Genomic DNA, 115,343 nt, shown 5'->3' on the forward strand with positions numbered 1-115,343 from the left:
TATGACGCCGGCGACTACAACAAATACATCGTCAACTCCGGCATCTCCACCTACACCTTGCTGGCCGCGTACGAAGACTTCCCGGCCTTCTTCCAGCAGCAGAAGCTCAACATTCCCGAAAGCGGCAACGGCCGGCCCGACATCCTGAATGAAGTCTGGTGGAACCTGGAATGGATGCTGACCATGCAGGACCCGGAAGATGGCGGCGTCTACCACAAGCTGACCAATCTGCGCTTCGATGGCAACATCATGCCGGCGCAGGCCACGCAGCCACGCTATGTGGTGCAGAAAACCACCGCCGCAGCGCTGGACTTCGCCGCCGTCATGGCCACCGCCAGCCGCGTCTACGCGCCGTTTGACCAGGCAATGTCCGCGCGCATGTTGTCTGCTGCGCAGGCGGCATGGCGCTGGGCGCAGCAGCATCCGCGCCAGTTCTACCAGCAGCCGAAGGACGTCGCCACCGGTGAATATGGCGACCAGGACGTCAGCGATGAATTCGCCTGGGCCGCCGCCGAGTTGTACATCACCACCGGCAACGATGATTTCTACAAGGCCTTGCGTGCGCCCGAGCAGGCCGCCACGGTGGCATCGTGGGGCGACGTGCGCGGCCTGGCGTGGCTGTCGCTGGCGCGGCACCGCAAGACGCTGAGCGCGGCGGCCGACCAGCAATTGATCGTCAGCCGCGTCGACACGCTGGCGCGCAAGCTGGCCGATGGCTGGAAGCAGTCGGCCTACGGCATTCCGATGCAGACCAGCGACTTTGTCTGGGGCAGCAATGCGGTAGCGCTGAACCAGGCCATGGTGCTGCTGCACGGCTACCGGCTGACCAATCAGCGCGCGTATCTGGACGCGGCGCAGGCCGGCTTCGATTACGTTCTTGGCCGCAATGCTACCGAGATGTCTTTCGTGACCGGCTACGGCGCCAGGTCGACGCAACATCCGCATCACCGGCCATCGGAGGCGGATGGCATCGCCGCGCCGGTGCCGGGCTTCCTGGCAGGAGGTCCGCAGCCGGGCCAGCAGGACCAGCAGCATTGCTCGGCACGGTATCCGTCGAAGCTGCCGGCCAGGTCCTACCTCGACCATGAGTGTTCCTACGCCAGCAATGAAATCGCCATCAACTGGAATGCGCCGCTGGTCTACGTGTCGGCCGGCTTGCAGGCGTTGACGCCGGCGCGGCCCAACTAGCCGGCCAGCCTGGCCATTTCGCGGTACAGGTCGGCTTTGCCCTCGAAGCCGATGCCCGGCAGTTCCGGCAGCAGGATGTGGCCGTTCTCGACCTTGACGCCATCTGGGAAACCGCCATACGGCTGGAACAGGTCCGGGTACGATTCATTGCCGCCCAGCCCCAGCCCGGCGGCGATGTTCAGCGACATCTGGTGGCCGCCGTGCGGAATGCAGCGCTGGGGCGACCAGCCATGTTCGCGCAGCATGTCCAGCGTGCGCAGATATTCCACCAGCCCGTAGCTTAGCGCGCAGTCGAACTGCAGCCAGTCGCGGTCGGCGCGCATGCCGCCGTAGCGGATCAGGTTGCGCGCATCCTGCATCGAGAACAGGTCCTCGCCGGTCGCCATCGGATGGGCGTAGTAGTTGCGCAGCGTCGCCTGCAACTCGAAGTCGAGCGGATCGCCCGGCTCCTCGTACCAGAACAGATCGTACTGCGACAGTGCCTTGGCATACTTGATCGCCGTGTCCAGGTCGAAGCGGCCGTTGGCGTCCACCGCCAGCTTCTGGCCGTCCTGCAACACGCTCAGGATAGCATCGATGCGGCGCAGATCTTCGTCGAGCGAGGCGCCGCCGATTTTCTTCTTCACCACCGTATAGCCGCGATCGATGTAGCTGCGCATCTCGTCCTTCAGCTTGCCGTGATCCTGGCCCGGGTAGTAGTAACCGCCGGCCGCGTAGACGAAAATATTGCGGTCGGCCTGGCCATTGCCATAGCGCTCCGCCAGCAACTGGAACAACGGCTTGTCCTCGATCTTGGCCACCGCGTCCCACACCGCCATGTCGATGGTGCCGATCGCCACCGAGCGCTCGCCGTGGCCGCCCGGCTTCTCGTTGGTGAACATGCAGTGCCAGATCTTGTGCGGATCGAGGTTGTTGCCGCTGTCGTCGGTCAGGCTGGCCGGGTCGGCCGCCAGAATGCGCGGGATGAAGCGCTCGCGCATCAGCGTGCCCTGGCCGTAGCGGCCGTTGGAGTTGAAGCCATAGCCGATCACCGGCTTGCCGTCGCGGATCACATCGGTGACCACCGCCACCAGGCTCAGCGTCATCTTGCTGAAGTCGATGTAAGCGTTGCGGATCGGGGAGCTGATCGGGACGGTTTTTTCGCGGATTTCTACGATTCTCATGCTGCACTCCTGTTGAACGATGGGCGCAGCTTACTCTTGAATTACTATCGTATAATTCACCATCATTGAAACCATTCTTCACTTAAAATGAAAAGCGAAGTGGCGCCGGATCTGCATTTTTTCGTCCTGCTTGCCAAGCTGGGCAGCATGAGCGCCACCGCGCGCGAACTGGGCGTGACGCCGCCGGCCGTCACCAAGCGGCTCAGCCTGCTGGAGCAGCGGCTGGGCGTGCGGCTGGTCAACCGCACCACGCGCCGCATCAGCCTGACCAATGAGGGCGAGGCCTACCTGGCGCAGGCCAGCGACATCCTGCACCGCATCCGCGACATGGAGGAGTCGGTATCGAGCGGCCGCGCCGAACCCAAAGGACTGCTGCGCGTGAACGCCACGCCGGGCTTTGGCCGCACGCGCATCGCGCCGCTGGTTTCGCGCTTTGCCCACCTGCACCCGGAAGTGGAGGTCGAGTTGCACCTGACCGACCGTCCGATCGACCTGGTGCAGGAAGCCTACGACATCGCCATCCGTTTCGGCGAACTGCCCGACACGCGCCTGACCGCGCGCCGGCTGATGAAGAACCGCCGCTACCTGTGCGCCTCGCCGGCCTACCTGAAGGCGGCCGGCGAACCGCAGACGCCGCAGGAGCTGCAACGGCACCGCTGCATCCTGCACCGCCAGAACGATGACGTCTATGGCACCTGGCGCCTGCACAAGGGGCGCAAGGTGGAGCTGGTGAAAGTGCGCGGCGCGGTGTCGAGCAATGATGGCGATGTCGTGCTCAACTGGGCGCTGGACGGCCACGGCATCGTCCAGCGCTCCGAATGGGACGTCGCCAAGTACCTGCAAAGCGGCCGCCTGCGCGAAGTCATGCCCGGCTACACGCTGCCGTCGGCCGACCTCTATCTGTACTACCCGAGCCGGCGCAACCTGCCGGCCAAGATGCGCGCGTTTATCGATTTCCTGGTGGCGGAATTCACGGCTTGAGCGCAAAGTTGGCGTATCATCAACCCACGCACACCACGGGGAGAGGGCATGAACTGGACGGCGGGATATGCTTCGGACATCGAATACGTTACCGGCTTCTATCGTGAACAAAGTCCGGGATGGCTCAATCTGGTGTGTCTGCTGAACGGCATCCAGCCGGTGCCGCTGGACCAGCCCTACAACTATTGCGAGCTCGGTTTTGGTCGCGGCCTGACCGCCAAGGTGCTGGCCGCCGGCAACCCGAGCGGCCAGTTCTACGCCGCCGACTTCAATCCCGCCCACGTGGCTGGCGCCAGCGCCCTGGCGCGCGAGGCGAAGCTGCCCAACCTGACCCTGCTGGAAAACAGCTTCGAGCAACTGGCCGACGGCGCGGTGACGCTGCCGCAGTTCGACTTCATCACGCTGCACGGCATTTATACCTGGGTGGCGGCCGACAACCGCCGGCACATCGTGCGCTTCATCGAACGTTACCTCAAGCCGGGCGGGCTGGTCTACGTCAGCTATAACGCCATGCCCGGCTGGGCGCCGGCGCTGCCGTTGCAGCGCCTGCTGGTCGACTACGCCGACGCCTTCCCCAAGCGCAGCGATTTGCAGATCCGCGAGGCCGGCGCCTTCGTCGCCCAGCTGGAGGCGGCGCAGGCCGGCTATCTGGCGCACAATCCCGGCCTGAAGGTGCGCACCGAGGCGCTGAAGAACAGCAACCCGAACTACCTGGTGCACGAGTACCTGCACAAACATTGGCAGCCGCTGTTTCACGCCGACGTGGCGCATGACTTCGATGACGCCAAGCTGGTGTTTGCCGGTTCGGCCGAGCTGCATAACGCCTATCCGGCCATCTTCCTCAACGACAAGCAACGGCAGCTGATCGACCAGCTGCCGCGTGCGGAAGCGCGCGAGACGCTGAAGGATTACATGCTCAACACCAGCTTCCGCAAGGATGTGTTCGTGCGCGGCGCGGTCCGCCTCGGCGCGACGCGCCAGGCCGAGCTGATGGCGCAGCTGGGCGTGGTGCTGACGGTGCCGCGCGCGAGCGCCTCGGTCACCATGAAGCTGTCCGGCGGCGAAATCAACGGCGTGCCGGAGCTGTACAAGCCGGTGCTCGATGCGCTGGCGCAGCGTCCGCACACCGTGGGCGAGCTGGCGCGCCTGCCGGCGCTGGCCGCGCAGGGCATGCAGTCGGTGGCGCAAATCGTCGCCTTGCTGAGCGCCTCCGGCCAGGCGGCCATCCATTTCCCGGCCACCGCGGCGGCCTCGCCCGAAGCCGCCTTGCGGCTCAACGCTGTGCTGGCGACGCAGGCGCGTTACAGCGACGAGCATAATGCCCTGAGCTCGCCATTGCTGGGCAGCGGCGTCGCCGCCAGCCTGGTCGAGCGGCTGTTCTACCTGGCCGTGCGGCAACGGCCGGAAGAGGTGACGGCGGCCGCGCTGGCCGCTTTCGTCTGGCAGATCATGAAACCGTCGGGGCGGCGCGTGCAGCGCGATGGCGCGGCCCTGGCCAGCGACGAGGAGAACCTGGCGCATCTGGAGGCCAACGCGCGCGACTTTATTACCGAAAAACTGCCGGTATGGCGCGCGCTGCGCGTGCTGTGAGCACGCCGACCGCCAGCGGCAGTTAGTGGCGATATTCCATTCCTGAAGCGCAATAAGCGCCTGCCAGACCTTATACTCCCGAGCTTGTGCGAAATATCAAAAAGAGGGGACGATGAGGGGAAGGCTGCTGGCCATTGCGGGAATGCTGTATCTGATGTGGACGGCGGCGCTGGCGGCCGCGCCGGACGCCGACCTATCCTTCGAGCGGCGCCGCTGGACGCTGGCCGATGGCGCCCCCAGCCAGTCGTTCAACCTGCAGCAGACCGCCGACGGCTTGCTTTGGTTCAGTTCGCCAAGTGGCTTGTACAGCTTCGACGGCGTCAAATTCAAGCAGGAGAGCGAGGTCTACGGCCACAAGCTGCGCTCGCCCAACACCATTTCGCTGCACGCCCGACGCGACGGCAGCCTGGCGGTCGGCTATGCCTTCGGCGGCTTGAGCATCTTTTCGCGCCAGGGCGTGCAGCATTACACGGCCGGCGTGGATTTCCCGCTGGGATCGACCCGCGCCATCGCGGCGGCGCCGGACGGCACCTGGTACGCCGGCACCACCACCGGCGTGGTGCGGCTGGAGCAGGGCCAGTGGGTGGCCGTCCCCGGCAGCACGGCGCTGTCATCGATGGTCGATAGCATCCTCTTTGACGCCGAGGGGGTGCTATGGGTGCAGAGCGCGGAAGAACTGCTGGTATTGCGTCCAGGCGCGCGGCAACTGGCGTATGTCACGAAATCGCCGGGCCGCGACCGCGTCAGTCTGTTTGACGGCCACCTGCACGTCAAGCTGCCGGGCGACGTCTTCGCGCGCCTGAGCGCCAGCGGCAGCCGCGAGGCGCTGCGCGTCGACAACGCCAAAGCCTACGATGCGTTCGCGGATGGACCGAACGGCACCGTCATCGCGCTGCGCAACGACGGTTTCGCACGCATGGTGCAGCGCGCGGATGGCAGCTGGTACGAGACCGAATTCTATCCACCGGTGGCCGGTTCCAGCGCCGGCGCCGGGTCGCCCGGAGCCGGCATCAGCCTGCTGCTGGACCGCGAGGGCAACTTATGGAGCACCACGCTGGAGGGCGTGGAGAAAATGCGCTTGCACCGCTTCCAGCAGTTCCGGCGGCAGGACGACAGCTGGCTGGCGCGCCGTGGCCTGGGCGACGAAATGTGGCTGGGCGGGCGCCGCAAACCGATGGTGCGCGTGCGGCCGGACGGCACATCGCAGGTCAGCGGCGTGACCGCGCCAACGGCGCTGCTGCGCCTCGGCGACGATCATGTCTGGCTGGGCGACACGGGCGGCCTGTGGGAGTACCGCAACGGCGGCGTGCGCCGCTGGGCCTTTCCGCCGCAGGTCGGCAAGCACTTCGATGTGCAGACGCTGGCGCTGGACGCCGACGGCGCGCTGCTGGTGTCGATTGTGCGCCATGGCCTGTGGCGGCTGGAAAACGGCGTCTGGCGGCGCGACCCGCGCCTGCAGGACCAGAAAGACCCGACGCCGATCAATATGCTGCGCGACAGCCGGGGCCAGACGTGGGTCGGCCTGACCAACAGCCGCCTCGCCGTGCTCGGGCCGCGGGCGGCGACGTGGTTGCCGGCGACAGCCGGCCTGCGCATCGGCAATATTCTCAGCCTGGTCGATATCGGCGGCCGCTTGCTGGTTGGCGGTGACATGGGCGTGGCCTGGGTCGACGGCGCGCGGGCGCGCCCGATGCACTTCCAGCACAACGGCCAGGTGCAACTGGTGACCGGCCTGCTGCTCGACGGCCAGGGGCGGTTGTGGGTGCACTGCAACCACGGCCTGCTGGTGGTGCCGGCGGCGGCGCTGCAACAGTTCTGGCAAGCGCCCGACAAGCCGCTCGCCGCCGAGCTGTTCAATTTTGAGGATGGCGTCGGCGGCACGGCGTCGCCGACCCGGCCGTTGCCGACGCTGGCCATGGACGGCAGCGGGCGCGTGTATTACGCCACCACGTCGCAGGCCGGCTGGGTGGACCCGGCGCGGATACGCCGCAATCCGCGGGCGCCCGATGTCATCATCCAGAGCGTGCACGCGGGCGCCAGCGCGTATCTCGCGGCCGACGGCCTGCTGCTGCCGGAGTACACCACGGCGGTCGATATCGCCTTTACCGCCACCGCGCTGTCGATTCCGGAGCGCGCCAGTTTGAAGTACCGCCTGCAAGGCGTCGACAGCGACTGGCAGGAAGTACAACGGGAACGGCGCGCGCATTACACCAATCTGGCGCCGGGACGCTACCGCTTCCAGGTCATCGCCGCCAACGAGGATGGCGTCTGGAACCAGCATGGGGCCACGCTGCAATTCGAGATCAAGCCCGCGCTGTGGCAGACCAACTGGTTCCGCGTGCTGCTTGCCTTGCTGCTGGTGCTGCTGATGGCGGCGCTGTACCGCTGGCGCATGCTGACGGTGCGGCGCCGCGCCGAGGATCGCGCCGCCGCGCTGATCGAGGCGACGCTGCAGGAACGCAGCCGCATCGCCCGCTCGCTGCACGACAATCTGTTGCAGGCGGTGCAGGCGCTGCTGCTGCGCTTCCATACGCTACAAGGGCGGGTGCAACAGGAGCCGGACTTGCAGGAGCGCCTGAACCAGGTGTTGCTGCATGCCGAGCAACTGGTCGAGAGCACGCGCGACGAGGTGGTGGCGCTGCGCAGCGACACGTTGCGCGACGACCTGTTCGTGGCCTTGCGCAAGGCGGTGGCCGCCACGTTGCCGGCCGCTGAGCGGCTGCTGGCGTTTTCCATCGCGGGCCTTGCCCGGCCGCTGCGCGAGGAGGTCGCGGGCGAGCTTTACTACGTGCTGCGCGAGGCGGTGTGGAACAGCGCCAGGCACGCGCAGGCCAGCCGCATCGGCGTCGAGTTGCGGTTTGGCGCGGCGGCGCTGGAAGCGTCGGTGGCCGACGATGGCGTCGGCTTGCGTGACGACTGCCCGCTGGCGGCCGACGGCCACTGGGGCATCACCGGCATGCGCGAGCGTGTGCAGCGGATCGGCGGCGCCATCGAAATCGGCGCCGGCGCGACGGGCGGCGTGACCGTGCGCGTGACCATTCCCGCCGCGCTGGCCTACGCGCCGGCGCAAGCCTGACGCGGTGTCACCGCGCCGCTAACGACGCGGGGCAAGCCCGCCAGGCCTTGGCCAGACGGCTGGCGGGCCAGCGCCGGCAGCATAGGCCGAACGCCTAGCGGGCCGGCGCCGCCACGCCGCGCAGCCATGTGTAGGCGTACAGCGCCAGGGTGGCTGCCACCATGCCCAGCGCGAGCAGGCGCAAGCCGTCGGCGGCTGGCGCGCAGGTGGCGCAGGCCTTGGACAGCAGCAGCTGCGCGCCGCTGACCGTGCATAGCACCACGATCGGCCAGCCAAGGCGGCGGCGGAACTGCTGGATCGCCCGCTGGCCGGCGCGCGCGGCGATGCGCGCCGTGGCGTAGCCGTCCAGGCTATCGGTCAGCGCCATGCCCAGCACAAACGCGCCCGCCACCTGCAACGCATGCCAGCTGCCCGCTCCCAGCGTGGTGGCGGCATAGCCCCACGCCAGCGCCTGCAACAGACTTTCCACACCCAGCGCGAACAGCATGCCGACGCCGAGCGCCGTCAGCGGCCGTACATTGCTCAGCGGCGCCAGCACGCGCGCGCCGAACGACGGCATGGCGCCATCCGGCCCCGGCCACAACAGGCTGCGCGCGTTCAGCGCCGCCAGCGCCAGCAGCAGCACGCCGGGCAGCCATTCCAGCAGCGTCAGCGCCGCGATCAGCCCGGACTCCGGCCGCAGCCAGCCGGCCGCCAGGTCGGCCAGCGCCACGATCAGCAGCACCACCGCCGCGTGGCCCAGCGCGAACAAGGCCCCCATCCACGGCGCGGCGGCCGGACGCGCGCGCATCGTCAGGCCATCGATGGCGGCCAGGTGGTCGGGCGCCAGGCCGTGCCGCAAACCCAGCAGCAGGGCGATTTCAATTGTCGGCAGCGATTCGGTCATATACAATCCTAAATGCAAGTCAGTTGCGTTAATTATATAGGTTAAGCGACCGGGCCGTGGGTTCTCCATGACAGGTGTAGGGGCATTGAGGTAGAATCGGCTCCCATACGTGAATGGTGCCCCGCGTCTTTTCAGCCGCGGGGTGAAACGGGAAGCCGGTGACGCGCGCGATCTGCATTGCGCGCCAGTCCGGCGCAGCCCCCGCTGCTGTAAGCCTGACGACGCTGTCCAACCGCCACTGTGCATCCGCACGGGAAGGCAAGGGCAGCCAAGGATGAGGGCAAGCCAGAAGACCGGCCAGTCATGATTAATGCGCAAAGCCCGGGGTGTGGCTTTTGCCTGTTATTTGTTCGCTGTTTTCCATTGCTGCTGTCGCCGACGCACGCCGCTTGCGCGCGCGCGTTCGCTTGCCGTGGAGCGGCGGATTATTCCAACCATTCAGCACCGAGAAAATTCATGATCCGTTCCATGCACCGCCGTCCCCTGTCCCTGCGTCCTGTCGTTGCCGCCATCGCCCTGCTGTGCGGCGGCGGCGCTATTGCCGATGAGGCGGAGGTCCTGCCGACCGTCACCGTTCAGGGTGCTTCCGCCAGCGAGGGGCTGGGGCTGGCGCGCCAGCAGGCCACCGCCAGCCGTCTCGGCCTGACCGCGCAGGAACTGCCGGCCAGCGTCGAATCACTCAGCGCCGCCACCATGCAGGCGCGCGGCGACCTGCTGGTCAAGGATGCGGTGACCCGCACCACCGGTCTGACCGATATCAGCTCGCCGGGCAACGGCGTCGGCTACTCGGCGCGCGGCTTCAGCGGCAACGGCTCGATCGCGCTGCTGGAGAACGGCCAGCGGCCGCAGGTGGCGTCGGGCACGGCCACTTATCCGTCCGACCCGTGGGGTTATGAATACATCGAGGTGCTGCGCGGCCCCGGCTCCATCGTCTACGGCAGCGGCACCACCGGCGCCACCATCAACGCCGTGCGCAAGGCGCCATCGCGCACCGCCTCGGTGGAAGCGATGGGCGGCATCGGCGGCGGAGAAACGGTGCGCGGCGGTGTCGGCGCGACCGGCGCGCTGGGCCAGCAGGGCGCGTTCCGCGTCGACGCCTACGCCGACCACAGCGACGGCCTGATCGATCGCGGCCAGTCGCGCCACGGCAAGCTGCTGACCAGCGTGAACTATGCGCTGACGCCGGCGCTGGACCTCGACCTGTCGCTCGACCATCTGGAGCAAAGGCCGCAGCGCTATTTCGGCACGCCGCTGGTCAATGGCGGCCTGTCGCGCGCGTTGCGCGGACAGAACTACAACGTCGGCGATGCCGATGTGTCCTATGAAGATAACAAGGCCGTGGTGCGCCTGACGTGGCGCTACTCGCCGTCGCTGACCATCAGCAACGAGCTGGCCTACATGAAGGCGCGTCGCAACTGGCGCAACGTCGAATACTACAACTTCAACGCCGCCGCCAATCTGGTCGAGCGCAGCGATTATGTAGCGATTCACCACGACCAGGAGCAAACCGGCAACCGGCTGGAAGCGCGCTGGGTGGACGGCGACAACCGCGTGGTGGCCGGCTGGGAAGCGGCCACCATCAACTATGCCCACCGCAGCAACTCGCCATACGGCGGTTCCTCGACCGTCAAGCCAACCGGCTTCGACCCCGGCGTGTTCGACAGCCCGGACCTGCTGAAGCCGGTCTTCTCCACCGACACCACCACCCATGCGTTCTATATCGAGGACGCCTACCGCCTCAGCCCAGGCCTGCTGTTGCTGGGCGGCGTGCGTCATGACCGCTACAACATCGAGCGCTTGACGCCGCAAGGCGCCAGCGAGTTCGACGCCACGCTGCAATCGAACGCGGTGCGCCTCGGCCTGACGTGGCAGCTGGACCGCGCCACCTCGCTGTACGCGCAGGTGAGCAGCGGCAGCGATCCGATCGGCAATCTGCTGTCGCTAAACCTTACCAACAGCCGCTACAAGCTGACCTCGTCGCGCCAGGTGGAGGCGGGCGTCAAGCAATCGCTGGCCGGCGGCAAGGCCGAGTGGACGGCGGCGCTGTATCGCATCACCAAGGACGACATCATCACCCGCGATCCGAACAATGCTGCGCTATCGGTGCAGGGCGGCTCGCAGTCGTCGCGCGGCGCCGAGGCAACTGCCAGCGTGGCGCTGGACGCCGCATGGCGTGTCGAGGCCAACGCGGCCTACACCGACGCCCAGTTCGACCAGCTGATCGAAAGCGGCAATCTGTCGCGCGCCGGCAATCGTCCGTCCGATGTGCCGAAGGTGTCGGCCAACCTGTGGCTGAACTACCGCGCCAGCGCCTGGCGCGCGGCGCTGGGCGCGCGTTATGTCGGCGACCGCTACACCGACAACGCCAACCAGCACGTGCTGCCGTCGTACACCACGCTGGACGCGTCGCTGGGCTGGAACGTCCGCCGCAACGTGCTGGTGCAGCTCAACTTGCGCAACCTGACCGATAAACTGTACGCCAGCACCTCGTACAACGACAACCAGTACCTGATCGGAGATCGCCGCCACGCCGAGCTGACCGTGCAGTGGCGCTACTGATGATGCGCTCCTGGAAGCGTCACGCGCATCTGTGGCACCGCTGGCTGGGCATTGTGCTCGGCCTGCTGGTGCTGCTGTGGTTTGGCTCGGGCATCGTCATGATGTACGTGCCTTACCCGGCGTTGACGGAACAGGAGCGCATGGCATGGCTGGCGCCGCTGGATGCGGAACAGGTGCAGGTCAGCGCCTGGACCGCGTGGCAGGCCGCCGGCCGGCCCGGCATGCCGACTGCCGTGCGTTTGAACCAGGTGGCGGGCCGCCCGGCCTACCATTTCAAGGCCGACGGACGCTGGTGGACGGTATCGGCCGATACCGGCCAGCCCTTGCAGGTGACGTCCGCCATCGCCGCCGCCAGCGCACTGCCGGCCGCGTCCAGCGGCCGCGCCGCTGCGGAAGGAGGCGCGGGCGAGCCAGCCGGCGCCACAGCGGCGCCGGCGGTACAGGTGACTTCGTCGGACACGATCGACATCGACCAATGGACCTTCGGCAGCGTGCGCGAGCACCGTCCGCTGTACCGCGTCGGCCTGAACGATGCAGCCGGCAGCGTGTTGTACGTCTCCAGCCGCACCGGCGAACTGGTGCGCGACACCACGCGCAGCGAGCGCGCGTGGAACTGGGCCGGCTCCGTCATCCACTGGATTTACTTCACGCCGCTGCGCCGGCACGGCCAGCCGTGGCGGCAGGTGGTGATGTGGACCTCCGGCGCCGCGCTGCTGCTGGTGATGCTGGGCATGATCCTGGGCATCCAGCGGCTGCGCGTGCGCCGTCCGTACGCCGGCGGCCGCTGGTCGCCGTATCGCGGCTGGCAGGCATGGCACCACTGGATGGGGCTGGCCATCGGCACGCTGATGCTGACCTGGCTGTTCAGCGGCTGGCTATCGGTCACGCCGTTCGACTGGCTGGCGTCGCACGGCGTCACGGCCAAGGACCGGCAGGCCTTCGCTGGCGGTCCGCTGACGCGCGACGACCTGGCGACGCCAGTGCAAGACAGCGTGCGCCACCATCCCGGCCTGCTGGAACTGGAATGGCGCCGCATCGACGGCCAACTCAACTTCAGCATGCTCGACCGCGCGTGGCGCCAGTTGCGCCAGCCTGTTCCGGCTGAACGCCTGCGCCACGCGACCGCTGCGCTACGCCCCGGCGCGCACCTCGTGCTGGAGACGCTGGCCAGCGAGGACGACTACCACTACAGCCATCACCAGCAAGCCGTTCTGCCGGTCCTGCGCGCCCGCTTCGACCTGCCCGACGAGGCCACCTTCTACATCGACCCGCGCCAAGGCGAGATCGTCGGCTACGCCGACCGCAACAGCAAATGGAACCGCTGGCTCTTCAATGGCCTGCACCAACTGGACTTCGCCGCCGTTGTACGGGCCCGGCCGCTATGGGACGTCATCGTCATCGCCCTGTGCGTCACCGGCGCCCTGGCCACGCTGACCGGGATCGTGCTCGGCTGGCGTCGCCTTCGCAAGCGCTAGTGCCAGAAGACAACTAAAAGCGCAGGGTGCATCGCGCCGCGTGCAAGGCACAGCTCGGGCTGGATCCTGAAAAGCTGATGCGGAGTGTTGTTTTTTCGCCTGCCGCATTGCTGCCGGCAGCGACAACTTAAGCTCTCTGAAGTTTCCCGCAGCCAGCGCCGCTGCGGCGTTTCCACCGTTTGAACCTTGCTTATCTGCCAGTCATACGACGACTTCCTCAGATAGATATGCAGAATGGTTCGTTATCTTCTGCAAGCCAGCCTCGTATATTGCGACTGTCGGTTAGCGAAAGGGCGAGATCAGCCCGCAAGGCAGCGACAGCGTGCAGCTTGAACTCGGCGCCTACCGGCGTCCGCCAGCCTGCCGACAAACCGCAGCGCAGGTCGCCGACACGTTATGGCGCACCCGCGCGCCGCAGGCTACCGCTAAGCCCTGCGTTACACCACATGACACAGCCCGCGCCGTGCGGGCACGCAAAATTACAAGAGGGATTTGAATGAGCACTTTGAAGAAAAGCGCGCTCGCGCTGGCGCTAGCATTGGCGTATTCTGAATTCGCGGCGGCACAGGAAGAGGCGATCCAGCGGGTGGAGGTGACCGGCAGCAGCATCAAGCGCACGGCGGCGGAAAGCGCCGGCTCGGTGCAGGTGCTGACGCGCGACGATATCGAGCGCACCGGCGAGACCACCGCGCTGGGCATCCTGACCACCACCTCGGCCATCAGCACGCAGCTGAACGCGGCCACGCAGGGCGCCGCCACTTTTGCCAACGGCTCGTCCGGCGTCAGCATGCGCGGCCTCGGCAAGGTATCGACGCTGGTGCTGGTCAACGGCCGCCGCATCGCGCAGTACGCGCTGGCCGACAGCGCGCAGCAGAACTTCACCAACATCGACGCGATTCCGGCCGCCGCCATCGAGCGCATCGAGATCCTGAAGGATGGCGCCTCGGCCATCTACGGTTCGGACGCGATTGCTGGCGTGGTCAACATCATCCTGCGCAAGAACTTCAACGGCGCCAAGATCAGCGCCAACTACCGCGAGGCCGACGGCTTCCGCGACCTGCGCACCCGCAACGTTACCGGCATCGTCGGCTTTGGCGACCTCGACAAGGATGGCTACAACACCTATGTCAATTACGAGTTCTACAAGAACGACGGCTACACCACCGGCGAGCTGGCCAGCCACTACCCGGACTGGCACCGCCTGACGCCGGGCCGCTCGACCTGGGACGCGCGCAGCCAGTATTCGCCGACCGGTAACTACTTCCTGAGCAGCACCAACATCGTCGCCGCGCCGGGCTGTCCGGCCGACGCCATCGATCCGGCCGACAAGCAGTGCAAATACGACGCGCTGGCCACCGACGGCGCCACCACCGGCTCCAGGCGCTGGGCCTTGGCCAGCAATACCCACTTCCGCATCGGCAAGGAAATCGACGCCAACTTCGAGCTGACCGCCGCCGGCGCCACCACCGATTATCTGCTGAGCGGCTTCACCACCAACACCACCACCTCGGCCGCGTACTGGTACGACATGCTGGGCGGTAATTTGAAAGGACCGTTCTACTATCCGAAGCTGCCGGTCGGCCACGCCAACAATCCGTATTCGGTGCCGGTCGAGTACCGCGCGCGCCTGACGGACACCGGCGATGGCTTCAACTTCAACACCACGCAGTCGCAGCAGTACCGCGCCATGCTCAGCCTGAATGGCGAGATCGGCGGCTGGGACTGGAAATCGGCCGTGGGTCACATGAAGTCCAGCGCCGACAAGGATTTCCGCGGCACCAGCGCCACGGGCTACACCAACGCCATCGTCAGCGGCGCCTACAAGTTCGGCCAGCAGAACGACCCGGCGCTGCTGGAGTCGATGTTCCCGGTCCGTAATACCTACGGCAAGGCCAGGATCTCCTTCGTCGACGCCACCGTCAGCGGCGAAGTGGCGCAGTTGCCGGCCGGGCCGCTGCGCATCGCCGTCGGCACCGACATCCGCCGCGAATCGTATGAGATGAAGAGTTCGGACAATGTGCTGCGCGGCGAACTGGTCAGCGCCTTCGGCTTGCAGGTCAAGGATACGGTCGATCACTACGCGCTGTTCACCGAGGCCACCATCCCGGTGCTGAAACGCGTGGAACTGACCGCGGCCGTGCGCGGCGACAAGACCAGCAATAGCGACGCCCACTTCTCGCCGAAAGTCGGCCTGCGCGTCAACGCCACCGACACGCTGCTGCTGCGCGCCACCGGTTCCGGCGGCTTCCGCGCGCCGAACATCGTCGAATCCGGCAATGGCCTGGGCCGTGGCTCGTACTCGACCGGCGTGCAGGACTACCGCCGCTGCCCGATCGCCACCGCGCTGAACGCGCTGGTGCAGAACGCCGTCGGCGCCACTACCGGCGACAAGGCGCTGGCCAACAGCTATCGCGGCACGGACTGTTCGGCGGTGCTGCCGGCCTTCGTCTCGTCGAATCCGGACCTGAAGCCGGAAACCTCGCGCACGCTGACCGCCGGCTTCGTCTGGGAGCCGGTCAAGAACTGGACCATGGCGATCGACTACTACCACATCGAACGCAAGGACCAGATCGGCACCCGCACGCTGGCGGACATCCTGCAAGGCGAAGCGAGCCTGCCTGCCGGCCAACTGGTGCGCGTGGACAACAGCGCGTCCGACGCCGAATTCCTGGCGCTGGTGCAAAAGTACGCGCCGGGCAACACCCTCAACTTCGGCGGCCTCGGCAAGGTGGCGCTGGTGTACAACCCTTACGTCAACAGCGGCAAGACGCGCACCTCGGGCTTCGACTTCGACGCCTCGGGCCGCTTCAATACCGCGCTGGGCCAGGTGCGGCTGAAGCTGGAAGGCGCCTACACCTGGAAATACCAGGAGTACAGCGTGACCAACGGCGCATACGGCGCCAACCAGGCCGGCAACTGGGATGGCGGCCCGCGCCTGAACACCAAGCTGCGCGCGGCGCTGAAGACTGGCGACTTCGACCACGGCGCCACCATCAACTACACCAGCGGCTACAGCAACAACAGCGTGTCGTCGCCGACCTACTGCGCCACCAACAGCGTCGCGTCAGCCTACCTGGACACTTGTAACCATGTCGGCAGCAACACCACGGTAGACTACAACCTGGCCTGGAGCGGCATTCCGCATACCAAGCTGAGCCTGTTTATCAATAATCTGTTCGAGCAGGACGCACCAGTGCAATGGCGCAGCGGCTACTCGCCGCAGTTCCGCCGCATCGGTGTGACCGCCGCCTACACCTTCTGATGAGCTGATATGAAAAAGATTTCCGCATTATTCGTCGCGCTGCTGCTGACCCTTGGCGCCACCGCCAGCGCGCAGCAGTACCAGGGCCAGCCGCCGATACGCGGCGCGGTGGACACCACCAGCCGCCCGACCGACCGCCAGGGCAAGGGCGTCTTCCCGTTCAACGAGGATGGCGTTTATTTCTCCAACGAGTTCGACGGCGCCCGCCTGAACAGCATTCAGCGCACCGGGCCGCTGGAATACACCATCTCGATCACGCCGGAGAACGAGCCGATCAACATGAGTCCGTGGTATGCCTTCCAGGTATGGTCGAAGGCGCCGGCCGAAATCTCGGTCAGGCTGGTCTACCCGGAAAAAGCGCGCCACCGCTACACGCCGCAGTTGAGCAGCGACGGCCTGCAATGGAAGCCGCTGGTGGCCGAGCGCATAATCGAGGAGGACAAGGCCAACGCCGAAGGGGCGCCACCGCGCGCCCGAAAAGCGTGACCTTGCGGCTGCAAGCGGACACCCGGCCGCTGTGGGTGTCCGGCCAGGAACTGCACACGTCCCGGCGCGTGTACGGCTGGATCGACGATATCGCCCGCAAGCACAAGCTGCAAGTGAGCGAGATCGGCAAGAGCACCGGCGGCCGTCCGCTGAAGCTGCTCACGCTGGGCAACAAGTCCGGCAAGAAGGCGATCCTGGTGATTTCGCGCCAGCATCCGCCGGAAGTGACCGGCTACTTCGCCATGCAGTCGTTCGTGGCAACGCTGGCCGCCGATACCAGGCTGGCGCAGCGCTTCCGCAAGGACTGGACCGTGTACGTGGTGCCGCTGATGAACCCGGACGGCGTCGATGGCGGCTTCTGGCGCCACAACGTCGGCGGTGTCGATCTGAACCGCGACTGGGCCGACTTCAACCAGCCGGAAACGCGGGCCGTGCGCGACTTCCTCAAGCAGCGCGCGGCCGACGGCGCCAGGTTCTACTTCGGCATCGACTTCCACTCGACCTGGGACGACATCTATTACACGCTGGACCCGAAATTCAAGGGTAATATGCCGGGACTGGTGCCGGAGTGGCTGGACAAGATCCAGCAGGCCATTCCGCACTACAAGCCGGTGATACAGCCGTCTGAGCGCCTGGAGCCGACCACGGTGTCGCGCAACTATTTCCTCAAGGAGCATGGCATGGAAGCGATCGTGTTTGAAATCGGCGACAACACGCCGCGTGACCTGATCACGGAAAAGGGCAAGGTCGGCGCGACCGAGCTGATGAAACTGATCCTGGCGAAATCGGCGCCATGACGCGCGCCGCCACCAAGCACGCACGCCACGGCTGGCTGCGGCCGGCCGCGCTGTCGCTGTCGGCCAGCGCAGTGTTGCTGTGCACGCCGCCGGTGATGGCCGACAGTGCGCCGGCGCCGCGCAGCCTCGCCGCGCTCACCGCCAATCTGCAAGCGCAGCCGGGTTTTGTGCAGGTCTGGCGCGATGCCGACAAGGGCCGCGTGCTGTTGACGGTGAAGTCGCTGAGCAGCCCGTTCCTGCTGGTCAGCTCGCTGCCGCATGGCCTCGGCTCGAACGACATCGGCCTTGATCGCGGCCAGCCGGGGAGGTCAAGATGGTGCGCTTTGAAAAGCGCGGCGCCCGGCTGTTCCTGTTGCAGGACAACACGCACTACGTCGCCGATTCCGCCAATGCCGATGAGCGCGCCAGCGCGGTGCAGGCCTTCGCCAGCGCGGTGCTGTGGTCGGGCGATATCCTCGCCAGCGAGCAGGGCGGCTATCTGGTCGACTTCTCCAGCTTCCTGCTGGCCGACCAGCACGGCATCGCGCGCCGCCTGGCCGGCGCCAGGCAGGGCGGCTACAGCATCAACCCGGCCCGCAGCGCGGTGCTGCCGGAGCTGGCCAAAAGCTTCCCCGACAATACCGAGCTCGAAGCCGAGCTGACTTTCCAGGGCGGCGGCGAGGGCGCCGCGGTGCGCCGCGTGGCGGCCGATCCGGCGTCGCTGACGCTGCGCCAGCACATCAGCCTGGTGCGCCTGCCGGGGCCGGGATACACGCCGCGCGCGTATCACCCGGCGTCCGGCGGCAACGCCAATCCCTACGTGGACTTTGCCGCGCCGCTGTCCGGCAGCATGGAAGTGCGCTGGCAGCGCCGTCACCGCCTGCAAAAGACCGATCCGTCGGCAGCGGTCAGCAGCGTCAGCAAGCCGATCGTCTACTACTTGGATCGCGGCGTGCCGGAGCCGATGCGCACCGCGCTGCTGGAAGGCGCGCGCTGGTGGGCCACGGCGTTTGAAAAAGCCGGCTTCAAGGACGCCTACCGCGTCGAGCTGCTGCCGGAAGGCGCGGACCCGATGGACATCCGCTACAACGTCATCGCATGGGTGCACCGCGATACGCGCGGCTGGTCTTACGGCAGCTCGCTGGTCGATCCGCGCAGCGGCGAAATCATCAAGGGCGCGGTGACGCTGGATTCGCAGCGCATGCGGCAGGACATGCTGATCGCCGAGAGCCTGCTGGCGCCGTATGGCAAGGCAGGCGAGGGCGTCAACCAGGCGCGCCTTGGCGAAGCCGGGCAGGCGGTGTTGTCGCGCCTGCGCCAGCTGGCGGCGCACGAGATCGGCCACACGCTGGGCTTCGCGCACAATTTTGCCGCCAGCCGGCAGGGCAATGGTTCGGTGATGGATTATCCGCATCCCTTGCTGACCATCGCCGCCAATGGCGATGTCGCGCTGAGCAAGCCGTATGGCGATGGCGTGGGGCCGTGGGACGACTTCATCGTCGCCCACGCCTACAGCGAGTACGCCACGCCGCAGGCCGAGGCGGACGGACTGGCGCGGCTGCGCGCGCAAGCCAGGAGCGACAAGCTGGATTACGTCAGCGATGCCGATACGCGGCCGGCGGGGGCCGGCCATCCGAACGGCCTGATGTGGGACCTCGGCGCCGACTCGCTGGCCGGCTGGGACCTGGTGATGACGGCGCGCCGCCGCGCGCTGCAGCAGTTCTCCATCGGTGTGCTGCCGGATGCGCGCCAGGTGGGCGAACTGGAGGCCCGTCTGGTGCCGGTATATTTGCTGCATCGCTACCAGACCGAAGCGGTAGCGCGGCTGGTGGCTGGCGGCTCGTTCGAGTACGCCACGATTGGCGATGTGCGCAGCGGCGCGCGCCAGGCGGGCGTACAGGTCGTCCCGGCCCGCATTCAGCGCCAGGCGCTGCAAAAGCTGACCGACAGCCTGCGGGCCGAGGAGCTGGCGCTGCCGGGCAACGTGCTGGAACTGTTGGCGCCGCCAAGCCAGGGCTATCAGCGCACGCAGGAGTATTTCGCCACCGGCATGGAGCGTGTGTTTGATCCGTATGCGGCCGCCGAAGCCGCGGCGGCGCAGACCAGCTTGTACCTGTTCGATCCGGCACGGATTAACCGGCTGTCTTGGCAGCATGCGCGCGATGCGCAACAGCCCGGCGTGGCCGATACGCTGGAACTGGTGTGGAACAGCGGCTGGAAACGCGCGCCGGTGCCGGCTTCCGTGATCGGCGGTGCGGCCGTGCAGCAGGCGGCGGACTGGGTGGTGCTGGAAAGCGTGCTGCGCCTGCTCGAAGCCGACAAGCTGCATCCTCAGGTGGACGCCGATGTGCGGCAGTCGGTGCGTGAGCTGGCGGCGTGGCTGGTGAAGAATCCGTCGTCTGGCAGCGTGGCCAGCAACCGTCGCCGCGCGGCCGAGCTCATCACGCGTTACCTGGCCGATCCGGGCAGCGTCAAGCTGCGTCCGGCGCCGGCGATTCCTCCGGGCGCGCCGATCTAGGGGGTATCATCGCCGGCAAGGAGGACATTGGATATGAGGAACTGGTTCGAGCAGGGCGGCAGCGACTATGCGCGCTTCCGCCCGGAATATCCGGCGCAACTGGCCGACTATCTGGCCTCGGTGGCGCCGGGCGGCGCGCTGGCTGCCGACGTGGGCTGCGGCAACGGCCAGCTGACGCAGTTGCTGGCAGCCCGCTTCGAACAGGTTATCGGCCTCGATCCCAGCGCCGACCAGATCGCCAACGCCAGCGGCGGCGACCGCACCAGCTATCAGTGCGCGCCGGCCGAGCGCTTGCCGCTGGCCGACCACAGCGCCAGCCTGATCACGGCGGCGCAGGCTGCGCACTGGTTCGACCTGCCGGCCTTCTACGCTGAAGTACGGCGGGTGGGCGTGCCGGCCGGCGTACTGGCACTGATCAGCTACGGCGTGCTGGAACTGCAGCCGGCGCTGAACGAGCGTTTCCAGCGGTTTTACTGGCAGGAGATCGGTCCTTACTGGCCGCCCGAGCGCAAGCTGGTGGACAGCGGCTACGCCACCCTCGACTTTCCGTTTGAAGAATTCAAGGCGCCGCCGATGCAGATCCGCGTCGAATGGCGCTTGCCGGAGTTGCTCGGCTACCTGCAAACCTGGTCGGCGGTCCGCAGCGCCAGGGAAGCCGGGCGCGAAGACATCCTCACCAGCTTCGCCGCCGACATTGCCGCGCTGTGGGGCGACGAGCATACCCACCGCACCGTCGCCTGGCCGATCAACATGCGCATCGGCCGCATCTGATTGAAGGCCAGGCGCCGCGGCACGACGCCGGGCGGCCTTATGCCAGCAGCTTCAGCAGCGCTTCGGCGGCGGCTTCGGACGAGGCCGGGTTCTGGCCGGTGACCAGCAGGCCGTCGGTGATGGCGTAGGGCTGCCAGTCGCCGACCTTGGAGTAGATGCCGCCGTTTTGCTTCAGCATGTCTTCCACCAGGAAAGGCACGACATCGGTCAGGCCGACCGCGTCTTCTTCGGTGTTGGTGAAGCCGGTGACCTTCTTGCCGTTGACCAGCGGCTTGCCGTCCGCGCCTTTCACATGGCGCAGCACGCCCGGCGCGTGGCAGACGGTGGCGACCGGCTTGCCGGCGGCGATCGTGTCTTCGATCAGCTTGATCGAATGGCGGTCTTCGGCCAGGTCCCACAGCGGGCCGTGGCCGCCCGGATAAAACACGGCGTCGAAATCGGCGGCGTTGACGTCGGCCAGCTTGCCGGTATTGGCCAGCACGGCCTGGGCTTCCGCGTCGGCCTTGAAGCGCCGGGTCGCCTCGGTCTGCGAAGCCGGCTCGTCGCTTTTCGGGTCCAGCGGCGGCTGGCCGCCGTTTGGCGACACCACCGTCAGCTGGGCGCCCGAGGCTTTCAGCGTGTAGTACGGGGCGGCGAATTCTTCCAGCCAGAAGCCGGTTTTCTTGCCGGTGTTGCCCAGTTGGTCGTGCGAGGTGAGGACGATCAGAATTTTTTCATGTTCAACTCCTTGATTAAAGTGCTGCTTCGAGAATGCGGCGGCTGCGCGCGAGGTCGATATCGCGGTGTTCGCCGAGGGCGGTCATGCCGTGCGCTTCCAGTTGCTTGAGCACGGCTTCTACTGCATCCTGTCCCAGTGCGTAGGCGGACAGGCGGGTCGGGATGCCGAGGCCTTCAAAGAAGGCGCGGGTGCGGGCGATGGCGGCGTCGATGCGCTCGTCGTCGCTGCCGCTGCTGATGTTCCAGACGCGCTCGCCGAACTGTAGCAGCTTGGCCCGTTTCGGCCCGCGCTGTACGTCCAGCAGGGCCGGCAGCACCAGCGCCAGCGTGCGCGCGTGGTCGATGTCGTACAGCGCGGTCAGCTCGTGGCCGATCATATGGGTGGCCCAGTCCTGCGGCACGCCCGCGCCGATCAGGCCGTTGAGGGCCAGCGTTGCGGTCCACATCAGATTGGCGCGGGTGGCGTAGTCGTCCGGCGTGGCGATCGCTTGCGGCGCGATCTCGACCAGCGTTTGCAGCAGCCCTTCGGCAAAGCGGTCCTGCACGCGGGCGTCGACCGGATAGGTCAGGTATTGCTCGGTGGTGTGGACGAAGGCGTCGACCAGGCCGTTGGCGACCTGGCTGACCGGCAGCGTGAAGGTCTTGCGCGGATCGAGAATGGAGAATTTCGGATACACCAGCGCCGAGTGGAAGGCCAGCTTGGCTTGCGTGGCTTTCTTGGTGACCACGCTGCCGGCGTTCATTTCCGAACCGGTGGCAGGCAAGGTCAGCACCGAACCGAAGGGCAGGGCTTGCTTGATGTTGGCGCCGCCGCGCTCGGCGATTTCCCATGGCTCGCCGTCATACAGCGCGGCCGCCGCGACGAACTTGGTGCCGTCGATAACCGAGCCGCCGCCGACCGCCAGCAGGAAGTCCAGCTTTTCGCGGCGCACCTGGTCGACCGCGCGCATCAGCGTTTCATAGCTCGGGTTCGGCTCGATGCCGCCGAATTCCTGGACGGTGCGCTGGCCCAGCGCGCTGCGCACCTCGGCCAGCGTGCCGGTCTTTTCGGCGCTGGCGCCGCCGTACAGGATCAGCACGCGTGCGTTGTCCGGCACCAGCCTGGACAACCTGGCGACGGTGTCGGCGCCGAAGACGATTTTGGTGGGATTGTGGAATTCGAAGTTCTTCATCTGCTCTTCCTTTTATATTAGACTGGTCGTCTAGAAAGCGGTTAAAAAAATGTCCGGTTACAGCTTCAGCAACGCTACGGTGGCTTGCCATGCCGATTGCAAGGCGCTGGGGTCGCGGCGCAGCTTGGTCAACATGGCCGCGCCCAGCCACAGCTGGTACAGCGTTTGCGCCGTGTGGGCGGCGTCGGCTGCCGCCGGCAGCGAGCCATCGGCGGCGCCCTGTTGCAGCGTTACGGCCAGGCGGGCGATGATCTGGTTGGTGCCGTCCAGCAGCGCCAGGCGCATCGGTTCCGACATGTCGGCCACTTCGCTGCTCAGCTTGACCACCAGGCAGCGGCAGCCGCAATCCTGGTCGAACCAGCCAGTCCAGTAATCCATCAGCGCCTGCGCGGCGGTCTTGCCCGGGGCCGACAGGGTGGCGTCCATCTCGGCCAGGTACTGCGTGACGTAATCTTCCAGCAATGCTTCGCCGAACAGTTCCTTGGACTTGAAGTAATGGTAGAAGGAACCCTTGGGCACATCGGCGGCCGTCAGGATTTCGTTCAGGCCCACACCCGCAAAGCCTTTGCGGGTGATGATGGCCTTCCCCTGATCGAGAATATGCTGGCGGACGTCGGTGTATTCGGCTTTCATGCGATGCAGTATAACACAATTAGACCAGTCGTCTAGTTATCTGAAAATTTCGCCCGCGCGCTCCGGCTGGTAGGTCACTTCCAGTATGCGCAGCGTGGTCAGCTGGCCGTCCGGGCGCGGCCAGTCGATGCTGTCGCCGACTTTCAGGCCGAGCAGGGCGGTGCCGATGGGCGTCAGGATCGAGATGCCGTCCGGCAGCTCGGCCATGTCCTTGGGATAGGCCAGCGTCATGCACAATTGCTGCGGCGGGTTTTCGATTTCGAAGCGCACCTGCGAGCGCATGGTCACCACGTCGGACGGGATCTCTTCCGGCTCGACCACCTTGGCGCGCTCCAGTTCTTCCAGCAAAGCCTGGTTGTGGTCGGTGTCGAGCAGGGCTTCCAGGCGTTCGATATCCAGCGTGGACACGGTGATGTTCGGTTTCATTCTTAACTCCATAAAAAGACGTGACGGTGCCGCGTGGACCAGCGTCCACAGGCGGCTCAGGGCAGGGAGGTCGGCTCGGCAGGCGGAGAAACCGGGAGGTGTTCTGGCTTACCGAGCAAAAGAAAGGCTGGCGATATCCTTCGTGGACGCGCGTCGGCGTCCGGCCATAAACGACGCGCCCTGGTTCAGGGCGGAACCATTGCGCGGCAGGAGATGGCGGTCAGTGTTCACGGTACGTCGTCGGGAAAGCCTGTGGATGAGCCGAGTATATACCGTTTATCCCGTTCGTCAACCGTGGCGCGGCACGGCGAACGCCGACAGGTCGGCGGCGTCGGCCTCGCCGCAGTGGCGCTTGGCCAGCGCTTCGCCGACGCCGGCCGAATGCTTGAAGCCGTGGCCGGAGCAGGCCGACACCACCGTCACGCCGGGCAATCCGGGATGCGCGTCGATGATGAAATTGAAGTCCGGCGTGATGGTGTAGGTGCACACCTTGGCCTTGAGCAGGCGGCTGGAAACGCCGGCCAGCCGGCCGGCCACGTACCGGCGGTACATGGCTTCGGCCTCGGCGGCGCCGATGGCGCGGTCAATGTGGTCGGGATCGCTGTTGTCGCTGTAGTCCTCGGTGGCGATCTTGATGGCGTTCTCGCCCGGCAGCGGCGGAAAGCCGTAACTGCTGTCGGCATCGGCGCCGGTGTCGAGCCGGACGAAGACCGGCGATCCGGCGGCGTAGCGCTGCGGCTCGTCCAGCTCGAACCAGTACAGCCTTTGCCGGCAGACCGTGAGCAGGCCGGCGAACGGCTCGCCCAGCAGCTTGCCGCTCCACATGCCCGCGCATGAGATGACGTGGCCGGCGCTCAGCGTGCCGTTGGCGGTGTGCACGTCCACGCCGCCGCCGGCGCGCGCCGTCATCGACAGCACTTGCGTGTCCAGATGCAGCGCCGCGCCATCCTGCCTGGCCAGCGCGATCTGCACGGCGATGCAGCGCTCCGGCCGCACATAACCCGCGCCCGGCTCGTAATAGCCGGCCGCGTGCGGACCGTAGCCGGTGAACTGCGGGAAGCGCCGGGCGATGGCCGCGGCGTCCAGCAGCTCGTGGGGAATGCCGTATTGCCGCGCCAGCGCAGCGGTCTGGCCGGCGAAATCGGCGGCGCCGTGGCCGCGCGTGGCGACGCGGCTGTCGCTGATCATCAGCATGCCGCACGCCTCCAGCAGATGCTCGCCGCTGCGGGCCTCCAGCTCGCGCCAGATGCGGTGCGAGTTCAGCGCCAGCGGCACATATGCCGCGCCTTCGCCGATGGCCAGGCGGGTGATGCGCGTGTCGCCGTGGCTGGAACCCTGGTCATGCGGCGGCGCGTAGCGGTCGATGCCGGCCACGCGCACGCCGCGTTTGGCCAGCTGGTAGAGCGTGGCCGCGCCCATCGCACCGAGGCCGACCACGATAACGTCGTAATGCATTGCATCCTTTCGTGCTGTCAGAAGGAATGCCGTAGACCCAGGTTGTAGGCGCGGTCGCCGGAGCCGGCCTCGCTGTTGTTGGCGACGGTGTAGCCAGCGCCGTTGCGGTTGTCGATGCTGCCGTAGGCGGCGTAGACGCTGGTGCGCTTGGACAGCGGGTAGGCGTAGCCTATGCCCCAGGTGTTGGCGTCCTGATTGTACGCGGTCCGGTCATCCTTGTGCATGAGCGAGGCCATCAGCAAGCCGCGCGCCAGCGGCACGGTCACGCCCAGCAAGCCCTCGCGCCCATCGGTGGAGGCGGTCGGCGCCACGCCGCCGAAGGGATTGGCGGTGTTGCCCAGCGGCGCGCTGTTAAAGCCCTGGTCGACGCCGACTGCCGCGTAGAATCTGGCAAAGCCGGCATCGTAGTTGGCGGCCAGCAGCCGGTTGATGGCCGGGCCGCGCTGCACGGCCGGCGCCACGCTGTCGTTGTTGCGGTTGCTGTAGGCGAAGCGCACCGTCAGCGGCCCGCGGCTGTAGCCGAACGAGGCGCCGAGCTGGCGGCCGGCCTGGCTGTCGCCGGCCTGTTCGCCGGCGCTGTAGGCGATGTCGCCGCTCCAGCCGTGGTAGTCCGGCGACGCGTACATCACGGTGTTGTTGGTGCGGGCATTGGTGCCCCAGTCGGGGAAGGCGTTCTTGATGGTGCCGGCGTAGCCGGTGCCGAACGGATCGGCCACCGCCACCAGCGTGTTGTGGTAGGGCGTGGTCTGGCGGCCCAGCGTCAGGCTGCCGGCGCCGCTTTTCAGGCCGACCAGCGATTGGCGGTTGAACGGCATGCTGGACGAGGCGAAGGCGCCGCTGTCGAGACTGTAACCGGCTTCGAGGATGAAAAATGCCGACACGCCGCCGCCCAGGTCTTCCGTGCCCTTGAAGCCGATGCGCGACGCCGCAGCCGGGCCACTGGTGAGCTTGGTGACGTTGCCGTCGCTGCCGCCGCGCTCGCCAACGACGCCGATGTCGGCCACGCCGTACACGGTGACCGACGATTGCGCCCATGCGGGCTGTGCTGCGAACAGGGCCGTCATGGCGGCTGCGATACTGATTTTTTTCATAGTCTCCTCGTTATTGTGGGATGCCGTCAGCCGGGCCGCTGGCGCTGCTTGGCAAAGTATTCCATTGCCAGCAGGCGGAAGGCGGTGACGGCGGGGTTGTCCTGGTCGGGCCGCCATGCCATGCTCATCTCGGCTTGCGCCACCACGTCGGACAGCGGCCGGAATGCGACATTGTCGTAGTGGAAGCGCTGCGCCGAGGCGGGCAGGATGGACACGCCCAGCCCGGCGCGCACCATTGACAGGATCGTCGGACTCTGGTCGATGTATTGCGCGATGTTGACGTGGACATCCTTGCTGGCAAAGATGCCCATCAGCCGGTCGTAAAAATACTTGCCCTGCACCGGCGAATGCATGATGAAGGGCTGCTCGTGCAATTGCGTCAGCGCGATCTGCGCATGCGCGCACAGCGGGTGCGCGGCCGGCAGCGCCACCACCAGCGCTTCCTCTTCCACCAGCTGCAATTCCAGCTGCTGGCGCGACGACACCGGCCGCAGGAAGCCGAGGTCGATGGTGTTGGCGTAGAACGCTTCGATCTGCGCCACCGAGATCAGCTCGAACAGCACCACGTCGATATCGGGCAGCGCCTGGCGCGCGGCGGCCAGCAGCCCCGGGATCAGCTCGTAGCCGGCGGCGCCGGTGAAGCCGATGCGCACGCGGCCGGTCTTGCCCTTGCTGGCGCGGCGCACCGTGGTTTCCGCCTGTTCCGCCAGGTTCAGCAGGCGGATGGCGTCGGCCAGGAAGATGCGGCCCTCGGTGGTCAGCTTGACGGTGCGGCCGACGCGCTCGAACAAGTCGACGCCGAGGCTGTGCTCCAGCAACTGGATCTGCCGGCTCAGCGGTGGTTGTGTCATGTTCAGCAGCGCGGCGGCGCGGCGGAAATTGAGCTCGGTCGCGGCGGCAACAAAGCAACGAACCTGTCCCAGGTCTAACATGGATTGTCCTATAAGGCTGCGATAGTCGGCCATGATTATAGGTCTCTGCGGGACAGGGCGTGTGTTTGAACGGATCAGGTGGTCAGGCTGCCTTCCGGACGCTGGCCGGCCAGGCCGGCGGCCAGGCTGGCCAGCACCATCTCGCCCATGGCCGTGCGCGATTCGTTGGTGGCGCTGGCGCGGTGCGCCTGCAGCACCACGTTGTCCATCTTGAACAGCGCCTCCGGCACGTTCGGCTCGTCGACAAACACGTCCAGGCCGGCGCCGGCGATGGCGCCGCGCGACAGCGCGTCGACCAGGTCTTGCTCCACCACCAGCTTGCCGCGGGCGATGTTAATCAGGTAGCCGTCCTTGCCCAGCGCGTCCAGCACGGCCGCGTTGATGATGCCGTGCGCCTTGTCGGCGGCGGCGGCCAGCACCAGGATGTCGCTCTCGCGCGCCAGTTGCAGCAGGTCCGGAACGTAGCGGTGCGGCATGTCGTCGATCTGGCGCAGGTCGGTGTAGGCGATCGGACAGCCGAAGGCGGCGGCGCGCACGGCGATGGCGCGGCCGACCTTACCCATGCCAACGATGCCGACCCGCTTGCCGCTGAAGCGGGTCGACAGCGGAATCGCGCCCGGATGCGGATTCTGTTTCCAGCCGCCCGAGGTCACATAGCCGTGGCCGAAGCAGATCTGGCGGCAGGTGGTCAGGATCAGGCCGATGGCCAGGTCGGCCACGTCCTCGGTCAGCGCGCCGAAGGTGGCGGTGACAGGAATGCCGCGCTGGCGGGCGAATTGCAGATCGACCGCATCGGTGCCGACGCCGTTGACGGCAATCACTTGCAAGGCCGGCAAGCTGGCGATCATCTCGTTGCTGATGCCGGTGTGGCCGCCGGTGATAACGCCGCGTATCAGGCCGCCGTGTTCCTTGAGGTAAGCCACCTTGTCCTGTTGCTCGAACAGGCGGTGCACGGTGTACAGCGCGTTCAATTTATCATTGACGGCGGGCACGAGGATCGGGTTCAACTGCAAAACATTCGGCTTCATACAGGCACTCCAGGTTGGTTCGATGGCCGCATGATGGGTGGTTTCGCCGGCCGCGTCCAATCCGAAAACGCTATCAACTGATACACGCTGTGTGTGATTCAATTTGCGGATCAACTCATATCGATAAAAGATTGGACGCCATCGCCGCCGGATGGGACGATTTTGGGAACCAATAAAAACGATGGAGACGCTGCATGAGTTCTAATCTCGCCAGGAATATGCCGGCGCCGGCGCAGGCCGCCGAGCAGAAGGAAGACAAGAAGACCGGCTACCGCTGGGTGGTGATGGCCCTGATTTTCTGCATCTGGGCAATCGCCTGCGCCGACCGCGCCAACTTCGGCATCGCCCTGCCGTACATGAAGAAGGAATACCACATCACCAACACCGAGGCGGGCCTGATCCTCAGCCTGTTCTCGTTCGCCTACGCCATCGTGCAGATCCCGGTCGGCCTGCTGTACAAAAAAATGGGCGAGAAAACCAGCGGCTATTTCCTGGCCGCCTGCATGATGCTGACCTCGCTGTTCACGGCGCTGATGGCGACCACTTCCTCGGTGCTGCTGCTGCAACTGTACCGTATCGGCCTCGGCCTGGCGGAGGGGCCGCTGGGCATCGGCTGCACCAACGTCATCAACCGCTGGTTCCCGGCGCAGGAGAAGGGCCTGGCCACCGGCCTGTGGATCGCGGCGTCGAAGCTGGGGCCGCTGCTGGTGCCGTCGGTCGGCCTGGTCGTGATTTCGATCTGGGGCTGGCGCGAGATTTTCTACGTGTTCGCGATTCCCGGCTTCCTGTTTGCCGTGCTGTGGATTTTCTTCGTCACCAATTCGCCGAGCGAGAGCCGCTATTGCTCGCCGGCCGAGCTGCGCTACATCCAGGAAGAGGGCAACGTGGCGCAGGGCAAGGACGCCGCGCAGCCGCGCATGCGCAAGATGCCATGGCTGGACGCCATCAATCGCACCACGCACGTCAAGCGGCTGGAGACGGTGCGCGAGGTGGCGACGTCATGGCACATCATCGGCGTTGCCGTCGGCTATGGCTGCATGATTGGCATCAGCAACATCTTCATGTCGTGGATACCGACCTACCTGGTCACGGTGAAGGGCTACGCTTCAGTGAAGATGGGCTTTCTGGCGTCGGCGCCGTTCATCGGCGCGGTCACCGGCAACATGATCGGCGGCATTATCTCGGACCGCGTGCTGGGCGGGCGCCGCAAGCCAATGATGCTGGCGGGCGCGATCGGCACCACGTTGATGATGTGCCTGCTGCTGGCGGCGCCGGACAGCGCCGTGTTCCTCGGCGTCACGCTGCTGCTGTCGGGCCTGATGCTGGGCATCGGCTTTGCCGGCTACTCGGCGTATCCGATGGGCCTGGCCAGCAAGTCGACCTATCCGACCGCCTTCGGCATCGTCAACTTCCTCGGCCAGATTGGCGGCGCCACCGCGCCGCTGGCGGTCGGCATTTTGCTGGACCACTATGGCTGGAACAGCGTGTTCCTGTACATGGTCGGCACCGCCTTGCTGTGCGCGGTGATCGTGTTCAGCGTCATCGAGCCAGTTGCGGAACCGGCCCAGTAATGGCTAAGATCGGGTCTTTATCAAAGAAAGGCCCGCCATGACTGCAAACCGTCCAATCAAACAATGTCGTTCCCGCGCAGGCGGGAACCCATGGAACGCCGCATGGGCAGACGCAGCATGGATTCCCGCCTGCGTGGGAAGGACGTGGCAAAAGTGAAAGACATTACCGCCATGACTGACTCTTCTTCCCCGGCACGTCTGCCAATAGGCATAGCCCACGGTGTGCAATTCGACGTAGTGGCCTGGGGCCCGGCGCAGGCCGATGTCGATTTCAGCGTCGCCTGCATGTTCGAGCACGAAGTCGGCGACGCCGGCATCGCCGGCGGCTTGCTCGGACTCGACCAGGCGCTGGGCGGACAACTGAGCCGCCTGCGCGCAAACGGCGCTTTCCGCGCGCAGGAAATGGAAACCCTGCTGATCACTTTGCCGCCGCCCGGCATGGCGCCGCGCGCGGTGGTGGTGATCGGTCTCGGCGACCCGGCCACGCTCGACAGCGAGCGCCTGCGCCGCGCCACCCGCGTCGCCATGCGCGAAGCGATCCGCCACGGCGCCCGCTCGATGGCCTTCGCCCCCAGCGTGCTCGATGCCGGCCACAGCGACAACGCCGCGCTGCATATGCCAACCGTCATGCTCGACGGCATGCTGAGCGCGCTGCGTGCAGAAGTGGCGCTGGCCGCCGCCGGCCTGGCGCCGCCGCCGGCCCTGCAGCACTGCATCTTCGACGTCGGCGCGCCGCGCCTGAGCGAAGCCGCGCAAGAGTTCAGCGCCGCGTGGCAATCGCATGTTCCGGCCTGATCCGCTAGCAATCATTATTTTGATTCTTTAATGCAGCGGTGATTTTTTCGCGCAAGTCCAACCTAGAATGCAGCAACAAGCTGATCAAAAAAATAATTGGGGGACTCGTGAAAACGTCATCAAAGCAAGCCATTGGGCTGGCACGGCCAGCCATCGCCATCGCGGTCGCATCGGCGCTGTCCATGCTGGCCAGCAACGCCGCTGTGGCGCAAACTGAAGCAACGGCGCCCGGCGCGGACGCCGGCAAGGAGCCTGCCACCACCGTGATGGTGGTGGGCACGCGCAAGTCGGTGGCGTCCGCCATCGACCGCAAGATTCGCAACGCCACCGTGTCGGATTCGATCGTGGCGGAGGACATCAACCAGTTCCCGGACAAGAACGTGGGCGAGGCGCTGTCGCGCATCACCGGCGTGCAGCTGACGCGCGATTTCGGCGAGGGCTCGCAGGTATCGATTCGCGGCGTGGCGCCGGACCTGAACCGGATCGAGATAAACGGTATGTCCGTTTTAGGCACCAACGGCAACGCCGGGCGCGGCGCCGAACTGCGCGAGCTGGCCTCGGAGCTGATTTCTTCGATCGACGTCTACAAGGGCACCACCGCGGACCTGACCGAGGGCGGCGTCGGCGGCACGGTGGTGATCCGCACCCGCAAGCCGCTGGACTTCAAGGAGATGACGATTGCCGCCACCTTGGCCGGCGAGCACTCCACCAGCCGCGGCGGCGTGCAGCCGCGCGCCAGCCTGCTGTGGGCGGACAAGTTCATGGACGGCCGCCTGGGCCTGATGGCCAACCTGGTCTACGACAAGGTGCTGACGCAGAACGACTACAGCCGCAACACCAGTTGGCGCTTCCTGCGCGACTGGGATTTTTCGCCCGAGAAAACCGTGGTGTCGCTCGACCCGGCGCTGGCCGCGATCGGCTCGGTGGCCGGCTGCTCGGCCGCCAGCCTGACGGCGGCGCAAAAGACCGCCTGCCAGCAGCAGTGGTACGACTACAATCCCGGCACCTCGCGCTACGGCATCTGGACCCGCGACCACAAGCGCTCGTCCGCCGAGCTGACCGCGCAGTACAAGTTCAGCACCGAGCTGAACGCCTTCGTCAGCTACCAGCGCAACGACCAGGACCAGCGCCTGAACGACCGCAATTACGGCACCGACTTCAGCGCGCTGACGCGCCTGTCCAGCGCGGGCGTGGCGCCGGTCTACAATGCTGCCACCGGCGCGCCGAACGCCGGCACCGGCACCTGTAACGCCTTGCCGGCCAACAGTACGCCGTCCAGCATGGTGGTGGCCAACCACATCGTCACCGAGTACACGGTCGGCAATTGCCTGTACACCGGCGGCGTAGGCGGGCAGGGGCGTTCAGCACGTCGGCGCGCGACTTCAAGCTGAAGATCACCTCGGACTACCTCAGCACCGGCTTTAACTTCAAGCGCGGCGAGCTGGAGGTGGAGGGCTTGCTGAACACGTCGAAATCGACATACCACAACGAAACCAATTCGATTGTGCTGACGCAGAACGCGCCGGGCCTGAAAGTGCAGCTGGACGATCAGGGCTTGCCGCACTTTACCTTCCCGGCCGGCTACTCGCCGGACGATCCGAATTCCTACGTGCAGGCGCAACTGCAATACCGTCCTTACGAAACCAAGAACAAGGAAGACCAGGCCAAGCTGGACTTCAAATATCGCCTGGCCACGCCGTTCTTCAACAAGCTGTGGTTTGGCGCGCAGGGACGGCGCTCCGATTCGCAGCGCTATGACGGCGGCGGCTACCTGGCAAGCAACAACGGCACGGCCGCGACGGCGGACGATATCTACGTGCCGTCCGCCAACGTCAACTCGACCATCCTGTACGATCCGTTCAACACCACCGGCAAGCTGCGCGCCAGCTCGATACCGACCTATCCCAACTTCTATTACAACGACAAGTATGTGGGCAAGGCCGATATGGCGGCGCTGATCGCGGCGGTGTCGGGGCGCACGCCGGGCACCTTCTTCGGTGGCTATAGCGATGTCCGCAACGTGCCGTCCGGCTGGACGACGCCGGTGTACAACAACGCCGTGCAGTATTTCGATACCTCGCACTTCAACTTCGACAGCGTGTACTCGGCCACCGGCAGCGACGGCAAGGTGTATCCGCAGATCCCGACCTTCAAGGTAAGGGAAGAGGTGCGCGCGGCCTATATGCGGGCCGACTTCGATACCGAACTGTTCAACCGCAACCTGTGGGGCAATATCGGCGTGCGCTACACCGGCACGCGCAATACCTCTACCGGCCTGAACAAGCTGACCGTGCGCACGCCGACCGGCATCGGCACCGCCTACACCGACACGGTGATCAGCAACGGCATCGTCAGCGTCGATAGCAAATACCACGACTACCTGCCGAGCGCCAACGCCATGATGTGGCTGATTCCCGACCAGTTCATGATTCGCCTGGGCTGGGGCAAGGTCATGGCGCGCCCGGCGATCGACAAGCTGGTGCCGGCGGCATCGTGCATTATCGGCAGCGGCTCGAACCTGGTGGGCGGCGACGGCACCGACGATTGCACCGCCGGCAACCCGGACCTGAAGCCGTACCGCGCCACCAACAAGGACCTGAGCCTGGAGTACTACCCAAGCGCGGATACCCAGCTGACGGCCGGCTTCTTCCGCAAGGAGATCGACAGCTATATCGTCGACAAGGCGCTGCGCAAGGGCGCGGACCTGTTCCACAACGGCGTTCTGTTCGACGTGACCGGTCCGATGAACGGCCAGGGCGCGACCACCAACGGCGTCGAGCTGACCTGGCGCCAGGCGCTGACCTTCCTGCCGGGCTATGCGCGCGGGCTGGGCCTGGACATGAACTACACGCGCATGAACTACAAGTATGCGCCGGGCACGGCCCTGATCAATCCGCTGGACGGCACCGAGCTGACGTATCCGGGCCTGTCCAAGAACAGCTATAACGCGGCGATCTGGTACGACCTGGGCCCGGTCAACGCGCGCGTGGCGTACAACTATCGCGACCGCTATTACACCGGCAATGCGGACCAGGCGGGCAATCCGACGTTCCAGCAGAAGAGCGGCTACCTCGACGCGAAGATCCAGTGGCGCTATAACGACAAGGTGACGCTGTCGCTGGAAGGCAAGAACCTGACCGACCAGGCGCAAACCACCGACGGCGGTTCGTCGCTGCGCGTCAACGAGGTGGCGTGGGCCGGGCGGCGTTATTTCCTCACGCTGTCTGTGAAGAACTGATGAAGCGCAGGCTATTCGCCGCCATGCTGCTGTGGTGTTGCACCGCAGCGGCACTGGCCCAGGGCGACGCTGGGGTGATGCCGGAGCCGGCCAATCCGGCCTTGCCGTCGCTGGTGCTGATTGGCGACTCCACGGTGCGCAATGGCCGCGACGATGGCCAGGGCAAGGGCGCGGAAGGGCAGTGGGGCTGGGGCAATCCGCTGGCGCGCTACTTCGACGCGTCGAAGGTCAATGTGGTCAACCGGGCGATAGGCGGCTTGAGCAGCCGCACCTATCTGACGGGCGGCCACTGGGAGCGCACGCTGCAATTCATCAAGGCAGGCGACGTCGTGCTGATCCAGTTCGGCCATAACGACAGCAGCGCGGTCAACGATAGCAGCCGCGCACGCGGCACCATCAAGGGCGTGGGTGAGGAGAGCCAGGACATCGATAATCTGCTCACCGGCAAGCCCGAGACGGTGCACAGCTACGGCTGGTATCTGCGCCACTATATTGCGGCCATCAAAGCGCGTGGCGCGTCCGCCGTGATCTGCTCGCCAGTGCCGCGCAAGGCGTGGGATGCGGACGGCAAGATCGTGCGCAACCGCGACAGCTATGGCGGCTGGGCGGAACAGGTCGCGCGGCAGCAGCAGGTTGGCTTTATCGATCTGAACGGGCAGGTGGCGGCCCAGTACGACGCACTGGGGCGCGATGGAGTGATGCGCTTGTTCCCGCAGGTGACGCCGGATGAGCATACGCATACCAACATGGCCGGCGCGGAGTTGAACGCGCGCACGGTGGTGGCCGGGTTGAAGTCGCTGCGTATGCCGTTGCCGTTGTCGGCGCTGAACGCGTCGGGCCAGGCAATACCGGCGCTGGAGGACGAGCGGCCGGTGGTGGAGGCGGCCAGGGTTGCCGCTGAAAAGCCGCGCGACGCGGCCTTGCCGACCTTGTTCCTGGTCGGCGATTCCACGGTAAAGAGTGGTGGCGTCAATGGCGCCGTTGGCTGGGGCGAGCGCATTGGGCCTTTCTTTGATGCGGAGAAGATTAACGTCGTCAATCATGCGATAGGCGGCCGCAGCAGCCGCACCTTTTATACCGAGGGGCGTTGGGGGCGCGTGCTGGATCAGCTCAAGCAGGGCGATGTGGTGGCGATTCAGTTCGGTCACAACGATGGCGGCCGGATTGGCGATCCGGCGATGAAGGGGCGGGCGTCGGGCAAGGGCGTCGGTCCGGAGACGGTGGAGGACGTCCGGCCGGATGGCACGCGTGAACAAGTCCATACCTTCGGCTGGTATATGGCAAAGTATGTGGCCGATGCGCGGTCCAGGGGGCGAAGGTGATTCTGCTGTCGCCGGTGCCGCACAAGGATGGGTGGCAGCAGGGGCGCGACTTTGCCAGCGTTGCAGAGTGGGACAGGCAAGTGGCGGAGGCTGGCGGCGCGCAGTTTGCGGATTTGACGATGGTGATCAGTGACGGCTATCGCCAGTTGGGCGCGCAGACGGTTGATAGTTATTTTTCCGATGCGCGCACGCATACCAATGAGGCTGGTGCGATGTTTAACGCGCGCAGTGTCGTGTCCGCGTTCAAGGGGCTGCCGGGAAATCCTCTCGGCGCTTATCTGTCGTCTGCCGGCCAGAGGATACCGGCAGCGGCTTCCCGCTGAGTCCACGCCGCCATCCCGCCACCATTCCGCTACCGGCCTCAGCGATCAGAGGCCCCGGCCATTTCCGCCGCCGCCCGGCCCCGGACCGCGTCCGCCTGGCCCTTCGCCGGCCGGTCCACGGAACATACCGCCGCCATTGCGTAACCGCGCATCGCCAGTCACGCCGCCGAGACTGAAGCTCAGCGCCACCGTGTAGATCCGTCCAGCCTGCTTGCTGTAGCTCTCCGACTGCACGCTGTCGGAATACTGGATGTTGTGATTCACATTGCTGTTAAACAGGTCGCGTATGCTGGAACGCAAGGTAATCCCCGGCGCCAGGCGCCAGCTCCAGCCGGGATTCACCTGCCAGCTTGAGTCCACCTGATTCAGCCCGATCAGCCGCTTGCCGTTGTAATTGCCGTTGAGCTGAAAGGTGTGATCCCCCAGCGTGTACTGCGCGCGCAACTGCACGATCTTCGGATTCGACACCAGCTCCTGTTCCACCGTATAACGCGTGCCATCGCCGGCATAGCGGTTCGCCAGCACCGATTGCGTCAGGTGCTGGAAATTGATGGTCGCACCGAAGTTCAGCGTGCGCTCCGGCCGGCCCTGGAAGTTGAAGCTGACGCCATTGGTCGTCTTCGCCCCGTAGTTGACCGACTCGGTTATCACCACCGCGCTACCCGGCACCGGCGTCAAGGCGCGCCCGATCAGCGGCGCATCCTTCTCGCGGTACGGCGTGATGGTGTAGCTCAGCCAGCCCGCCTTGTCGTCGTACTTCAGCTCGTACTTATCGCCATGCATGGGCGCCAGGCGCGGATCGCCCAGCGTGTAGCTGGTATCGTTGACATACTGGATGTTCGGATTGATATCCGCCAGCGACGGCCGCGTGATACGCCGCGTGAAAGCGCCGGTCAGCGTCGAGTTGCCCAGGTCGCCCCATGCATATTGCACAAACATGCTAGGCATCAGTCGCTTGCTGGTATCGCTGCCCGAATTGTTCTGGTTGATGTAGTCGATCTCCCGGCGCACCGTCTCGTAGCGCAGGCCGGGCTTGACGGTCCAATGCTCGCTCAGGCGGGTGTTTGCGGTGAAGTAGGCGGCCCATGAGCGCTCGGTGGTTTTAAAGGCGCTGGCGCGGTTGGCGTCGATCACTTCTTCGCCGGTCAGCGGATCGATATTGAAGTAGTCGGCATCGCTCTGGCCGCTGTTGACGCCGGCCTTCACGCCTGCCGTCACCAACACCATGGGCGTGATCGCCCTGGTGTAGTCCATGCTGAATTCGTTCAGGCGGCTGGTGTTGTTGTTCCCGTTGAGGAACTGCGCGCGCGGCCCGGTCGGCGGCGTGATGGTGTAGCTGTTCAGATTGCGGTTCTCGCCCTGGCGGTCGTTGCCGGAGGTGCGGAAGTCGTAGTTCAGCTTGTCGGTCCTGTTGAACTTCTGTTCGTAGGTCAGGGCCAGCTGGTATACCGTCATGCGGCTGTCGCCGCTGCTGCTCTGGCGGTATTGCTGGTACGGCGCGGTGCCGCCTTGGTAGATCAGGTAATCGTACAGCGAGGCGTTGTCGCTGTTGGTGCGGTTGAAGTTGAGCGCCGCGCGCAGGCGGTCGGTTTCGCCGATATTGTAGGTGAGCGTCGGGTTCAGCATGAAGCTGGTCGAGTTCGAGCGGCTGGCGCCGTCGCGCCGGGTGGACGAGCTGGCCGTGCCGCTGTTGACCAGCGAATTGGACCAGCCGGTCCGCTGGTTGACATTGCGGTTGACGCCGGCCTGGCCCTCGATCTGGTAGCGGCCCTCGTTGTAGCTGCCGACGACAGAGGCGTTGTGCCGCCCATCCGGCCCGAAGCCGGCGGTGACGGCCCCTTGGCCGCCTTTCGGGCGCACGCGGCGGGTAATCAGGTTCAGGATCGGTCCACCGCCACCCTCGGCGCCGAATTCGGCGCCCGGCACGGTGATGACTTCCACGCTTTCCAGCGCTTCGGCCGGGTAGCTGTTGAGCGCGTCGCCGGCGTTGGCGCCCGAGAACATGGCCGAGCGCTTGCCGTCGACAAATATCTGCGTGTTCTGATTGCCCCGGATGGCGACCTTGCCGTCCTGGTCTACAGTCACGTTGGGCACGTTGGCGATGACGTCGGCGGCCGATGCCGCTGGCGTGATGACCTCCTGTTTCAGGTCGTAGACGGAGCGGTCGATCTGCTCGTTCGGGCGTTGCGCGACCACCTCGACGCTTTGCACGCCACTGTCGCCGGTTGGCGCGGCGTTGGTCGCGGCCGGCGCGGCGGCCGTCGTGGCTGGCGTGGCCGGTGTGGCCGTCTGCGCCGGCGCAGCCTTGGCCGCGGTTGCCGTTGCCGGCGTCGCTGGCGCGGCTTGCGTCTGCGTCTGCGTCTGGGCCGTGGCGCTGGCGCACAGCCATGCCAGCCCGGCCAGGCCGCCGGGTATCAAAATTGTCTGCTTCATGACCTTACGTTATCAGTTGGCCTTGCGGATGCGCTCTATCAGCTGCTCGGGCACCGCGATCACGGTGCCATGGCGCATGCGCTGCGGCGTGCCTTCGTCGGGGAAGTGCATCTGCTTGCTCACATCTTCCCAATGCATCAGGTCGCGCGAGCGCAGGGCGCCGTAGTGCTTGTCCATATAGGCATCATAATAAACGATCACGTCGGCGCCGATCTGAATCGCGGTCGGGCCCTCGACCCACACGCCGGGCGCAGAAATCGGCGCGCTCAGTGTGCCGAACGGCCCTTGCAGGTCCGGCGCCCCGGCCACTTGCAGGTATTTGCGTGGCGGACTGCGCGTTTCATCCTTCACCAGCAGGTAGTGCTTGCCGTTGGCGCGCACGAAGGTGGCGTCGATCACGCTGAAGCCGGGGTCGTAAAACAGCCGGGTCGGCGTAAAGGTGGCAAAGTCCTTCGTAGTGGTGGCGTACATGCGGTGGTTGTACTTGTCCTCCGACGAGCCATCCGTCTGCGGGAATTTGCCGGGCACGGTGGAAGCCCAGAAAATCAGAAACTCGCCGCGCCGATCGTCGTAGATGATCTCGGGCGCCCACGCGTTCAGCGCTCCGGCCTCGTGCGCCATCACCGGCAACTCCTTCTGCGCCGACCAATGGATCAGGTCCCGCGACGAGGCATAGCCGATATTGTTCTCTTTCCAGCCCGAGGTCCAGACCATGTGGTATGTGCCATCCGGCCCGCGCACGATGCACGGATCGCGCATCAGCCTGGCCGTGCCGACCTCCGGCTTGAGGAAGCTGCGGCCCTGGCCCAACTTGTCCCAGCGGTAGCCGTCCCTGCTGGCGGCGAGGTGCAGGCCGTCCTCGCCATTGCCGATGAAATAGGTGAACAGATAAGCGTCGGCCGCCCGCGCCGCGCCGTGCGCGCAAGCGGCGGAAAACATGGCCAGCGTCAGCAGGCGGCGCATCATCTGCCGGATCCTGCCGGCAGGTACTCGCCGATCAGCGCCAGATTCTGGATCGCCGCCAGGCCCCACTGCGCGGCGTCGTTGGTGCTGATGCCGTCGGCCTCATCGACCGGATTGAGCACCGCAGGGCCGTTGATGGTGGTGGTGCGCAGCGGCTTTAGCGGCCGGTCGAAGAACTCGCTCCACGCGCGGCGCGCCAGCGCGGCATCGCTGGTGCGCCAGGCGGCGTAGGCGGTCAGGCGCGAATGGCCGACGCGCAGCACCGTGCTGCCGCCGTGCGCCATGCCCAGCGCGCGCACCTGCGTGGCCTGGTCGGCGTTGTACAGCGTGCAGTACCGGATCCACGCGCGTTCGAAATCCTGCTGGCCGGTGAGGGCGATCAGCTCGGCGAAAATCTCCACCGCGCCGAACACCGAATTCAGGTGGCTGGCGCTGACCTTGTCGCCGGTCATATTGTGCAGGTGGCCACTGTCCTGCTCGTAGCCGGCGCGTTCGGCGTTGAAGAAGCCGTGCGGCATGGCGGCGATGTCCTTCATGCCGGTCAGCAGCTTGTCGTGGTAGCGGCGCTTGCCGCCGCGTTCCCATTCGGTCAGCCAGTTGCCGGCCAGCGAGGCCCAGTCGGTGCCGAAGCTGGCGCGCGCCGGGTACTTGCCCTTGGGCGGCGCGTCGGCGATCTTGCGCACCGGGTCGGTCGCTTCCAGCATCGAATCGGCGTCCAGCAGCTCGCGCATGATGTCGCCGATGCGCTCGTCGGCGGTCAGGTAGTAGTAGAAGCGGCGGTAGACGGCGGCACTGATGCGCAGCTGCTTGGCGCTGCAACCCCAGTGCTGCACGTTGTGGCGCGTGCCGAGGCCGGAAAAACGGCCGAGGTGGTAGATGTCAACCTCGCTGGTGTGGCGCACCATCGCCTCGGACAGGCGGAAGATGTCGGCGCGGCCGCTGCGCAGGAAGCTGTACCACAGCCACAGATCGGGCGACAGTTCGGAATTGTCCCAGGCGTAACCGCCGACGTCGTAACGCCAGACGTGGCGGTCGGCGTCGTAGCTGTGCATGACGTCGCCGTAATTCCAGAAGCCGTACCAGTGGCGCTGCTCGATCTGGCCCTTGTAGAAATCGAAGCGGCGGTCCAGCTCGTCCTCGATTGCCGTGCGCGCCGGCGTCGAGCGGTCGGGCAGGCTCCACAGGCCGCCGAACACGCCGCTGGCCAGCAAGTGCGCCGGCTGCGCCACCAGCTGCGGCGGCGTCTGCACGGCGGCGGCGATCTGCACCATGCGCTCGCGGCTCGGCGTGGCCGCCAGCGCCCACAGCGTGATCTCGCTGCTGCGGGCGACGCCGTGCGGCGTGCCGTAGCCTTTCTCGTAATCCTCGTAGGTGATGTCCAGGCCTTGCAGCTCCTGCGCGTGGGTCGTCATGCCCATGCCGTCATGGTAGAAGCGCATGTCCATCGGCGGCGCGTCGGGCGACCACATCCACAGCGTCACCTCGGCGGCGCTGGTGTGGGCGTTGCGGATGTCCAGCCGGGTAGGGTGGCGCTGCCAGAAGTCGCGCAGGCCGAACGCCACGCCGCCGCCATTGCCGCCGATGTAGCCGCTGCCGGCCGCGCGCCTGCCGGCGTCGGCATCGATCCACCCATGGCCGGGCTTGGTGCGCTTGCGGATCTGGAAGCCGTCCGCGCTCAGCTGCGACAGCGTATAGTCGCCCCACGCCGGCACCAGGTGCAGCGCTGACGACACCCGGGTTGCCATCTGCGCGATCGGCGGACATGGCAGGCCGGCCACCTGCGCCTGGCGGAAGGCGGCGCCGGGATCGCGCCGCAGCCCGGTCAGGCCCTGCACGGCCTCCGCCCACAGGCCGGGCTGCTCGCCGGCGAAGCGCACGTGGCGGTCGTACAGCGGGCCGTCCAGCGGCACATCGAAGCGCAGCCCGATGCCGCGAATGAAATCCTTGTGCTCGTCGCCATCGAACACAAAGGTATGCATGATGCGCACCGATTCCGCGCCGGCGTAAAAGTACAGCCGCAGCGAGAACGGCAGCCATGCGCGGCCGTCGGCGCTGTGCTTGCCATCGAGCTTGATGACCGCGCGCACCGGCCCGCGCTGCTCCACCGTGACGGCGCTGACGCTGCTGTCATAGCGGTGCTGGACGGTGGTGGCCGCCTCGGTGTCGGGCGTATCAGCGGTCAGCGCCACCAGGCGGCCATGGCGCGCCAGGTCGCGGCCGTCACGCGTGATGGCCTCGATCACATGCGCGCCGCGCCGCGCCACCGTGCAGCGGATCACGCCGGTGTTGACGATGATGCTGTCGCCACGCTCTTCGACCGTGACCGCCACGGCCGGCGCGGTCGCCTTGGGCACCGGCTTCAGTTGCAGCGAGGGCGACAGGCCGGCATCGGCCGGCAGCGCATGGGCGGACCACTTGATCGAACCATCCGGCCACCACGCCAGCGGCCAGCTTTGCACCGGCACCTGTGTGCCGTCCGCCGTCGCCAGCGCGAAAGCCTGCGTTTTGGCATGCCGGCCGCGCGGCCACGGCACGCCCAGCGTGGCGCCGGCGGAGAGGGCGGGAACGCCGCCTTCCAGCCAGTGCAGGTCGGCGCCGTCGCCGTTGCTGGCGGCGTTGCGCTTGGCTGGTGTAGCGGTGGCGGCGCTGGTGACGGCCGCACCGGCTGCCGTGGCAACGGCTGGCAATGCGGTGGCGGACTTCAGAAAATTGCGGCGGCTCAGTGACATGGTCTCCATCTTCTGCTTGTAATGAGATGCACCGAGTATCGGTATCGCCCCCGCCAGTGTCAACGGCCTGACGCCATCTAATCATGTTTGTGATTGCAGAGTAAATGCAGTTTACTTGCAATAAAACAGTGGCTCGACTATCATCTAATGCAACTTTATTGCATTAGAAGGGTTTATGTTCAATCGTATCGATTCACGCTGGCCGGCAACCGTTTTGTCCGGGCTTATCGGCGCAATGTGCTCCAGCGTTACAGGCGTGCACGCGGAAGAAGACACGGTGTTGCAGACGGTGAAAGTCCAGGCGGACAGGCCGTCACGCAGCGACAGCGTGGTAACGGTGGAGAATACCCAGGCGCAGAACAGAACGCTGGGCAATATGCTGGAGCAGGTGTCGGGCGTGCAGAGCAGCGCCTTCGGCCCCAACGCCGGCGCGCCTGTGATTCGCAGCCTGGGCGGAAGCCGGGTGCAGATTCTTGAGGACGGCCAGTCCATCCTCGGCATGAACGCACTTAGCGGCGACATCAATATTCCATTCGATCCCCTGTTTGTGCGCAGCGCCACGGTCAACAAATCGTCGGACAGCGTGCGCTATGGCGGCAGCGCGATCGGCGGTAGCGTCAACCTCGACGCCGGCATCGTCTCCCGCAAGATGGAGGACAAGGATCACGAGATTGAATTTGTGCTGCGCAAGGGCGTCAACGACGCCGACGCCCAGGGCCTGCGCCTGAACGTCAATAATCAGAAGAACTTTTCGGCCAATGTGCAGCTGTCGTTCCAGGAGATCGCGCACTACGATATTCCAGGCAGCAGCAAGGCGGCCGTGTGCAATAGCCAGCTGTTCCCCGCCAAGGGCGGCGTCAACACCTTTTTGGCCGACAACTGCCAGAAAGAGGCGCGCATTCAGCAGGTGTATAACAAGTCGTCGCAGCCGTATATCGATCAGTTCATGAAGGAGAATCCGGACTGGGCGGACGGCGATTTTTCCTTCTACACCAACAACCCGACTTCGGTGTGGCAGCGCAAGACGTATGTGAATCCAGCCAACCCGGCCTACATCCCTGGCACGCCGAAGTATGTCCAGAACAAGATCAACCGCGACGTTACGCCGGACTATCGCGGCACGCTGGGCAACAGCTATTTCAGGAACTCCCACGTTGCCGCTGGCTCCACGTATTTCTTCGAGCAAGGCTATGTGGCGGCCAGCGTCGACTCCAAGCGCAGCAAATACGGCGTTCCCGGCTTCTCCATGGAGAACCAGTCGTTCGGCGCAAACTATGACAACGGGCTGCCGGTGGGCGTGGACATCGATCAGGACAAGTTTGCGCTGGAAGCGGCGCTGCGCGATCCCCTGCCGTATGTCGAAAAAGCGGAATTCCGCGCCGCGCGCGTGAGCAACACCTCAGGCGAGTATCTCGGCCGCACGCTGGCCAATGAATACCAGTTCGACAGCAATCAGGGCGAAGTATTGCTGGCGCATCGGCGCGTCGGCGCGCTCGGCGGCACGGTTGGCTTCAGCCATCAGGCGCGCGATGTGACGGGCAGCGGCTCGCAACGTTATCTGCCCGATGTGCGGACGGCAAACAGTGCGGTGTTTGTGAAAGAGAACCTGGACTTCGACTGGGCGTCCTTCGATGCCGGCTTCCGCCACGAACGCGTGGACCATGAGATTCAGGGCAGCGAGTTCAAAACGTCGCGCAATGCGGCCAATGCCAAGCTGCAGGACCGCGACTTCACCCTGCATAGCTACATCCTGGGCGGCGCGGTTGACATCGGCAAGCTGTTTGGCCTGAAAATGCGCTACGCGTCGTCGGAACGGGCGCCGGACATCAATGAGTTGTACGCGAGTAACCGCCACTACTCGATCATGACCCAGGAAGAGGGCAACCAGAACTTGAAGGCCGAGCGCGCCAGGAACACCGAGTTGACCGCGCTGTTCAAGCACGGCGGCTTGCAATTGACGGCAACCGGCTATGTCATGAAGTATGAGAACTACCTCTACCTCGGCTACTCGGGCCTGCAGACCGCCAACCGCCTGCCCTTGAAATATTGGAAGCAGACTGATACCACGGTCAAGGGTTTTGAGATCGATATGTCGCAAGCCTTCGCGCTGGGCAGCTATGGCAAGCTGAGCGTCTCCGCGTTTGCCGACCTGGTCAAAAACCGCGCGGATCACCCGGACTCGCTGCGCGCGCACAACGACGGCGTGTACTTGCCCAATATGCCGACCAACCGCTACGGCGCGCATCTGCTGTGGGAGCACCAGCAATGGAAGGCGCGCCTGTCCAGCACGTACTACGACAAACAAAAGTATCTGGGGAAAAGCGTCAGCGACGAAGTGCCGCTCGATGCATACAACATGGTGAACTTCCAGCTGAGCCGGGAAATTCCGCTGCGGCACCCTTACGTCAAGGGCGTGGAGCTGTTCGTCAGCGGCTCCAACCTGCTGGACGAGGATGCGCGGCCGCACAACTCGCCGCTGAAATACATCGCGCCGTTGCCGGGGCGGGGTTTCCAGGTCGGCATGACGGTCAGGCTCTGACCACGTGCCAGCGGCGGGCGCGCAACTAAGCGCGATTGCTGTTCAATACTTCGCGTAGCAGTGACAGGTCGACCGGCTTGACCAGATGGTGGTCGAAGCCGGCCGCGCGCGACAGCACGCGGTCGTGCTCCTGGCCGTAGCCGGTCAGGGCGACAAACAGCGCGCTATCGGGCGGAACAATGTCGCCCAGGCGGCGCGCCAGTTCATAGCCGTTCATGTCCGGCAGGCCGACATCAAGAATGAAGATGTCAGGCTGGAAGGCCGCCGCCATCTCGATGGCGCGGCGGCCGTCGAAGCTGATTTGGACCTGGTGGCCCAGCACCTCAAGCAGCTGGCCCAGCGTCTCGGCGGCGTCGGCGTTGTCGTCGACGATCAGGATGCGGCGCGCGGTTTCGATGGCGGGCGCGTCGCTGCTTGCCGTCGCGTCGGCGCGGGCCGGCGCCGCTTCGTGGTGAGCCGGCAGCAGCACGTCGAAACGGCTGCCCTTGCCGGGGCCGTCGCTGTGCGCCGCCACGCTGCCGCCGTGCGCCGCCACCAGGCTTCGCACCAGCGTCAGGCCGATGCCGAGCCCGCCTTCGGAACGGTCCGGCGTGCGGACCGCCTGCTTGAACATCTCGAACACCTGCGGCAGCAACTCCGGGCTGATGCCGCTGCCGTTATCTTGCACCGTGATGCGCAGCTGCTCGTCCTGCGGCGCGACGCTGACATCGATACGGCCGCCCTGCGGCGGCATACTTGGCCGCGTTCGACAGCAGGTTCACGACAATCTGAATCAGGCGCGGCGCATCGCCGCGCACCATGGCGTGCGCGGCGTCGGTATGCACATGCAGCGCATGGCCGCGCGCCTCGATCAGCGGCCTGGCCTGTTCAAGCGCTGCCGCAATCACGGTCTTCAGGTCGGTGGGGCGCAGGTCCAGCTCCACCAGGCCGCGCGTAACGCGCGACACATCCAGCAGGTCGTCGACCAGCGTGGTCATGTGGCGGACCTGGCGGTCGATCACCGCTACCGCGCGCGCGTGACGGGCCGGATCGGGCTGGCCGAGATGCAGCAGGTCGGTGGCGGCGCGGATCGGCGCCAGCGGATTGCGCAGCTCGTGCGCCAGCATCGCCAGGAACTCATCCTTGCGGTCGCGCTCCTCGGCGGCGCGCTGCGCAGCCTGCTGCAACTCCTGTTCGGTATGTACATGGTGGGTGACATCGGTGCCCTGCACGAACACGCCGTTGACGCGGCCCTCGTTGTCGAACACCGGCTGATACATAAAGTCGACCCAGCGCTGCTCCAGATCGCGCTGGCCGCCACGCTGCAAGGTCACCGGCACGCGGCGGCCGAAGAAAGGCTCGCCCGTGTGGTAGACCCGGTCCAGCAATTCCGGGAAGCCCTGATCGACGATTTCCGGCAGCGCATCGCGCAGGCGCTGGCGCAGCGGATCGCGGCCGCCGATCAGCTCGCGGTAACTGTGATTGGCCAGCTCGAACACATGCTGCGGCCCGCGCAGCAGGGCCATGAAGCCGGGCGCGTCGGCAAACAGCTGTTGCAGCATATCGGCCTGCTGCTTCAGCGCGCGTTCGGCCAGCACCTGGCCGGTCTTCTCGGACAGGATGCACAGCACGCCGAGCACCTGCTGCGCGGCGCCGTAGATCGGCGTGTACGAAAAGTCGAACCAGGCCTGCTCCTCGCGGCCATCGCGGTGGATCAGGAACGGATGGTTCTCGAAGCGCAAGGACTCGCCGTCAAAAGTGCGCTGCAACAGCACCGACACCTCGTCCCAGACCTCGTTCCAGCTATCGACCATCGGCCGGCCGAGCGCGCGCGGGTGCTTGTTTCCCAGCACCGGCAGATAGGCCTCGTTATACAGAAAAATACGCTGCTCGCCCCAGACCAGGAACATCGACGATTCCGAATGCGTCATCAGGTCAACGGTGAAGCGCAGCGGGGCGGGCCAGGCCTCGACCGGGCCCAGCGGGGAACGCGCCCAGTCGACGGCGCGCAGCAGGCCGTCCACGGCGGGTGGGCAAATTGTCGCTAGCGCCTGATCCATGGCCTATCTCAGCAGATACAAATAGTGATGGATCATAACAGACGGGATGGCGCGCACGAATAGGCGGTGAACAGGACGGGCGTGGCCGCTGGCCAATTTTGCCTATGAGCGCGCATGATTTCGGCAGTTATCCGAGTCTCAGCCGAAAGCTTTTGTAAATAGACACAGGTTCTTTGGTCGGGGCGAGAGGATTCGAACCTCCGGTCTCTACGTCCCAAACGCGCTTTTCGCTACTATTACCGTACCCCGGTTTGTGGGTAAATCATTATAAATCAAATGCTTACCAGTACAGTGTTTTTCGCTTTGGGCACGGGAATCAGTGGCAAAAGCCGAAAACTGCCAATGATTTGCCACTGATTTTTGAACCGCTCTCATTGCCACTGATCTGCCATTTTTATATATGACCTCGTAGCGCTAGCGGATACGGCGATAGTGTCCTACCCGGCCTGGTAGCCTTCCCGACAATACCACTCACTGCTCGCTAGGGCGTGTAAAGGGCGGTCGTCCAGCAGTTTGCGTGGAGGCTGCGGTGAACGGCCGCATATTCGACAAGCCGAGCTCGCCGCGTATCCTCTGTAGAACAAAACATCGAAAGCGTTTGTCGAAGGGCCGCAAGCTCACTGGTAGCCTGCACGCCAAATCTGAGCTACTCGCCCACGCAGTGCGGCAGCAGCGGTATCGGTTCTGAAAGACGGCTTCCGCCCATTTATATGTGCGATTCATAGAGATCATTTCAATTTTCGCAGGGTGCCGGTTTCAGCTACCGACAACGACTTGATCGAGGATGACTTCGCCTTAAAAATTGAGAGGTGCCTATAGCAAACCTCGCTTCTCAGCAAGCCGTACCAACACCGATACGATGAGGTGTATCCGAACGATAAGCGCTCATTCGGCATGGAGGAGCTTAGCCCTCATTAATCTGGGTATTGTGAAATTTGCATACCATCCATTTAATAAAAGTTGCATTTTTTCACTATGAGAGGCAAATTGTAGGACCACAAAAATACGAAAAAAATCAACCTAAACCTAGGAGAAACGAGTGGCCAAGAGGAATTCAGGATGGTCAGCTACGCGTGTCAGTGGAGCCGTCGTGCTCGGTTTTATTCTGTTGTGCGTTGTTCCGTTACCAGTCACGATTATTCTCGGCGTTGCTGGCCTGCTGATTTGGGGGCTGAACTCGAAATCAAAGTCCAAGTTGAACACGTCCTCAACAGCTGGGAGCGCGCAAAAACCACAGCGAAGCCATCCCGCCAATAGTACCCAGACTGCTACTGGAAGAGCTTCGCGTGTTTCGGAGCGCAAGCTTTCGTCGCTAGACGTTCCAATTACCGTAACAGTTCAGTTCTCAAGCTCTTCATCGTCCTCAACTTACAGAATTCCTGACGCGCCGCCAGAGTATGGAGAAGCAAAGTGGATTCCAGAGGGGGAGTCTGTGACGGTTGCTGGGACTGTGCTACCCGGAGGACTTTTTTACGTCGGTACCAAGCTTTTAACGAACGGTCGTCAGAATGACCCATGCTTGATTGATCCATCAAAACAGGTGGCAACGCGGGGGAATTTTTCCGAACGGCAGATGGGATATTGGCCTCATTACGGTGCAATTTCGCCGGAGGCTCGGCGGTCGTACTTAAACTGGCTCGCGGCGGGCCGCAAAGACTCTGACGCGGATATCGGCTTCGTGTTCCTTTTCTTCTATGGCCTTGAACGACGCGTTCTTGTGGATACTGCCAAGGAGCCGGCTCTTCGGGCTGAGTGGCCAGTCATCCAACGGGAACTGGACAGGCTCATAGAGATATATGGTGGGAGGTCCGGGTCTTTCAGACAATACGCCACCTCACTGCTGTCCTGGCTCGGCCAAGTGACGTTCAACGAGAAGGCATACAGGAAGCCTCTACCCAAGTTCGAGCGGACTGGAGAGATTCCGTTCGCGCTTAAGTTCGCCCTCGGACAAGCGGCACTAGATAAGGCGCCGATACCATCACACTTAGCACTTGCATGGATTCGCTTGCACCCGATGTCGTCCTTGAAAACTGCAGCTTACCGCTGTGCTGACGAATTCGATAATTTGTTCGCAATTGTGTACGAGCGTACTTTTGGCGAAGGTATGGTTATCACAAAGAACCGGACAAAGCTGAAGTTGACCCATGCGCCAGCATCGTCAGCATTTAGCGGACAAACGCAAATTGCGAACGTCGGCGACATCCCGGACATATCCGTTTTGACTGCGCCGTTCAAAAAGCTTCAAGACCTGGTTCAAGTCGTCGCAAAAGAGCTTGATGCATACAGCCGATATGTTGGGAAGAATCCTGACACCCGTAATTCGTTGGAGGGCCTGCTACTGCTTCCCGTCGACTTGTGGCCCGCTAGTACAAAGTCGCATCTTCAGGACCTGAAAGAGAAAATTGGATACGACATGCTTATGATGTCGTTCCGAGAAGTGCTCAGTTCGTTACGCGCCCAAGGACCGCTAACAAAGGAGAAGGGCTTGGCGCTGGCACGAGCATTGGAATCGAAGAATATTGGTATCGAGCCGGATGTTCTTGGCGGAGCAAAACTTCCAAAGGATGAAGAAAACGTCGTGTTGTTTGCTGTCTCTCCAGAGGACGCATCTATTCGCTCAACTCCGACCTATAAGGCTGCATTGCTGACCCTTCAGTTGGCATCTTCGGTGGCTAGTGCTGACGGTGATTTCTGCGAAGAAGAACTGGAGTACCTGCAGGCCCAAGTGCGGACGTGGAAGCACTTAACACCGAGCCACACTCATCGGCTCCAAGCGCATTTGCTGTTGCTGAAGACTACTCCGGTCTCACTCACAGCCTTGCGCTCAAAATTGGACGGAGTTGATGCTCAAGCGAAGGACTCTATCGCAGCTTTCATAGCCACCGTGGCGCAAGTTGATGGAACTGTATCCCCAGAAGAGGTAAAGCTTTTAGAAAAGCTATATAAAGCCCTCGGGGTTGATTCGAAGCGTGTCTTCTCGGATGTTCACGCCGCCGCATCTGGGAGGCAACTGGTTGCCTCTACCGGAAATACCGAGCAATCGGGCTTCAAACTCGACGCTGCACGCATTGCAGCTCTTCAAAAAGATACTGAATCTGTCACTGCTCTCCTTTCTAATATTTTCAAAGAGGAGGAGGTTGTGACGGAGGCCGAAGAGGCCGACGAAGAGATTGTTCCACCAAAGGATACTTTGCTAGGATTGGACGACTCGCATACTGTGCTCGCACGCTTGCTGATGTCCCGGTCTCAGTGGTCAAGAGATGAACTTGGTGACGCCGCAGCCGACCTGGAACTGATGCTCGACGGAGCTCTTGAAACAATCAATGAAGCAGCATTTGAATCTCATGACGTACCATTCATCGAGGGTGACGACCCTATCACTGTAAATCCTGAATTTCTGGAGAAGCTAGCAGCATGAACACTCCCATTCGATTAAAAGACCGTGACGCAGTCATTCAGTCGCTCCGTGCAGGGGTCGTACCCCGCACCGGGCAACACCTAATTCAAGTCGGCCGAGCAAAGGAAATCGAAACGCTCGTGGGAGACATCGACCGCATCGCTGATGGGGGCTCCGCGTTTCGCCTGGTGATAGGGGAATATGGCGCAGGCAAGACGTTCTTCTTGAACGTGGTACGCGCTGTAGCGTTAGAGAAAAAGCTCGTCGTAGCCACTGCAGACCTCAACCCGGACCGCCGATTGCAAGCTACTGGTGGACAAGCGAGGTCGTTGTATGCTGAGTTGATGCGTAATCTCTCGACGCGCACTAAGCCAGATGGAGGAGCCCTCTCGGGTATCGTTGAGAAATTCATAGCAACTGCAAAGACTGAGGCAAAAGCTGTCGCCCAACCAACAGAGGCAGTTATTCGGCAGAAGCTTGACCAACTAACAGAGCTGGTAAACGGCTACGATTTCGCAGACGTCATTGCTGCCTATTGCCGTGGATACGAAGAAGGGAACGAACAGCTCAAGGCGGATGCTGTCCGATGGTTGCGTGGAGAGTTCCACACCAAGACGGATGCGCGCCAGGCGCTAGGCGTGCGGGCGATTGTCGATGACTCTGCAGTTTATGACCAGCTCAAGCTCATGGCACGCTTTGTCCGTCTGGCTGGTTTCTCTGGCCTCTTGGTTGGGTTCGACGAATTGGTAAAACCTGTACAAGCTGGCTAACACGCAGGCTCGTAACTCGAACTACGAGCAAATCCTTCGCATTTTAAATGACTCGCTGCAAGGAACATCCGTCGGGCTAGGGTTCGTATTGGGCGGCACACCCGAGTTTTTGTTGGATACTCGCCGCGGTTTGTACAGCTACTCGGCGCTGCAAAGCCGTCTAGCGCAAAACACTTTTGCGACGGATGGTCGCGTCGACTTCAGCGGCCCAGTAGTACGCCTTGGCAGTCTTACGCCGGAAGACTTCTACGTCCTTCTGCAGAAGGTCCGACATGTTTATGCACTTGGTGACGAGTCCAAGTTTTTGCTGCCAGACCAAGGAATTGCAAGCTTTATGGAACATTGCGCCAATAGAGTAGGCGAAGCTTACTTCCGTACACCCCGGACGACGATTACCTCTTTCATCAATATGCTTGCAGTGCTCGAACAAAATCCGAATAGCGCTTGGCAGGAGCTCCTTGGTGGCATCGAGGTTCAAATCGATAACGGCGCAAATGCAGAGCAGGTAGTGGAGACCGAGGGCGACGACGAATTCGCGTCCTTTAAGATGTAGGACAGCACATGGCCGATAGCGCTGCGTTTCACCAGCTTGACGAGCGTATTCAGCGCTATCTTTGGGCTGAGCAATGGGAGTCCCTCAGGGACGCTCAGGAGGCTGCCATTCCGCTTATCGTCAACGGCGATACGGATGCTATCGTGGCCGCTGCAACCGCTGCCGGCAAAACAGAGGCAGCTTTTCTGCCCGCCCTTACGCATCTATTGCAGTGCGAGGCCCCAAAGCTGATTGTTTACATCAGCCCGCTCAAAGCCCTCATTAATGACCAGTTCGGACGCCTACAGTGCCTGTGCGAGCAGCTGGAGATTCCTGTCTGGCCTTGGCACGGCGATGTGTCCGCTTCTACAAAGAAGAGGTTCCTCGAACGCCCGACCGGAGTTCTACTGATTACCCCAGAATCCCTTGAGGCGCTGCTTTGTAATCGCGGTACGTCTCTGCGCGCTATATTCGACGGCCTAGCGTTCATCGTCGTTGACGAACTTCATGCATTCATTGGCAGTGAAAGAGGAAAGCAACTCCAATCATTGATGCATCGAGTTGAACGGGTAACTGGCCGCAGTGTTCCACGTGTAGGGCTCTCAGCCACCTTGGGTAATATGGCCCTGGCTGCCGAGTTTTTGCGACCAGGAAGAGGCGCTGGCGTGAAAATCGTAAACTCCCGTTCGGAAGGCGCTGAGCTCAAGGTTCTAGTAAAGGCCTTTGAAGAGCCACTCTTAGTTCGGACGAAGGATGATGAGACGCGGTTGGACGACGATGAAGATGACGAACAAATAGCTCCAGGCGCCATCGCCTCCCATCTATTCAACGGACTGCGCGGGTCCAACAATCTTATCTTCCCTAACTCACGACGCGAAGTGGAGCGCTTTACCCATCTTCTAAACGGCCTTTGTGAAGCGAATCACGTTCCCAATGAGTTCTGGCCGCATCACGGAAGCCTTTCGAAGGAAATTCGTGCAGAGACTGAGGAAGCTCTGAAGCAAAGGGAAAAACCAGCCACCGCCGTATGCACGAATACGCTTGAACTCGGTATCGACATCGGCGCAGTGAAGAGCGTCGCCCAGATTGGCCCACCTCCATCAGTAGCGAGCCTACGCCAGCGCTTAGGCAGGTCAGGCCGCCGCAAAGGAGAGCCGGCAATCCTACGCGGGTACTGCGTTGAAAACGCAATTTCCGCAAAATCCTCCCTCTCTACACAACTGCGTCTCGACACCGTACAGATGTCGGCGATGATTTCACTGCTCATCGAAGGATGGTTCGAGCCGCCGGTTACGCATGGTGTGCACTACTCGACGCTAATTCAGCAAGTACTCTCTCACATCGCCCAAGTCGGTGGTTCCACTGCTGGACAACTATATGCGCTGCTGTGCGGCCCTGGTGCTCCATTTGAGGGAATTTCGAAGCAGGATTATCTCGACCTAATTCGAACCATGGGTCAGCATGATTTGCTTATCCAAGAATCGTCGGGACTACTCTTGCATGGCCAATTAGGTGAGAAGTTCGTGAATCATTATGCGTTCTACGCAGCCTTTGCTACTGATGAGGAGTACCGAATTGTCGTCGGCGCGAAAATTCTCGGCACGCTTCCCGTTTCGCAAATGCTGTGTGCTGGTCAGCGAATTCTCTTTGCCGGCAAAACTTGGACTGTCGAAAGCATCGATGACGACACTAAGACAATCTACGTTGTCCGTGCGCGCGGCGGAGTACCCCCTCTTTTCAATGGCAGTGGTGGATGGACGCACACGCGAGTGCGGCGACGGATGCGTGAGCTTCTCGAATCAGACCAGTTGCCTGCCTTCTTGGACGAGACAGCGAAGCGGTTTCTTATCGAAGCGAGGAAAAACTACGCTGCTATGGGGCTTTCAAAAAGTGCCGTAGTGGACCAAGGGTACGAGGTCCTGCTCCTCACTTGGCTTGGCGACCCTGCAAATGAGGCTATTGCGTGCCTTTTAAATTATTTAGGTATGAGAGCGCAGGTCGCGGGCCCTGGCGTCGAAGTATTGAAATCAGGCGTCACTACAGAGGAAATCGTCGACAGAATCCTAGACGCGGCGCTCGATGAGCTTCCTGACTTGCATTCCATGTTGGAGGGCGCGAAGAACTTAGAGCGCCAAAAGTGGGACTGGGCACTGCCGAAGTCGCTGCTCTTAAAGAGCTACTCCAGTCTATACCTAGAATTCGAAGAGGCGAGCGAATGGCTTCGGCAGTTTGAAGCGGACTCAAGTTAAGACTAAGTAAGGATATAGGCTTATTAATTTAGCCTAACCTGAAACGAACTGTCGGATGAGTTGGCATTTTGAAAACGTGTACAAGTTGCCATTTGACCTGACAGGATGTGTCAGGCCATCTTTGTATTGGTCCGAATCATTACAGACCTTCAGAACAAAGTTTTCATGGACAGCCAATGTACGTGCGCGGACTCGCGACGTAGAGGTCTATATACCAAATAAGAGGTGAAATGGAGGTCGATTCGGAGACTGAAGAAAATAAGAACCCTCAATGGGATAGCGGCTTGACCGGAGAACTGGTCACCTCGGTATTCGGTGTGGCGCAGTGGAAGAAGGCGCACCCGAGCGTAAGATCCATGACGGACAGACCTGAATTCTGCCGCTACCACTACCACGAGGCCTTGGACATGATGAACGAATACATCAAATCCAACCTAAAGGAGACCGGCTTGTGGGGTGTCTACAAGGACTACGATGAATTTAGTTACCTGATGCTAAAGATCAGGGCGAATATCGTTGCCTTCGTCCAGAGCCTACATGCCGTAGCGGATACCTGCTCCCACGTGCTCTATTATTCCCTGGCGCTGGACAAACTTCCCAGGTCCCTCAAGGAGCGGGACATCTATGCCAACAAGGTCCTCAAGGTCCTAGAGCAGCAACGCGATGCTGGACATCCCGAGTACGAAAAGCTCTGTAGATTATTTCGCGAGATCACAACTGGCGACGACTACAAGTACCTTAATGCCCTGACCAACACGTCAAAGCACCGCAGTATCGTCCGCCCAGAACTAAACGAAGATGCTACTGGCAGGCGGGAAGAGAAGTGGATTCTCTTCTTGGAGTCGTTCAGGTACACAGGAGAATTATTCGAAAAAACCAACGCTCGCGAGTTCATGCGGAGGGAGCACGACCGTATCCAGTCACTGACCGTAGACATTGATGTTGAACTGAACGAGGTCTTGAAGAGGCTCCAACCATTGAAGTCCACGCCCGACGCCGCTGAAGAAAGTTATTAAAGAGCCCATGCCGCAGCAGTCGTACGGCCACCACGACTTTATGACCGTATCCAGCCTCAAACTATCACTTGAGCAAATGTGTGAACAGACTGCTTATGGCCGAACTTGGACGTATTGCCAGTCTTGAGTTTGGTCGGGGCGAGAGGATTCGAACCTCCGATCTCTACGTCCCGAACGTAGCGCTTTACCGGACTAAGCTACGCCCCGACTGTGATGACAATTACACCAGATTTCCGTTCCGATATCAACTGCGTGCGTGGCGAGCGCCTGCCATTTTGCAAGCTGTTGCTGCCGTGCAGAAACTCCTTGTCGGCGCGCAAGCCGGATGCTACAGTGAAAATCTCTTCGCCGGCGTGCCCAATTGTTCCGCCCGCCGGCCCTAGCTGAGCGCCGCTACGCGCCATCGCTCCGGTCATTCAGATGCGGCGCCTCTCGATGCGCGCCGCTCCCGGGGTTCAGACCAGGATGCCTTACCATGACCGATCTTTCCTCCTCCGTGGCGCCGGCCAACGCGATGCAGCGCGCTATCGCCGTGTTTTCCGCCGTCGACCGCACGCACGGCTTCGTCGAGTACGATCCCGATGGCCGCGTACTGGAGGCCAATCAGCATTTCCTCGACCTGATGGGCTACACGCGCGAGCAGATCGGCGGCCGCGACCATCGCATCTTCTGCACGCAGGAATACATCAACAGCGAGTCCTACGGCGACCTGTGGCGCAAGCTGACGCTGGGCCAGGCCGATGACGGCGAGTACGTGCGCCTGACCAGCGGCGGCCGGCAGGTGTGGCTGCAAGGCTCGTACAATCCGGTGTTCGACGACGACGGCAAGGTGGTCAAGGTGATCCAGCTGGCGCAGGACATCACCGAGCGCAAGACGCGCGCCGCCGACCATGACGGCAAGATGGCGGCCCTCAATCTGGTGCATGCGGTGGCGGAGTTCAGCACCAGCGGCGTGGTCTTGTCGGTCAACGCTAATTTCAGCACCGTCTACGGCTACACGCCCGACGAGGCGCTGGGCAAGCACCATCGCCTGCTGTGCGACCGCGACGAGACGCTGACGCCGGAGTACGCCGACTTCTGGCAGCAGTTGATGGCCGGCGGCTCGCTGGTCGGCAAGTTCCGCCGTCGCACCAAGGATGGCCGCCGCATCTGGATCAGCGGTTCCTACAGCGCCGTGCTGGGGCCGGACGGCCAGCCGGTCAAGATCGTCGAATACGCGTCGGACATCACCCACATCATCAACGCCAACCGCGAGTTCGAGGGCAAGGTGGCCGCGCTGAACCGCGCGCAGGCGGTGGCGGAGTTCGATCTGGATGGTCGCGTGCTGCAGGCCAACGAGAACTTCCTCGACGCTTTCGGCTATGCCGCCGAGGAGCTGCGTGGCGGCAACCATGCCATGTTGTGCGAGCCGGCCTTCAGCCAGTCGACCGAGTACCACAGTTTCTGGAGTCATCTGGCCGGCGGTGGTTATCACGCCGGCGAGTTCAAGCGGCTGACCAAGGATGGCCGCACGATCTGGGTGCAGGCTTCCTACAATCCGATCTTCGACGAGGAGGGCAAGCCGGCCAAAGTGGTGAAGTTCGCCACCGATATCACGGCGGCCAAGGCGCTCAATGCCGATTATGCCGGCCGCAACGCCGCCATGGACCGCGTGCAGGCGGTGATCGAATTCGACCTGCAAGGCCGGGTGCTGACCGCCAACGAGAACTTCCTCGGCGTGATCGGTTATTCGCTGGCCGAGATCAAGGGCCAGCATCACCGCATGTTCTGCGATGCCGATTATGCGCAGTCGCCCGAGTACATGACCTTCTGGGAGCGCCTCGGCCGCGGCGAGTTCCACGCCGGCGAGTTCCACCGCCGCACCAAGCAGGGCAAGGATATCTGGATACTGGCCTCGTACAATCCGATCTTCGACGCCGACGGCAGGCCGTACAAGGTGGTGAAGTTCGCTACCGATATCACGGAGCAGAAGCGCATGCACGCCGATATCAAGGGCAAGCTGGACGCCATTGGCCGTTCGCAGGCGGTGATCGAGTTCGATCTGCGCGGCCAGGTGATCTCGGCCAACGAGAACTTCCTGCGCACGCTGGGCTACACGCCGGATGATGTCATCGGCCAGCACCACAGCATGTTCTGCGAGCCGGAGCTGGTGCGCAGCAGCGAGTACCGCCACTTCTGGGCCAATCTGGCGCAGGGCATGTACCAGTCGGGCCGCTTCCGCCGCCGCGCGCGCCATGGCGCCGAGGTGTGGATCCTGGCGACCTATAATCCGATCCTGGGCCTGAACGGCAAGCCGTACAAGGTGGTCAAGTTCGCGATGGATATCACCGACCAGGTGCAGCGCGAGCAGGCCATCACGCAGAAGGTGCAGGCCATCGCGCACCTGCTGGCGGGGCTGACCAATTCCATCAACGAGATCGCGCGCGGCTCGGAACGTTCCAGCGGCCAGGCCGGGCAGACGCAGAGCGAGGCGCATACCGGCAGTGGCCTGGTGGATTCGGCGCGCGCCGCCAACCAGGCGATCCAGACCTCGTCCGGCGAGGTGCGCGAGATTGTCGACGCCATCGGCGATATCGCCGCGCAGACGCACCTTTTGGCGTTCAACGCGGCCATCGAGGCGGCGCGCGCCGGCGAGCATGGCAAGGGCTTCTCGGTGGTGGCCAACGAGGTGCGCAAGCTGGCCGAGAAGTCGGCCGGCGCGGCGCGCGAGATCGCCAAGCTGATTAACCAGACCGTGGGCCGCGTCGACGAGGGCACGCGCTTGTCGGCCGAGGTGGAGGCGGCGTTTGCGCGCATCGTCAAGTCGGTGGCGACCACGCGCGAGTCGATCGCCAGCATCCACGAGTCGACGGCGGCGCAGGCGGCGGCAACGCGCAACGTGTCGGAGCTGCTGCAGGATCTGGAACGCATGACGGCCAGGAATTAAGATGGACGCGCACACCAACGGCGCATTGGCGCCGCATGTGGTGGTGCAGGTGGGGGCGGCGCGCATCGGCATCGAGGCCGGTTGCGTGGTGCGCGCCCTGTCTGCGCCGGATGACTACACGCCGCTGCCGCGCCGCCACGGCGGTTTGCTCGGCATGCTGGTGGTGGACGGCTTGCCGGTGCCGGTGATCGATCTGGCATGCTGGGTGGCGCTGGCCGGCGCCACCGCAGAGCAGGGGCGCCGGCGCGTTGTGCTGCTGCGTTCCGGCGCGCGCATGGCGGCCTTGCAGGTCGATGTGCTGGAACCGCTGGCGGCGCTGCCCGGCAGCGCGATCGTGCGCCTGTGCCATGACGACGACCCTGGGCAGTTGTTCCACAGCGCCGCCGTGGTGCCGGACAGCGGCGAGATGCTGGCGCTGCTGGATCTCGACCATCTGTTCGATCTGTCCAATAGCTGGTGCGTGGCGGCCGGCGTGCAGCTGGATGCCGCTGCGGACGGCGAAACCACCGCCGTCGCGGACGAATTGCAGACCTGGGCGCTGCTGGAGGCGGGCGGCGAATGCCTGGCTATCCGCGCCGATTACGTGGCCGAGGTGACGCCGATGCCGGCGCACGAAGCTTTCCCGGGCGGTAGTGGTGTGGCGCTGTGCACCTGGCGCGATAGCCATCTGGCCCTGCTGCCATTGGGACGCCTGCTGGACAAAGGAGCGCTGACGGCGGCGCCGCTGCTGGCGGTGCTGCGGCTGGGCGAGCAGGCCTTGGGCCTGCCGATCCAGTCGGTGCGCGAATTGCGCCAGCTGCCTGCGGCGATGCAGGGCGTGCGCAGCGATGCGCCGGGCCGCATGCCTTGCCTCACTGTTACCGGCGAGGATGGCGAGACATTACGGATGGTGGATACGGAGGCGCTGTTTGCCATGCATCCGGAGGCCTCGCTGAACCTGGCGATGCAGCCGGCGGCGGGCGGCGGCGCGCGCCGCAACGAGGATACTTATGTGGTGCTGGACGCCGGCGGCAGGCTGGCGCTGCCCATCAGCGCCTGTGAGGAAGTGCTGCACGCCGCAGCGGAGGAGTGTGTGCCGGCGCCCGATCGCGGCGGCGAGGCGACGCTGAACTGGCGCGGCGCCACCATCGCCGTGCGCGATCTGCGGCAGGCGGTGGGGGCGCTGCGCGGCGCGGCAAGGTGTCGCTGGTGGTGCTGCGCACCGAGGCGGCGCCGGTGGCCCTGGCGGTCGATCAGGTGGTGTCGATGATCCCGCCGGGCAGCGCGGAGCTGACGCGCATGCAGCGCGGCGGCGAATCGGTCGAGCTGCTGATCCTGGACGAGGAAAGCGGCAGCAGCACTTACCGCGTCGCCGATCCGGCGGCACTGTTGCGCCGCCGGGCGTAGCGCCGGGCGAGGTTCAGTTGCCGCGGTAGGTCGAGTAGCCGAAAGGGCTGAGCAGCAGCGGAATGTGGGTATGCTGCGCCTTGGCGTCAACGCTGAATTCAACCGGAACGCGCGGGAAGAAGGTCGGCTTGCCGAGGCGCGCGAAATGTTCGCCGGTTTCGAAGACGATGCGGTACGCGCCCGCCGGCATCGGCTGCTCCGCCGGATACAGCGCGGCGATGCGGCCCTGCGCGTTGGTGACGCCGTTCGCCAGCGCGCGCCATTGATCGCCGTCGCGCTGTTCGAGCGTGACGCGTATGCCTTGTGTCGGTTGGCCGTTCTGCAAATCGAGGACGTGGACGCTGAGCGGATTGGCCGCCGCCAGCGCGGCCGTGGCGCCCAGCAGCAGCGCCAGCGCCAGTTGTTTGATGCGATACATATGCTTCTCCTGTGATGCTGTCAGTAGGCGCTTATTGTGACCGTGCACCGATGACGGCAGCGTGACCGCCAGATGATAATTTCGTCATGCAGCGGCTGCGCGCAGCGTTATACAATCGCTGCATGACGATCCTGATAATCGAAGACGAGCCTAAAACCGGCGACTACCTGCAACGCGGGCTGGCCGAATCCGGCTTCGCGGTCAGGCTGGCGCGCACCGGGCGCGATGGCCTGGCGCTGGCGCGTGAAGAGGCGCCGGCGCTGATTGTGCTGGACGTTATGCTGCCCGGCATGGACGGCTGGCAGGTGCTGCAAGCGCTGCGCGGCGACCCGGCCACCGAGCAGGTTCCGGTGCTGTTCCTGACCGCGCGCGACGAGGTGCAGGACCGCGTGCGCGGCCTGGAACTGGGCGCGGACGATTACCTCGTCAAGCCTTTCGCCTTTGTTGAACTGGTGGCGCGCATCCGCACGCTGTTGCGGCGCGGGCCGGTGCGCGAAGAGGAATCGCTGCGCATCGGCGATCTGGAGATCGATGTGCTGCGCCGGCGCGTGCGGCGCGGCGATACTGTCATCGTGTTGACGTCGCAGGAGTTCAACCTGCTGCACCTGCTGGCGCGGCGCCAGGGACAGGTGCTGTCGCGCGCGCTGATCGCCTCGCAGGTGTGGGACATGAATTTTGACAGCGACACCAACGTCATAGACGCGGCGGTACGGCGGCTGCGGCGCAAGGTCGACGACCCGTTCCCGCAAAAACTGATCCACACCCGGCGCGGCATGGGCTATGTGTGCGAGCTGGCTCCGCCCGCATGAACCGGCTGCGGCAATCGCTGGCGGTGCGCGTGACCGTCATGTTCATGCTGATCGTCGCGCTGGCTGCGGCGGGGCTGGGCATCTATCTGTATCGCGCATTTGTGGCGGAAATCGAGCGGCGCGACGACATCCAGCTGCTTGGCAAGCTGCGCCAGGTGCAGATACTGCTGGGCCGCCCCGGCGCCGGCGAGCTGCTGCGCCAGCAACCCGGATTCTTCCGCGACACCATGAGTGGCCAGGAAAACGCGCTGGTGCGCTTTATCGCGGCCGATGGCGCGGTGCTGGCCGATATCAATCCCGATCATGAGCGTTATCCCTTGCCGCGTTCTGGCGGCGCCGCGCCGGCACGCGCGGACATCGTGCCCTGGACCAGCCGTGCCGGCCATCCGGGCCGGGTGGTGGCGGGCAGCGCGCGGCTGGGGGAGCGCGACATCACCGTGGTTGTGGCGCGCGTTGACGGAGAGCGCAGCGCCGCGTTTGCCGGCTACCGTCAACGGATTGCCGGCGCTGTCACCGTGGGCGCGCTGGCGGCGGCGCTGTGCGCGGCGCTGATGCTGTATCGCGGCCTGCGTCCGCTGCGACAGGTGGCGGCGCATGCGGCGCTGGTCCAGCCGGCCACGCTGGCGCGTCGGCTTGATCCGGGCAAGGCGCCGTCGGAGCTGCTGCCGCTGGTGGACGCGCTGAATGCGATGCTGGACCGGCTGCAGCAGGGCTATGCGCGGCTATCGGGCTTCTCCGCCGATCTGGCGCACGAGTTCCGCACGCCGGTAAACAATCTGCTCGGCCAGAGCCAGGTGATGCTGGCGCAGCCGCGCAGCGCCGCTGAATATGAGCAGCTGCTGGTGTCCAATATCGAGGAGCTGGAACGGCTGGCGCGCATGATCGACAGCATGCTGTTCCTGGCGCGCGCCGGGCAGGAGGAGGTGCTGCCGGCGCGCCAGCTGCTGCCTGCGCTGGACGAGATGCGGCGGGTGGCCGACCTGTTCGAAGGCGTGGCCGAGGAGCACGGGCTGCAATTGGTGTGCGAAGGCGCTGGCGATACCGCGGTGCTGGCCGATGCGGCCTTGCTGCGGCGCGCGCTGGCCAACCTGGTGTCGAACGCGGTGCGCCACGCGCAGCGCGGCAGCGCCGTCGTCCTGCAGGCTGAGCGCGGTGCGGAGGTCACGACGATCAGCGTGCGCAATACCGGCCAGCCGGTCGCGCCGCAACACCTGCCGCACCTGTTCGAGCGGTTTTACCGCGCCGACGCGGCGCGCGCCGGCGACGGTGGCTCCAATGGCCTTGGCCTGTCGATCGTCAGCGCCATCATGGCGCTGCACGGCGGCGCGGCGCAGGTGCGGGCCGACGGCGCGCAGATATGCTTCACGCTGACGTTCAAGAACGCGTAGCCTCGCCGGCCCCGGCACCGGAATGGCGGCCGCGCCGGACGTCAGCCCCCTCCGAACGCTAACCCGTCATTCCCGCGCAGGCGGGAATCCATTTCAGCGATAATGCTGCCTTTGTCATTGAGCACAAGGGCAGCATCATGAGCATCACGATTTATCACAATACCGCTTGCGGCACCTCGCGCAAAACGCTGGAAGCGATCCGCGCGAGCGGCGTTGAGCCGCACATCATCGATTACGTTAAAAACCCGCCATCGCGCGAAGAACTGAAGTCGATGATCGCCAAGGCCGGCATCAGCGTGCGCCAGGCGATGCGCAACAAGGGCGACCTGTACGCCGAACTCGGCCTGGCCGACGCCGCGCTATCGGACGACGCGCTGCTGGACGCCATGATGGCGCACCCGATCCTGATCGAGCGCCCGTTCGTGGTTGGCGATAAAGGCGTGCGCCTGTGCCGCCCATCCGAGCTGGTGCACGAAATCCTTTAGAGGATGCTGGCGATTTCTTCCATTGTTTCGGCCAGCGGACGCTGGTTGCGGCGCAGGTGCAGGCCGATGTGGTCGACGCCGGCCGCTTTCAGCGCTTGCAGTTCGGCGACCAGGCCGTTGCGGCCGGTGGCGGCGCCGAAGCGGTGCCGGCGCAGCGGCGCGTCCGGGTCTGCTTGCAGGTCGAGGTGGATGAAGCTGATGTAGGGCTTGGCGCCGGCCACTTCGCGCCAGAGCGCGACGCGGCGCGCATGGTCGTCCGGCGTGCCGGGGTAGGCCAGCCAGCCGTCCATGTTGGCGCCGGCCCATTCGGGCGTTTGCTGCGCCAGCCCGGCTACCAGCAGCGGGATCGGCGGCAGGGCCGGCTGCGCCAGGCGCGGCAGCAGTTGCACGCCGGGCGGCCACGCCGGGTTGTGGCCGGCGCGCAGCTGGGCGATCTGCTCGCGGAAGGCGGCGCCGCGAGCGTCGAAGTCTTTGCCGAAGATGGGATATTCCACCGGCCGGTCGCCGCTGGCGGCGCCCAGCAGCAGGCGGCCGTTGCTTAGCGCTTGCACGGTGGCGGCCGCTTTCATCGTCAGCACCGGTTCGCGCAGCGGCAGCACGACTGCGGCCGTGCCGAGCAGGATGCGCTTTGTGATACCGGCCAGGTAGCCGAGGTAGCTGAAGGTTTCGAAGACTTGTGCGGCGTCGCCGAATGATGGGTCGTACAACGGTACGTCGCGTACCCAGAGCGCGCGGAAGCCGAGTTGGTCGGCCAGGACCGCCAGTTCGGCGTGGTGTTGCAGGTCCGGCTCGCCGGGCAGGCGGCCCGATTCGCGGCGGGCGCGTTCGCCAGCCGGCGACCAGTCGTTGTCCAGCGGGAGTTCGAGGCCGACCGAGAAGCCGCCTTGCGTCAGTTTGTCCAGCATGATGGGTCCTTGCGCGTTGCGTGTTGCGAAGGCTTTAGTCTAGGCTTCGCCGCGGCAAAGAAAAATCGGTGCGGGGACAAATGATAGTTGCGGTGGGGGCAATAAGGCGCGTCGCAGGCGCCAGCCGTCGTTCCCGCGCAGGCGCTACCCGTCTTTCCCGCGCAGGCGGGAATCCATGCTGAGCCTCCCCGCACGCGGCCTTTGGGTTCCCGCCTGCGCGGGAACGACGGGTTTAGTGGTTGCGGTGGACCGAGAAGTGCGCCAGCTGCAGCAGCGATTCCTTGTAGCGGCTGTCCGGCAGGTCGGCGATGGCGTCGGCCGCGCGGCGGGCGGCGATCACCGCCTGTTCGCGCGTGTAGTCCAGCGCGCCGCTGCTGGTGATCGCCGACAGGATGGCGTCGAAGTGCTGCTCGTCGCCGTTTTCAATGCACGAACGCACCAGCTCGCGCTGTTGCGGCGTGCCGTTTTCCATCAGGTAGATCAGCGGCAGCGTCGGCTTGCCTTCGCGCAGGTCGTCGCCGACGTTCTTGCCGATTTCGCTGGCGTCGCCGGCGTAGTCGAGCACGTCGTCGATCAGCTGGAAGGCGGTGCCCAGCGAGCGGCCGTATTCGCCGGCGGCGGCGATTTGCGCGTCGTTGGCGCCGGCCACCAGCGCGCCCAGCTCGGCGGCCGCCTCGAACAGCTTGGCGGTCTTGGAGCGGATCACTTGCAGGTAGCGCTCCTGCGTCACGTCCGGGTCGTGCATGTTGAGCAACTGCAGCACTTCACCCTCGGCGATGACGTTGGTGGCGTCCGACAGGATTTGCATGACGCGCATATTGTTCAGGCCGACCATCATCTGGAACGAGCGCGAATACAGGAAGTCGCCGACCAGCACCGACGCCGCGTTGCCGAACAGCGCGTTGGCGGTGGCGCGGCCGCGGCGCAGCGACGATTCGTCGACGACGTCGTCGTGCAGCAGCGTGGCGGTGTGGATGAATTCCACCACCGCGGCCAGTTCGTGGTGGGCCGTGCCTTTGTACGCGTAAGCGTTCGCTACCAGCAATACCAGCACCGGGCGGATGCGTTTGCCGCCGGCGCTGATGATGTATTCGGCAATCTGATTGACGAGGGAAACCTCGGAATGCAGGCGTTGGCGGATCACCGAGTTGACCGCGTCCATGTCGGCGGCGATGGTTTCGATGATGGTGTTTTGGGTGACGTTTTGGGTAGCGGCAGACAAGGCGAACCTGTGCAGTTAGACGATTGGTGCCGGAATTATACGCCATGCCCTCGCGCAGAGGGCGCCGCCCCCCGTTTGAGGCAATTATCTTGTCGCAATGTTAAGCAGGCCACGCGGCAAAATTGTTTGACATACCACGCCCTCCGCCATTTGTGAATAGTTTTTGACGCAAAATTGGTTCCTGTGTATAATCTGCGGTTCCCCGGTTTCTCCGGTGGATTTTCTTAACATTTGAAGAGGTTTCAAATCATGTACGCGGTCATAAAAACCGGCGGCAAACAATACAAAGTTGCTGCAGGCGAAAAACTCAAAGTAGAACAGATACCGGCAGACATTGGTTCCGAAATCACCATTGACCAAGTCCTCGCCGTTGGCGCGGGCGACAGCATCAAGTTCGGTGCTCCGCTGGTTGAAGGTGCCAAGGTTCTGGTAACTGTTGTTTCCCACGGTCGTCACGACAAAGTGAAGATCTTCAAGATGCGTCGTCGTAAGCACTACCAGAAGCATCAGGGTCACCGTCAGAACTACACCGAAATCCAAATCGTTTCGATCAACGCTTAATTGCGGATCGACACTTTTTTAGTCAAGGAGCTTTAGCATGGCACACAAAAAAGGCGGCGGCACAACGCGAAATGGTCGTGACTCAGAATCAAAACGTCTGGGCGTTAAAGTCTACGGCGGTCAAACCATCAATGCTGGCGGCATCATCATTCGTCAACGCGGCACCCCAGTGCGCGCTGGCGAAGGCGTAGGCACCGGCAAAGACCACACCCTGTTCGCCCTGGTGGACGGCGTGGTCAAGTTCGTTAAAAAAGGCGAAGGCTCGAAGCAGTTCGTCACCGTAGTAGCAGCAGCGTAATTTACGCTCCGGCCTCTTGATGGGGCCGTTTGTAAGGCGCAAGCCTTCAATCGAAAGGCTCTGCCCACCGGTAGAGCCTTTTAGTTTTATGGCGGTACATCATGAAGTTTATCGACGAAGCAAAAATTGAAGTGATCGGTGGTGACGGCGGCAATGGCTGCTCGTCGTTTTGCCGTGAAAAATTCCGCCCGTTTGGCGGCCCTGACGGCGGCGACGGCGGCAAGGGTGGCTCGATCTGGGCCGTAGCGGACCGTAACATCAATACCTTGGTCGATTTCCGCTTCTCCAAAGTGCACCGCGCCGGCAACGGCGAAGCCGGCCGTGGCGCCGACTGCTATGGCCGCGGCGCCGACGACATGTTCCTGCGCATGCCGCTGGGCACGCTGATCATCGATGACGTCAGCGGCGAAATTCTGGCCGACCTGAGCGAGCACGGCCAGCAGGAACTGCTGGCCAAGGGCGGCGAGGGCGGCTGGGGCAACATCCACTTCAAGACCTCGACCAACCGCGCGCCGCGCCAGAAAACGCCGGGCAAGGAAGGCGAGCACCGCACGCTGCGCCTGGAACTGAAGGTGCTGGCCGACGTGGGTCTGCTGGGCATGCCGAACGCCGGCAAGTCGACCTTCATCACCGCCGTCTCGAACGCGCGGCCGAAGATCGCCGATTACCCGTTCACCACCTTGCACCCGAACCTGGGCGTGGTGCGCGTGTCGCACGAGAAGAGCTTTGTGATCGCCGACATTCCGGGCCTGATCGAAGGCGCCGCCGAAGGCGCGGGCCTCGGCCACCAGTTCCTGCGCCACCTGTCGCGCACCGGCCTGCTGTTGCACATCGTCGACCTGGCGCCGTTCGAGGCCACCGTTGATCCGGTCAAGGAAGCCAAGGCGCTGGTCAATGAGTTGAAGAAGTACGACGAGGCGCTGGTCGACAAGCCGCGCTGGCTGGTGCTCAACAAGCTCGATATGGTGCCGGAAGAGGAACGCGCCAAGAAGGTCAAGGACTTCGTCAAGAAGTTCGGCTTCAAGGGCCCGGTGTTTGAAATCTCGGCGCTGAGCCACGGCGGCACGCAGGAGCTGGTCAACGCCATCCAGAAGCACCTGGAGGAAACCCGCCGCGTCGAGCAGCGCGCGGAAGAAACCCAGATGGTGGAAGACGCGCGCGGCATCTCGTCGATCGATCCGGACGATCCGCGTTTCAAAGTCCTCGACTAATCCTCTGCATCACCGGCATAATCAGTTATCAGCTGATTATGCCTTCCCATTCGGCGCCTGTCCTGCCATCGCGGGGCTGGCCGCTGTTCGCGGCAAAGCAGGGCAAACCGCCCGCCAAATCACAGCAGATTTTCCTACGCTTGTTTTGAGATTGTCGCCTTATGAATTCCGTCATACAAAAAGCAAACCGCATCATCATCAAGGTCGGATCGTCGCTGGTCACCAATGATGGGCGCGGACTCGATCACGCCGCCATCGCGCGCTGGGCCGCGCAGATCGCCGGCCTGCGCGCGCTGGGCAAGGAGGTGGTGCTGGTATCGTCCGGCGCCATCGCCGAAGGCATGCTGCGCCTGGGCTTCGAGCAGCGTCCGACCGATATCCACGAATTGCAGGCCTGCGCCGCCGTCGGCCAGATGGGCCTGGCGCAGATCTACGAAACCAGCTTCCGCGCGCACCAGCTGGGCACCGCGCAGGTGCTGCTGACGCACGCCGACCTGGCCGACCGCGAGCGCTACCTGAACGCGCGCTCGACGCTGACCACCTTGCTGCGCTTGGGCGTGGTGCCCATCATCAACGAGAACGACACCGTGGTCACCGATGAAATCAAGTTCGGCGACAATGACACGCTGGGCGCGCTGGTGGCCAACCTGATCGAAGCGGACGCGCTGATCATCCTCACCGACCAGAAGGGCCTGTACAGCGCCGATCCGCGCAAGGACCCGGCGGCGGTGCTGATCCAGCAAGGCCGCGCCGGCGATCCGGCGCTGGAGGCGATGGCCGGCGGCGCTGGTTCGAGCCTTGGCCGCGGCGGCATGCTGACCAAGATCCTGGCCGCCAAGCGCGCCGCCAAATCCGGCGCGCACACGGTCATCGCTTATGGCCGCGAGAGCGAAGTGCTGGCGCGCCTGGCCGGCGGCGAAGCGATCGGCACCGAGCTGGCGGCGCAGACCGGCCACCTGACGGCGCGCAAGCAATGGATGGCGGATCATTTGCACACCGCCGGCCAGGTGGTGCTGGACGCCGGCGCGGTGCAGAAGCTGACCGGCGAAGGTAAGTCGCTGCTGCCGATCGGCGTGGTCGAGGTGAAGGGGAATTCGGCCGCGGTGCGGTTATCACGTGCGTGGCGGCGGACGGCGTGCCGGTGGCGCGCGGCCTGTCCAACTACACCAGCGGCGAGACGCGGCGCATCATGCGCAAGCCGTCGAGCGAGATTGAGGCCATCCTTGGCTTCGTTGAGGGCAAGGAGCTGATCCACCGCGATAATCTGGTGCTTGTGTAACGTCACTCCCGCGCAGGCGGGAGCCCATGCTGAGTATGGATTCCCGCCTGCGCGGGAATGACGGTCATAAACCGGGGTCAGTTCTGCCAAACGTACACGGGTTTTAGGCGGTGGCGGGGGCCGGGGTTTTGGCGCGGTAGTCGCACAGGTCGATCTGCATGCAGTTCCAGCATTCGGGCTTGCGCGCCTTGCAGGTGTAGCGGCCGTGCAGGATCAGCCAGTGGTGGGCGTCTTGCAGAAATTCTTTCGGCACGAACTTCAGCAGCTTTTGTTCGACGATGTCGACGTTTTTGCCCGGCGCCAGGCCGGTGCGGTTGGAAACGCGGAAGATGTGCGTGTCCACCGCCATCGTCGGCTGGCCGAACGCGGTGTTCAGGACCACGTTGGCGGTCTTGCGGCCGACGCCCGGCAGTTCTTCCAGCGCTTCCCGGTCTTCCGGCACCACGCCGCCGTGCTTTTCCACCAGGATCTTGCAGGTGGCGATGACGTTTCTGGCCTTGGTCTTGTACAGGCCGATGGTCTGGATGTAGGTCTTCAGTTCTTCCTCACCCATGTCCAGTATCGCTTGCGGCGTGTTCGCCACCGGGTACAGCTTGCGCGTGGCTTTGTTGACGCCGACGTCGGTCGCCTGCGCCGACAGCAGCACGGCGATCAGCAGTTCGAAGGGCGTCGTGTATTCAAGCTCGGTAACGGGGTGCGGATTGGCTGCGCGGAAGCGCACAAACATTTCGTGGCGTTTGGCTGCGTTCATTTATTCTCTTGTTCTTTTTTGAGGCGGGCGCGCTCCATGGCGGCGGCGATGATGGCGCGCTTGCGTTCCAGCGCGGCCGCCGACTCGGCGTCGGCCGGATCGATGGTGTTTACCTTTTCCATCTTGGCCTTGGCCTTTTCGGCCAGGCGGGCGTCGTTTTCCTGCTTGTCGCGTTGCAGGCGGAAGCTGCGGAAGTCGTGGCGTTCGCGGGCGGCGTCGGCGTCGGCCTGCGACCAGGCGGCCCAGCCGGTGCTTTCCGTCACCGGGTACATGACGATGCAGTCGACCGGGCACGGCGCCACGCACAGGTCGCAGCCGGTGCACAGCGCCGGCACGATGGTGTGCATCAGCTTGCCGGCGCCGACGATCGCGTCCACCGGGCAGGCCTGGATGCATAGCGTGCAGCCGATGCATAGCGCTGCGTCGATGTAGGCGACCGCGCGCGGGCGCTCCAGCCCGTTGACCGGGTTCAGCGGAATGACCTTGCGCCCGGTGACCGCCGACAGGCGCTCGATGCCCTCGGCGCCGCCCGGCGGGCACTGGTTGATCTCCGCCGCGCCGGCGGCAATGGCTTCGGCATATGGACGGCAGCCGTTATAGCCGCACTTGGTGCATTGCGTCTGCGGCAGGGCATCTTCGATGCGGTCGGCCAGGGTGGGTTCGGTGGACACGGCAAACTAACGTCAGGCAAAAACGACATTATCCGATATCTGCGCCCGCCTTACCGAAAAACCTCACCCGGCGCACGGTTTGACGCTGCAATTCTTCGTCGTGCAGGCTTAGCGCCGGCTTCATCAGGTCGCTGGTGCTGACGATGCCGATCAGCCGGCGCGTCTGCATGTCGGCCACCACCGGCAACCGGCCGACGCCGTGCACGGCCAGCCGCGAGGCCAGCGTGCGGCAGGTTTCGTCGGCCAGCGCGACGATGGGCACGTTGACGCCGAACAGTTCGCCAACGCGCAGCGCGCCCGGCTTGCTGTCCAGGCCGGCGCGGTCCAGCATGCCGACCAGCGCGCCGTCACGCAGCACCGGATAGGCGCGGTGGCGCGGGTGGGCGTGGAAGTGAGTGTGCACTACGTCGGCGATCAGCGCGCCGGCGTCGATGCTGTCCACAGCGGTGGTCATGACCTCGGCCACGCTGTGGCGCTCCATCGGGTCGATGCCGTACTCGCGGTAGATGTGGTGGCCGCGGCGGGCGATCTTTTCGGTCAGGATCGAGCGGTGCATGGTGGCGACCGTGAACGCGTAGGCGACGGTGGCGGTGGCCAGCACCGGCAGCAGCGCGTTGGCGTCGTGCGTCAGCTCGAAGGCGAACACCACCGCCATCACCGGCGCGCGCATCATGCCGCCCAGCGTGGCGGCCATGAACACCAGCGGCCACACGGCCGGCTCGCCGCCCGGCAGGTAGGGGCCGAGCACCGCACCGAGGCCGGCGCCCAGCATCAGCAGCGGCGCCAGCACGCCGCCCGAAGTGCCCGAGCCGAGCGCCAGCAGCCAGATCACGGCCTTGACGATCAGCAGGCTCAGGATGGCTGCGGCCGCCATGTGGTTATTCAGCAGGTCGGCGATGACGTCGTAGCCGACGCCCAGCGCGCGCGGCTCAATGTAGCCGCCGATGCCGATCGCCAGGCCGCCGATGGCCGGCCACCACATCCAGTGCAGCGGCAGCTTGTGGAAGCCGTCTTCCACGCGGTACAGCGCGGTGGACAGCAGCCACGCCAGCATGCCGCACAGGATGCCGGCGATCAGGCAGGAGATCAGCGCCGACGGCGGCAGCGCTGCCGTATGCAGCGGGAACAGCGGCCCGCTTTCGATCAGCAGCGGCCGCAGGAAGCCGGCCACGGCGCACGCCACCGCCACCGGCGCCAGGCTGCGCGGGCGCAGTTCGAACAGCAGCAGTTCAACCGCCAGCAGCACCGCCGCGATGGGCGTGCCGAAGACGGCCGTCATGCCGGCAGTGGCGCCGGCCACCAGCAGCGCCTTGCGCTCGGCCGCGCTCAAGTGGAAATGCTGGGCGATCAGCGAGCCGACCGCGCCGCCGGTCATGATGATCGGGCCTTCGGCGCCGAACGGGCCGCCGCTGCCGATGGCGATGCCGGAGGCCAGCGGTTTCAGCACCGCCACCTTGGGCGACATGGTGCTTTTCTTGAACAGGATGGCTTCGATCGCTTCCGGAATGCCGTGGCCGCGTATCGCTTCCGAGCCGTAGCGGGCGATCAGGCCGATGATCAGGCCGCCGGCCACCGGCACCACGATGACCCACGCGCCCAGCGTGTGCGCGGCGGGCGAGGTGAAGGCGGTGGACAGCTTCTGGAAGAAGAACAGGTTGGTGAAGAAGCGGATCGCGTGCAGCAGCAGGTCGGCGGTGACGGTGCTGACGGCGCCGACCACGGCGGCGATGCTGGTGATCAGCAGGAGCCGGGCCTGGCCGTCGAAGTCGCGGCGGTTGTCATATTTATTCATGGCGGATTTTCGGGATGGTGAAGACGCCTTCCAGCGACAGCAGTTCCACGCGGTGCTGTTCGGCCAGTCGGGCGAGGATGGTTTCGCCTTGGCGCAGCAGGTGCACTTCGACGCGGCGGCGGTCGGTGGCGCTGTGGCGGCGTTCGACCAGGCCCATGGCTTCGCAGCGCGTGATCAGCGCGACAACGCCGTGGTGCTTGGCTTGCAGGCGTTCGGCCAGTTCGCCCACCGTGGCCCAGTCGCGTTCCGGGTAGCCTTTGATGTGCAGCAGCAGCAGGTATTGCAGCGGGGTGATGCCTTGCGCTTGCACCACGTCTTCGGAAAAGCGCTCGAAACGGCGCATCTGGTAGCGGAATTCGGAGAGGGCGTGGAAGTCCGCTTTGCTGAGTTTGGGGGAGGTCATGCGTAAATATATCACAGTGTGATGTATTCAGTTTTTAAAAAACGCGCCGTAGCGCGTATCGCTTCCCGCCGTCATTCCCGCGCAGGCGGGAATCCATGGAGCGCTTGCAGGCCTGCGTTCTATGGATTCCCGCCTGCGCGGGAATGACGGGGTGGTTAGCCGTGTTTCTTGATGAAGGCGGTGATTTTCGGGCAGACGATCTCGCGCCAGCGGCGGCCCGAGAAAATGCCGTAGTGGCCGGCGCCCGGCGTCACAAAGTCTTCCTGCATGTCGGCCGGGATGCCGGTGCACAGATCGTGCGCAGCCTGCGTCTGGCCGGCGCCGGAGATGTCATCCAGCTCGCCTTCCACCGTGAACAGCGCCACCGTCTTGATGTCGGCCGGCTGCACCAGCTTGCCGCCGACCAGCCACTCGCCGCGCGGCAGCGCGAAGTCCTGGAACACGGTCTTGATGGTGTCCAGGTAGTATTCTGCCGGCATGTCCAGCACGGCGTTGTATTCGTCGTAGAACTTGCGGTGCGCCTCGGCGGTTTCCTCGTCGCCCTTGACCAGGTGGTCGTAGAAGTCGCGGTGGCTCTGCGCGTGGCGGCCCGGGTTCATGGCGATGAAGCCGGCATGCTGCAGGAAGCCCGGATAAACCTTGCGGCCAAAGCCCGGATAGTTCGGCGGCACCGGGTAGATCACGGTGTTTTCGAACCACGAGAATTTCTTTTCGGTCGCCAGGTTGTTGACCGCCGTCGGCGATTTGCGCGGGTCGATCGGGCCGCCCATCATGGTCATGGTCTTCGGCAGCTTCGGATCGTTGTCCGAGGCCATCAGCGCGATCGCCGCCAGCACCGGCACGGTCGGCTGGCATACCGAGATCACGTGCACGTCCGGGCCGAGCAGGCGGATGAAGTCCTGCACGTAATAGATGTAGTCGTCCAGGTGGAACGGGCCCTCCGACAGCGGCACCATGCGCGCGTCGGTCCAGTCGGTGATGTAGACGTCGTGGTCGACCAGCAGGCCGCGCACGGTGTCGCGCAGCAGCGTCGAGTGGTGGCCGGACAGCGGCGCCACCAGCAGCACGGTCGGCTGTTTCAGCGCCTTGAATTTTTTGTCGTCCAGATCCTTCTTGAAGTGGATCAGGCGGCAGAACGGCTTGTTGACCGCCACGTGCTCGATGATGCCTACCGTCTCGCCCTTGATCTGGGTGCTGTCGATTTCAAACGCCGGCTTTTCATAGTCCTTGCCGAGGCGGTACATCAGCTCGTAGCCGGCGGCGATGCGCTGCGAGAACGGCGTGTGGGCAAACGGCGAGATCGGATTGGTGAACAGCTTGGACGAGGCGTCCGCCCACTGCATTAGCGGCGTCAGCAGCGTGCGTTGCATTTCATGGAGTTGGTAGAGCATAAGGCATCCCGATTGATAGGCTTGGTGCGGTGCACAATCCTCACATCATAAGCCAAATTATATGGGCTGTGTTTTTGACGTAAGGCACTTCCGAATGCTGCCGGGCAAGGTTACGTACTATCCACAGACAATCTTGCAAGAAAGAATAATACTCGTGTGGGCATAAAAAAGCAGCGTTTCCGCTGCTTTCTTGTAGGACTGTTGCTCGCTTGAAGCTTAGTCGAAGACCGGGGTTTCCACGCCCAACACCTTGTGCAGTTTCGGAGAGGTGGTGGTGTACTGCATGTGGATCTTCTTGTCCGGGAAGATGTACGGCGCGGCGCCGAAGGCGGCCAGCGCGGCTTCGTGGAAGCCCGACAGGATCAGCTTTTTCTTGCCCGGGTAGGTGTTGATGTCGCCCACGGCGAAGATGCCCGGCACATTGGTTTCGAACTTCTCGGTGTCCTGCACCTTCAGCTGGCGGCGCTCGATGTCCAGGCCCCACTCGGCGATCGGGCCCAGCTTCGGCGACAGGCCGTAGAACACCAGCAGCATGTCCAGCGGCACGCGGCGGGTCACGCCGTCGGCGGCGGTCACCTTCAGGTGCTCCAGCTTGCCGTCGGCCGAGGTTTCAAAGCCGGTGGCGGTGCCGATCAGCAGCTGCATTTCGTAGTCGTCGCACAGCGCCTTCATTTTGGCGACCGAGGCCGGCGCGGCGCGGAAGTCTTCACGACGGTGCAGCAGCACCACCGATTCGGCCTTGCCGACGAAGTTCAGCGCCCAGTCCAGCGCGGAGTCGCCACCGCCGCAGATGACCAGGTTCTTGCCTTCGAACTGCGCCGGGTCCTTGACCTTGTAGTGCAGCTGCGAGCCTTCGAACACCTCGATGCCGTCCACTTTCAGCGTGCGCGCCTGGAACGAGCCGACGCCGGCGGCGATGAAGATGGTCTTGGTCAGGAACTTGGTGCCCAGCGTGGTTTCAACGTCGAAGCGGCCGTCGTCGCGGCGCTCGACCTTGGTTACTTCCTGGCCCAGGTGGAAGGTCGGCTCGAACGGCTCGATCTGCTTGAGCAGGTTGTCGGTCAGTTCCTGGCCGGTGCACGACGGCACGGCTGGGATGTCGTAGATCGGCTTGTCAGGATACAGTTCCACGCATTGACCGCCTACGGCGCCCAGCGAATCGATCACGTGGGCTTTGATTTCCAGCAGGCCGAGTTCGAAGACCTGGAACAGGCCGACCGGGCCGGCGCCAATGATGACGGCATCGGTTTCGATGACGCCAGTAGGTGTAACGGTACTATTCATACGTGGGTTTCCTGTGATTTCAATGATGGCGGCGTATCAGCGCACCAGCAGTTGCAGTTTTTCTTTGACGTCCTTGAACTGTTCGGCGTCCGGCAGCGGCGCGACAGTCTTGGTGATCGAAGGCCATTTGCGTGCCAGATCAACGTTGATCTTGATGAACTGCTGTTGGTCCCCTGGGACGTCTTCTTCAGCATAGATTGCGTTAACTGGGCACTCGGCCACGCAGACGGCGCAGTCGATGCACTCGTCCGGATCGATGGCGAGGAAGTTCGGGCCTTGGCGGAAACAATCTACCGGGCAAACATCGACGCAGTCCGTGTAACGGCAGGCGATGCAAGATTCGGTGACAACGTGGGTCATAACAGTCCTATCAATGTTGGTGTGCAGCGGCGTCGGCGGCGGGGAAATGCCTGGCTAACCTCGGCAAAGCACTGTATTTTAAGGTAATTCGCTATTTCTCACAAACTGCGCTTATATACAATACATATAAGCAAATACATTCCGGGAACGCGACACATATCGCTGCCGCCTTTGTACACTGGCGCCGCCGCCGGCCAACTGGCATCATGGCGCCTTTGTTTACTCAGAGCAGGGGAGATCCGCATGGCGGACATCAACATCGTCCAGGCGCACAGCCTGGCGCCGGAGCAGGCCCGCGCGGCCGCGCAACAAGTGGCCGACAAGCTGGCCGAACAATTCGAACTGAGCTGCCGCTGGGACGGCGATGTGCTGCGCTTCGAGCGCAGCGGCGTCAATGGCGCGCTGACCCTGCAGCCGAATCAGGCGCAGCTGCACATCGCGCTGGGCTTTCCGATCAGCCTGATGGCCGGCCAGGTCGAGGCCAAGGTCAGCGAAAAAATGCGCAAGCTGTTCATTGCTTGAAAATAACTATAGTTGTTTTTGGTAAAAATAAATTGCAAATAAGGAACGCGAGGGTATAATGCCTGGATATTAATTATCCAAGGATGCCGCCATGCGCTCGTTGCTTGCTTGTTCCGCCGTTGTTGCCGCTTTTGCCGCCGTGCCTGCTTCGGCAAGCGTGATCGACCTGTCGTCGCTGAACCGCGCCGGCAGCGCGCAACTGGTGGATGGCGCGCTGCAGCTGACCAATACCGCCGGCCCGTCCAACGCTTCCGGCGTGGCCGGCGCCGGCTGGCTGACGCAGGGCGTGTCGACCGGCGCCTCGTTCAGCACCAGTTTCTCGTTCTCGCTGCAAGGCAATGACAGCGGCAAGATGGCCGACGGCATCGCGCTGGCGTTCCAGAATGTCGGCACCAATGTGACCGGCGTTGGCGGCGGCGATGTGGGTTACTGGAATATCGGCGGCTCGGGTTCGAGCGCGGTGGGTTCGGTGATCCGTTCGTGGAACAACAACCAGTACGGCCTGAGCACCAATGGCGTGGTGCAGGGTCTGGACGCGACGCCGTTCAACCTGGGCGCGTCCAACAATGTGACCGGCAGCCAGACCGTCAGCTACAACGCGCTGACGCATGCGCTGACCATGACCGGCACGCTGACCGATGTCAGCACCGGCATCACCTACAACATCAGCGACAGCGCCACGGTCGACCTGGGCGCCAAATTCGGTAGCACCATGTATGTCGGTTTCACCGGCGGCATCGGCGGCACCGACGCCGACCAGCGCATCACCGCCTTCAGCCTGACCACGGCGGTGCCGGAGCCGGAAAGCTATGCGATGCTGCTGGCCGGTATCGGCCTGATCGGTTTCGCCGCGCGCCGCCGCAAGCCACAATAAAAAACCCGTCGTTCCCGCGCAGGCGGGAACCCATAGGCTGCGTGCACGACGCTCAGCATGGGTTCCCGCCTGCGCGGGAACGACAGTTTTTATTTCAGGTCTTCGATCAGATCGATGTACAGCTGTTTGGCTTCGTCCTGGCTCTTGCCTTTCAGTTCGGCCCAGGCGTCGTATTTGGCGCGGGCGACGAAATCGGTCATGCCCGGGCGCTCGCCGGTCACATCGCCGGCCGAGCCCTGTTTGAACAGGGCGTAGATTTTCAGCAGCGTCATGTTGTCCGGGCGTTCCGGCAGATTCTTCGAGTCCGCCTGTGCTTGTTCAAACTGTTCTTGCAAACTCATACCGTGCTCCTTGCTGTGATTGATGGGATGACGCGCCATCATAACCGCAGCGGCGGCAAATCTTCCTAGAGTGCGTGCTCCAAAAGCAGAAACGGCGGCCATGCCGGGACGAACCCGCATGAACCGCCGTTGCTACCGGCGCCCTCCCGGGCGCCCGGTTAAAACACCGGAAGAATTACTTCTTCTTCGTCGGGTTGACAGCCGATTTCAGCGTGGCGCCAGCCGAGAATTTCGGGGTTTTCGACGCAGCGATTTTGATCGCTTCGCCGGTTGCAGGATTGCGGCCTTTACGTGCAGCGCGCTTGGCTACGGAGAAGGTGCCGAAGCCGGTGATGCCTACCGAGTCGCCTTTTTCAGACGCTCAGTGATGATGGCGATCAGAGTGTTCACTGCGCCGTTGGCGGCAGCAGCGGACAGCTCGGTGCGTTTCGCAAATTCTGCAATCAGTTCGCCTTTTTTCATTACTACCTCCTTGGTTATTGGAGCGCGCAGATTAGCATAAATATTGTTAAAAGTAATGGTTTCTGTACGAAGCGAGCCTTATATTTGTTGAGCCGCTGCGCCGGGCCTTAACTAACGCCTTGTATTTAAAGGGCTTACGTGTTTTCTGCAAGGCCGCATTCGTTACAAAAAAGGTTTATGATGGCATGCGTAAAGGACGGTGAACATGAGCTTTTCAGACGAGACACTGATAGCGTATGCCGATGGCGAACTGGACGAAGCCACGCGTCTGGCAATCGAATCCGCCATGCGCCGGGACGCCAGCCTGGCGCACCGGGTGGCGACGGCTGCGCGCCGCGCGCGATGAAGATGTGTACGCCGGCCGTCACAAACCTTCCGCCGTGCACGCGCGCCAGGGCGCCAACGTGGTGCAACTGGCCACCGTGCGGGCGCAGCGGCTGGCGACACAGCAGGCGGCGCGCAAGGCGGCCGCGCGGCGCCACTGGGGCTGGCTGGAATGGAGCGCGCTGGCGCTGGTGATGGTGCTGGGGCTGGCCGCCGGCAAGTTCGGCCTGTCGAAATGGCAGCCGGGCTGGTTTGGCGACAGCACGCCGCCGCCAACCGAGGTGGTCAGCCGCAACGGCTGGCTGGTGGCGCAGGGACGGCTGGCCGCCTCGCTCAGCCAGCAACTGGGCGGCGCCGCCACGCAGGCCGACAGCGATGTGCGCGTGGGCCTGAGCTTTTTATCCAACGAGGGGACGTATTGCCGCAGCTTCACGCTGGTGGGCATGAGCCAGGATCTGGTGGGGATTGCCTGCCGCGCCAGCGAGGAGTGGCGCATACCGGTGATGGTGCAGAACGCGCGGCCGGTGCCGGCCATGGGCAGCCACCGCATGCCGGGCACCGAGATGCCGACGGCGTTGCTAGAGGCGATTGATCAGCGCATTGTCGGCGGCATGCTCGATACGCGGGCCGAGGTGGAGGCGCTGCGCAGGAACTGGCAGCGCTGAGCGGTGCGGTGGTGTTTCGTCGTTCCCGCGCAGGCGGGAACCCATACTCAGCATGGATTCCCGCCTGCGCGGGAATGACGGGGCGGTCAGACTGCCAGCAGCTCGACGTCGAAGATCAGCGTGGCGTTGGGTGGAATCACGCCGCCAGCGCCGCGCGAGCCGTAGCCCAGGTCGGCTGGAATGATCAGCTGGCGCGCACCGCCAACTTTCATGCCTTGCACGCCCTCGTCCCAGCCGCGAATGACCATGCCGGCGCCCAGCGCGAACTCGAATGGATCGTTGCGGTCTTTGCTCGAATCGAATTTCGGGCCTTTGCTGCCGTCGTCGTTTTGCAGCCAGCCGGTGTAGTGCACGGTGACGTTCTGGCCGGCTTTGGCTTCAGCGCCTTCGCCCACGGTCAGTTCAATGTATTGCAGGCCCGATGGGGTGGTGATGGTGGACATGGTCTTCCTTTCATTAGAAACAGGCCAGAATTGTAGCAGGGCACAGGCTTTGCACGTAAAATGCGCTTTTGCTTTCACTGCGGTCTCTACATGCTTCGTCGTTTCGTTTTCTCCTGCATTTGCGCCATGACCGCCATCGGCGGCGCGCAAGCGAATGTCGTGGTGGTGCTGAACTCGCGCGACGCCACCATCCAGCTGCTGGACCAGACGACCTACCAGGACTTGTCCACCATCGCGGTTGGCAAGGAGCCGCACCACCTGATGGCCACGCCGGACAACAAGTCGCTGATCGTCGCCAGCTCGGTGGGCAATGAACTGATCTTCCTCGACCCGAAAACCGGCCGGCCGCAGCGCACGCTGAAGAATATTCCCGACCCGTACCAGATCGGCTTTTCGCCGGACCAGAAGTGGTTTGTGTCGAACTCGCTACGGCTGGACCGCGTCGATTTGTACAAATACGACGGCGCCAATGTCACGCTGGCCAAGCGCCTGCCGCTGCCCAAGCTGCCGAGCCATATGGCCTTCAACGCCGCCAGCGACATGGTGTTCATTACCCAGCAGGGCAGCGACCAGGTCAGCGCCATCGACCTGAAGACGCAGGCCATCAAATGGACCCTGCCGGTCGGCAAACTGCCGGCCGGCATCGCCATGACGCCGGACGACAAGCACCTGCTGGTCGGCATCATGGGCAGCGATTACGTGGAAGTGATCGACTGGAAGGCGCAGAAGACGGTCAAGCGCATCAAGACCGGCGTGGGCGCGCACAACTTCCGCTCGGCCGGCGACGGCCGCCATACCTATGTGTCGAACCGTGTTTCCAATTCGATTAATATCATTGACCAGAAGACATTGGAAAATGTCGGCCAGATCAACGTGCCGGGCGGCCCGGACTGCATGGAAGTGACCGACGACGGCAAGACCATGTGGGTCACGCTGCGCTGGATTAAAAAGGTGGCGGTGATCGACCTGAAGACCCGCAAGGTCATCAAGACGATTCCAGTCGGGCGCTCGCCGCACGGCGTGTTCTTCATCAACGCCGCGCAACGCTGATGAAACGCGCCGCCGTCCTGGCCATGGTGGCGCTGGCGGCAGCGCCCAGTGCGCAGGCCGCCTGCAAGGGCACGATTTACCTGACCTTCGACACGGGCAGCCAGTCGCAGGCCGAGCTGATCGCCGAGACGCTGAAGCGGCACCAGATCAAGGCCACCTTCTTCCTCGCCAACGAGAAAACCGTGCGCGGCGATTATGCGCTCGATCCTTCGTGGGCCGGCTACTGGAAGGCGCGCGTGGCCGAGGGCCATGCCATCGGCACGCACACCTGGGACCACGCGGTGTTCGTGCGCGACGGCGCCGACGGCAAGGTGGTGGTCAGGCCCGGCTTCGGGCCGCAGGCCGGCAAGCCGGTCAGCTGGACGCCGCAGCAATATTGCGAACAGCTCAAGCGCGTCGACCAGCGCTTCGCCGCGCTGACCGGCAAGCCGCTCGACCCGCTGTGGCGCGCGCCGGCCGGGCGTACCTCGGCGCGGCTGCTCGACATCGGCAAAACCTGTGGCTATGCGCACGCCGGCTGGGCGCCGGCCGGCTTCTCGGGCGACGAGCTGCCGAGCGCGGCGTATCCGAATGCGCTGCTGCTGCAAAAAATGTTGCGCGACCTGCGCGGCGGCGATATCGTCCTGATCCATATGGGCATCTGGTCGCGCAAGGACGCTTGGGCGCCGGCCAATCTTGAACCTCTGATAAACGGGCTGGCGCAAAAGGGCATGTGTTTTGCCACGCTGCGCGAGCATCCCGACTACAAACCATGATACAAACCTTGTCCGACTGGCTGGGCGTGGCCCAGGGCTGCTTGTTTGAAACCGCGATCCAGCCGCTGGTGTTCGCGCTGGGCCTGGGCGAACACGTCGAGGACGCCTTCGAGGGCACCGAGTGGCTGCTGATCGGCGTGCTGGAACTGGCGCTGCTGTTCCTGGTGCTGCGGCCGCTGGAAGCGCTGCTGCCGGCGCAGCACATCACCAACGGCCGCGCCCGCTGGAACGACTTTCTCTACACGGTGCTGCACCGGGTCGGCATCTTCTCGCTGCTGGTGTTCTTCACGCTCGATCCGCTGCTGGACCATCTCGCCGCCTGGCTGCGCTTCGAGAGCTTCCAGCCGTTCAATCTGGAGTCGCTGTGGCCGGGCATCAGCCCGCTCGGCGCGTTTGCCGTGTATTTCGTCGTGCTGGACTTCTGCGATTACTGGTATCACCGCGCCTCGCACCGCTTCAACTGGTGGTGGGCGCTGCACGGCCTGCACCACAGCCAGCAGAATATGAATCTGTGGAGCGACGACCGCAACCACGTGCTGGACGACCTGCTGCGCGACCTCTACATGGGCGTGATCGCGCTGGGCATCGGCGTCGAGCCGGCGCAGTACGTGCTGCTGGTGTCGGTGTCGCGCATCCTGCAAAGCCTGCAGCACGCCAATGTCCGCATCCACTTCGGCTGGCTGGGCGAACGGCTGCTGGTGTCGCCGCGCTATCACCGCATGCACCATGCGATCGGCTACGGCCACGAGGATCGCGACGGCAAGCTGGGCGGCTGCAACTTCGCCGTGCTGCTGCCGGTGTGGGATATCCTGTTCCGCACGGCGAACTTCACGCCGCGCTTTGTCGCCACCGGCATCCGCGACCAGCTGCCGCGCACCGACGCGCACGGCCGCACCACGCCGGGCCGCGATTATGGCGACGGCTTCTGGGCGCAGCAGCTGCTGGGCCTGAAACGCATGATGGAATTTGCACGAAAGGATGTGGTCTGATGGGTGCTGTGATACGCGCGTGGAGCCGCGCATTCCTCTCGCAGTGGCACGGCAAGATGCTGTTGCTGAGTCTGGCGCCGTTCCTGCTGGCGCTGGGCGTCTGGGCGGTGGCCTTGTATTTTTACCTGCAACCGCTGGTCGATTATCTGCACGCGCTGTTCGCCGAGCATAATCTGTTTGCCACCAGCACCAGCTGGCTGCGCAGCCTCGGGCTGGGCACGCTGACGGCGGTGGTGCCGCCGCTGATCGCCATGCTGGGCCTGCTGCCGCTGATGATATTGACGGCGCTGATCTTTATCGGCGTGGTGGCGATGCCGGTGATCGGCCGCCACGTCGGCCTGCGCCACTACCCGCAGCTGGAGCAGCGCAAGGGCGGCTCGGTGCTGGGCAGCGTCGGCGTGGCGCTGGGCGGCATGGCGATTTTCATGGGGCTGTGGATCATCACGCTGCCGCTGTACGCCTTCCCGCCGCTGGCCGTGCTGGTGCAGGCGCTGCTGTGGGGCTGGCTGACCTGCCGCGTGATGGTGTACGACGTGCTGGCCGATTACGCCAGCGGCGAGGAGCGGCGCCAGATCCTCCGCCAGCACCGCTTGCGGCTGCTGGCGATCGGCGTGATTTCCGGGGCCGCCGGCGCGCTGCCGGGCGCCATCTGGCTCGGCGGCGTGATGGCCGTGGTGTTCTTCCCGTTCCTGGCGGCGGCGTCGATCTGGTTGTATGTTTTGATATTTATCTTCACCGGGCTGTGGTTCGCGTACTATTGCATGGAGGCGCTGGCGCAGCTGCGCGCCGTCGTTCCCGCGCAGGCGGGAAGCGATGCGGCGCACCCGGGCACGCCCGGCATGGATTCCCGCCTGCGCGGGAATGACGGCGAACTTAGTTAAGGATATTTCATGACCATCGGACTCATCATTATTGGCGACGAAATCCTGTCCGGCCGCCGCGTCGACCAGCATTTCCCGAAAGTGGTGCAGATGCTGGCGGCGCGCGGCCTGCAACTGGGTTGGGCCGAGATTCTGCCGGACGATCCCGAGCGCATCACCAGCACGCTCAAGCGCAGCTTCGCCAGCGACGACATCGTGTTCTGCTGCGGCGGCATCGGCGCCACGCCGGACGACCACACGCGCCAGGCCGCGGCCGACGCGCTGGGCCTGCCGCTGGTGCTGCACGAGCAGGGCAAGCGCAACATCCAGCAGCGCATCGTGCAGATGGCGCAGGAGGCCGGGCAGACGGCCGACCTCGACTCGGCCGAGAACCAGCACCGCCTTAAAATGGCCGAGTTCGCCGAGGGCGCGGCGCTGATCCCCAATCCGTACAACAACATCGCCGGCTTCGCGCTGCGCAAGCACTACTTCGTGCCGGGCTTCCCGGTGATGGCCTGGCCGATGCTGGAGTGGGTGCTGGACAACCACTACGCCGACCTGTTCAACCGCGAGCCGCGGCTGGAGGAGTCGGTGCTGGTGTACGAGGCGGCCGAATCGGCGCTGACGCCGCTGATGGTGGCGATCGAGCGGCAATACCCGCGCGTCAAGGTGTTCAGCCTGCCTAGCGTGGGCGACGCCGAGACGCGCCGCCACATCGAGCTGGGCGTCAAGGGCGAGCCCGTGCAGACGGCCACGGCCTTCATCCAATTGTGTGACGAATTGCGCAAGCTTAATGTAGAGTTCAAGCCGACCTAGTCCGCTTTGTGACGGGTGCATGACACGGCGTTCCTTCCAAGGGGAGAACGCCGTTGTTTTTTGCGAAAAACAAACGGTGCTTTACAATTATTGTGCGTCCGCGCCGGTCAGCATCGCTGTGATGTGGTGCAATGGAAGCTAGCAAGAATGACTGAAACATCGTGATGCTCCCTCCTAATAATTCTGAAGCAACCGAAGACCATCTGGCGCAAGCGCAGATGGAGCCGCCACCACCGCCTGACGAAGGCGCACCGAGGAAAAGCAAACGCTCACGCAATGCCTTGCTGCTGGTGCTGCTGGTCGGCGTGTCCTTCGCCGGCTATTGGGCGTATCGCGAAACGCTGACGTCGACCGTGCAGGCGGCCGTGTTCAGCGACCTGGCCAGCAAGATGACCTACCGCATGGAGCAGGGGCCGAGCAAGTCGATCCGCTTCCCGCACGACAGCCCGTACGACGAGCGGCTCGGCTATGCCGGCCTGCCCGACTATATCGGCAAGCTGAGCCAGCGTGACTACCACGTGGCGGCGCAGGCCCGCATCTCGCCCAAGATGGCCGACCTGATCGACATGGGCGTGTTCGCCACCTACCGCGAAAAGACCAAGACCGGGCTGACCATCTACGACTGCCGCGCGCAGGAGCTATTCGCCGCCAGCTATCCGGAGCGCATCTACAACCGCTTCGAGCAGGCGCCGATCGCGCTGGTCAACAGCCTGCTGTTCATCGAGAACCGTGAGCTGCTGGACCAGACCTATCCGAAGCGCAATCCGGCGGTCGAGTGGGACCGGCTGGCCAAGGCGGTGCTGGAGAAGGCGGCCAGTTCGGTCGGCGGCGGCCATCGGGCGGCCGGCGGCAGCACGCTGGCGACGCAGATCGAAAAGTACCGCCACTCGCCGGAAGGGCGCACCGGCTCGATGACCGACAAGCTGCAACAGATGGTTTCGGCCAGCATGCGCGCCTATATGGACGGTCCGGACACCACCAAGGCGCGCCGCCGCGTGGTGCTGGAATACCTGAACACGGTGCCGCTGTCGGCCAAGCCGGGCTATGGCGAGGTGAATGGCATCGGCGACGGCATGTGGGTGTGGTATGGCCGTCCGTTTGCGGACGTGAACCGCCGCCTCACCGGCAAGCTCGATAATCCGGACGCGGAAACCGCGCTGGTCTTCAAGGAGGCGCTGAGCCTGATGATCGCGCAGCGCCGCCCCAGCTACTATCTGGGCGACGGCGCCGCCGACCTGGAAGTGCTGGCCAACAGCCACCTGCGCATCCTGGCGGCCGACGGCGCCATCACGCCGGCGCTGCGCGACATGGCGCTCAAGCAGGTGCTGCATCCAGCCACCGGCAACGGCCTGCAGGCGGCGCCGCCGCAAACCTTTGTCAGCCGCAAGGCCACCAACGCCATCCGCAACCACCTGGCCAACCTGCTCGGCGATAACCGCATGTACAACCTGGACCGCCTGGACCTGAGCGTGGTCAGCACGCTGGACGCGCAGGCCCAGTTCGCCGTGACGCAGGTGCTGCAAGACCTGCACGATCCGGAAAAGGCCAAGGCCGCCGGCCTGACCGGCAAGGGCATGCTGGGCAACGGCGATCCAACCAAGGTGGTGTACAGCTTCACCTTGCTGGAGAAGGGCGAGCAGAACAACCTGCTGCGCCTGCAGACCGATAACTACGACCAGCCGCTGGACATCAACGAGGGCGCCAAGCTGGACCTGGGTTCGACCGCCAAGCTGCGCACGCTGATTTCCTATCTGGACATCATGGACCAGCTGCACAAGAAATACAGCGGCATGGACAACGCCGCGCTGGCGCAGGTCCGGATCGATCCGCAGGACAAGCTGTCGGCGTGGGCGCTGGAGTACTTCAAGGGCCTGCCCTTGGATCGGCGCGAGCTGACGCCGATGCTGCACGCGGCCATGGAGCGCAAGTATTCCGGCAACCCGGGCGAGGGCTTCTTCACCGGCGGCGGCCTGCATTACTTCGGCAACTTCTCCAAGGAAGACAACACCAAGATCCTGACAGTGACCGAGGCGCTGCGCCGCTCGACCAACCTGGTGTTCGTGCGGCTGATGCGCGACGTCGCCAGGTACTATATGTTCCAATCGCCGGGCTCGTCGGCCTCGCTGCTGGCCGACGCCGACGATCCGCGCCGCGCCGGCTATCTGGCGCGCTTCGCCGACAAGGAAGGCAAGGAGTTTCTGGCGCGCTTCTATGCCAAGTACAAGGGCAAGCCGCCGCAGGAACTGGACAAGATCCTGCTGGCAAATATCCGCAGCACGCCGGTGCGGCTGGCGGTCATTCACCGCACCGTGTATCCGCAGGCGACGCCGCAGCAGTTCGCCGCCTTCCTCAAGGACAACCTGCCGTCGCAGAACGAGGTGTCGGACGAGCGCGCGGCCAAGCTGTACGATCAATACGCCATCGGCAACTGGTCGCTGGCCGACCGCGGCTACCTGGCCAAGGTGCACCCGCTGGAACTGTGGATGGCGGCCTATCTGCGCCTGCGCCCGGGCGCGACCTTGAGCGAGATGAACAAGGCGAGCGAGCAGGAGCGGCAGGATGTCTACCAATGGCTGTTCAAGACGCACCGCAAGCATGCGCAGGACCGCCGCATCGCCGGTCTGATCGAGATGGAAGGCTTCATGGAACTGCACAAGCAGTGGAAGAAGATGGGCTATCCGTTCGACTCGCTGGTGCCGTCGTATGCGACCACGCTGGGCGCCTCGGCCGACCGGCCGGCATCGCTGGCGGAGATGATGGGCATCGTGGTCAATGGCGGCGTGCGCAAGAGTTCGCAGCGCGTGACCTCGCTGCACTTCGCCAAGGGCACGCCGTATGAAACGCTGGTGACCAAGGCGCCGCCGACCACCAATGAACAGGTGCTGGCGCCGGAGGTGGCCAAGGTGGTGGCGGAGGCGATCCGCGGCGTGGTATCGGATGGCACGGCCAAGCGCGTTAAGGGCGCGTTTGTCGACGCCGATGGCGCCATCATTCCGGTCGGCGGCAAGACCGGCACCGGCGACCAGCGCTTCGACGTGTATGGCGCCGGCGGCCGGCTGATCGAGTCGCGCTATGTGAACCGGTCGGCGACGTTTGTGTTCAATATCGGCGAGCGCTTCTTTGGTTCGATGACGGCGTATGTGCACGGGCCGGAGTCGAAGAACTACGACTTTACCAGTGCGCTGCCGGTGCAGCTGCTGGTGGTGCTGGCGCCGCACCTGATGCCGCTGATCGAACCGAACGCCGCGCCGAAGCCGGGCGCGACGCCGCCGGTGGTGGCGCTGCGTACCGGCGGTACGGCGCCGGTTGCCGCCAGGCCGCTGGCGGCCTGCGGCGGCTGACCCGTCATTCCCGCGAACGCGGGAATCCATGCGGCGCATGCTTTCCATGGACTCCCGCCTGCGCGGGAGTGACGGGGGCTTGGCGCGGGCGGCGGCTTCGCGGCAGCGCGCGCCCCTTGCATAGTTTCATAATTATTGGCAATGTATCAGCCCATGAAACCTATGCGCCACCATATGACCAAGATTCTCAAGTTCACCCAGTTCTCGGTGAAAGACCTGCTAGTCGCGGCCGCGCCGACCGTGCTGACGATTGTCGGCGTCTGCCTGCTGGCCTACTGGCTGGTGGACCCGGCGCCGCCGCGCACGGTGCGCCTCGGCACCGGCCAGGAAAACTCCGCCTACGAAGACTTCGGCAAGAAATACGCCGCCGCGCTGGCCAGGCATGGCGTCAAGGTCACGCTGGTGCCATCGGCCGGCTCTGGCGAAAACCTGCGCAACCTGAAGGAAGGCAAGGTCGACATCGCCTTCGTGCAAAGCGGCTCCACCAACGAGGAAGCTGCCGAGCGCGAAGGCCTGTCGTCGCTGGGCAGCCTGTTCGTCGAGCCGCTGTGGCTGTTCCTGCGCGAGGAAAAGGGCAAGCCGCCGGTCACCAGGCTGACCGACCTGCGCGGCAAGAAAATCAACTTCGGCCCCAAGGGCGCCGGCGCGCCGCGCCTGTTCCGCCAGATCCTGGAACTGAACGGCGTGGAAAAGGGCGAAGTAGAGCGCTTTTCGCTGGCGAATACGCCGGCCACGGTGGAATTGCTGGAAGGACGCATCGACGGCCTGGTATTCACCTCGGCGCCGGAAGCGCCGCTGATCCAGATGCTGCTGCAAACGCCGGGCATCCGGCTGTTCGATTTCAACCAGGCCGAAGCCTACGCGCGCAAGCTGCCGTTCCTGACGCATGTGCAGCTGCCGCAAGGCATTGTCGATCTTGGCCGCAACATCCCGGCCGCCGACTACCACCTGATCGCGCCGACCGCCACGCTGGTCGGCCGCGACGACCTGCATCCGGCGCTGGTCGACTTGTTCGTGCAGGCGGCGTCCGGCATCCATGGCGGCGCCGGCTGGTTCCAGCAGCAGGGGCAGTTCCCGTCGGCCAAGTACACCGAGATCCCGGTCGACGCGGAAGCGGCCAAGTTCTACAAGAGCGGCCCGCCGTTCCTGCAACGCTACATGACCTTCTGGCTGGCCAACTTCTTCGATCGCATGTGGGTGCTGGTGGTGGCGCTCGGGGCGCTGATCCTGCCGCTGTCGAAGGTGGTGCCGCCGCTGTATGTGTGGCGCATCCGTTCGCGCGTGTACAAATGGTACGGCCAACTGCGTGCGGTCGAGCAGAGAGTGGAGGATGCGCCGGCGGCCACGCGCATGCAGGTCTATGAGGAACAGCTGCAGCGGCTGGACGAGATCGAGGAGCTGGTCAACCAGGTCTCGATACCGCTGTCGTTCGCCGACGGCTTATACGGCTTGCGCAGCCACATCCAGTTCGTGCGCAAGCGCATCCGGTTCCTGATGGGCGAAGCCTCGCCCACCGCGCCGGACGCTGTGCCGGTCTAAACGGCCGGGATCAGGCGCCGATCCAGGGCAGGCCGGCGTGGCACCAGCCGCTGACGTTTTTGCGGTGGCCATGCTCGTCCTTGTCGCCCTCGAACCCTTCGAGGATGTCGTAGCAGTGTTGGTAGCCGTGCTCGGTCGCCAGCTTGGCTGCACCACGCGAGCGCACGCCGGAACGGCACAGGAATAAAATCACCTGATCCTTGCGCGCCACGCTATTCAATTGCTCGATGAATTCGTGGTTGGCGTTGCCGCCCGGATAGGTGTTCCATTGCACCGCACCATGCTGGGCCTCCGGAATGGCCACCCGGCCCACCCAGTCACGCTCGGCATTGGTGCGCACGTCGACCAGCTTGATGGCGTTTTCCGCGCTGACCAGTTCGTAGGCTTCCTGCGGCGTTACCGCGCCCGCGTAGGGCCAGTCCTTGCTGCGGCTACGGGCAAGGGCGAGAATCTCATCTATTTTGCTCATAAGGTGTTCCGGTAATAAGTTTGAGTTTATTATAGGCGGCCTGTGTGCGCCCGCGACAGCGATGCACCAAAACCATGCGCTTTTCAGAAAAAATCCTAAAATGCACCCATAAGGTGCAAAATGCAGGAGTCGCACCAATGCGGTGCGTATTAACTCAGCTGTAAATGCGTTTCGGGCTGGCACAGATACTGCTTATTATGTCTCACGAGTTCCACATATTCCTTTAGGAGATACGCATGGCAATTACGGCCGCAGATGTTTTGAAAATGGTCCAGGAAAACGAAGTCAAGTTCGTTGATTTCCGTTTCGCTGACACCCGTGGTAAAGAACAGCACGTCACCGTGCCTGTGTCGGCTTTCGACATCGACAAGTTCGAATCGGGTCACGCGTTCGACGGTTCCTCGATCGCCGGCTGGAAAGGTATTGAAGCCTCCGACATGATTCTGCTGCCGGACCCTAACACCGCGCGCATCGACCCGTTCATGGAAGAGACCACGCTGTTCATGCAGTGCGACGTCATCGAGCCTGCCGACGGCAAGGGCTATGACCGCGATCCGCGCTCGATCGCCAAGCGCGCCGAGGCGTATCTGAAATCGTCGGGCATCGGCGACACCGCCTACTTCGGCCCGGAACCGGAATTCTTCATCTTCGACAGCGTGCGCTGGAAGATCGACATGTCCGGCTGCTTCGTCAAAGTGGACTCCGATGAAGCGTCGTGGTCGACCGACAAGGAAATCGAAGGCGGCAACAGCGGCCACCGTCCTACCGTCAAGGGCGGCTACTTCCCGGTACCGCCAGTGGACAGCTTCCAGGACATGCGTTCGGAAATGTGCCTGATCCTCGAATCGCTGGGCATCCCGGTTGAAGTGCACCACCACGAAGTGGCCGGCGCCGGCCAGAATGAAATCGGCACCAAGTTCTCGACCCTGGTCGAGCGCGCCGACTGGACCCAGAACCTGAAATACGTGGTGTGGAACGTTGCCCACAGCTATGGCAAAACCGCCACCTTCATGCCGAAACCTATCGTTGGCGACAACGGTTCGGGCATGCACGTGCACCAGTCGATCTGGAAAGACGGCAAAAACCTGTTCGCCGGCGACGGCTATGCCGGCCTGTCGGAAGACGCGCTGTTCTACATCGGCGGCATCATCAAGCACGCCAAGGCCCTGAACGCCATCACCAACCCAGGCACCAACTCGTACAAGCGCCTGGTGCCAGGCTTTGAGGCGCCGGTGAAACTGGCGTACTCGGCGAAAAACCGTTCGGCGTCGATCCGCATTCCGCACGTGGCCAATCCAAAAGGCCGCCGTATCGAAACCCGCTTCCCGGACCCGCTGGCCAACGTCTACCTGTGCTTCGCCGCACTGCTGATGGCTGGCCTGGACGGTATCCAGAACAAGATCCACCCGGGCGAGGCAGCGTCGAAAGACCTGTACCACCTGCCGCCGGAAGAAGATGCGCTGATCCCGACCGTGTGCGCCTCGCTGGAAGAAGCGCTGGACAACCTGAACAAGGACCGCGAGTTCCTGACCCGTGGCGGCGTGTTCACCGACTCGATGATCGACGCTTACATCGAACTGAAAATGCAGGACGTGCAGCGCATGCGCATGACCACTCACCCTGCTGAGTTCGACATGTACTACTCGCTGTAATCGCGCCGCGCCGCGGCGCGGACGATGCGGTACTGAACGCGGGGCAAGCGGCGCTTTCCCCGCGTTTTTATTTGGATGCTGTATATTCGGGTGGCATGTTTTCCATCACGGATTTACGAATGACCATGAGTTTGAAACTGAGTGCGCTGCTGGCGCTGCTGGCCTTGGCCACGGCGGCGCACGGGCAGATTTACAAGTGCGTGACGCCCGGCGGCAGCAAGGAGCTGACCGATATCAAGCGCGGCCCCCATTGCGAGCTGATGGACCTGCCGGGCGCGACGATCGCGGCGCCGGCGCGGCGCGGCGCGCCATCGCCGCGCGGCGCGCAGCCGCCGGCCACGCCGGGCGCGTTTCCGCGCGTCGACAGCGCCGAGCAAAAGGCGCGCGACGCCGACCGCCGCGCCATTCTGGAAGAGGAATTGAAGGCCGAGACGCAAAAGCTGGCCGAGCTGCGCCGCGAGTTCAACGGCGGCGCGCCGGAGCGGCGCGGCGACGAGCGCAATTACGCCAAGTACCAGGAACGGACGGCCGGGCTGCGCGACAGCCTGAGCCGCACAGAGAAGAACGTCGATGCCCTGAAACGGGAGATCGCCAATATCCGATGACGAGTTTGCCCATGAGTGTAGTCAGTCATACCGCCGCCCACCGCCCGCCGTCGCTGGCGGGCCTGGAATTGCTGGCCTCGGCCGTGGTGCTGCTGGACGCGCAAGGCCTTATCGCCTACGCCAACGCGGCCGCCGAGAACCTGCTGGAGAGCTCGCTGAAGGCGCTGTCGCGGCAGACGCTGAGCGCGCAGTTCCTCAATCCCGAAGAGCTGGAGCATACCTGCGCGCAGGCGCGCGAGCACAAGTTTTCCGACCTGCGCCAGGACCTGACGCTGGAGCGCGCCGGCCGCGAGCCGCTGCATGTGCACAGCATCGTCTCGGCGGTGGAGGCGCCGCCCGGCGGCGTGCTGGTCGAGCTGCGCGAGAACCAGCATCTGCGGCTCGACCGCGAGGAGCGCATCCTCGACCAGAGCCAGGTCAACAAGGAACTGATCCGCAACCTGGCGCACGAGATCAAGAACCCGCTGGGCGGCATCCGCGGCGCCGCCCAGCTGCTGGAGATGGAGCTGCCCGGCGCGCACGCGGTGCAGCTGCGCGAATACACGCAGGTCATCATCAAGGAGGCCGACCGCCTGCAAACGCTGGTCGACCGGCTGCTGGCGCCGCACCGCCGGCCGCACATCGTCGGCGACGTCAACATCCACGAGGTGCTGGAGCGCGTGCGCAGCCTGATGCTGGCCGAGTTCCCGTCCGGCCTGACCATTTTGCGCGATTACGATGCCTCGATCCCCGAGTTCCGCGGCGACAAGGAGCAACTGATACAGACCGTGCTCAACATCGCGCACAACGCCGCCCAGGCGCTGGCCGCGCAGATCGAGGCCGGCGCCGCGCAGATCGTTTTCAAGACGCGCGTGGCGCGCCAGGTGACGCTGGCCAAGGTCCGCTACGGGCTGGCATTAGATTTGCATATCATTGACAACGGACCGGGTATCGCGCCCCAGATCCGCGACCGCATCTTCTATCCGCTGGTATCGGGCAGGGAAGGCGGCAGCGGCCTGGGGCTGACTCTGGCACAGACCTTCGTGCAGCAGCACATGGGTGTGATCGAGTGCGAGAGCCGGCCTGGATGTACGGATTTCCGCATCTTGCTGCCGCTGCCATAAGCCGTGGCGGGCAGTGCGGCCGTAACCCTTGATTGACGACCCATCGCGGAACACACATAACACATGAAGCCAATCTGGATAGTAGACGACGACGAATCGATCCGCTGGGTACTGGAAAAGCCTTGGCCAGGGAGAACCTGGCCACCAAGAGTTTTGCCAACGCGCGCGACGCCATCGCCGCGCTGGAATACGAGACGCCGCAGGTGCTGGTGTCGGACATCCGCATGCCGGGCGATTCCGGGCTGGACCTGCTGCAGCTGGTCAAGTCGCGCTTCCCCGGCCTGCCGGTCATCATCATCACCGCCTTCTCCGACCTGGACTCGGCCGTGGCGGCGTTCCAGGGCGGCGCCTTCGAATACCTGGCCAAGCCGTTCGACATCGACAAGGCGGTCGAGTTGATCCGCCGCGCGCTGGACGAGAGCCTGCGCGAAACCAGCGTCGAGGCCGGCCCGGTCGAAGCGCCGGAAATCCTCGGCCAGGCGCCGGCGATGCAGGAAGTGTTCCGCGCCATCGGCCGCCTGTCGCAATCGAACGTGACGGTGCTGATCACCGGCGAGTCCGGCTCCGGCAAGGAACTGGTGGCGCGCGCGCTGCACAAGCATTCGCCGCGCGCGGCGCAGCCGTTCATCGCGCTGAACACGGCGGCCATTCCGAAAGACCTGCTCGAATCCGAACTGTTCGGCCACGAGCGCGGCGCCTTCACCGGCGCCCAGACCACGCGCCGCGGCCGCTTCGAGCAGGCCGAGAACGGCACGCTGTTCCTCGATGAAATCGGCGACATGCCCTTCGATTTGCAGACGCGCCTGCTGCGCGTGCTGTCGGACGGGCATTTCTACCGCGTCGGCGGCCACCAGCCGCTGAAGGCCAATGTGCGCGTGATTACGGCCACCCACCAGAATCTGGAACAGCGCGTGCGCGACGGCCTGTTCCGCGAGGACTTGTTCCACCGCCTCAACGTGATCCGCCTGCGCCTGCCCAGTTTGCGGGAGCGGCGCGAGGACATCCCTATTTTGGTGCGTCACTTCCTGGTGCAAAGCGCCAAGCAGCTGGGCGTCGAGGCCAAGCGCATGAGCGACGCCGCCTTGCAGTTCCTGTGCAGCCTGGAGTTGCCCGGCAATGTGCGCCAGCTGGAGAACCTGTGCAACTGGATCACCGTGATGGCGCCGGGGCAGACGGTGGAGGTCAAGGATTTGCCGCTGGAGCTGTCGCAGGAGCCGGCCGGCGGCGGCACGGCAGCGTTGCCGGCAGCGGCGCCGGCGGCAGGCGCAGGCGCCGCTGCCGATGGCTATCACACGCAGCAGCATCACGGCACCGTGACGGCGCTGGCGGGCGAGGCCGGCGCGCCGGATGCATGGCTGGGACTGCTGGAAACGCAGGCCGCCAGCATGCTCAGCGGTGGCCAGCCGGAAGTGATGGCGGTGCTGGGCCGGCAATTCGAATCGGCGCTGATCCGCACCGCGCTCAAGCACACGCACGGACGCAAGAACGACGCGGCGGTGCGGCTGGGCATCGGCCGCAACACCATCACCCGCAAGATCGCCGAACTCGGCATCGACGGCGCCAAGGACGACTAGTCGCTTACTGTAGCAGTAATCAACTGCAACATCCGTTTGAGGTAAGCTCTTGGCTATTGAAGCCAGGGGCTTTTCTTTTTTATGGATGACGTATGCTGATCAATTGCGTGGCCTACCAGGACGGTAAAAAAATGGCCGACATTCCGGTGGAGGATATTAGCGACTATCTGGAAAAACCGGAGACATTCGTCTGGGTGGCGCTGCGCGACGCCCAGCCGGAGGAGCTGGCGACCATGCAGCACGAGTTCGGCCTGCACGAACTGGCGGTGGAAGACGCCAGCCGCGGCCACCAGCGGCCGAAGATCGAGGAATACGGCGATTCGCTGTTCGTGGTGGTCAAGACCATCGAGTGCCACGAGGGCGAGGTGGCCATCGGCGAGGTCGATATTTTTGTCGGCCAGAACTATGTGCTGTCGTCGCGCGACGGCCAGAGCCAGCAAGGCTTCAACGGCGTGCGCGCGCGCGCCGAGAAGGAACCGCATATGCTGCGGCTGGGCCCGGCCTTCGTGCTGTATGCGCTGATGGACGCGGTGGTCGACCGCTACTTCCCGGTGCTGGACATGCTCGAAACCGAGCTGGAAAAATCGAGGAGCTGATCTTCACCCAGGGCCGCCAGCGCGACAACATCCAGCGCCTGTACGAACTGAAGGGCAAGGTGACGACGGTGCGCCACGTGGTGGCGCCGCTGATGGAGGCGGTCGGGCGGCTGCACGGCGGCCGGGTGCCGTCGATGTGCCAGGAAACCCAGGAATACTTCCGCGACGTGCACGACCACCTGCACCGCATCAGCGCCTCGCTGGACGGCATCCGCGACACCATCGCCACGGCGATCCAGGTCAACCTGTCGATGACGGCGATCGAGGAGAGCGAGGTGAACAAGCGGCTGGCGGCATGGGCGGCGATCTTCGCCATCGTCACCGCGTTTGCCGGGCTGTGGGGCATGAACTTCAAATACATGCCGGAGCTGGACTGGAAGTTCGGCTACCCGATGGCGATCTGCATCATGGTCGGCGTCTGCCTGTACCTGCACCGGCGCTTCAAAAAGGCCGGCTGGCTGTAAAAAGCCCGCGCAACAGGCGTTGCGCGGGCTGGTGTCCAACGCGGCGGCTTAGAACTTGTAGCCGGCGGTCAGGTAGACGTAGCGACCGCGCGGGTCGTACTGGTTGATGTCGTAGCCGGCCTGGAACTGGTTGGTCACCGGGGTGCCAATCGGGTCAGGCTGCTTGTCGAACATGTTTTTCACGCCCAGCGCCAGCGTCAGGTTCTTGATGCCTTTGTAGGTAACGTTGGCGTCGTAGGTCGCTTCGCGGCCGATGAACACGCGCTCGTCGTTGAGGTCGTGGCCGACTTCGTAGCCGTTGCGGTAGTTCTGCACCAGCGTGGTCGACCATGGACCCGAGGTCCAGGTGCCAGCCAGCTGGTGTTTCCAGCGCAGCACCACGCCGCCGTTCTGGGCGCCGATGACCGGGGTGCCGCTGCGGTCGACGATGGTGCCGACCTTGTGCGACAGCTCGCCGCCCGGGCTGGTCTGGTCGAACTTGTCCATGTAGGTGCCGTTCATATTGATGTCCAGACGGCCGAAGCTGAAGTTGTCACGCCAGTTCGCGAACACGTCCACACCGCGCACCACGGCGTCGCCGGTGTTCGACAGGGTTTGACGGATGCTGACGATGTCGTTGCCGCGCAGCGTGACCAGGCCGGCGTAGGCCGGGTCGCCGGAGCGGAAGCGCGACACCACTTCCTGCGCCGAGGGCGTTGCCAGCAGATCGGAGATCTTGATGTTGAACAGGTCGGCACCGATGCTGGTGGTGGTGAATGGCTGCCAGACCGCGCCGAACGAGTATTGTTTCGACTCTTCCGGTTTCAGGTTGGGATTGCCGCCGGTCAGCGAGTTCACTTGCAGGCCGCTCTGGTTGGTGCCCGGGTCGGTGAACTGTTCCGAGGTGCCCAGCGTTTGCGGGGTCCACAGGTCAACCAGCGACGGCGCGCGGAAGCCGGTGCCGTAGGAGGCGCGCAGCACCAGTTCCTTGATCGGCTGCCAGCGGACGTTGCCTTTCCAGTTGAAGGTGTTGCCGACGTCGTTGTACTTGTCGTCGCGGCCAGCCAGGTTGACTTCCAGCGTTTTCAGGACAGGCACGCTCAGTTCCGCGTAAGCGGAGTTGACGTCGCGCTTGCGGTTGATCGGCACCACCGAACCACCGAGGCCCGAAATGTCGCCCGACTCATACGCCGCGCTCGGGTTGGTCACGTATTTTTCCTGGCGCGACTGCAGGCCCACCGCGTATTGCGGGGTGATGCCGGCCACGTTGCCCAGGTCGCCGGTCAGCTTGGCGTCGAACAGGTCGCTGGTCGACTTGGCGTTCAGGAAGCTGCCGCTGAAGGCGGCGCCTTTGAGCTGGTCGGCCAGGGCGCCGGTCTGCACGCCGCCTTCGGCCCACGGATTCCAGTTGCTGTTGTTGATGATCTTGGCGTAGGCCACTTGCGAGAAGTAGCCGGTGGTGACCGCGCTTTCCAGCTTCGATTCGTTGTGGCTGTATGCGACCTCATAGTCGCCGAAGCCCAGCGAGCCCTTGGCGCCGACCACCACGCGCGATTGCTTGGCCTTGTCGACGTTCTGGCGCGGACCGTAGTCGAACACGCGCGAAGTAATCGCCAGCGGCTGGCCGATCAGCGAGGTATAGCCCTGGCTGGTCAGGTAAGGCACGGCGATCGATTGGTAGGCCGGGTTCGATGGGAACAGCAGCAGCGCGCGGTCCACGCCTTGCTTGTCGAATTCGGCGTCGGTCTCAAAGAAGTCGGCGCGCGCCGGCGATGGCTGGTAGGTCTGGGTGATCTTGCTTTCCGAGTACAGCACGTCGGCGAACAACTGATGGTTGTCGTTGATCTGGTAGGTCAGATTGCCGGTCAGGTTGTACAGCTCGCGGTCCGGGGTCAGGCCGACGTCAGGGCCGCTGTCGTAGGCGCAATATGGGCTGCCTTTGGCGCCGTCCGGCACGGTGACCATGCGGATCGAGCCGCACTTGTCGCCGATGGCCAGCGGGTTGCCGAAGCCGGAGCCGCCGTTGCTAAAGCCGTCCTGCGGGCCGGCGCCGGCGTGAACGCGCCCTGGATGTTGCCCTGGCCGGTCGCGGTGCTGTTGTAGTAAGGCAGGCGGGTGGCGGACCTGGCGTAATCGCGGTCGCGGCCGAACAGCGCCTTGTCTTTCTCGTACGAGGCCGAGGCGACGATGCTCAGCTTGTCGGTGTTGAAGCCGCCGGTGATCGAGGCCTTGCTGTTCTGGCCGCCGCCGCTTTCGGTTGGCGAGCCGTAGCCGGCGTTCAGTTCGATGCCTTCCATGCGCTTGGTCAGGATGAAGTTGACCACGCCGGCGACTGCGTCGCTGCCGTACACGCCGGAGGCGCCGTCCTTCAGCACTTCGACGCGCTCGATGGCCGACAGTGGAATGGCGTTGACGTTGACCGAGGCGCCGTCGCTGCCGGCAAACGCTGCCAGGCGGCGGCCATTGACCAGCACCAGGGTGCGGGTCGAACCCAGGCCGCGCAGCGAGATCGAGGACAGGCCGCCGGTCGAGCTGCCGGCGCCGGTGGCGTTGGTGGTGCCGCCGGCCGACGAGAAGGCAGCGATCGACTGCAGCAGTTCCTCGGTGCTGGTGGCGCCGGTCTTGGCGATATCGGCCTTGGTGACGATCTGCACCGGCAGCGAGGTTTCGGCGTCTACGCGCTTGACCGACGAGCCGGTGATTTCCACGCGCTGGATCGGCGCATTGTTATCCTGGGCAAAAGCGGGCTGTGCCAGCATCAGCGCGGCGCCGCCGGCGAACATCGTGCGCAGCGAACGCGACAGAACTTTTTCCATCATCATTTTGTTCAACTCCTAGTGGATTTTTTGCTATTTTGCAATCAATAATGACATAAGAAGAATAATCTTTATTCGAAATTCTTCTGTGGCGCATATCTGACCATTGCCTTATGTTGTGGTCAATTGAGAATCTGTAACAACATTGAAATAAACAACATTTGCAAGCGATTTAACCTAAAAATTATGGATTTTTACAAAAACATACAAATTAACCGCAAGGTTAACGTTGATTCATGTTAATTAGGGTAGCAAGCTGAAAGCAGATTCATGCCTGCGCCCGCCCGGTTACATCGCGTTACAATAGGGCTACTTAGCGACCGGGAGCCAGCAATGAGCGAGGAGAGGAGGCGCCGCCACTGTTCGACGCGGCGGACGGGCGGACATTGGCCGAGGCGGCCCTGCGGTCGATCACCGCCTCGACGGCGCGGGCGCGCGGCGACGACTTCCTGCGCATCCTGGTGCGCGACCTGGCGCAGGCGCTCGATGTCACCTACGTGATCGCCGGCCGCGTGATCATGCTGGACGATGGCGAGGGCATCCGCACGCTGGCCGTCTGGGGCGGCGCCGACTACCTGCCGAATATGGACTACAGCCTGCGCCACACGCCGTGCCAGGACGTCACCGAACAATGCATGTGCTTCCACGCCAGCGGCATCCAGCGCGACTATCCGCACGACACGCTGCTGGTCGAGATGCAGGCCGAAAGCTATATCGGCATGCCGATGATCGATACCGAGGGGCAGACGCTGGGCATTCTGTCGGCCATCGACACCAAGCCGATGGCCGAGGACAAGCGGCTGCTGGCGCTGTCGCTGCTGTCGATCTTCGCCGCGCGCGGCGCCGCCGAGCTGCAGCACCAGGACCGCGAGCAGCAGCTCGAGGCCAAGATACAGCGCCGCACCGAGGCGCTGCTGGCCGCGCAAGCGTCGCTGGTCGAGCAGGAAAAGATGGCGGCGCTGGGCGCCCTGGTGGCGGGCGTGGCGCACGAGGTCAACACGCCGATCGGCGTGGCCGTCACGGCCGCCTCCACCATGGCCAGTTATGCCGAGGACCTGATCAAATGCGTTGGCGGCGAGCGCGTCAGCCGCTCGGAACTGCTGGCGATGGCGCGGCGGCTGGCCGAGGGCGCGCAGCTGATCGAGCGCAACCTGGCGCGCGCGGCCGACCTGATCGGCAACTTCAAGCAACTGGCGGTGGACCAGGGCAGCGCCCATGTGGCCGAGGTGATGTTGCGCGAGCATGCGCTGAGCGTGGTGTCGGCGCACGGGCCGGCGTTGCGCAAGGTCGGGCTGGAGGTCGCGGTCGACATCGCCCCCGAGCTGCGTACGCGGCTCGACGCCGGGCGCTGGTCGCAGGTGCTGTCCAACCTGCTGATGAACGCGGCCAAGCACGGTTATCCCGACGGCGGCCCCGGCAAGGTGACGCTGGCGGCGCGGATGGCGCTGGAGGGCGGCATGCGCTGGCTGCTGCTGGAGTTTTCCGACGATGGCGTCGGCCTGACGGGCGAGGCGCGCGAGCGCCTGTTCGAGCCCTTCTTCACCACCAAGCGCGGCCAGGGCGGCTCGGGGCTAGGCATGCACATCGTCTACACCATCGTGCACCAGATGGGCGGACAGGTCTCGGTGGCGGCTGACGCCGGCCACGCGGCCGGCTGCCGCATCAAGCTGCGGCTGCCGGTACGCGACTAAATCCCGGATTTATGCTTGCTGCGCGGCCATCGACAGCGCTACCGCTTCCGCTACTTTGATGCCGTCAACGCCGGCCGACAGGATGCCGCCGGCGTAACCGGCGCCTTCGCCGGCCGGGAACAGGCCCTTGGTGTTGAGGCTTTGCAGCGTGTCGTCGCGGCGCTTGATGCGGATCGGCGACGAGGTGCGCGTCTCCAGCCCGGTCAGCACGGCGTCATGCTTGAAATAGCCCTTGAGCTGCTTGTCGAACGCCGGGAAGGCTTCGCGCAGCGCCGTCACCGCGAACTCCGGCAGGATCTGCGCCAGGTCGGTCAGCGTGATGCCCGGCTTGTACGACGGCACCACCGCGCCGAAGCCGGTCGAGGCCTTGCCGGCGACGAAGTCGCCCATCAGCTGGCCCGGTGCGTTATAGGTGCCGCCGCCGAGGTGGAACGCCTTTTCTTCGAGATCGCGCTGGAAGGCGACGCCGGCCAGCGGGTGGCCCGGATAGTCGACCTCGGGCGAGATGCTGACCACGATGGCGCTGTTGGCGTTGCGCTCGTTGCGCGAGTACTGGCTCATGCCGTTGGTGACCACGCGGCCCGGCTCGGACGCGGCCGCCACCACCGTGCCGCCCGGGCACATGCAGAAGCTGTATACCGCGCGGCCGTTGGAGGCGTGGTGCACCAGCTTGTAATCGGCCGCGCCCAGGATCGGGTGCCCGGCGTTAGGGCCGAAACGGCAGGCGTCGATCAGCGATTGCGGGTGCTCGACGCGGAAGCCGATCGAGAACGGCTTGGCCTCGATGTAGACGCCGCGTTCGTAGAGCATCTCGAAGGTGTCGCGCGCGCTGTGGCCGATCGCCAGGATGACGTGCTTGCTGACGATTTTCTCGCCGCTTTCCAGCGTGATGCCGCGGATCTGGCGGCCATCGGCGGTTTCTTCGACGTCGATGTCGGTGACCTTGCTCTCGAAACGGTATTCGCCGCCCAGCGCCTCGATCGTCTCGCGCATCGATTCAACCATTTTGACCAGGCGGAAGGTGCCGATGTGCGGCTTGCTGACGTAGACGATTTCTTCCGGCGCGCCAGCCTTGACGAATTCGGTCAGCACCTTGCGGCCATAGTGTTTCGGGTCCTTGATCTGGCTGTACAGCTTGCCGTCCGAGAAGGTGCCGGCGCCGCCTTCGCCGAACTGCACGTTCGACTCCGGGTTGAGCTTGCGCTGGCGCCAGAAGCCGAAGGTGTCGACCGTGCGCTCGCGCACGACCTTGCCGCGCTCGACGATGATGGGACGCAGGCCCATCTGCGCCAGGATCAGCGCCGCCAGCAGGCCGCACGGGCCGATGCCGATCACCACCGGGCGCTGGAAGTCCGGATGCGCGGCCAGCGCGGCGCCGTCGGCGACATATTTATAGGCCATGTCCGGCGACGGCGTCAGGTGCACGTCGTGCTTCAGGCGCTTGAGCAGGGCCGCTTCGTCGGCCACCTCGACATCGAGCGAGTAGATCAGCACGATGGCGGATTTCTTGCGCGCATCATAGCTGCGCTTGTAGACGGTAAAGCCGAGCAGGTCGGCGGCGGGGATGTCCAGGCGCGCCAGGATGGCGGCCGGCAGTTGCTCCTCGGTATGGTCGAGCGGGAGCTTCACTTCGTTTAAACGCAGCATGGGTGGAATTCCGGTGATTGCAGGGCTCCGTAGCTAGCGGAGAGCGGGGCGGCCGTCCCCCTCGGGAAGCGGCCGCAGGCGCTATTTTACCTGCGTTGGCCGGGCCGGTCTAATCGCTGCCACGCCTTCCGAGGGGAATAATGCCGCGATTAATTCATTTTTAAATAGTCGCCGACTGAAATTATTTCGAAGTTTATAAAAATGAAATTAAAAATCGCTCCGCCCCATTTAAGTGCGCGATGCACCAAATGTGAGCGTTGTGACAATACAACGCAAAATAACATTAATAGACAATTCATTAATGTTATTTTGCCATCAAATGAAGGTAGGCGAACGCCTTTGTAGCCTTGCGTACACAGTTACAATGTTGCGACGCACAACAAAATCCTGCCGCCAAGTTTTGCTGCACCACACAATCTGCTGTTTTTACTTTAATTTACAATCCATAGTGTGTTGTTAAACAAGGTCAAACGAATAAAAATCGCAGGGGGCGGCAACTTGCGAGATACATAACGAAATATATTGCGTCGCACAAAAAACCGCTGCCTAAATTACTTGCAATATTGCAAGCCTTGCGCTTGCAATTGCCATTTTCCTTTTGTTGACAGTTTCCGCAAGCGAATGGTTTCATGCAATGCGCCTGCAAAAATGCAATTGTCAGGGGTGTATATAAACGAGATTCGGTCCGGCAACCCCGGAGACAAAAAGAATCCTCAGGCTGGCCATTGAAATTCGGCGTTTTATCAAACGGACGGATTGAACTGGTTGGGTTTCTCTCTTTCAGGGGAGTTCAATAATGGGAGTTTTACAATGATGCAAGAGAAGATGATGTCGCGCACCGTACGCACGGTGTTCGCCAGCTCGATGCTGGTGGGCCTGAGCGCCATGATGCACAACGCCATTGCACAGGAAGCGGCGCCGCAAAAAATCGAATCGGTGCAAGTGACCGGTACCCGCATTACCGCGCCTGGCACCACCTCGATCAGCCCGATTTCGTCGATCACCGCTGACGAAATCAAGCAATCGCAGCCGGTATCCGTGGAAGAGTTCGTCAAGACGCTGCCTGGCGCCGTGCCATCGATCGGCCCTGGCACCAACAACGGCACCTCGGGCGCCGCCACGGTCGACCTGCGTGGCCTGGGCGCCAACCGCACGCTGGTGCTGATCAACGGCCGCCGCATGGTGCCGTTCAGCCTGGACGGCACGGTGGACACCAACTCCATCCCGCTGGCGCTGCTGAGCCGCGTCGACCTGCTGACCGGCGGCGCGTCGGTGGCCTACGGCGCCGACGCCGTGGCCGGCGTCATCAACTTCAACCTGAAAAAGAACTTCAGCGGCTTCGACGCCACCACCACCTATGGCGGCACCACCGGCGACCACGACGGCAAGCGCAAGCGTACCGACATCACCATGGGCGCCAACCTCGACGACGGCCGCGGCAACGTCGTGCTGAGCATCGGCAAGACCACCACCGACCCGGTACGCCAGGGCGACCGCGCCTACGGCATCACCAGCCTGAGCTCGACCACCGGCCTGCCGAGCGGTTCCGGCACCACCATTCCTGGCGCGTTCTCGATCGGCAAGGGCACCGGCGGCACCGATACCCTGAGCGGTTCGTTCCAGATCGACCCGGCCACTGGCCGCCTGATCAGCCCGGCCGTGCCGTACAACACCAATCCGCTGAACTACTATCAGACCGGCCTGGAGCGTACGCAAGCGACCTCGCTGGCCAACTATAAGATCAATGATCATGTCGAGGCCTACAGCGAAGTGTTCTACACCAGCAGCAAAGTCAGCTCCACGCTGGCCGAGTCTGGCACCTTCGGCAATAACTTCGATGTACCGATTGGTAACCCGTTCATTCCTGACGCAGCCCGTCAGCAGATTTGCGAACGCCGCGGCATCATGGCGGCCAACTGCGTGGTCGGCAATAACACCCTGGTGCCGATGACGATCAGCCGCCGCTTCGTCGAGCTGGGTCCCCGCCTGAACGACTTCAGCAATCGTACGCTGCAATACACCATCGGCCTGCGCGGCGACGCCTTCCTCGACTGGACCTATGACGCGTCGTGGACACGCGGCACCGCCGATCAGACCCAGGTGCGCGGCAACTGGGGCTCGATGGCGAAAGTGCAGCAAGCGCTGAACTCGCTGAGCACGACCAGCTGTGTCAATACCGCCAACAATTGCGTACCGCTCAATGTGTGGGGCGCAAATGGCAGCGTCACGCCCGCCATGCTGGGGTTTGTCAACTCCAGCGCCGTGTTGCTGCAAACCGTGCAGCAAGATGTCGGTTCGCTGTCGCTGCAAGGCGATCTGGGCGAGAAATTCGTCAGCCCATGGTCGGGTCAGCCGATCACCATGGCGATCACCGGCGAGCAGCGTAAGCTGGAAGCGGGCACGCAGTCCGATGCCGCTTCGCAGATCCAGGGTGAAGTGCTGGGCACCGGCGCGCCGACCCCGGACCGCACCGGTACCTTCCGCCTGCGCGAGCTGGCGATCGAAACCCAGATTCCGCTGGCCAAAGACAAGCCGTTCATCCACGCGCTGAACGCCGATCTGGGTTTCCGCGAGACCGAGTTCAAGACCGGCAGCAAGAAAGCCGTCAGCTACAACAGCTGGAAGATCGGTGGTGAATGGGCGCCTGTACAACAGTTGCGTTTCCGCGGCATGGTGCAGAAAGCCACCCGCGCTCCTAACGTCAACGAACTGTTCTCGCCGAAGGTCACCGGCCTGTCCAACCTGGCGGTAGACCCATGCCAGAAAGGCCAGGGCGCCAACCCGGCCCAGGTCAATACCCCGGGCACATTGGCCAACCTGTGCCGCCTGACCGGCGTGCCGGCCAGCGACCTGGCCAATCTGCCTGCGCCATCGTCGGGCCAGATCAACAATCTGGCCGGCGGCAACCCGGACCTGGGGCCGGAAGTGGCCAAGACCAAGACCATCGGCTTCGTCTGGGAGCCGCTGCCGAAGCTGGCCGTGTCGCTGGACTACTACAAGATCTCGATTACCAGCGCGATCTCGCGTCCAAGCACGGCCGACGTCATCGCCGACTGCTACCTGAACAACCCGACCTACGCAATGAATGCTAGCTGCGAACTGGTGGGGCGTAACGCGCAGAACGGCACCTTTAATGGTGTCGGTTCCAAAGGCGTGGTCACCGACCGTTCCAACAACGGCCGCCAGTCGACCAGCGGTATTGACCTGAACGTCGCGTACAAGCTGCAGGCCAAACAACTGAGCCTGGATCCGAAGTGGGGCGCGTTCGACCTGAGCCTGGGCTACAACCAGGTGCAGAGCTTCAAGTTCCAGCCGTCGCCGATCTCGGTTGACCGCGACTGCCTGGGCTACTACTCGGTGGCGTGCGGCGACGTGGCCAACGCCGCGGTGTACAAGCGCAAGTTCAACCAGCGTACCAACTGGACCGTGGGTGACTTCTCGGTCGGCTACAACTGGCGTTATGTTAGCGCGGTGGATGTCGAGCCGCTGGCACTGGTCAGCACCAAGTTCCTGCAAGCCTACCGCCATATCGATGCGTACAACTACATCGACCTGTCGGGCAGCTACACCTGGTCGAAAAACCTGCGCTTCAACGTCAGCATCGTCAACGCGGGCAACAAAAACCGCCTATCGTCGGCGGCACCATCGGTACCACCGCTATGAACAGCGGCAATACCTTCCCGCAGTCGTATGACACCCTCGGCCGCTACATCACCGTGGGCGCCAACCTGAAGTTCTAAGCTTCGGCACGGCCAGAAGCCCCGCCAGCCTTAGGGCTGCGCGGGGTTTTTCTTTAGAAGCCGCCCCATGCGGCGCTCAGCACCGACACCGCCGCCAGCGCCGCCGTCTCGGTGCGCAGGATGCGCGGACCCATCGCCAGCGGCAGGGCGCCGTGGCGCAGCGCCAGGTCTTCCTCCTGCTCGCTCAGGCCGCCTTCGGGGCCGACCACCAGCGTCACCGCTTGCGGCGGCTGGTGGCGCGCCCAGTCGGCCAGCGACTGCCCGGCGCGCGGCGTCAGGATGATGCGCCGGTGCAGGTCCTGCTGGGTGATCCACTGTTTATAGTCTTGCGGCGGCGCCAGGTGCGCCAGCCGGTTGCGGCCGCTCTGCTCGGCGGCCGAGACGATGACGCCGCGCCAGTGGTCCAGCTTTTTCCCGGCCCGCTCAGGCGACAGCCGCACCACGCAGCGTTGCGCCGCCAGCGGCTGGATGCCGGACACGCCCAGTTCGATCGCCTTTTCGATGATCCAGTCCATCTTGCTGCCCTCCGGCAACGCCTGCGCCAGCGTGACGGCGAACGGCAGCTCGACCTCGCGCGCAGTGTGCGCCTTGATCTCGGCCGTGGCGCTGCGCTTGCCGATGTCGATCAGGGCGGCTGTGTACTCGCCGCCATCGCCGTTAAACAGCGTCACCAGCCCGCCTTGGGGCAGGCGCAGCACGTGGACATGGTGCGCCACCGCCTCGGGCAACTGGACGAGCTGGCCGCTGGCCAGCGGCTGGGAAACGTAAAAACGGGGCATGGTGAAAATCCGGGTGAATGATGAATCGCCATTTTAAATCAGGCGGCTGGTACGAAACTGAAAGTTAATATCGCCCCATTATGGTGCAAGCCGAATTCCATGCTGGTGCATACTGACTTTTATTTGCACCAGTAAGTAAACGTAAAAATCGGAGGCAAAATTTTATTCAGCTGAACGCGGTTTTTGCTTCTAGCTGGAAAATTTTATATCGATATATGATTTTTTGCCTAAGCAAACAACGGTATGGGATGGGGAAGCTACGTAGAAAATCTGCCGTTTCATCATAAATTATTTATGGCTCAACTTAAATAAAATAAACCGGTTTTTGGTATTTTTTTCGCTTTCCCGTTGTTTTGTTGCATAACAAAAGTTGTATTGTTGACACACTTGTTTTGCACGTGTTTTTATAGCTGTAGGGACGAGCCATGGCGTCCTTAATTGTTGGTAAGAGCTCTCCATCAGAGAGAGAACGGGTATCGTTGCCTACAAGGCAAAAAAATTTCAAATTGGGAATACACTCATATGTTAAGAAAAACAGTTCTTGTGAACGCGCTGTCGATCGCCTTCGGCACCGCCGCGCTGACCGTTGCCGTGGTACCGCCAGCGATGGCCCAGTCGAACGCCTCGGGTAACATCTACGGCCGCGTAGCACCAGTGCAGCGCGACCTCGGTTGTGCTGAAAAATCTGGACACCAACCAATCGCGTACCACCTCCGTGGACGCCAACGGCAGCTTCAGCGTCACTTCGATGCCGATCGGCCGCTACAGCGCAACGCTGGTCAATGGCAGCACGCAAGGCGCCACCACCAACATCGAAGTGCTGGCTGGCCAGGGTGTTGAAGCCGTGTTTGCGCCAACCGGCGTGCAGTCCGTGCAGGCGAGCGGCCGCCGCAGCCGTATCGACATGAGCTCCGCCAACAACGGCGCGACCTTCACCGCGCGTGAACTGGATAAACTGCCGATCGCCCGTTCGGTCGACGCCATCGTGCAGCTGGCGCCTAACACCACCCGCGGCGATCCGACCTATGCGGCCGGCTCCAGCCTGGGCGGGCGGCGGCGCATCGGAAAATGCTTACTACATCAACGGTTTCCCGGTCACCAACCCGCTGACCCAGCTGGGCGGCTTCGAACTGCCATTCGGCGCGATTGCGCAGGCACAGGTGCTGACCGGCGGCTACGGCGCCGAGTTCGGCCGTTCGGTTGGCGGTGTGGTCAACATCACCACCAAATCCGGTACCAACAACTGGGAAGTGGGCGGCCTGATTTCGACCACGCCAAAAGACACCCGCGCCAAGTACCGCGACATGTATTACGCGAACACCGGCGTGTTCCCAGCAACCGACAATACCTTGCGTATTCGCCGCGAAGACAACAGCCGCGAGCAAACCCAGTACTCGGCCTACGTCGGCGGCCCGCTGATCAAGGATACCTTGTTCGCCTTCGTCGCTCTGGAGCAGACCGAGGACGAAGTATCTGGTGTGTACGGCGGTCGTACCGCGCTGACCAATGCCTCCAACGGCTGGCGCGACTACCAGACCACCACCCAGCGCTACTTCGCCAAGTTGGACTGGTACATCAATGACAACCACCGTATTGAGTACAGCGGTATCGGTGATCTGCCAAAGACCAGCACCCAATACCGTTCGTACGATTACAATACCCGTGCAGTGGGCAGCACCGTCAATTCGTCGACCCGTGAAGAATACGGTCCGTTCAACCCGAACGGCGGCCAGGCTAACATCATCCGCTACATCGGTAACATCACCGACGACTTCACCGTCAATGCGATGTTCGGCAAATCGCGCGCCCGCCACATCTACAACCCGACCGGCTACGACCCAACCCTGGCCCAGGTCAGCGCCTCGACGGAAAACCAGGTGCCAGGCCTGAACTATAACGGCGGTCAGCCGTTCAGCACCAATCAGCCATACAATGGCGCGGAAGACAACGTTATCTCGAAACGTCTCGACCTGGAATACAAACTGGGCAACCATAAACTGCGTGCCGGTCTGGACAACAACAAGATGTCCTCGCTGAACGCCGGTGATGCACCTGGCTGGCGGCGCGCTGTGGACCTACCTGAAAACCGATCCGACCAAGCCCACCACCGTTCCAGGCGGCACCGTGCCAGTACTGACCGGCCGCGGCACTCTGGCGTCGCAGGGTTACTATGTGCAGAAATCGCTGTCGTCGACCGTGTCGAACGCCTACGCCGGCCAGGATGCGCAGTATCTTGAGGACCAATGGCAAGTTACCCCGAAACTGCTGGTGACCGTGGGCGTGCGTCGTGAAGGCTTCTACAACGCCAACCAGGACGGCACCAAGTACATCGAGATGAAGAACCAGATCGCCCCACGTCTGTCCGCAGTATGGGATGCGAATGGCGACAACTCGCTGAAGGTCTTCGGTAGCGCCGGCCGCTACACCCTGCAGATGCCGACCCTGATCGCACTGCGCGGCGCCAACGGTTCGCTGAACACCAGCCAGTACTACACCTACACCGGTACCGACTCGCACGGCGCGCCGACCGGCATCACCGCCGTGACCGACGTGCTGTCGGCCAACAACGAATTCGGCCAGGCCAAGGACCCGAAAACCGTTGCTGCGCTGGACATGAAACCGTCGTATCAGGATGAGATCACGCTGGGCTTCGAAAAAGCCTATAGCCCTGACCTGAACTTCGGCGTGAAGGCAACCTACCGTAAGCTGCAATCGACCATCGACGACTTCTGCGATGGCCGTGTGTTCGACAAGTACGCTGCTGACCACAACATCGACACCTCGAACTACGGTGGCTTTAGCTGCGCCTCGTTCAACCCAGGCGAAGCCAACGACTTCCTGGTCGACTACTCCGGTACCGGCACCAACTACACCAGGGTCCACCTGACCAAGGCAGACCTGGGCTTCGACAAGGCCAAACGTACCTACGCCGCGCTGGACTTCTTCGTTGAGCACCCGTTCCGCAACGGCTGGTACGGTAAGCTGAACTATACGCTGGGCCGCAGCAAAGGTAACACCGAAGGCCAGACGCTGTCCGATACCACGACCGGCCAAGCCGACGTCGCAGCGACCCAGACCTGGGACTACGCGCAGCTGATGAAATATGCCGACGGCCTGCTGCCGAACGATCGCAAGCACCAGATCAAAGGCTTTGGCTACTACGAAGTGACGCCTGAGATCACCGTTGGTGGTTTCGTCACCATCGCTTCGGGTCGTCCACGTTCGTGCTCGGGCACCAACCCGCTGACCCTGAACGATATCGGCTATAACTACCAGTCGGCGTCGCACTACTGCTTCGGCGTGACCGGCGACAAGAACGTACCGTCACCACGCGGCACCGTCGGTCGTCTGCCATGGGAAAAAACCCTGGATCTGAATGCGTCGTGGAAACCGACCTTCCTGCCAGGCCTGACCCTGAAGGTAGACGTGTACAACGTACTGAACGACCAGTCGGCACAGAAAGTGGTTGAGCGTTACAACACCAACAACGCTCGCTATGCTCTGTACGAAGCGGTACTGAACTACACCGCGCCACGCTCGATGAAGTTCAGCGCAGAGTTCAACAAGCGCTTCTAAACGTGCCGCAGCCGGCTTTGCCGGCTGTTGCGCAGCAGGGCGGTGTTCCTACGGGAACGCCGCCCTTTTTCATTTTCCGGGCGCCGCTCTGGTAAAATAGCCAGCTTCAGAAAGTAGCCCGCCTACTGCAAACGCTTTCAAACTCCGTGATTGACACACCATGACTTCTACGCTCCCGCACCCACAAAAGGCTAACGCGATCCGCGCGCTGGCGATGGACGCCGTCCAGAAGGCCAATTCCGGCCACCCAGGCATGCCGATGGGCATGGCCGAGATCGCCGTTGCGCTGTGGAGTGGCCATTACCGCCACAACCCGGCCAACCCGGGCTGGGTGAACCGCGACCGCTTCCTGCTGTCGAACGGCCACGGCTCCATGCTGCACTACGCGCTGCTGCACCTGAGCGGCTACGCGGTGACGATGGACGACATCCAGTCCTTCCGCCAGCTGCATTCGAAGACGCCGGGCCACCCGGAAGTGGGCTACACGCCGGGCGTGGAAACCACCACCGGCCCGCTGGGCCAGGGTATCGCCAACGCGGTCGGCATGGCGCTGGCCGAGTGGCTGCTGGCAAGCGAATTCAACAAGCCGGGCCTGGACGTGGTCGATCACTACACCTACGCCTTCGTCGGCGACGGCTGCCTGATGGAAGGCATCTCGCACGAGGCGTGCGCGCTGGCCGGCACGCTGGGCCTGAAAAAACTGATCGCGCTGTATGACGACAACGGCATTTCGATCGACGGCAAGGTCGAAGGCTGGTTCACCGACGACACCCCGGCCCGTTTCGAAGCCTATGGCTGGAACGTGATCCGCGCGGTCGACGGCCACGATGTCAACGCCGTGGCGGCCGCCATTGAAGCGGCCAAGCAGGCCGACAAGCCGACCCTGATCTGCTGCAAGACCATCATCGGCAAGGGCTCGCCTAATCTGCAAGGCGGCGACAAGGTGCACGGCGCCGCGCTGGGCGACAAGGAAATCGCCGCCGTCCGCGAGTACATCGGCTGGAGCGCCGCGCCGTTCGAGGTGCCGGCCGACGTCTACGCCGCCTGGGACTTCAAGTCGGCCGGCGCCGCGCTGGAAGCCGACTGGTCCGCCAAGTTCGCCGAATACACCGCCAAGTACCCGCAAGAAGCCGCTGAACTGAGCCGCCGCATGGCCGGCGAACTGCCGGCAACTTCGACGCGGCGCTGGCCGCCGGCATCGCCGCCACCGTCGAGAAGAAGGAAAACATCGCCACCCGCAAGGCCAGCCAGAACGCGATCCAGGCGCTGGCGCCGGTGCTGCCGGAATTCCTCGGCGGCTCGGCCGACCTGACCGGCTCCAACCTGACCAACTGGAAGGAGATCACCCCGGTGCGCTCCGGCCAGCCAGGCAACCACATCAACTACGGCGTGCGCGAGTTCGGCATGTCGGCGATCATGAACGGCGTTGCCCTGCACGGCGGCTACATCCCGTTCGGCGCCACCTTCCTGACCTTCGCCGACTACAGCCGCAACGCGCTGCGCATGGCCGCGCTGATGAAACAGCGCTCGATCTTCGTGTTCACCCACGATTCGATCGGCCTGGGCGAAGACGGCCCGACCCACCAGTCGGTCGAGCACGTCTCGTCGCTGCGCCTGATTCCTAACCTGGACAACTGGCGCCCGTGCGACACCACCGAATCGATGGTGGCGTGGGGCGCGGCGGTCAAGCGCAAGAACGGTCCGTCGACGCTGATCTTCTCGCGCCAGAACCTGCCGTACCAGGAGCGTTCGGCCGAGCAGATCGCCGACATCGCGCGCGGCGGCTACGTGCTGAAAGAAGCGGCCGGCGCCAAAGTGACGCTGATCGCCACCGGTTCGGAAATCGAGCTGGCGCAAGCGGCCGCCTCGGCGCTGGCCGCCGAAGGCATCGTCGCGCGCGTGGTGTCGATGCCGTCGACCGACGTGTTCGACCGCCAGGATGCCGCCTACAAGGCGTCGGTGCTGACCAAGGGCGTGCCGCGCGTGGCGATCGAAGCCGGCGTCACCGATTTCTGGTACAAGTACGTTGGCCTGGAAGGCGCCGTGGTCGGCATCGACACCTTCGGCGAGTCGGCCCCGGCGGGCGTGCTGTTCAAGCATTTCGGCTTCACCGTCGACAACGTCGTAGCGAAAGTCAAAGCTGTCATTGCTTAATCTATAATTGCTGGTTGCATTAACAATATTTTTAATCAGGAGCAAAGTATGACGATCAAAGTAGCAATCAATGGCTACGGCCGTATCGGCCGTAATGTACTGCGTGCTTTCTACGAAGGCGGCAAAAAGCAAGACATCCAGATCGTGGCGATCAATGACCTCGGCGACGCCAAGGCCAACGCCCACCTGACCCGCTACGACACCGCCCACGGCAAGTTCCCTGGCACCGTGGAAGTGGACGGCGACAATATGATCGTGAACGGCGACGTGATCCGCGTGTTCGCGCAGCGCAACCCGGCTGAAATCCCATGGGGCGACCTGGGCGTGGACGTGGTGCTCGAGTGCACCGGCTTCTTCACCACCAAGGAAAAAGCCTCGGCCCACCTGAAGGGCGGCGCCAAGAAAGTCATCATCTCGGCCCCGGGCGGCAAGGATGTGGACGCGACCATCGTGTACGGCGTCAACCAGCAGGTGCTGAAGGCCACCGACACCGTGATCTCGAACGCCTCGTGCACCACCAACTGCTTGGCGCCGCTGGTCAAACCGCTCAACGACGCGATCGGCGTTGAAACCGGCCTGATGACCACCGTGCACGCTTACACCAACGACCAGGTGCTGTCGGACGTGATGCACGAAGACCTGCGCCGCGCCCGTTCGGCCACCATGAGCATGATCCCGACCAAGACCGGCGCCGCCGCCGCGGTCGGCCTGGTGCTGCCTGAGCTGAACGGCAAGCTGGACGGTTTCGCGATTCGCGTGCCGACCATCAACGTGTCGCTGGTCGACCTGTCGTTCATCGCCAAGCGCGACACCACCGTGGAAGAAGTCAACGCGCTGATGAAGGCCGCCGCCGAAGGCGCGCTGAAAGAAGTGCTGACCTACCAGACTGAACCGCTGGTGTCGATCGACTTCAACCACAACCCGGCCTCGTCGAATTTCGATTCGACGCTGACCAAGGTGTCGGGCCGCCTGGTGAAAGTATCGTCGTGGTACGACAACGAGTGGGGCTTCTCGAACCGCATGCTGGACACCACCGTCGCCCTGATGAACGCCAAGTAATTCTGCGCCAATCCCGTCGTTCCCGCGCAGGCGGGAACCCATGGAGACTGTGAGCAACAGGCTCAGCATGGATTCCCCTGCGCGGGCATGACGGCGACAGGCCACCTCGCGGTGGCCTTTTTTACGTCTAGCGGAAACGGTATTCCGCGGTCAGCCGCACCGAACGCCCCTGCACGTCGGCCAGGTTTTGCGGGATCACGCCGCCTTCCTCGGAGAACTGGCGCAGGTCCAGCGGCGGCCGCCGGTTGGTAATGTTGCGCACGTACAGCGACAGCGTCAGATCCTTGATGCCGCTGTAGCTGAACGTGTAGTCGAGCCGGCCGTAAGCCTTGACCTTGCACTCGCTGGCGCTCCATTCCAGGTCTTCGCAGCCCTGGCGGGTGTAAACCTCGTCGAAGAAATCGCCCTGCAGCGAGGTGCGGCTTTGGTACACCAGCCGCAGGCCGTTGGTAAAGTTGCCGGTGCGCAGCGTCGACGTCAGGTTCGCCACTGTTTTAGGATAGCTGTAGCGGCCGGCCAGGTTGTCGCCGTAGTTGTTCAGCGTGGCGCTGAAGTTCTTCAGCTCCAGCAGGTAGGTCGCGTTCAGGCCCAGGTCCAGGCGGCCGATGCCGGTGTCGAAGCGGCTGTTGGCGCTCAGGTCGACGCCGCGCGTCTTGGTGCGCGACACGTTCTCGAACTGGCCCGAGGTCGACACCAGCGGCCCGGCGGTGACGCCGTACTGCGCGCGCTCGGCGGGGGTGAAGGTCTTGTCCGACGCCAGCGCGCCGCGGTTGATCACGCCGGCGGGCTGATCCGCTTCCGAGGCCAGCAGGTCGTCGGTGGTCTTCAGGCCGATCTCGTCCTTGCGCTCGATGTGCCAGTAGTCCAGCGACAGATTGCTGCCCCTGACCGGCTCCAGCACGAAGCCGACGGTAGCGCTGCGCGTGGTTTCCGGCTTCAGGCCCGGATTGTTGCGCACCACGCTGGCGACGCCGCCGGCGCACTCGTTCTGCTCGACGATGTCGGCGCGCGCCAGCAGCAGCGCCTGGTTGGGATCGCTGTCGGGCAGGGCGTTGGCCGAGGCGCGCAGATCGCGCGCCAGCGCCCGCGCCTGGTTGCAGCGTTTCGGATCGGTGACGCCGTTGTCGAAGGCGAACTTGCTCGATTGCGCGCTTTCGGTCAGGTTGGGCGCGCGGAAGCCGCCTTCGTAGGTGCCGCGCAGCATGAAGGCCGGCGTCACCTCCCAGCGCGCGGCCACCTTCGGCGAGGCGTGCGCCTTGAATCCGGGGAATTTGTCGACGCGGGCGGCGCCGATCAGTTCGAGCTTGTCGGTGACCGGCAGGTTGACCTCGGTGAACACCGCCTCGGTGGTGCGGCTGGCGTCGGCGCTGGCGGCGCCGTAGCTGACGATGTCGCCGGTGGCCAGATTGGCGGTCGGCGTGATCTTGAATTTCTCGTGGCGCACCTCGCCGCCGACCGCCAGCGCGATGGCGCGCTCGCCGATCTTGCCGACTTCGCCGCTGATCTTGCCGTCGATGAAATATTGCGTGATCTTGCCGTCGTAGCCCTGTTCCGGGAACAGCTGGCGCAGCACCTCGGGCGCGTTCTTCTGGCCCAGCTTGTACAAGCCGTTGAAGAAGTTCGGATCGGCCGCCGTGTATTCGCAATAGCCGGGGAAGTTGGCCTCGCAGGCCGGGTCGCCTGCCAGCGTCCTGGTGTAGTCGCCGACCACGGCCTTGAAGCCGCTGTCGCTCAGTGCGCCATACGAGCGGCTCTTGGTCTTGCTGCCCATGACGCCGACAGCGGAGTCCCAGTCCCACTGGCCGCCCAGCGTGCCGCGCAGGCCGGCCAGCACGCGGTACTGGTCGCTGTCGTTCGGGTTGCCCTGCGGCGCGTCGGCAAAGCGGTAGCGCAGTTCGAGCGGCTCGCCGGTGTTGTTGAGCGGCGAGTCCGGCGACAGGAAGCGGTAGCCGAACTGCTTGCCGGCGCCGGTGGACGGGTCGCCCCAGACGGCGTCGGCGGTGGTCGAGCCATAGGTGCCGGGCGCGCCGATATAGGTGGTCTTGGTCTTGGAGTACAGCAGTTCCGAGTAGGCTTCCATCTGGTTGGCCAGCTTCAGCTTGCCGGACACCAGCGCGTTGACGCGCTCGGCCTTCGGCACCGCCTGGAACTGGGCAAAGCGGTCGTACACGCACAGGCCGGCGGAGTTGAGCGTGGTGCAGCCGGCAACCGGGCCCTGGCCGATCAGGTTGCCGGGGTAGGAGAAGGTGGACGGCGCGCCGCGGTTGCCGAACATCGCGCCGCTGCCGGGCGCCACCGCCGAGAACTTGTCGCCGTAGGCCGGGTTGATATCGTCCACCACCTCGCGCCACATGACGCTGTCGCGCTGGAACACCTCGACGTTGGCCAGCACGTTGTAGCCGTCCTTGTTGTAGTCGCCGAAGCCGCCCGTGAGGCTGGCGGTCTTGGTCTTGAACTGATCGTTTTTCAGCGATTGCTCGTAGTTGGCGCGCGCCTGCACGCCCTGGAAATCGTTGCGGGTGATGATGTTGATGACGCCGGCCACGGCGTCGGAGCCATAAATCGCCGAGCCGCCGTTGCGCAATATTTCCACCCGTTCAATCGCGTCCAGCGGCAGCGAATCCAGGTTGGTAAATACCTCGTTGTAATCGGCCAGTGCATAAGGGGCGACGCGGCGCGAATTCAATAATATCAGCGTCGATTGTTTGCCGAGATTGCGCAGCGATGCCGACGAGGCGCCGCTGGCAAAGGAATTCGAGCCGCCAATATCGGACAAGGCGCTGCTATTGGACGAGGTCAGGGTATCGACGATGTCGCGCACCGAATTGACGCCGAGCCGGGTAATTTCTTCGCGGCGCAATACTTGCACCGGAGTAGCAGTTTCAACATCAATGCGCTTGATATTGGAACCGGTGATAATCACTTTTTCGATAGGGGCATCCTGGGCATACGACGTACCCAGTGCCAGGCCAACAGCAATCACGCTAGCTTTTAAGGCGATCTTTTTCATGCACTCTCTCCCGGGGTGGTTATTTATCGTTGTGATACTGCCAAGCCAGTATAGGCAAAAAATAAAGTTTGTTCAGCGCGCACGATAGAAATACAACAACCCGCGCCGGGCGCGCAGAGGAGAGTCAGGCTGCTTTCTAGCCTGTTTGCGCCAATTTCTGGCACGTTACGGGGGAGGGATTATTTGTAGGCGCCGGAGCCGATCAGAAAGTCGTCGACTTTCTCGACATAGCCGGTCTTCGACTCGACTGCCTTGGTGACTGGATTGGGCCATTTGAATTCGACCCAGCCGCTGCCTTTTGTTTTCGCCACCGCAATCATTTCTTTAATCATGAACTTGCCTTGAATATCCTTGAGACCGATTAAAGATTGCCCGACCATCTTGGGATTATTTCCGTGAGCTAAAGCAATACCATTAAAGTCATACACATAAATATACAGATCGCGGTCGTGAAATGTGGTGTTGGCCGGATCTGAAATGGCGGCAAAGGTTTTCTGTCTGCCTTCCTTTTTAACCATGGCCACGGCTTTTCTCACCATGGCCACCGCTTCCTCATCGCCGCCCTTGGCTGTCGCCGATGAAACGCCGCACAGCGCAAGGCCGATAACAAATACCGCAAATAATCGTGTCACGGTTTCTCCGGATTATTAAACAAGCTATTCCATAGCGCGCGCACCTGGTCCGCCTGCTCTTCCACCAGGTCCGGCGCGATGCGGGCCAGGTCCTGTCCCTGCAGCCGCAACTGGTGCTGCAGCTTGCGGTATTTGCGGTAGGCGTCGGCGACGCTGGCGGCCAGGCCGGCGTCGATCAGGCCCAGTTCGGCGCAGATGCGCAGCAGGGCAATATTGCCAAAATTGGCAGTCAGCTGCGGGTAGGTGTGGGCGTGTTGCAGCACCAGGTATTGGACGATGAACTCGATGTCGATCATGCCGCCCGGGTCTTGCTTGAGGTCGAACAGGGCGCTGGTGTTCGGCCTGGCGTCCATCATGCGCTTGCGCATCGCGATCACTTCCGGTTTCAGCGGGCCGTCGGCCGGGCGCTCCTTGCGCAGCACCGCCTCGCGGATCTGCTCGAAGCGCTGGCCGATGGCAACGTCGCCGGCGCAGTAGCGGGCGCGCGTCAGCGCCTGGTGCTCCCACACCCAGGCCGCGTTGCTCTGGTATTTCTCGAACGCCGTCACCGACGACACCAGCATGCCGCTGGCGCCGTCCGGGCGCAGCGCGGTGTCGATGTCGAACAGGATGCCGGCCGAGGTGTGCGAGGTCATCCAGGTGATGAAGCGCTGCGCCAGTTTGGCGTACTGGGCCGGCGCCTCCTGGTCGGCGTCGTCGTAGAGGAAGATCACGTCCAGGTCGGACACATAGCCGAGCTCCTTGCCGCCCAGCTTGCCATAGGCGATGACGGTGAACAGCGGCACCTCGCGGTGGCGCGTGGCCACCGTCTGCCAGGCGGCCTTGATGGTGGCGGCAACAATGGTGTCGGCCAGCGCCGACAGGTGGTCGGCCAGCTTTTCCACCGTCAGGTCGCCGGCCAGGTCCTGCGCCAGCAGGTGGAACAGCTGGGCGTGGTGGATTTCGCGCAGGATGTCCATCTGGCGCTCGGTGTCGCCGGGGAAGGCGGCCAGCTGCCTGTCGATGTCGGCGGCCAGCGCCGCCGGGTCGAACACGGCGTTGCGGACGCGGTCGTCGAGCAACTCGTCGAGCAGGATCGGGTGCTGGCTGAGGAATTTGGCGGCCCAGCCGCTGGCGTGCACCATGCGGATCACGCGCGCCAGCGTGTGCGGGTATTCGGTCAGCAGCGACAGGTA

General features: G+C 63.8%; 83 protein-coding genes, 1 tRNA gene, 6 pseudogenes and 1 riboswitch (2 of these 91 cut by a window edge). Of the genes and pseudogenes, 52 read left to right on the forward strand and 38 right to left on the reverse strand.

The features are described from left to right. Window positions 1-1,188 carry the 3' portion of a glycoside hydrolase family 9 protein gene (locus tag ACRQ5J_RS07050; protein ID WP_432382118.1) on the forward strand. Its footprint begins 522 nt before the window's first position, so 1,188 of the gene's 1,710 nt are visible here — the last part of the coding sequence; the start codon falls outside the window, past its left edge; it ends in the stop codon at window positions 1,186-1,188. Here the strand turns inward: ACRQ5J_RS07050 and ACRQ5J_RS07055 are convergent. Beyond that, window positions 1,185-2,351, reverse strand: coding sequence for a mandelate racemase/muconate lactonizing enzyme family protein (locus tag ACRQ5J_RS07055; RefSeq protein ID WP_432382119.1), 1,167 nt, complete (start codon window positions 2,349-2,351; stop codon window positions 1,185-1,187). The two genes, ACRQ5J_RS07050 and ACRQ5J_RS07055, sit on opposite strands and share 4 nt — an antisense overlap. A gap of 87 nt (window positions 2,352-2,438) precedes the next feature. On the opposite strand from ACRQ5J_RS07055, the gene ACRQ5J_RS07060 reads away from it, so the two are divergent. The 3 genes from ACRQ5J_RS07060 to ACRQ5J_RS07070 all read left to right on the forward strand — a co-directional run bounded on the left by ACRQ5J_RS07060 (window position 2,439) and on the right by ACRQ5J_RS07070 (window position 7,998). After that, window positions 2,439-3,332: a LysR family transcriptional regulator gene (locus tag ACRQ5J_RS07060; RefSeq protein ID WP_432382121.1), complete on the forward strand. Its 894-nt coding sequence runs from the start codon at window positions 2,439-2,441 to the stop codon at window positions 3,330-3,332. A 48-nt stretch (window positions 3,333-3,380) separates the two neighbouring features. Next, on the forward strand, window positions 3,381-4,922 hold the full coding sequence (locus ACRQ5J_RS07065; protein ID WP_432382123.1) for a class I SAM-dependent methyltransferase: 1,542 nt from the start codon (window positions 3,381-3,383) through the stop codon (window positions 4,920-4,922). Between the two features lie 112 nt (window positions 4,923-5,034). Beyond that, the gene (locus tag ACRQ5J_RS07070; protein WP_432382125.1) at window positions 5,035-7,998 is read left to right on the forward strand and encodes a sensor histidine kinase; all 2,964 of its coding nucleotides are present in this window, start codon (window positions 5,035-5,037) and stop codon (window positions 7,996-7,998) included. 94 nt (window positions 7,999-8,092) lie between these two features. Here ACRQ5J_RS07070 and ACRQ5J_RS07075 read toward each other — a convergent pair whose 3' ends face one another. Next, a complete protein-coding gene (locus tag ACRQ5J_RS07075; RefSeq protein WP_432382127.1) occupies window positions 8,093-8,884 on the reverse strand; it encodes a hypothetical protein in 792 nt (263 codons plus the stop codon). Window positions 8,885-8,981: 97 nt separating this feature from the next. Further along, window positions 8,982-9,200, forward strand: a riboswitch (cobalamin riboswitch). 140 nt (window positions 9,201-9,340) lie between these two features. Between ACRQ5J_RS07075 and ACRQ5J_RS07080 the strand changes: the two genes are divergently transcribed. From ACRQ5J_RS07080 to ACRQ5J_RS07110, 7 genes are all read left to right on the forward strand, one after another. Continuing rightward, window positions 9,341-11,443, forward strand: a complete 2,103-nt coding sequence (locus tag ACRQ5J_RS07080; RefSeq protein ID WP_432382128.1) for a TonB-dependent receptor — start codon at window positions 9,341-9,343, stop codon at window positions 11,441-11,443. Beyond that, complete coding sequence (locus ACRQ5J_RS07085) at window positions 11,443-12,918, forward strand: PepSY domain-containing protein (RefSeq protein ID WP_432382129.1); 1,476 nt, start codon at window positions 11,443-11,445, stop codon at window positions 12,916-12,918. Before ACRQ5J_RS07080 ends, ACRQ5J_RS07085 begins: the two co-directional genes overlap by 1 nt. Before the next feature lie 496 nt (window positions 12,919-13,414). Continuing rightward, window positions 13,415-16,180, forward strand: a complete 2,766-nt coding sequence (locus ACRQ5J_RS07090; protein WP_432382130.1) for a TonB-dependent receptor plug domain-containing protein — start codon at window positions 13,415-13,417, stop codon at window positions 16,178-16,180. Window positions 16,181-16,189: 9 nt separating this feature from the next. Continuing rightward, window positions 16,190-16,666 carry a hypothetical protein gene (locus ACRQ5J_RS07095; protein WP_432382132.1) on the forward strand — a complete coding sequence of 159 codons (477 nt, stop codon included), beginning with the start codon at window positions 16,190-16,192 and terminating at the stop codon, window positions 16,664-16,666. Between the two features lie 2 nt (window positions 16,667-16,668). Then, window positions 16,669-17,463, forward strand: coding sequence for a M14 family metallopeptidase (locus ACRQ5J_RS07100; protein WP_432382134.1), 795 nt, complete (start codon window positions 16,669-16,671; stop codon window positions 17,461-17,463). A gap of 313 nt (window positions 17,464-17,776) precedes the next feature. Further along, window positions 17,777-19,960, forward strand: coding sequence for a zinc-dependent metalloprotease (locus ACRQ5J_RS07105; RefSeq protein WP_432382135.1), 2,184 nt, complete (start codon window positions 17,777-17,779; stop codon window positions 19,958-19,960). Window positions 19,961-19,993: 33 nt separating this feature from the next. Further along, a complete protein-coding gene (locus ACRQ5J_RS07110) occupies window positions 19,994-20,731 on the forward strand; it encodes a class I SAM-dependent methyltransferase (RefSeq protein ID WP_432382136.1) in 738 nt (245 codons plus the stop codon). 37 nt (window positions 20,732-20,768) lie between these two features. Here the strand turns inward: ACRQ5J_RS07110 and ACRQ5J_RS07115 are convergent, their stop codons facing one another. From ACRQ5J_RS07115 to ACRQ5J_RS07150, 8 genes are all read right to left on the reverse strand, one after another. Then, window positions 20,769-21,434: a type 1 glutamine amidotransferase domain-containing protein gene (locus ACRQ5J_RS07115; protein WP_432383602.1), complete on the reverse strand. Its 666-nt coding sequence runs from the start codon at window positions 21,432-21,434 to the stop codon at window positions 20,769-20,771. Window positions 21,435-21,462: 28 nt separating this feature from the next. Continuing rightward, on the reverse strand, window positions 21,463-22,620 hold the full coding sequence (locus ACRQ5J_RS07120; protein ID WP_432382138.1) for an iron-containing alcohol dehydrogenase: 1,158 nt from the start codon (window positions 22,618-22,620) through the stop codon (window positions 21,463-21,465). A gap of 57 nt (window positions 22,621-22,677) precedes the next feature. Then, a complete protein-coding gene (locus tag ACRQ5J_RS07125) occupies window positions 22,678-23,253 on the reverse strand; it encodes a TetR/AcrR family transcriptional regulator (RefSeq protein WP_432382140.1) in 576 nt (191 codons plus the stop codon). A gap of 36 nt (window positions 23,254-23,289) precedes the next feature. Then, window positions 23,290-23,679 (reverse strand): nucleoside diphosphate kinase regulator, encoded by a 390-nt coding sequence (gene rnk, locus ACRQ5J_RS07130; protein ID WP_432382141.1) that lies wholly within the window; start codon window positions 23,677-23,679, stop codon window positions 23,290-23,292. A 288-nt stretch (window positions 23,680-23,967) separates the two neighbouring features. Further along, complete coding sequence (gene solA, locus ACRQ5J_RS07135) at window positions 23,968-25,134, reverse strand: N-methyl-L-tryptophan oxidase (RefSeq protein WP_432382143.1); 1,167 nt, start codon at window positions 25,132-25,134, stop codon at window positions 23,968-23,970. Window positions 25,135-25,151: 17 nt separating this feature from the next. Next, the gene (locus tag ACRQ5J_RS07140) at window positions 25,152-26,225 is read right to left on the reverse strand and encodes a porin (protein WP_432382144.1); all 1,074 of its coding nucleotides are present in this window, start codon (window positions 26,223-26,225) and stop codon (window positions 25,152-25,154) included. Window positions 26,226-26,251: 26 nt separating this feature from the next. Next, window positions 26,252-27,157, reverse strand: coding sequence for a LysR family transcriptional regulator (locus tag ACRQ5J_RS07145; protein WP_432382146.1), 906 nt, complete (start codon window positions 27,155-27,157; stop codon window positions 26,252-26,254). A gap of 74 nt (window positions 27,158-27,231) precedes the next feature. Next, window positions 27,232-28,185, reverse strand: coding sequence for a 2-hydroxyacid dehydrogenase (locus ACRQ5J_RS07150; protein ID WP_432382147.1), 954 nt, complete (start codon window positions 28,183-28,185; stop codon window positions 27,232-27,234). A gap of 218 nt (window positions 28,186-28,403) precedes the next feature. Here ACRQ5J_RS07150 and ACRQ5J_RS07155 point away from each other — a divergent pair, with 218 nt between their 5' ends. The 6 genes from ACRQ5J_RS07155 to ACRQ5J_RS07180 all read left to right on the forward strand — a co-directional run bounded on the left by ACRQ5J_RS07155 (window position 28,404) and on the right by ACRQ5J_RS07180 (window position 35,434). Then, the gene (locus ACRQ5J_RS07155) at window positions 28,404-29,756 is read left to right on the forward strand and encodes an MFS transporter (RefSeq protein WP_432383603.1); all 1,353 of its coding nucleotides are present in this window, start codon (window positions 28,404-28,406) and stop codon (window positions 29,754-29,756) included. Window positions 29,757-29,978: 222 nt separating this feature from the next. Then, window positions 29,979-30,551, forward strand: coding sequence for a M17 family peptidase N-terminal domain-containing protein (locus ACRQ5J_RS07160; protein WP_432382148.1), 573 nt, complete (start codon window positions 29,979-29,981; stop codon window positions 30,549-30,551). A 107-nt stretch (window positions 30,552-30,658) separates the two neighbouring features. Next, the gene (locus ACRQ5J_RS07165; protein WP_432382150.1) at window positions 30,659-31,942 is read left to right on the forward strand and encodes a TonB-dependent receptor plug domain-containing protein; all 1,284 of its coding nucleotides are present in this window, start codon (window positions 30,659-30,661) and stop codon (window positions 31,940-31,942) included. Continuing rightward, a complete protein-coding gene (locus tag ACRQ5J_RS07170) occupies window positions 31,876-33,789 on the forward strand; it encodes a TonB-dependent receptor (RefSeq protein WP_432382152.1) in 1,914 nt (637 codons plus the stop codon). The genes ACRQ5J_RS07165 and ACRQ5J_RS07170 overlap by 67 nt, the downstream gene beginning before the upstream one ends. After that, window positions 33,789-35,111: a GDSL-type esterase/lipase family protein gene (locus ACRQ5J_RS07175; RefSeq protein ID WP_432382154.1), complete on the forward strand. Its 1,323-nt coding sequence runs from the start codon at window positions 33,789-33,791 to the stop codon at window positions 35,109-35,111. The genes ACRQ5J_RS07170 and ACRQ5J_RS07175 overlap by 1 nt, the downstream gene beginning before the upstream one ends. Beyond that, window positions 35,108-35,434, forward strand: a complete 327-nt coding sequence (locus ACRQ5J_RS07180; protein WP_432382156.1) for a hypothetical protein — start codon at window positions 35,108-35,110, stop codon at window positions 35,432-35,434. The genes ACRQ5J_RS07175 and ACRQ5J_RS07180 overlap by 4 nt, the downstream gene beginning before the upstream one ends. A 45-nt stretch (window positions 35,435-35,479) precedes the next feature. On the opposite strand, the gene ACRQ5J_RS07185 is transcribed toward ACRQ5J_RS07180, so the two are convergent. Genes ACRQ5J_RS07185 through ACRQ5J_RS07195 form a run of 3 tightly spaced genes read right to left on the reverse strand, consistent with a single transcriptional unit; the run spans window position 35,480 to window position 41,568 of the window. Next, a complete protein-coding gene (locus ACRQ5J_RS07185; RefSeq protein WP_432382158.1) occupies window positions 35,480-37,867 on the reverse strand; it encodes a TonB-dependent receptor domain-containing protein in 2,388 nt (795 codons plus the stop codon). 12 nt (window positions 37,868-37,879) lie between these two features. Next, window positions 37,880-38,833, reverse strand: a complete 954-nt coding sequence (locus tag ACRQ5J_RS07190; protein ID WP_432382159.1) for a glycoside hydrolase family 43 protein — start codon at window positions 38,831-38,833, stop codon at window positions 37,880-37,882. After that, the gene (locus tag ACRQ5J_RS07195) at window positions 38,830-41,568 is read right to left on the reverse strand and encodes a Tat pathway signal sequence domain protein (protein ID WP_432382161.1); all 2,739 of its coding nucleotides are present in this window, start codon (window positions 41,566-41,568) and stop codon (window positions 38,830-38,832) included. The genes ACRQ5J_RS07190 and ACRQ5J_RS07195 overlap by 4 nt, the downstream gene beginning before the upstream one ends. Before the next feature lie 166 nt (window positions 41,569-41,734). On the opposite strand from ACRQ5J_RS07195, the gene ACRQ5J_RS07200 reads away from it, so the two are divergent. Next, on the forward strand, window positions 41,735-44,098 hold the full coding sequence (locus ACRQ5J_RS07200; protein ID WP_432382163.1) for a TonB-dependent receptor: 2,364 nt from the start codon (window positions 41,735-41,737) through the stop codon (window positions 44,096-44,098). Between the two features lie 25 nt (window positions 44,099-44,123). Here the strand turns inward: ACRQ5J_RS07200 and ACRQ5J_RS07205 are convergent, their stop codons facing one another. Then, window positions 44,124-44,831 carry a hybrid sensor histidine kinase/response regulator gene (locus ACRQ5J_RS07205; protein WP_432382164.1) on the reverse strand — a complete coding sequence of 236 codons (708 nt, stop codon included), beginning with the start codon at window positions 44,829-44,831 and terminating at the stop codon, window positions 44,124-44,126. Then, window positions 44,755-46,137, reverse strand: a complete 1,383-nt coding sequence (locus ACRQ5J_RS07210; protein ID WP_432382166.1) for a PAS domain-containing sensor histidine kinase — start codon at window positions 46,135-46,137, stop codon at window positions 44,755-44,757. Before ACRQ5J_RS07210 ends, ACRQ5J_RS07205 begins: the two co-directional genes overlap by 77 nt. 1,039 nt (window positions 46,138-47,176) lie before the next feature. Between ACRQ5J_RS07210 and ACRQ5J_RS07215 the strand changes: the two genes are divergently transcribed. The 4 genes and pseudogenes from ACRQ5J_RS07215 to ACRQ5J_RS07230 all read left to right on the forward strand — a co-directional run bounded on the left by ACRQ5J_RS07215 (window position 47,177) and on the right by ACRQ5J_RS07230 (window position 54,101). After that, window positions 47,177-49,555 (forward strand): TerB N-terminal domain-containing protein, encoded by a 2,379-nt coding sequence (locus ACRQ5J_RS07215; protein ID WP_432382168.1) that lies wholly within the window; start codon window positions 47,177-47,179, stop codon window positions 49,553-49,555. Further along, window positions 49,552-50,857: pseudogene (locus ACRQ5J_RS07220) on the forward strand (ATP-binding protein). The gene ACRQ5J_RS07215 and the pseudogene ACRQ5J_RS07220 overlap by 4 nt, the downstream one beginning before the upstream one ends. 8 nt (window positions 50,858-50,865) lie before the next feature. Further along, window positions 50,866-53,085, forward strand: a complete 2,220-nt coding sequence (locus tag ACRQ5J_RS07225; protein ID WP_432382170.1) for a DEAD/DEAH box helicase — start codon at window positions 50,866-50,868, stop codon at window positions 53,083-53,085. Window positions 53,086-53,315: 230 nt separating this feature from the next. Then, window positions 53,316-54,101, forward strand: a complete 786-nt coding sequence (locus ACRQ5J_RS07230; RefSeq protein WP_432382172.1) for a hypothetical protein — start codon at window positions 53,316-53,318, stop codon at window positions 54,099-54,101. Window positions 54,102-54,231: 130 nt separating this feature from the next. On the opposite strand, the gene ACRQ5J_RS07235 is transcribed toward ACRQ5J_RS07230, so the two are convergent. After that, window positions 54,232-54,308: transfer RNA gene (locus ACRQ5J_RS07235), tRNA-Pro, on the reverse strand. Window positions 54,309-54,576: 268 nt separating this feature from the next. Between ACRQ5J_RS07235 and ACRQ5J_RS07240 the strand changes: the two genes are divergently transcribed. The 3 genes from ACRQ5J_RS07240 to ACRQ5J_RS07250 are packed head-to-tail and all read left to right on the forward strand — an operon-like array spanning window position 54,577 to window position 58,413. Continuing rightward, the gene (locus ACRQ5J_RS07240; protein ID WP_432382174.1) at window positions 54,577-57,027 is read left to right on the forward strand and encodes a methyl-accepting chemotaxis protein; all 2,451 of its coding nucleotides are present in this window, start codon (window positions 54,577-54,579) and stop codon (window positions 57,025-57,027) included. A gap of 1 nt (window position 57,028) precedes the next feature. Then, window positions 57,029-58,276, forward strand: a complete 1,248-nt coding sequence (locus ACRQ5J_RS07245; protein ID WP_432382176.1) for a chemotaxis protein CheW — start codon at window positions 57,029-57,031, stop codon at window positions 58,274-58,276. After that, window positions 58,216-58,413, forward strand: a complete 198-nt coding sequence (locus tag ACRQ5J_RS07250; protein WP_432382178.1) for a hypothetical protein — start codon at window positions 58,216-58,218, stop codon at window positions 58,411-58,413. The genes ACRQ5J_RS07245 and ACRQ5J_RS07250 overlap by 61 nt, the downstream gene beginning before the upstream one ends. 13 nt (window positions 58,414-58,426) lie before the next feature. On the opposite strand, the gene uraH is transcribed toward ACRQ5J_RS07250, so the two are convergent. Then, window positions 58,427-58,831 (reverse strand): hydroxyisourate hydrolase, encoded by a 405-nt coding sequence (uraH, locus tag ACRQ5J_RS07255; protein WP_432382180.1) that lies wholly within the window; start codon window positions 58,829-58,831, stop codon window positions 58,427-58,429. A 122-nt stretch (window positions 58,832-58,953) separates the two neighbouring features. Here uraH and ACRQ5J_RS07260 point away from each other — a divergent pair, with 122 nt between their 5' ends. The 3 genes from ACRQ5J_RS07260 to arsC all read left to right on the forward strand — a co-directional run bounded on the left by ACRQ5J_RS07260 (window position 58,954) and on the right by arsC (window position 61,513). Continuing rightward, entirely contained in the window at window positions 58,954-59,640 is a 687-nt protein-coding gene (locus tag ACRQ5J_RS07260; protein WP_432382182.1) for a heavy metal response regulator transcription factor, read from the forward strand. Then, the gene (locus ACRQ5J_RS07265) at window positions 59,637-61,028 is read left to right on the forward strand and encodes a heavy metal sensor histidine kinase (RefSeq protein ID WP_432382184.1); all 1,392 of its coding nucleotides are present in this window, start codon (window positions 59,637-59,639) and stop codon (window positions 61,026-61,028) included. The genes ACRQ5J_RS07260 and ACRQ5J_RS07265 overlap by 4 nt, the downstream gene beginning before the upstream one ends. A gap of 137 nt (window positions 61,029-61,165) precedes the next feature. Continuing rightward, window positions 61,166-61,513, forward strand: coding sequence for an arsenate reductase (glutaredoxin) (arsC, locus tag ACRQ5J_RS07270; RefSeq protein ID WP_432382186.1), 348 nt, complete (start codon window positions 61,166-61,168; stop codon window positions 61,511-61,513). Here the strand turns inward: arsC and ACRQ5J_RS07275 are convergent. Together ACRQ5J_RS07275 and ispB are read right to left on the reverse strand one after the other, a co-directional pair. Then, entirely contained in the window at window positions 61,510-62,418 is a 909-nt protein-coding gene (locus ACRQ5J_RS07275; RefSeq protein WP_432382187.1) for a TIGR03571 family LLM class oxidoreductase, read from the reverse strand. The genes arsC and ACRQ5J_RS07275 overlap by 4 nt on opposite strands. A 232-nt stretch (window positions 62,419-62,650) precedes the next feature. Next, a complete protein-coding gene (gene ispB, locus ACRQ5J_RS07280) occupies window positions 62,651-63,640 on the reverse strand; it encodes an octaprenyl diphosphate synthase (protein WP_432382189.1) in 990 nt (329 codons plus the stop codon). A gap of 249 nt (window positions 63,641-63,889) precedes the next feature. On the opposite strand from ispB, the gene rplU reads away from it, so the two are divergent. The 4 genes and pseudogenes from rplU to proB all read left to right on the forward strand — a co-directional run bounded on the left by rplU (window position 63,890) and on the right by proB (window position 66,989). Continuing rightward, on the forward strand, window positions 63,890-64,201 hold the full coding sequence (rplU, locus tag ACRQ5J_RS07285; RefSeq protein ID WP_432382191.1) for a 50S ribosomal protein L21: 312 nt from the start codon (window positions 63,890-63,892) through the stop codon (window positions 64,199-64,201). A gap of 37 nt (window positions 64,202-64,238) precedes the next feature. Continuing rightward, on the forward strand, window positions 64,239-64,499 hold the full coding sequence (gene rpmA / locus ACRQ5J_RS07290; protein ID WP_092278705.1) for a 50S ribosomal protein L27: 261 nt from the start codon (window positions 64,239-64,241) through the stop codon (window positions 64,497-64,499). 101 nt (window positions 64,500-64,600) lie between these two features. Further along, window positions 64,601-65,710, forward strand: a complete 1,110-nt coding sequence (gene obgE / locus ACRQ5J_RS07295) for a GTPase ObgE (RefSeq protein ID WP_432382194.1) — start codon at window positions 64,601-64,603, stop codon at window positions 65,708-65,710. Between the two features lie 161 nt (window positions 65,711-65,871). Beyond that, window positions 65,872-66,989: pseudogene (gene proB, locus ACRQ5J_RS07300) on the forward strand (glutamate 5-kinase). A 103-nt stretch (window positions 66,990-67,092) separates the two neighbouring features. Here proB and nth read toward each other — a convergent pair. From nth to fdxA, 7 genes are all read right to left on the reverse strand, one after another. Further along, on the reverse strand, window positions 67,093-67,740 hold the full coding sequence (gene nth / locus ACRQ5J_RS07305; RefSeq protein WP_432382196.1) for an endonuclease III: 648 nt from the start codon (window positions 67,738-67,740) through the stop codon (window positions 67,093-67,095). Next, window positions 67,737-68,411 carry an electron transport complex subunit RsxB gene (rsxB, locus tag ACRQ5J_RS07310; protein WP_432382198.1) on the reverse strand — a complete coding sequence of 225 codons (675 nt, stop codon included), beginning with the start codon at window positions 68,409-68,411 and terminating at the stop codon, window positions 67,737-67,739. Before rsxB ends, nth begins: the two co-directional genes overlap by 4 nt. A 28-nt stretch (window positions 68,412-68,439) precedes the next feature. Then, entirely contained in the window at window positions 68,440-70,203 is a 1,764-nt protein-coding gene (locus ACRQ5J_RS07315; RefSeq protein WP_432382200.1) for a chloride channel protein, read from the reverse strand. Next, window positions 70,196-70,606: a MarR family winged helix-turn-helix transcriptional regulator gene (locus ACRQ5J_RS07320; RefSeq protein ID WP_432382202.1), complete on the reverse strand. Its 411-nt coding sequence runs from the start codon at window positions 70,604-70,606 to the stop codon at window positions 70,196-70,198. The genes ACRQ5J_RS07315 and ACRQ5J_RS07320 overlap by 8 nt, the downstream gene beginning before the upstream one ends. A gap of 155 nt (window positions 70,607-70,761) precedes the next feature. Continuing rightward, complete coding sequence (locus ACRQ5J_RS07325) at window positions 70,762-71,997, reverse strand: polyhydroxyalkanoate depolymerase (RefSeq protein WP_432382204.1); 1,236 nt, start codon at window positions 71,995-71,997, stop codon at window positions 70,762-70,764. Between the two features lie 216 nt (window positions 71,998-72,213). Continuing rightward, window positions 72,214-73,281 (reverse strand): NAD(P)/FAD-dependent oxidoreductase, encoded by a 1,068-nt coding sequence (locus ACRQ5J_RS07330; protein WP_432382206.1) that lies wholly within the window; start codon window positions 73,279-73,281, stop codon window positions 72,214-72,216. A gap of 36 nt (window positions 73,282-73,317) precedes the next feature. Next, entirely contained in the window at window positions 73,318-73,641 is a 324-nt protein-coding gene (gene fdxA, locus ACRQ5J_RS07335) for a ferredoxin FdxA (protein ID WP_432382208.1), read from the reverse strand. 243 nt (window positions 73,642-73,884) lie between these two features. On the opposite strand from fdxA, the gene ACRQ5J_RS07340 reads away from it, so the two are divergent. After that, window positions 73,885-74,163 carry a polyhydroxyalkanoic acid system family protein gene (locus tag ACRQ5J_RS07340; RefSeq protein ID WP_432382210.1) on the forward strand — a complete coding sequence of 93 codons (279 nt, stop codon included), beginning with the start codon at window positions 73,885-73,887 and terminating at the stop codon, window positions 74,161-74,163. Between the two features lie 91 nt (window positions 74,164-74,254). Continuing rightward, on the forward strand, window positions 74,255-75,037 hold the full coding sequence (locus ACRQ5J_RS07345) for a lectin-like domain-containing protein (protein WP_432382212.1): 783 nt from the start codon (window positions 74,255-74,257) through the stop codon (window positions 75,035-75,037). 89 nt (window positions 75,038-75,126) lie between these two features. Here ACRQ5J_RS07345 and ACRQ5J_RS07350 read toward each other — a convergent pair whose 3' ends face one another. Both ACRQ5J_RS07350 and ACRQ5J_RS07355 read right to left on the reverse strand, forming a co-directional pair. Continuing rightward, window positions 75,127-75,378, reverse strand: coding sequence for an acyl-CoA-binding protein (locus ACRQ5J_RS07350; protein ID WP_432382214.1), 252 nt, complete (start codon window positions 75,376-75,378; stop codon window positions 75,127-75,129). Window positions 75,379-75,553: 175 nt separating this feature from the next. Then, window positions 75,554-75,840, reverse strand: a pseudogene (locus tag ACRQ5J_RS07355) (HU family DNA-binding protein). 242 nt (window positions 75,841-76,082) lie between these two features. On the opposite strand from ACRQ5J_RS07355, the gene ACRQ5J_RS07360 reads away from it, so the two are divergent. Next, a complete protein-coding gene (locus ACRQ5J_RS07360; RefSeq protein WP_432382216.1) occupies window positions 76,083-76,829 on the forward strand; it encodes a hypothetical protein in 747 nt (248 codons plus the stop codon). An 86-nt stretch (window positions 76,830-76,915) separates the two neighbouring features. Here the strand turns inward: ACRQ5J_RS07360 and ACRQ5J_RS07365 are convergent, their stop codons facing one another. Further along, entirely contained in the window at window positions 76,916-77,272 is a 357-nt protein-coding gene (locus ACRQ5J_RS07365) for an FKBP-type peptidyl-prolyl cis-trans isomerase (RefSeq protein ID WP_432382218.1), read from the reverse strand. Window positions 77,273-77,362: 90 nt separating this feature from the next. On the opposite strand from ACRQ5J_RS07365, the gene ACRQ5J_RS07370 reads away from it, so the two are divergent. The 7 genes from ACRQ5J_RS07370 to ACRQ5J_RS07400 all read left to right on the forward strand — a co-directional run bounded on the left by ACRQ5J_RS07370 (window position 77,363) and on the right by ACRQ5J_RS07400 (window position 86,622). Then, window positions 77,363-78,322, forward strand: coding sequence for a cytochrome D1 domain-containing protein (locus ACRQ5J_RS07370; protein WP_432382220.1), 960 nt, complete (start codon window positions 77,363-77,365; stop codon window positions 78,320-78,322). Further along, a complete protein-coding gene (locus ACRQ5J_RS07375) occupies window positions 78,322-79,077 on the forward strand; it encodes a polysaccharide deacetylase family protein (protein WP_432382222.1) in 756 nt (251 codons plus the stop codon). Before ACRQ5J_RS07370 ends, ACRQ5J_RS07375 begins: the two co-directional genes overlap by 1 nt. Beyond that, window positions 79,074-80,066: a sterol desaturase family protein gene (locus tag ACRQ5J_RS07380; protein WP_432382223.1), complete on the forward strand. Its 993-nt coding sequence runs from the start codon at window positions 79,074-79,076 to the stop codon at window positions 80,064-80,066. Before ACRQ5J_RS07375 ends, ACRQ5J_RS07380 begins: the two co-directional genes overlap by 4 nt. After that, window positions 80,066-80,947 carry an EI24 domain-containing protein gene (locus ACRQ5J_RS07385; protein WP_432382225.1) on the forward strand — a complete coding sequence of 294 codons (882 nt, stop codon included), beginning with the start codon at window positions 80,066-80,068 and terminating at the stop codon, window positions 80,945-80,947. Before ACRQ5J_RS07380 ends, ACRQ5J_RS07385 begins: the two co-directional genes overlap by 1 nt. A 9-nt stretch (window positions 80,948-80,956) precedes the next feature. After that, window positions 80,957-81,742, forward strand: coding sequence for a competence/damage-inducible protein A (locus ACRQ5J_RS07390; RefSeq protein ID WP_432382227.1), 786 nt, complete (start codon window positions 80,957-80,959; stop codon window positions 81,740-81,742). A 218-nt stretch (window positions 81,743-81,960) separates the two neighbouring features. Next, entirely contained in the window at window positions 81,961-85,083 is a 3,123-nt protein-coding gene (locus ACRQ5J_RS07395; protein WP_432383604.1) for a transglycosylase domain-containing protein, read from the forward strand. A 174-nt stretch (window positions 85,084-85,257) separates the two neighbouring features. Beyond that, a complete protein-coding gene (locus ACRQ5J_RS07400) occupies window positions 85,258-86,622 on the forward strand; it encodes a TAXI family TRAP transporter solute-binding subunit (RefSeq protein ID WP_432382229.1) in 1,365 nt (454 codons plus the stop codon). Between the two features lie 10 nt (window positions 86,623-86,632). Here ACRQ5J_RS07400 and ACRQ5J_RS07405 read toward each other — a convergent pair whose 3' ends face one another. Then, window positions 86,633-87,091, reverse strand: coding sequence for a rhodanese-like domain-containing protein (locus ACRQ5J_RS07405; RefSeq protein WP_432382230.1), 459 nt, complete (start codon window positions 87,089-87,091; stop codon window positions 86,633-86,635). A gap of 236 nt (window positions 87,092-87,327) precedes the next feature. Here ACRQ5J_RS07405 and glnA point away from each other — a divergent pair, with 236 nt between their 5' ends. From glnA to ACRQ5J_RS07430, 5 genes and pseudogenes are all read left to right on the forward strand, one after another. Next, on the forward strand, window positions 87,328-88,743 hold the full coding sequence (glnA, locus tag ACRQ5J_RS07410; RefSeq protein WP_432382232.1) for a type I glutamate--ammonia ligase: 1,416 nt from the start codon (window positions 87,328-87,330) through the stop codon (window positions 88,741-88,743). 119 nt (window positions 88,744-88,862) lie between these two features. After that, the gene (locus tag ACRQ5J_RS07415) at window positions 88,863-89,348 is read left to right on the forward strand and encodes a DUF4124 domain-containing protein (protein ID WP_432382234.1); all 486 of its coding nucleotides are present in this window, start codon (window positions 88,863-88,865) and stop codon (window positions 89,346-89,348) included. Between the two features lie 11 nt (window positions 89,349-89,359). Then, the gene (gene glnL / locus ACRQ5J_RS07420; RefSeq protein ID WP_432382236.1) at window positions 89,360-90,451 is read left to right on the forward strand and encodes a nitrogen regulation protein NR(II); all 1,092 of its coding nucleotides are present in this window, start codon (window positions 89,360-89,362) and stop codon (window positions 90,449-90,451) included. A gap of 63 nt (window positions 90,452-90,514) precedes the next feature. Further along, window positions 90,515-92,025: pseudogene (gene ntrC, locus ACRQ5J_RS07425) on the forward strand (nitrogen regulation protein NR(I)). 233 nt (window positions 92,026-92,258) lie between these two features. Continuing rightward, window positions 92,259-93,085 (forward strand): annotated as a pseudogene (locus ACRQ5J_RS07430) (magnesium and cobalt transport protein CorA). A 48-nt stretch (window positions 93,086-93,133) separates the two neighbouring features. Here the strand turns inward: ACRQ5J_RS07430 and ACRQ5J_RS07435 are convergent. Then, window positions 93,134-95,029 (reverse strand): TonB-dependent receptor domain-containing protein, encoded by a 1,896-nt coding sequence (locus ACRQ5J_RS07435; RefSeq protein WP_432382238.1) that lies wholly within the window; start codon window positions 95,027-95,029, stop codon window positions 93,134-93,136. Then, complete coding sequence (locus ACRQ5J_RS07440) at window positions 94,957-95,880, reverse strand: TonB-dependent receptor plug domain-containing protein (protein ID WP_432382240.1); 924 nt, start codon at window positions 95,878-95,880, stop codon at window positions 94,957-94,959. Before ACRQ5J_RS07440 ends, ACRQ5J_RS07435 begins: the two co-directional genes overlap by 73 nt. A gap of 386 nt (window positions 95,881-96,266) precedes the next feature. Between ACRQ5J_RS07440 and ACRQ5J_RS07445 the strand changes: the two genes are divergently transcribed. Further along, on the forward strand, window positions 96,267-97,571 hold the full coding sequence (locus ACRQ5J_RS07445) for an ATP-binding protein (RefSeq protein ID WP_432382242.1): 1,305 nt from the start codon (window positions 96,267-96,269) through the stop codon (window positions 97,569-97,571). Between the two features lie 9 nt (window positions 97,572-97,580). On the opposite strand, the gene ACRQ5J_RS07450 is transcribed toward ACRQ5J_RS07445, so the two are convergent. Next, a complete protein-coding gene (locus ACRQ5J_RS07450; RefSeq protein WP_432382244.1) occupies window positions 97,581-99,218 on the reverse strand; it encodes an NAD(P)/FAD-dependent oxidoreductase in 1,638 nt (545 codons plus the stop codon). A gap of 828 nt (window positions 99,219-100,046) precedes the next feature. Here ACRQ5J_RS07450 and ACRQ5J_RS07455 point away from each other — a divergent pair. Next, on the forward strand, window positions 100,047-102,881 hold the full coding sequence (locus ACRQ5J_RS07455) for a TonB-dependent receptor plug domain-containing protein (RefSeq protein ID WP_432382245.1): 2,835 nt from the start codon (window positions 100,047-100,049) through the stop codon (window positions 102,879-102,881). Window positions 102,882-103,011: 130 nt separating this feature from the next. On the opposite strand, the gene ACRQ5J_RS07460 is transcribed toward ACRQ5J_RS07455, so the two are convergent. Both ACRQ5J_RS07460 and ACRQ5J_RS07465 read right to left on the reverse strand, forming a co-directional pair. Then, the gene (locus ACRQ5J_RS07460) at window positions 103,012-103,737 is read right to left on the reverse strand and encodes a 16S rRNA (uracil(1498)-N(3))-methyltransferase (RefSeq protein ID WP_432382247.1); all 726 of its coding nucleotides are present in this window, start codon (window positions 103,735-103,737) and stop codon (window positions 103,012-103,014) included. A gap of 762 nt (window positions 103,738-104,499) precedes the next feature. After that, window positions 104,500-104,721 (reverse strand): hypothetical protein, encoded by a 222-nt coding sequence (locus ACRQ5J_RS07465; RefSeq protein ID WP_432382249.1) that lies wholly within the window; start codon window positions 104,719-104,721, stop codon window positions 104,500-104,502. Between the two features lie 1,059 nt (window positions 104,722-105,780). Here ACRQ5J_RS07465 and ACRQ5J_RS07470 point away from each other — a divergent pair. The 3 genes and pseudogenes from ACRQ5J_RS07470 to gap all read left to right on the forward strand — a co-directional run bounded on the left by ACRQ5J_RS07470 (window position 105,781) and on the right by gap (window position 110,526). Further along, the gene (locus tag ACRQ5J_RS07470) at window positions 105,781-107,313 is read left to right on the forward strand and encodes a hypothetical protein (RefSeq protein WP_432382251.1); all 1,533 of its coding nucleotides are present in this window, start codon (window positions 105,781-105,783) and stop codon (window positions 107,311-107,313) included. A gap of 160 nt (window positions 107,314-107,473) precedes the next feature. Continuing rightward, window positions 107,474-109,467, forward strand: a pseudogene (gene tkt / locus ACRQ5J_RS07475) (transketolase). Window positions 109,468-109,515: 48 nt separating this feature from the next. Continuing rightward, window positions 109,516-110,526 (forward strand): type I glyceraldehyde-3-phosphate dehydrogenase, encoded by a 1,011-nt coding sequence (gene gap / locus ACRQ5J_RS07480; RefSeq protein ID WP_432382253.1) that lies wholly within the window; start codon window positions 109,516-109,518, stop codon window positions 110,524-110,526. A 127-nt stretch (window positions 110,527-110,653) separates the two neighbouring features. Here gap and ACRQ5J_RS07485 read toward each other — a convergent pair whose 3' ends face one another. The 3 genes from ACRQ5J_RS07485 to glnE form a co-directional block, all read right to left on the reverse strand. Next, window positions 110,654-113,536, reverse strand: coding sequence for a TonB-dependent receptor domain-containing protein (locus tag ACRQ5J_RS07485; protein WP_432382254.1), 2,883 nt, complete (start codon window positions 113,534-113,536; stop codon window positions 110,654-110,656). Between the two features lie 179 nt (window positions 113,537-113,715). After that, window positions 113,716-114,168: a cache domain-containing protein gene (locus tag ACRQ5J_RS07490; RefSeq protein ID WP_432382255.1), complete on the reverse strand. Its 453-nt coding sequence runs from the start codon at window positions 114,166-114,168 to the stop codon at window positions 113,716-113,718. After that, a protein-coding gene (gene glnE, locus ACRQ5J_RS07495; protein ID WP_432382257.1) for a bifunctional [glutamate--ammonia ligase]-adenylyl-L-tyrosine phosphorylase/[glutamate--ammonia-ligase] adenylyltransferase crosses the window boundary here: on the reverse strand, window positions 114,165-115,343 show its final stretch. It continues 1,572 nt past the right edge of the window; the window shows 1,179 of its 2,751 coding nt (coding positions 1,573-2,751); its start codon lies beyond the right edge, outside the window; the stop codon is at window positions 114,165-114,167. The genes ACRQ5J_RS07490 and glnE overlap by 4 nt, the downstream gene beginning before the upstream one ends.

The organism is Duganella sp. P38 (assembly GCF_050859475.1).
Taxonomy (GTDB): domain Bacteria; phylum Pseudomonadota; class Gammaproteobacteria; order Burkholderiales; family Burkholderiaceae_D; genus Rugamonas.

What these genes read in the sequence shown, in the direction of transcription:
- ACRQ5J_RS07055 (WP_432382119.1), bottom strand. Translation starts at nt 2,351, where the DNA reads ATGAGAATCGTAGAAATCCGCGAAAAAACCGTCCCGATCAGCTCCCCG.
- ACRQ5J_RS07060 (WP_432382121.1), top strand. Translation starts at nt 2,439, where the DNA reads ATGAAAAGCGAAGTGGCGCCGGATCTGCATTTTTTCGTCCTGCTTGCC.
- ACRQ5J_RS07065 (WP_432382123.1), top strand. Translation starts at nt 3,381, where the DNA reads ATGAACTGGACGGCGGGATATGCTTCGGACATCGAATACGTTACCGGC.
- ACRQ5J_RS07070 (WP_432382125.1), top strand. Translation starts at nt 5,035, where the DNA reads ATGAGGGGAAGGCTGCTGGCCATTGCGGGAATGCTGTATCTGATGTGG.
- ACRQ5J_RS07075 (WP_432382127.1), bottom strand. Translation starts at nt 8,884, where the DNA reads ATGACCGAATCGCTGCCGACAATTGAAATCGCCCTGCTGCTGGGTTTG.
- ACRQ5J_RS07080 (WP_432382128.1), top strand. Translation starts at nt 9,341, where the DNA reads ATGATCCGTTCCATGCACCGCCGTCCCCTGTCCCTGCGTCCTGTCGTT.
- ACRQ5J_RS07085 (WP_432382129.1), top strand. Translation starts at nt 11,443, where the DNA reads ATGATGCGCTCCTGGAAGCGTCACGCGCATCTGTGGCACCGCTGGCTG.
- ACRQ5J_RS07090 (WP_432382130.1), top strand. Translation starts at nt 13,415, where the DNA reads ATGAGCACTTTGAAGAAAAGCGCGCTCGCGCTGGCGCTAGCATTGGCG.
- ACRQ5J_RS07095 (WP_432382132.1), top strand. Translation starts at nt 16,190, where the DNA reads ATGAAAAAGATTTCCGCATTATTCGTCGCGCTGCTGCTGACCCTTGGC.
- ACRQ5J_RS07105 (WP_432382135.1), top strand. Translation starts at nt 17,777, where the DNA reads ATGGTGCGCTTTGAAAAGCGCGGCGCCCGGCTGTTCCTGTTGCAGGAC.
- ACRQ5J_RS07110 (WP_432382136.1), top strand. Translation starts at nt 19,994, where the DNA reads ATGAGGAACTGGTTCGAGCAGGGCGGCAGCGACTATGCGCGCTTCCGC.
- ACRQ5J_RS07120 (WP_432382138.1), bottom strand. Translation starts at nt 22,620, where the DNA reads ATGAAGAACTTCGAATTCCACAATCCCACCAAAATCGTCTTCGGCGCC.
- ACRQ5J_RS07125 (WP_432382140.1), bottom strand. Translation starts at nt 23,253, where the DNA reads ATGAAAGCCGAATACACCGACGTCCGCCAGCATATTCTCGATCAGGGG.
- rnk (WP_432382141.1), bottom strand. Translation starts at nt 23,679, where the DNA reads ATGAAACCGAACATCACCGTGTCCACGCTGGATATCGAACGCCTGGAA.
- solA (WP_432382143.1), bottom strand. Translation starts at nt 25,134, where the DNA reads ATGCATTACGACGTTATCGTGGTCGGCCTCGGTGCGATGGGCGCGGCC.
- ACRQ5J_RS07140 (WP_432382144.1), bottom strand. Translation starts at nt 26,225, where the DNA reads ATGAAAAAAATCAGTATCGCAGCCGCCATGACGGCCCTGTTCGCAGCA.
- ACRQ5J_RS07145 (WP_432382146.1), bottom strand. Translation starts at nt 27,157, where the DNA reads ATGTTAGACCTGGGACAGGTTCGTTGCTTTGTTGCCGCCGCGACCGAG.
- ACRQ5J_RS07150 (WP_432382147.1), bottom strand. Translation starts at nt 28,185, where the DNA reads ATGAAGCCGAATGTTTTGCAGTTGAACCCGATCCTCGTGCCCGCCGTC.
- ACRQ5J_RS07155 (WP_432383603.1), top strand. Translation starts at nt 28,404, where the DNA reads ATGCCGGCGCCGGCGCAGGCCGCCGAGCAGAAGGAAGACAAGAAGACC.
- ACRQ5J_RS07175 (WP_432382154.1), top strand. Translation starts at nt 33,789, where the DNA reads ATGAAGCGCAGGCTATTCGCCGCCATGCTGCTGTGGTGTTGCACCGCA.
- ACRQ5J_RS07185 (WP_432382158.1), bottom strand. Translation starts at nt 37,867, where the DNA reads ATGAAGCAGACAATTTTGATACCCGGCGGCCTGGCCGGGCTGGCATGG.
- ACRQ5J_RS07190 (WP_432382159.1), bottom strand. Translation starts at nt 38,833, where the DNA reads ATGATGCGCCGCCTGCTGACGCTGGCCATGTTTTCCGCCGCTTGCGCG.
- ACRQ5J_RS07195 (WP_432382161.1), bottom strand. Translation starts at nt 41,568, where the DNA reads ATGGAGACCATGTCACTGAGCCGCCGCAATTTTCTGAAGTCCGCCACC.
- ACRQ5J_RS07200 (WP_432382163.1), top strand. Translation starts at nt 41,735, where the DNA reads ATGTTCAATCGTATCGATTCACGCTGGCCGGCAACCGTTTTGTCCGGG.
- ACRQ5J_RS07205 (WP_432382164.1), bottom strand. Translation starts at nt 44,831, where the DNA reads ATGCCGCCGCAGGGCGGCCGTATCGATGTCAGCGTCGCGCCGCAGGAC.
- ACRQ5J_RS07210 (WP_432382166.1), bottom strand. Translation starts at nt 46,137, where the DNA reads ATGGATCAGGCGCTAGCGACAATTTGCCCACCCGCCGTGGACGGCCTG.
- ACRQ5J_RS07225 (WP_432382170.1), top strand. Translation starts at nt 50,866, where the DNA reads ATGGCCGATAGCGCTGCGTTTCACCAGCTTGACGAGCGTATTCAGCGC.
- ACRQ5J_RS07230 (WP_432382172.1), top strand. Translation starts at nt 53,316, where the DNA reads ATGGAGGTCGATTCGGAGACTGAAGAAAATAAGAACCCTCAATGGGAT.
- ACRQ5J_RS07240 (WP_432382174.1), top strand. Translation starts at nt 54,577, where the DNA reads ATGACCGATCTTTCCTCCTCCGTGGCGCCGGCCAACGCGATGCAGCGC.
- ACRQ5J_RS07245 (WP_432382176.1), top strand. Translation starts at nt 57,029, where the DNA reads ATGGACGCGCACACCAACGGCGCATTGGCGCCGCATGTGGTGGTGCAG.
- uraH (WP_432382180.1), bottom strand. Translation starts at nt 58,831, where the DNA reads ATGTATCGCATCAAACAACTGGCGCTGGCGCTGCTGCTGGGCGCCACG.
- ACRQ5J_RS07260 (WP_432382182.1), top strand. Translation starts at nt 58,954, where the DNA reads ATGACGATCCTGATAATCGAAGACGAGCCTAAAACCGGCGACTACCTG.
- ACRQ5J_RS07265 (WP_432382184.1), top strand. Translation starts at nt 59,637, where the DNA reads ATGAACCGGCTGCGGCAATCGCTGGCGGTGCGCGTGACCGTCATGTTC.
- arsC (WP_432382186.1), top strand. Translation starts at nt 61,166, where the DNA reads ATGAGCATCACGATTTATCACAATACCGCTTGCGGCACCTCGCGCAAA.
- ACRQ5J_RS07275 (WP_432382187.1), bottom strand. Translation starts at nt 62,418, where the DNA reads ATGCTGGACAAACTGACGCAAGGCGGCTTCTCGGTCGGCCTCGAACTC.
- rplU (WP_432382191.1), top strand. Translation starts at nt 63,890, where the DNA reads ATGTACGCGGTCATAAAAACCGGCGGCAAACAATACAAAGTTGCTGCA.
- rpmA (WP_092278705.1), top strand. Translation starts at nt 64,239, where the DNA reads ATGGCACACAAAAAAGGCGGCGGCACAACGCGAAATGGTCGTGACTCA.
- obgE (WP_432382194.1), top strand. Translation starts at nt 64,601, where the DNA reads ATGAAGTTTATCGACGAAGCAAAAATTGAAGTGATCGGTGGTGACGGC.
- nth (WP_432382196.1), bottom strand. Translation starts at nt 67,740, where the DNA reads ATGAACGCAGCCAAACGCCACGAAATGTTTGTGCGCTTCCGCGCAGCC.
- ACRQ5J_RS07315 (WP_432382200.1), bottom strand. Translation starts at nt 70,203, where the DNA reads ATGAATAAATATGACAACCGCCGCGACTTCGACGGCCAGGCCCGGCTC.
- ACRQ5J_RS07320 (WP_432382202.1), bottom strand. Translation starts at nt 70,606, where the DNA reads ATGACCTCCCCCAAACTCAGCAAAGCGGACTTCCACGCCCTCTCCGAA.
- ACRQ5J_RS07325 (WP_432382204.1), bottom strand. Translation starts at nt 71,997, where the DNA reads ATGCTCTACCAACTCCATGAAATGCAACGCACGCTGCTGACGCCGCTA.
- ACRQ5J_RS07330 (WP_432382206.1), bottom strand. Translation starts at nt 73,281, where the DNA reads ATGAATAGTACCGTTACACCTACTGGCGTCATCGAAACCGATGCCGTC.
- fdxA (WP_432382208.1), bottom strand. Translation starts at nt 73,641, where the DNA reads ATGACCCACGTTGTCACCGAATCTTGCATCGCCTGCCGTTACACGGAC.
- ACRQ5J_RS07340 (WP_432382210.1), top strand. Translation starts at nt 73,885, where the DNA reads ATGGCGGACATCAACATCGTCCAGGCGCACAGCCTGGCGCCGGAGCAG.
- ACRQ5J_RS07345 (WP_432382212.1), top strand. Translation starts at nt 74,255, where the DNA reads ATGCGCTCGTTGCTTGCTTGTTCCGCCGTTGTTGCCGCTTTTGCCGCC.
- ACRQ5J_RS07350 (WP_432382214.1), bottom strand. Translation starts at nt 75,378, where the DNA reads ATGAGTTTGCAAGAACAGTTTGAACAAGCACAGGCGGACTCGAAGAAT.
- ACRQ5J_RS07360 (WP_432382216.1), top strand. Translation starts at nt 76,083, where the DNA reads ATGGCGAACTGGACGAAGCCACGCGTCTGGCAATCGAATCCGCCATGC.
- ACRQ5J_RS07365 (WP_432382218.1), bottom strand. Translation starts at nt 77,272, where the DNA reads ATGTCCACCATCACCACCCCATCGGGCCTGCAATACATTGAACTGACC.
- ACRQ5J_RS07370 (WP_432382220.1), top strand. Translation starts at nt 77,363, where the DNA reads ATGCTTCGTCGTTTCGTTTTCTCCTGCATTTGCGCCATGACCGCCATC.
- ACRQ5J_RS07375 (WP_432382222.1), top strand. Translation starts at nt 78,322, where the DNA reads ATGAAACGCGCCGCCGTCCTGGCCATGGTGGCGCTGGCGGCAGCGCCC.
- ACRQ5J_RS07380 (WP_432382223.1), top strand. Translation starts at nt 79,074, where the DNA reads ATGATACAAACCTTGTCCGACTGGCTGGGCGTGGCCCAGGGCTGCTTG.
- ACRQ5J_RS07385 (WP_432382225.1), top strand. Translation starts at nt 80,066, where the DNA reads ATGGGTGCTGTGATACGCGCGTGGAGCCGCGCATTCCTCTCGCAGTGG.
- ACRQ5J_RS07390 (WP_432382227.1), top strand. Translation starts at nt 80,957, where the DNA reads ATGACCATCGGACTCATCATTATTGGCGACGAAATCCTGTCCGGCCGC.
- ACRQ5J_RS07395 (WP_432383604.1), top strand. Translation starts at nt 81,961, where the DNA reads ATGGAGCCGCCACCACCGCCTGACGAAGGCGCACCGAGGAAAAGCAAA.
- ACRQ5J_RS07400 (WP_432382229.1), top strand. Translation starts at nt 85,258, where the DNA reads ATGACCAAGATTCTCAAGTTCACCCAGTTCTCGGTGAAAGACCTGCTA.
- ACRQ5J_RS07405 (WP_432382230.1), bottom strand. Translation starts at nt 87,091, where the DNA reads ATGAGCAAAATAGATGAGATTCTCGCCCTTGCCCGTAGCCGCAGCAAG.
- glnA (WP_432382232.1), top strand. Translation starts at nt 87,328, where the DNA reads ATGGCAATTACGGCCGCAGATGTTTTGAAAATGGTCCAGGAAAACGAA.
- ACRQ5J_RS07415 (WP_432382234.1), top strand. Translation starts at nt 88,863, where the DNA reads ATGACCATGAGTTTGAAACTGAGTGCGCTGCTGGCGCTGCTGGCCTTG.
- glnL (WP_432382236.1), top strand. Translation starts at nt 89,360, where the DNA reads ATGAGTGTAGTCAGTCATACCGCCGCCCACCGCCCGCCGTCGCTGGCG.
- ACRQ5J_RS07435 (WP_432382238.1), bottom strand. Translation starts at nt 95,029, where the DNA reads ATGGTCACCGTGCCGGACGGCGCCAAAGGCAGCCCATATTGCGCCTAC.
- ACRQ5J_RS07440 (WP_432382240.1), bottom strand. Translation starts at nt 95,880, where the DNA reads ATGGAAAAAGTTCTGTCGCGTTCGCTGCGCACGATGTTCGCCGGCGGC.
- ACRQ5J_RS07450 (WP_432382244.1), bottom strand. Translation starts at nt 99,218, where the DNA reads ATGCTGCGTTTAAACGAAGTGAAGCTCCCGCTCGACCATACCGAGGAG.
- ACRQ5J_RS07455 (WP_432382245.1), top strand. Translation starts at nt 100,047, where the DNA reads ATGTCGCGCACCGTACGCACGGTGTTCGCCAGCTCGATGCTGGTGGGC.
- ACRQ5J_RS07460 (WP_432382247.1), bottom strand. Translation starts at nt 103,737, where the DNA reads ATGCCCCGTTTTTACGTTTCCCAGCCGCTGGCCAGCGGCCAGCTCGTC.
- ACRQ5J_RS07465 (WP_432382249.1), bottom strand. Translation starts at nt 104,721, where the DNA reads ATGGCGTCGACCGAACGGGCGATCGGCAGTTTATCCAGTTCACGCGCG.
- gap (WP_432382253.1), top strand. Translation starts at nt 109,516, where the DNA reads ATGACGATCAAAGTAGCAATCAATGGCTACGGCCGTATCGGCCGTAAT.
- ACRQ5J_RS07485 (WP_432382254.1), bottom strand. Translation starts at nt 113,536, where the DNA reads ATGAAAAAGATCGCCTTAAAAGCTAGCGTGATTGCTGTTGGCCTGGCA.